This is a genomic window from Streptomyces sp. NPDC107654, assembly GCF_055639035.1.
Genome location: NZ_JBVKBI010000022.1, coordinates 1 through 112,022, shown reverse-complemented (window position 1 = coordinate 112,022; position 112,022 = coordinate 1). Strand labels below are relative to the sequence as shown.

104 protein-coding genes and 1 pseudogene (1 of these 105 running past the window's edge) are annotated in these 112,022 nt (G+C 72.0%); 39 read left to right on the top strand and 66 right to left on the bottom strand.

The window, feature by feature from the left end:
• On the top strand, positions 1-29 hold the end of the coding sequence (locus tag ACZ7N4_RS30580; protein ID WP_471364452.1) for a SigE family RNA polymerase sigma factor. It extends 541 nt beyond the left edge of the window; the window shows 29 of its 570 coding nt (coding positions 542-570); its start codon lies off the left edge, out of view; it ends in the stop codon at positions 27-29.
• Positions 26-889 carry a hypothetical protein gene (locus ACZ7N4_RS30575; RefSeq protein WP_471364449.1) on the top strand — a complete coding sequence of 288 codons (864 nt, stop codon included), beginning with the start codon at positions 26-28 and terminating at the stop codon, positions 887-889. Before ACZ7N4_RS30580 ends, ACZ7N4_RS30575 begins: the two co-directional genes overlap by 4 nt.
• Positions 890-1,088: 199 nt before the next feature.
• On the opposite strand, the gene ACZ7N4_RS30570 is transcribed toward ACZ7N4_RS30575, so the two are convergent.
• The 17 genes from ACZ7N4_RS30570 to ACZ7N4_RS30490 all read right to left on the bottom strand — a co-directional run bounded on the left by ACZ7N4_RS30570 (position 1,089) and on the right by ACZ7N4_RS30490 (position 18,061).
• Entirely contained in the window at positions 1,089-1,886 is a 798-nt protein-coding gene (locus ACZ7N4_RS30570; RefSeq protein WP_471364446.1) for an HAD family acid phosphatase, read from the bottom strand.
• 551 nt (positions 1,887-2,437) lie between these two features.
• Entirely contained in the window at positions 2,438-3,529 is a 1,092-nt protein-coding gene (locus ACZ7N4_RS30565) for a pectinesterase family protein (protein WP_471364442.1), read from the bottom strand.
• A 53-nt stretch (positions 3,530-3,582) separates the two neighbouring features.
• Positions 3,583-4,917, bottom strand: coding sequence for a pectate lyase family protein (locus tag ACZ7N4_RS30560; RefSeq protein ID WP_471364439.1), 1,335 nt, complete (start codon positions 4,915-4,917; stop codon positions 3,583-3,585).
• Positions 4,918-4,943: 26 nt separating this feature from the next.
• Positions 4,944-5,723 carry a rhamnogalacturonan acetylesterase gene (locus tag ACZ7N4_RS30555; protein ID WP_471364436.1) on the bottom strand — a complete coding sequence of 260 codons (780 nt, stop codon included), beginning with the start codon at positions 5,721-5,723 and terminating at the stop codon, positions 4,944-4,946.
• 109 nt (positions 5,724-5,832) lie between these two features.
• Entirely contained in the window at positions 5,833-7,179 is a 1,347-nt protein-coding gene (locus ACZ7N4_RS30550) for an ABC transporter substrate-binding protein (RefSeq protein ID WP_471364433.1), read from the bottom strand.
• A gap of 47 nt (positions 7,180-7,226) precedes the next feature.
• Complete coding sequence (locus ACZ7N4_RS30545; RefSeq protein ID WP_471364429.1) at positions 7,227-8,741, bottom strand: glycoside hydrolase family 43 protein; 1,515 nt, start codon at positions 8,739-8,741, stop codon at positions 7,227-7,229.
• Positions 8,738-9,583, bottom strand: a complete 846-nt coding sequence (locus tag ACZ7N4_RS30540; protein WP_471364426.1) for a DUF6807 domain-containing protein — start codon at positions 9,581-9,583, stop codon at positions 8,738-8,740. The genes ACZ7N4_RS30545 and ACZ7N4_RS30540 overlap by 4 nt, the downstream gene beginning before the upstream one ends.
• Positions 9,583-10,761 (bottom strand): Gfo/Idh/MocA family protein, encoded by a 1,179-nt coding sequence (locus tag ACZ7N4_RS30535; RefSeq protein WP_471364423.1) that lies wholly within the window; start codon positions 10,759-10,761, stop codon positions 9,583-9,585. Before ACZ7N4_RS30535 ends, ACZ7N4_RS30540 begins: the two co-directional genes overlap by 1 nt.
• A complete protein-coding gene (locus tag ACZ7N4_RS30530) occupies positions 10,758-11,630 on the bottom strand; it encodes a carbohydrate ABC transporter permease (RefSeq protein ID WP_471364521.1) in 873 nt (290 codons plus the stop codon). Before ACZ7N4_RS30530 ends, ACZ7N4_RS30535 begins: the two co-directional genes overlap by 4 nt.
• A gap of 8 nt (positions 11,631-11,638) precedes the next feature.
• Positions 11,639-12,574, bottom strand: coding sequence for a carbohydrate ABC transporter permease (locus ACZ7N4_RS30525; RefSeq protein ID WP_471364420.1), 936 nt, complete (start codon positions 12,572-12,574; stop codon positions 11,639-11,641).
• 149 nt (positions 12,575-12,723) lie between these two features.
• Positions 12,724-14,454, bottom strand: a complete 1,731-nt coding sequence (gene araD / locus ACZ7N4_RS30520; RefSeq protein WP_471364417.1) for an L-arabinonate dehydratase — start codon at positions 14,452-14,454, stop codon at positions 12,724-12,726.
• Positions 14,451-15,362: a dihydrodipicolinate synthase family protein gene (locus tag ACZ7N4_RS30515; RefSeq protein ID WP_471364415.1), complete on the bottom strand. Its 912-nt coding sequence runs from the start codon at positions 15,360-15,362 to the stop codon at positions 14,451-14,453. The genes araD and ACZ7N4_RS30515 overlap by 4 nt, the downstream gene beginning before the upstream one ends.
• The gene (locus ACZ7N4_RS30510) at positions 15,362-16,015 is read right to left on the bottom strand and encodes a GntR family transcriptional regulator (RefSeq protein ID WP_471364412.1); all 654 of its coding nucleotides are present in this window, start codon (positions 16,013-16,015) and stop codon (positions 15,362-15,364) included. The genes ACZ7N4_RS30515 and ACZ7N4_RS30510 overlap by 1 nt, the downstream gene beginning before the upstream one ends.
• A 118-nt stretch (positions 16,016-16,133) precedes the next feature.
• Positions 16,134-16,886 carry an MBL fold metallo-hydrolase gene (locus ACZ7N4_RS30505; protein ID WP_471364409.1) on the bottom strand — a complete coding sequence of 251 codons (753 nt, stop codon included), beginning with the start codon at positions 16,884-16,886 and terminating at the stop codon, positions 16,134-16,136.
• A gap of 36 nt (positions 16,887-16,922) precedes the next feature.
• On the bottom strand, positions 16,923-17,207 hold the full coding sequence (locus ACZ7N4_RS30500; RefSeq protein ID WP_471364406.1) for a hypothetical protein: 285 nt from the start codon (positions 17,205-17,207) through the stop codon (positions 16,923-16,925).
• A 37-nt stretch (positions 17,208-17,244) separates the two neighbouring features.
• Positions 17,245-17,550: a hypothetical protein gene (locus ACZ7N4_RS30495; RefSeq protein ID WP_471364403.1), complete on the bottom strand. Its 306-nt coding sequence runs from the start codon at positions 17,548-17,550 to the stop codon at positions 17,245-17,247.
• Between the two features lie 139 nt (positions 17,551-17,689).
• On the bottom strand, positions 17,690-18,061 hold the full coding sequence (locus ACZ7N4_RS30490; RefSeq protein WP_471364400.1) for a hypothetical protein: 372 nt from the start codon (positions 18,059-18,061) through the stop codon (positions 17,690-17,692).
• A 750-nt stretch (positions 18,062-18,811) separates the two neighbouring features.
• Here ACZ7N4_RS30490 and ACZ7N4_RS30485 point away from each other — a divergent pair.
• Positions 18,812-19,273 (top strand): DUF2199 domain-containing protein, encoded by a 462-nt coding sequence (locus ACZ7N4_RS30485; protein WP_471364518.1) that lies wholly within the window; start codon positions 18,812-18,814, stop codon positions 19,271-19,273.
• Between the two features lie 148 nt (positions 19,274-19,421).
• On the opposite strand, the gene ACZ7N4_RS30480 is transcribed toward ACZ7N4_RS30485, so the two are convergent.
• Together ACZ7N4_RS30480 and ACZ7N4_RS30475 are read right to left on the bottom strand one after the other, a co-directional pair.
• A complete protein-coding gene (locus ACZ7N4_RS30480; protein ID WP_471364396.1) occupies positions 19,422-20,012 on the bottom strand; it encodes a TIGR03086 family metal-binding protein in 591 nt (196 codons plus the stop codon).
• A gap of 2 nt (positions 20,013-20,014) precedes the next feature.
• Positions 20,015-20,461 carry a DUF6010 family protein gene (locus ACZ7N4_RS30475; RefSeq protein ID WP_471364394.1) on the bottom strand — a complete coding sequence of 149 codons (447 nt, stop codon included), beginning with the start codon at positions 20,459-20,461 and terminating at the stop codon, positions 20,015-20,017.
• Between the two features lie 227 nt (positions 20,462-20,688).
• Between ACZ7N4_RS30475 and ACZ7N4_RS30470 the strand changes: the two genes are divergently transcribed.
• Positions 20,689-21,921 carry an MFS transporter gene (locus tag ACZ7N4_RS30470; protein ID WP_471364390.1) on the top strand — a complete coding sequence of 411 codons (1,233 nt, stop codon included), beginning with the start codon at positions 20,689-20,691 and terminating at the stop codon, positions 21,919-21,921.
• Here ACZ7N4_RS30470 and ACZ7N4_RS30465 read toward each other — a convergent pair.
• The gene (locus ACZ7N4_RS30465; protein WP_471364385.1) at positions 21,858-23,021 is read right to left on the bottom strand and encodes a hypothetical protein; all 1,164 of its coding nucleotides are present in this window, start codon (positions 23,019-23,021) and stop codon (positions 21,858-21,860) included. The two genes, ACZ7N4_RS30470 and ACZ7N4_RS30465, sit on opposite strands and share 64 nt — an antisense overlap.
• A complete protein-coding gene (locus ACZ7N4_RS30460) occupies positions 23,018-23,959 on the bottom strand; it encodes a 5-dehydro-4-deoxyglucarate dehydratase (protein WP_471364383.1) in 942 nt (313 codons plus the stop codon). The genes ACZ7N4_RS30465 and ACZ7N4_RS30460 overlap by 4 nt, the downstream gene beginning before the upstream one ends.
• A gap of 230 nt (positions 23,960-24,189) precedes the next feature.
• On the opposite strand from ACZ7N4_RS30460, the gene ACZ7N4_RS30455 reads away from it, so the two are divergent.
• From ACZ7N4_RS30455 to ACZ7N4_RS30425, 7 genes and pseudogenes are all read left to right on the top strand, one after another.
• Entirely contained in the window at positions 24,190-24,999 is an 810-nt protein-coding gene (locus ACZ7N4_RS30455) for an NAD-dependent epimerase/dehydratase family protein (protein WP_471364380.1), read from the top strand.
• A 343-nt stretch (positions 25,000-25,342) separates the two neighbouring features.
• Positions 25,343-26,113 carry a DeoR/GlpR family DNA-binding transcription regulator gene (locus tag ACZ7N4_RS30450; protein ID WP_471364377.1) on the top strand — a complete coding sequence of 257 codons (771 nt, stop codon included), beginning with the start codon at positions 25,343-25,345 and terminating at the stop codon, positions 26,111-26,113.
• Between the two features lie 87 nt (positions 26,114-26,200).
• Positions 26,201-27,571, top strand: a complete 1,371-nt coding sequence (locus ACZ7N4_RS30445; RefSeq protein ID WP_471364374.1) for an ABC transporter substrate-binding protein — start codon at positions 26,201-26,203, stop codon at positions 27,569-27,571.
• Positions 27,568-28,507, top strand: a pseudogene (locus ACZ7N4_RS30440) (carbohydrate ABC transporter permease). The gene ACZ7N4_RS30445 and the pseudogene ACZ7N4_RS30440 overlap by 4 nt, the downstream one beginning before the upstream one ends.
• Entirely contained in the window at positions 28,504-29,331 is an 828-nt protein-coding gene (locus tag ACZ7N4_RS30435) for a carbohydrate ABC transporter permease (protein WP_471364371.1), read from the top strand. Before ACZ7N4_RS30440 ends, ACZ7N4_RS30435 begins: the two are co-directional and overlap by 4 nt.
• On the top strand, positions 29,328-30,317 hold the full coding sequence (locus tag ACZ7N4_RS30430) for a zinc-dependent alcohol dehydrogenase family protein (protein WP_471364368.1): 990 nt from the start codon (positions 29,328-29,330) through the stop codon (positions 30,315-30,317). The genes ACZ7N4_RS30435 and ACZ7N4_RS30430 overlap by 4 nt, the downstream gene beginning before the upstream one ends.
• A 70-nt stretch (positions 30,318-30,387) precedes the next feature.
• Complete coding sequence (locus ACZ7N4_RS30425) at positions 30,388-31,611, top strand: TerD family protein (RefSeq protein WP_471364365.1); 1,224 nt, start codon at positions 30,388-30,390, stop codon at positions 31,609-31,611.
• A gap of 72 nt (positions 31,612-31,683) precedes the next feature.
• Here ACZ7N4_RS30425 and ACZ7N4_RS30420 read toward each other — a convergent pair whose 3' ends face one another.
• From ACZ7N4_RS30420 to ACZ7N4_RS30405, 4 genes are all read right to left on the bottom strand, one after another.
• Entirely contained in the window at positions 31,684-32,256 is a 573-nt protein-coding gene (locus ACZ7N4_RS30420) for a TetR/AcrR family transcriptional regulator (protein ID WP_471364362.1), read from the bottom strand.
• A 100-nt stretch (positions 32,257-32,356) separates the two neighbouring features.
• Entirely contained in the window at positions 32,357-33,937 is a 1,581-nt protein-coding gene (locus tag ACZ7N4_RS30415) for a TROVE domain-containing protein (RefSeq protein ID WP_471364360.1), read from the bottom strand.
• Between the two features lie 373 nt (positions 33,938-34,310).
• The gene (locus tag ACZ7N4_RS30410) at positions 34,311-35,762 is read right to left on the bottom strand and encodes an alkaline phosphatase PhoX (protein ID WP_471364356.1); all 1,452 of its coding nucleotides are present in this window, start codon (positions 35,760-35,762) and stop codon (positions 34,311-34,313) included.
• Between the two features lie 426 nt (positions 35,763-36,188).
• A complete protein-coding gene (locus ACZ7N4_RS30405) occupies positions 36,189-37,613 on the bottom strand; it encodes a hypothetical protein (protein WP_471364351.1) in 1,425 nt (474 codons plus the stop codon).
• 266 nt (positions 37,614-37,879) lie between these two features.
• Between ACZ7N4_RS30405 and ACZ7N4_RS30400 the strand changes: the two genes are divergently transcribed.
• The gene (locus ACZ7N4_RS30400) at positions 37,880-39,706 is read left to right on the top strand and encodes an endonuclease/exonuclease/phosphatase family protein (RefSeq protein ID WP_471364348.1); all 1,827 of its coding nucleotides are present in this window, start codon (positions 37,880-37,882) and stop codon (positions 39,704-39,706) included.
• Positions 39,707-39,807: 101 nt separating this feature from the next.
• Here the strand turns inward: ACZ7N4_RS30400 and ACZ7N4_RS30395 are convergent, their stop codons facing one another.
• Positions 39,808-40,341 (bottom strand): DUF3618 domain-containing protein, encoded by a 534-nt coding sequence (locus tag ACZ7N4_RS30395; RefSeq protein WP_471364345.1) that lies wholly within the window; start codon positions 40,339-40,341, stop codon positions 39,808-39,810.
• Positions 40,342-40,473: 132 nt separating this feature from the next.
• Here ACZ7N4_RS30395 and dapA point away from each other — a divergent pair, with 132 nt between their 5' ends.
• Positions 40,474-41,373 (top strand): 4-hydroxy-tetrahydrodipicolinate synthase, encoded by a 900-nt coding sequence (gene dapA / locus ACZ7N4_RS30390; protein WP_471364343.1) that lies wholly within the window; start codon positions 40,474-40,476, stop codon positions 41,371-41,373.
• 8 nt (positions 41,374-41,381) lie between these two features.
• Here dapA and ACZ7N4_RS30385 read toward each other — a convergent pair whose 3' ends face one another.
• The 9 genes from ACZ7N4_RS30385 to ACZ7N4_RS30345 all read right to left on the bottom strand — a co-directional run bounded on the left by ACZ7N4_RS30385 (position 41,382) and on the right by ACZ7N4_RS30345 (position 52,726).
• Complete coding sequence (locus ACZ7N4_RS30385; protein WP_471364340.1) at positions 41,382-42,854, bottom strand: FAD-dependent monooxygenase; 1,473 nt, start codon at positions 42,852-42,854, stop codon at positions 41,382-41,384.
• Positions 42,851-43,879, bottom strand: coding sequence for a methyltransferase (locus ACZ7N4_RS30380; RefSeq protein ID WP_471364338.1), 1,029 nt, complete (start codon positions 43,877-43,879; stop codon positions 42,851-42,853). The genes ACZ7N4_RS30385 and ACZ7N4_RS30380 overlap by 4 nt, the downstream gene beginning before the upstream one ends.
• Complete coding sequence (locus ACZ7N4_RS30375) at positions 43,876-44,844, bottom strand: NAD-dependent epimerase/dehydratase family protein (protein ID WP_471364335.1); 969 nt, start codon at positions 44,842-44,844, stop codon at positions 43,876-43,878. Before ACZ7N4_RS30375 ends, ACZ7N4_RS30380 begins: the two co-directional genes overlap by 4 nt.
• Entirely contained in the window at positions 44,837-47,683 is a 2,847-nt protein-coding gene (locus tag ACZ7N4_RS30370) for an alpha/beta fold hydrolase (RefSeq protein ID WP_471364332.1), read from the bottom strand. Before ACZ7N4_RS30370 ends, ACZ7N4_RS30375 begins: the two co-directional genes overlap by 8 nt.
• Positions 47,680-48,981 (bottom strand): NAD(P)/FAD-dependent oxidoreductase, encoded by a 1,302-nt coding sequence (locus tag ACZ7N4_RS30365; protein ID WP_471364329.1) that lies wholly within the window; start codon positions 48,979-48,981, stop codon positions 47,680-47,682. The genes ACZ7N4_RS30370 and ACZ7N4_RS30365 overlap by 4 nt, the downstream gene beginning before the upstream one ends.
• Positions 48,978-49,169 (bottom strand): ferredoxin, encoded by a 192-nt coding sequence (locus ACZ7N4_RS30360; RefSeq protein ID WP_471364327.1) that lies wholly within the window; start codon positions 49,167-49,169, stop codon positions 48,978-48,980. The genes ACZ7N4_RS30365 and ACZ7N4_RS30360 overlap by 4 nt, the downstream gene beginning before the upstream one ends.
• 11 nt (positions 49,170-49,180) lie before the next feature.
• Positions 49,181-50,002 carry an AfsR/SARP family transcriptional regulator gene (locus ACZ7N4_RS30355; protein WP_471364324.1) on the bottom strand — a complete coding sequence of 274 codons (822 nt, stop codon included), beginning with the start codon at positions 50,000-50,002 and terminating at the stop codon, positions 49,181-49,183.
• Between the two features lie 64 nt (positions 50,003-50,066).
• The gene (locus ACZ7N4_RS30350; RefSeq protein WP_471364321.1) at positions 50,067-51,665 is read right to left on the bottom strand and encodes an FAD-dependent monooxygenase; all 1,599 of its coding nucleotides are present in this window, start codon (positions 51,663-51,665) and stop codon (positions 50,067-50,069) included.
• Between the two features lie 80 nt (positions 51,666-51,745).
• On the bottom strand, positions 51,746-52,726 hold the full coding sequence (locus tag ACZ7N4_RS30345) for a quinone oxidoreductase family protein (RefSeq protein WP_471364318.1): 981 nt from the start codon (positions 52,724-52,726) through the stop codon (positions 51,746-51,748).
• A 346-nt stretch (positions 52,727-53,072) separates the two neighbouring features.
• Between ACZ7N4_RS30345 and ACZ7N4_RS30340 the strand changes: the two genes are divergently transcribed.
• The gene (locus tag ACZ7N4_RS30340) at positions 53,073-53,690 is read left to right on the top strand and encodes a DUF2306 domain-containing protein (protein WP_471364316.1); all 618 of its coding nucleotides are present in this window, start codon (positions 53,073-53,075) and stop codon (positions 53,688-53,690) included.
• A gap of 371 nt (positions 53,691-54,061) precedes the next feature.
• On the opposite strand, the gene ACZ7N4_RS30335 is transcribed toward ACZ7N4_RS30340, so the two are convergent.
• Positions 54,062-55,357: a helix-turn-helix transcriptional regulator gene (locus ACZ7N4_RS30335; RefSeq protein WP_471364312.1), complete on the bottom strand. Its 1,296-nt coding sequence runs from the start codon at positions 55,355-55,357 to the stop codon at positions 54,062-54,064.
• Positions 55,358-55,961: 604 nt separating this feature from the next.
• Between ACZ7N4_RS30335 and ACZ7N4_RS30330 the strand changes: the two genes are divergently transcribed.
• Together ACZ7N4_RS30330 and ACZ7N4_RS30325 are read left to right on the top strand one after the other, a co-directional pair.
• Positions 55,962-57,116: an IS701 family transposase gene (locus ACZ7N4_RS30330; protein WP_471364310.1), complete on the top strand. Its 1,155-nt coding sequence runs from the start codon at positions 55,962-55,964 to the stop codon at positions 57,114-57,116.
• A gap of 33 nt (positions 57,117-57,149) precedes the next feature.
• Positions 57,150-57,935, top strand: a complete 786-nt coding sequence (locus ACZ7N4_RS30325) for an oxidoreductase (protein ID WP_471364307.1) — start codon at positions 57,150-57,152, stop codon at positions 57,933-57,935.
• Between the two features lie 93 nt (positions 57,936-58,028).
• Here ACZ7N4_RS30325 and ACZ7N4_RS30320 read toward each other — a convergent pair whose 3' ends face one another.
• Positions 58,029-58,742, bottom strand: coding sequence for a 4'-phosphopantetheinyl transferase family protein (locus ACZ7N4_RS30320; RefSeq protein WP_471364304.1), 714 nt, complete (start codon positions 58,740-58,742; stop codon positions 58,029-58,031).
• Positions 58,735-59,664, bottom strand: a complete 930-nt coding sequence (locus ACZ7N4_RS30315; RefSeq protein WP_471364300.1) for a 3-oxoacyl-[acyl-carrier-protein] synthase III C-terminal domain-containing protein — start codon at positions 59,662-59,664, stop codon at positions 58,735-58,737. Before ACZ7N4_RS30315 ends, ACZ7N4_RS30320 begins: the two co-directional genes overlap by 8 nt.
• Positions 59,665-60,048: 384 nt before the next feature.
• Here ACZ7N4_RS30315 and ACZ7N4_RS30310 point away from each other — a divergent pair, with 384 nt between their 5' ends.
• The 4 genes from ACZ7N4_RS30310 to ACZ7N4_RS30295 all read left to right on the top strand — a co-directional run bounded on the left by ACZ7N4_RS30310 (position 60,049) and on the right by ACZ7N4_RS30295 (position 63,647).
• A complete protein-coding gene (locus ACZ7N4_RS30310; RefSeq protein ID WP_471364296.1) occupies positions 60,049-60,321 on the top strand; it encodes an acyl carrier protein in 273 nt (90 codons plus the stop codon).
• Positions 60,314-61,540, top strand: a complete 1,227-nt coding sequence (locus tag ACZ7N4_RS30305) for a beta-ketoacyl-[acyl-carrier-protein] synthase family protein (RefSeq protein ID WP_471364292.1) — start codon at positions 60,314-60,316, stop codon at positions 61,538-61,540. The genes ACZ7N4_RS30310 and ACZ7N4_RS30305 overlap by 8 nt, the downstream gene beginning before the upstream one ends.
• Before the next feature lie 65 nt (positions 61,541-61,605).
• Positions 61,606-62,727, top strand: a complete 1,122-nt coding sequence (locus ACZ7N4_RS30300; protein WP_471364290.1) for a beta-ketoacyl synthase N-terminal-like domain-containing protein — start codon at positions 61,606-61,608, stop codon at positions 62,725-62,727.
• 197 nt (positions 62,728-62,924) lie between these two features.
• Complete coding sequence (locus tag ACZ7N4_RS30295; RefSeq protein WP_471364286.1) at positions 62,925-63,647, top strand: TetR family transcriptional regulator; 723 nt, start codon at positions 62,925-62,927, stop codon at positions 63,645-63,647.
• Here the strand turns inward: ACZ7N4_RS30295 and ACZ7N4_RS30290 are convergent.
• The 3 genes from ACZ7N4_RS30290 to ACZ7N4_RS30280 form a co-directional block, all read right to left on the bottom strand.
• Positions 63,587-64,318, bottom strand: coding sequence for an SDR family NAD(P)-dependent oxidoreductase (locus ACZ7N4_RS30290; RefSeq protein WP_471364514.1), 732 nt, complete (start codon positions 64,316-64,318; stop codon positions 63,587-63,589). The two genes, ACZ7N4_RS30295 and ACZ7N4_RS30290, sit on opposite strands and share 61 nt — an antisense overlap.
• Before the next feature lie 205 nt (positions 64,319-64,523).
• Entirely contained in the window at positions 64,524-65,408 is an 885-nt protein-coding gene (locus ACZ7N4_RS30285) for an NAD(P)H-binding protein (protein ID WP_471364283.1), read from the bottom strand.
• On the bottom strand, positions 65,405-66,034 hold the full coding sequence (locus tag ACZ7N4_RS30280; RefSeq protein WP_471364280.1) for a ScbR family autoregulator-binding transcription factor: 630 nt from the start codon (positions 66,032-66,034) through the stop codon (positions 65,405-65,407). The genes ACZ7N4_RS30285 and ACZ7N4_RS30280 overlap by 4 nt, the downstream gene beginning before the upstream one ends.
• A gap of 123 nt (positions 66,035-66,157) precedes the next feature.
• Between ACZ7N4_RS30280 and ACZ7N4_RS30275 the strand changes: the two genes are divergently transcribed.
• A complete protein-coding gene (locus tag ACZ7N4_RS30275; RefSeq protein ID WP_471364277.1) occupies positions 66,158-67,081 on the top strand; it encodes a ScbA/BarX family gamma-butyrolactone biosynthesis protein in 924 nt (307 codons plus the stop codon).
• Positions 67,082-67,174: 93 nt separating this feature from the next.
• Here ACZ7N4_RS30275 and ACZ7N4_RS30270 read toward each other — a convergent pair whose 3' ends face one another.
• Positions 67,175-68,020, bottom strand: coding sequence for a class I SAM-dependent methyltransferase (locus ACZ7N4_RS30270; protein WP_471364274.1), 846 nt, complete (start codon positions 68,018-68,020; stop codon positions 67,175-67,177).
• Between the two features lie 144 nt (positions 68,021-68,164).
• Positions 68,165-69,670 (bottom strand): MFS transporter, encoded by a 1,506-nt coding sequence (locus ACZ7N4_RS30265; protein ID WP_471364271.1) that lies wholly within the window; start codon positions 69,668-69,670, stop codon positions 68,165-68,167.
• A 117-nt stretch (positions 69,671-69,787) separates the two neighbouring features.
• On the opposite strand from ACZ7N4_RS30265, the gene ACZ7N4_RS30260 reads away from it, so the two are divergent.
• From ACZ7N4_RS30260 to ACZ7N4_RS30240, 5 genes are all read left to right on the top strand, one after another.
• Complete coding sequence (locus ACZ7N4_RS30260; protein WP_471364268.1) at positions 69,788-70,408, top strand: TetR/AcrR family transcriptional regulator; 621 nt, start codon at positions 69,788-69,790, stop codon at positions 70,406-70,408.
• Positions 70,409-70,593: 185 nt separating this feature from the next.
• Positions 70,594-71,619 carry a ScbA/BarX family gamma-butyrolactone biosynthesis protein gene (locus ACZ7N4_RS30255; RefSeq protein ID WP_471364265.1) on the top strand — a complete coding sequence of 342 codons (1,026 nt, stop codon included), beginning with the start codon at positions 70,594-70,596 and terminating at the stop codon, positions 71,617-71,619.
• A gap of 48 nt (positions 71,620-71,667) precedes the next feature.
• Positions 71,668-72,372: a 3-oxoacyl-ACP reductase FabG gene (gene fabG / locus ACZ7N4_RS30250; RefSeq protein ID WP_471364262.1), complete on the top strand. Its 705-nt coding sequence runs from the start codon at positions 71,668-71,670 to the stop codon at positions 72,370-72,372.
• A 2-nt stretch (positions 72,373-72,374) separates the two neighbouring features.
• Positions 72,375-73,073, top strand: coding sequence for an HAD-IA family hydrolase (locus ACZ7N4_RS30245; protein ID WP_471364259.1), 699 nt, complete (start codon positions 72,375-72,377; stop codon positions 73,071-73,073).
• Between the two features lie 32 nt (positions 73,074-73,105).
• The gene (locus ACZ7N4_RS30240; RefSeq protein WP_471364256.1) at positions 73,106-74,104 is read left to right on the top strand and encodes an alpha/beta hydrolase; all 999 of its coding nucleotides are present in this window, start codon (positions 73,106-73,108) and stop codon (positions 74,102-74,104) included.
• An 87-nt stretch (positions 74,105-74,191) separates the two neighbouring features.
• Here ACZ7N4_RS30240 and dapD read toward each other — a convergent pair whose 3' ends face one another.
• The 3 genes from dapD to ACZ7N4_RS30225 form a co-directional block, all read right to left on the bottom strand.
• A complete protein-coding gene (gene dapD / locus ACZ7N4_RS30235) occupies positions 74,192-75,178 on the bottom strand; it encodes a 2,3,4,5-tetrahydropyridine-2,6-dicarboxylate N-succinyltransferase (protein WP_471364253.1) in 987 nt (328 codons plus the stop codon).
• Positions 75,179-75,242: 64 nt separating this feature from the next.
• Positions 75,243-75,779: a TetR/AcrR family transcriptional regulator gene (locus tag ACZ7N4_RS30230; RefSeq protein WP_471364249.1), complete on the bottom strand. Its 537-nt coding sequence runs from the start codon at positions 75,777-75,779 to the stop codon at positions 75,243-75,245.
• Positions 75,779-76,102: a DMT family transporter gene (locus tag ACZ7N4_RS30225; protein ID WP_471364246.1), complete on the bottom strand. Its 324-nt coding sequence runs from the start codon at positions 76,100-76,102 to the stop codon at positions 75,779-75,781. Before ACZ7N4_RS30225 ends, ACZ7N4_RS30230 begins: the two co-directional genes overlap by 1 nt.
• A gap of 106 nt (positions 76,103-76,208) precedes the next feature.
• On the opposite strand from ACZ7N4_RS30225, the gene ACZ7N4_RS30220 reads away from it, so the two are divergent.
• The gene (locus ACZ7N4_RS30220) at positions 76,209-76,940 is read left to right on the top strand and encodes an AbfB domain-containing protein (protein WP_471364243.1); all 732 of its coding nucleotides are present in this window, start codon (positions 76,209-76,211) and stop codon (positions 76,938-76,940) included.
• A gap of 70 nt (positions 76,941-77,010) precedes the next feature.
• Here ACZ7N4_RS30220 and ACZ7N4_RS30215 read toward each other — a convergent pair whose 3' ends face one another.
• Genes ACZ7N4_RS30215 through ACZ7N4_RS30180 form a run of 8 tightly spaced genes read right to left on the bottom strand, consistent with a single transcriptional unit; the run spans position 77,011 to position 83,595 of the window.
• The gene (locus ACZ7N4_RS30215) at positions 77,011-77,343 is read right to left on the bottom strand and encodes a metal-sulfur cluster assembly factor (RefSeq protein WP_067313221.1); all 333 of its coding nucleotides are present in this window, start codon (positions 77,341-77,343) and stop codon (positions 77,011-77,013) included.
• Complete coding sequence (gene sufU / locus ACZ7N4_RS30210) at positions 77,340-77,807, bottom strand: Fe-S cluster assembly sulfur transfer protein SufU (RefSeq protein ID WP_467923985.1); 468 nt, start codon at positions 77,805-77,807, stop codon at positions 77,340-77,342. Before sufU ends, ACZ7N4_RS30215 begins: the two co-directional genes overlap by 4 nt.
• 16 nt (positions 77,808-77,823) lie before the next feature.
• The gene (locus ACZ7N4_RS30205) at positions 77,824-79,080 is read right to left on the bottom strand and encodes a cysteine desulfurase (RefSeq protein WP_471364237.1); all 1,257 of its coding nucleotides are present in this window, start codon (positions 79,078-79,080) and stop codon (positions 77,824-77,826) included.
• Positions 79,077-79,841 carry a Fe-S cluster assembly ATPase SufC gene (sufC, locus tag ACZ7N4_RS30200; protein WP_471364234.1) on the bottom strand — a complete coding sequence of 255 codons (765 nt, stop codon included), beginning with the start codon at positions 79,839-79,841 and terminating at the stop codon, positions 79,077-79,079. The genes ACZ7N4_RS30205 and sufC overlap by 4 nt, the downstream gene beginning before the upstream one ends.
• Before the next feature lie 7 nt (positions 79,842-79,848).
• Entirely contained in the window at positions 79,849-80,169 is a 321-nt protein-coding gene (locus tag ACZ7N4_RS30195; protein WP_471364231.1) for a non-heme iron oxygenase ferredoxin subunit, read from the bottom strand.
• Positions 80,166-81,386: a Fe-S cluster assembly protein SufD gene (sufD, locus tag ACZ7N4_RS30190; RefSeq protein ID WP_471364228.1), complete on the bottom strand. Its 1,221-nt coding sequence runs from the start codon at positions 81,384-81,386 to the stop codon at positions 80,166-80,168. Before sufD ends, ACZ7N4_RS30195 begins: the two co-directional genes overlap by 4 nt.
• Before the next feature lie 56 nt (positions 81,387-81,442).
• Positions 81,443-82,864 (bottom strand): Fe-S cluster assembly protein SufB, encoded by a 1,422-nt coding sequence (sufB, locus tag ACZ7N4_RS30185; protein WP_360747512.1) that lies wholly within the window; start codon positions 82,862-82,864, stop codon positions 81,443-81,445.
• Complete coding sequence (locus ACZ7N4_RS30180; RefSeq protein ID WP_471364225.1) at positions 82,861-83,595, bottom strand: helix-turn-helix transcriptional regulator; 735 nt, start codon at positions 83,593-83,595, stop codon at positions 82,861-82,863. Before ACZ7N4_RS30180 ends, sufB begins: the two co-directional genes overlap by 4 nt.
• Positions 83,596-83,778: 183 nt before the next feature.
• Here ACZ7N4_RS30180 and ACZ7N4_RS30175 point away from each other — a divergent pair, with 183 nt between their 5' ends.
• The 4 genes from ACZ7N4_RS30175 (at position 83,779) to ACZ7N4_RS30160 (ending at position 87,457) form a co-directional block, all read left to right on the top strand.
• The gene (locus ACZ7N4_RS30175) at positions 83,779-84,594 is read left to right on the top strand and encodes an AAC(3) family N-acetyltransferase (protein WP_471364222.1); all 816 of its coding nucleotides are present in this window, start codon (positions 83,779-83,781) and stop codon (positions 84,592-84,594) included.
• A gap of 31 nt (positions 84,595-84,625) precedes the next feature.
• Entirely contained in the window at positions 84,626-85,603 is a 978-nt protein-coding gene (locus ACZ7N4_RS30170; RefSeq protein WP_471364218.1) for an ABC transporter ATP-binding protein, read from the top strand.
• A 50-nt stretch (positions 85,604-85,653) separates the two neighbouring features.
• Complete coding sequence (locus ACZ7N4_RS30165; RefSeq protein ID WP_471364511.1) at positions 85,654-86,370, top strand: ABC transporter permease; 717 nt, start codon at positions 85,654-85,656, stop codon at positions 86,368-86,370.
• A gap of 85 nt (positions 86,371-86,455) precedes the next feature.
• Complete coding sequence (locus ACZ7N4_RS30160) at positions 86,456-87,457, top strand: COX15/CtaA family protein (protein WP_471364214.1); 1,002 nt, start codon at positions 86,456-86,458, stop codon at positions 87,455-87,457.
• A 33-nt stretch (positions 87,458-87,490) separates the two neighbouring features.
• Here the strand turns inward: ACZ7N4_RS30160 and ACZ7N4_RS30155 are convergent, their stop codons facing one another.
• The 4 genes from ACZ7N4_RS30155 to ACZ7N4_RS30140 all read right to left on the bottom strand — a co-directional run bounded on the left by ACZ7N4_RS30155 (position 87,491) and on the right by ACZ7N4_RS30140 (position 90,876).
• On the bottom strand, positions 87,491-88,180 hold the full coding sequence (locus ACZ7N4_RS30155; RefSeq protein WP_471364211.1) for a nucleotidyltransferase: 690 nt from the start codon (positions 88,178-88,180) through the stop codon (positions 87,491-87,493).
• An 18-nt stretch (positions 88,181-88,198) separates the two neighbouring features.
• The gene (locus ACZ7N4_RS30150; protein WP_471364209.1) at positions 88,199-89,305 is read right to left on the bottom strand and encodes an amidohydrolase family protein; all 1,107 of its coding nucleotides are present in this window, start codon (positions 89,303-89,305) and stop codon (positions 88,199-88,201) included.
• A 223-nt stretch (positions 89,306-89,528) separates the two neighbouring features.
• A complete protein-coding gene (locus ACZ7N4_RS30145; protein WP_471364206.1) occupies positions 89,529-89,849 on the bottom strand; it encodes a hypothetical protein in 321 nt (106 codons plus the stop codon).
• Between the two features lie 58 nt (positions 89,850-89,907).
• The gene (locus ACZ7N4_RS30140) at positions 89,908-90,876 is read right to left on the bottom strand and encodes a heme o synthase (RefSeq protein ID WP_471364202.1); all 969 of its coding nucleotides are present in this window, start codon (positions 90,874-90,876) and stop codon (positions 89,908-89,910) included.
• Positions 90,877-91,251: 375 nt separating this feature from the next.
• Between ACZ7N4_RS30140 and tkt the strand changes: the two genes are divergently transcribed.
• Genes tkt through pgl form a run of 5 tightly spaced genes read left to right on the top strand, consistent with a single transcriptional unit; the run spans position 91,252 to position 97,871 of the window.
• Entirely contained in the window at positions 91,252-93,339 is a 2,088-nt protein-coding gene (gene tkt / locus ACZ7N4_RS30135; protein ID WP_471364199.1) for a transketolase, read from the top strand.
• Between the two features lie 33 nt (positions 93,340-93,372).
• Positions 93,373-94,491 (top strand): transaldolase, encoded by a 1,119-nt coding sequence (gene tal / locus ACZ7N4_RS30130; RefSeq protein ID WP_471364196.1) that lies wholly within the window; start codon positions 93,373-93,375, stop codon positions 94,489-94,491.
• Between the two features lies 1 nt (position 94,492).
• Positions 94,493-96,031 (top strand): glucose-6-phosphate dehydrogenase, encoded by a 1,539-nt coding sequence (zwf, locus tag ACZ7N4_RS30125; RefSeq protein WP_471364193.1) that lies wholly within the window; start codon positions 94,493-94,495, stop codon positions 96,029-96,031.
• Entirely contained in the window at positions 96,028-97,092 is a 1,065-nt protein-coding gene (gene opcA, locus ACZ7N4_RS30120) for a glucose-6-phosphate dehydrogenase assembly protein OpcA (protein ID WP_471364187.1), read from the top strand. The genes zwf and opcA overlap by 4 nt, the downstream gene beginning before the upstream one ends.
• The gene (gene pgl, locus ACZ7N4_RS30115) at positions 97,089-97,871 is read left to right on the top strand and encodes a 6-phosphogluconolactonase (protein WP_471364183.1); all 783 of its coding nucleotides are present in this window, start codon (positions 97,089-97,091) and stop codon (positions 97,869-97,871) included. The genes opcA and pgl overlap by 4 nt, the downstream gene beginning before the upstream one ends.
• A 47-nt stretch (positions 97,872-97,918) precedes the next feature.
• Here the strand turns inward: pgl and ACZ7N4_RS30110 are convergent, their stop codons facing one another.
• From ACZ7N4_RS30110 to ACZ7N4_RS30090, 5 genes are all read right to left on the bottom strand, one after another.
• Positions 97,919-98,758, bottom strand: coding sequence for a carbohydrate ABC transporter permease (locus ACZ7N4_RS30110; protein ID WP_471364180.1), 840 nt, complete (start codon positions 98,756-98,758; stop codon positions 97,919-97,921).
• Positions 98,759-98,768: 10 nt separating this feature from the next.
• A complete protein-coding gene (locus ACZ7N4_RS30105) occupies positions 98,769-100,121 on the bottom strand; it encodes an ABC transporter permease (protein ID WP_471364176.1) in 1,353 nt (450 codons plus the stop codon).
• A gap of 15 nt (positions 100,122-100,136) precedes the next feature.
• A complete protein-coding gene (locus ACZ7N4_RS30100; protein WP_471364173.1) occupies positions 100,137-101,462 on the bottom strand; it encodes an ABC transporter substrate-binding protein in 1,326 nt (441 codons plus the stop codon).
• A 31-nt stretch (positions 101,463-101,493) separates the two neighbouring features.
• Positions 101,494-103,104: a glycoside hydrolase family 13 protein gene (locus tag ACZ7N4_RS30095; RefSeq protein ID WP_471364168.1), complete on the bottom strand. Its 1,611-nt coding sequence runs from the start codon at positions 103,102-103,104 to the stop codon at positions 101,494-101,496.
• Positions 103,105-103,262: 158 nt separating this feature from the next.
• The gene (locus ACZ7N4_RS30090) at positions 103,263-104,534 is read right to left on the bottom strand and encodes an ABC transporter substrate-binding protein (RefSeq protein ID WP_471364166.1); all 1,272 of its coding nucleotides are present in this window, start codon (positions 104,532-104,534) and stop codon (positions 103,263-103,265) included.
• A 123-nt stretch (positions 104,535-104,657) separates the two neighbouring features.
• On the opposite strand from ACZ7N4_RS30090, the gene ACZ7N4_RS30085 reads away from it, so the two are divergent.
• Genes ACZ7N4_RS30085 through ACZ7N4_RS30075 form a run of 3 tightly spaced genes read left to right on the top strand, consistent with a single transcriptional unit; the run spans position 104,658 to position 108,237 of the window.
• Positions 104,658-105,164: a PadR family transcriptional regulator gene (locus ACZ7N4_RS30085; RefSeq protein ID WP_471364162.1), complete on the top strand. Its 507-nt coding sequence runs from the start codon at positions 104,658-104,660 to the stop codon at positions 105,162-105,164.
• Positions 105,161-105,934 (top strand): ABC transporter ATP-binding protein, encoded by a 774-nt coding sequence (locus tag ACZ7N4_RS30080; protein ID WP_471364158.1) that lies wholly within the window; start codon positions 105,161-105,163, stop codon positions 105,932-105,934. The genes ACZ7N4_RS30085 and ACZ7N4_RS30080 overlap by 4 nt, the downstream gene beginning before the upstream one ends.
• A gap of 20 nt (positions 105,935-105,954) precedes the next feature.
• Positions 105,955-108,237 (top strand): ABC transporter permease, encoded by a 2,283-nt coding sequence (locus ACZ7N4_RS30075; RefSeq protein ID WP_471364508.1) that lies wholly within the window; start codon positions 105,955-105,957, stop codon positions 108,235-108,237.
• 8 nt (positions 108,238-108,245) lie between these two features.
• Here the strand turns inward: ACZ7N4_RS30075 and ACZ7N4_RS30070 are convergent, their stop codons facing one another.
• The 3 genes from ACZ7N4_RS30070 to ACZ7N4_RS30060 all read right to left on the bottom strand — a co-directional run bounded on the left by ACZ7N4_RS30070 (position 108,246) and on the right by ACZ7N4_RS30060 (position 111,765).
• Positions 108,246-109,064, bottom strand: coding sequence for a DsbA family protein (locus ACZ7N4_RS30070; RefSeq protein ID WP_471364157.1), 819 nt, complete (start codon positions 109,062-109,064; stop codon positions 108,246-108,248).
• A 99-nt stretch (positions 109,065-109,163) separates the two neighbouring features.
• Complete coding sequence (gene pgi, locus ACZ7N4_RS30065; protein WP_471364153.1) at positions 109,164-110,816, bottom strand: glucose-6-phosphate isomerase; 1,653 nt, start codon at positions 110,814-110,816, stop codon at positions 109,164-109,166.
• A gap of 52 nt (positions 110,817-110,868) precedes the next feature.
• The gene (locus tag ACZ7N4_RS30060; protein ID WP_471364150.1) at positions 110,869-111,765 is read right to left on the bottom strand and encodes an MFS transporter; all 897 of its coding nucleotides are present in this window, start codon (positions 111,763-111,765) and stop codon (positions 110,869-110,871) included.
• Positions 111,766-112,022: the final 257 nt, after the last annotated feature.

Here is a 112,022-nt window from a genome sequence, read left to right as displayed (position 1 = left end):
CCGGCGAGAGCGGAGGAAGGAACCGATGAGGCAGCAGGACGTGCACGACGAGCTGCGCGCCCGGCTGCACGAGGCGGCCGAGGCCCACGAACCCGACCGCGCACGCATCCTCGCCCGGGTGGAGCGCGGCATGACGGCGGGGTCCCGCACCGGCCACCGGGCCGGACGCCCGCCGGTGTCCGGCTGGATCCGGGTGGTCACCGCGACGGCCGCGGTGGCCGGTGTGCTCGCGGCCGGGGGCTACGCGGTGGCGTCCGCGGTGCGGAAGGACGACCCGCCGGCCCGGCAGACGGTGGCGGTGTCGCCGACGCCTTCGGGGTCGCCCGCGCCCACGACCCGTCCCCCCGTCCACTCCGCGGACCCGGCGCCCACCAAGGGGGGCGCCGGTCAGCCGTCCCGCACGCCCGGTTCCTCCCCGTCCGGCACCCCGGAGGCCACCGCCCCGGCCGAGCCGCCGGCGGCACGCGCCGAGCAGGACGGCCCCCTGTGGTCGGACGGCTCGGTCGACCCGCACAGCAACGACTTCTGGGCGCAGAGCAACCTGACCCTGAAGACCTCCCGGCCGCTGACCTCCCTGACCGTCGAGCTGAAGGTCGCCCGGACCGGTGGGGTCACCTCGACGGGGGCGTGGCGTTCGCTGCCGGAGGGGGACTTCAGCCAGGGCGTCACGGAGAAGGACGGGTTCGTCGTCTACACGTGGACCCTGAAGGAGGGGCGTACGGTGCCGGCGGGCGCGTGGGTGTTCGCGGGACAGTACGAGCACGCGCGTGGGGGCCGCGACGCGGGACGCGACCGGTATGTCATGACCGCTCTGGCCGGGGGGCGTACGTACGCGGTGACCGGAGACTTCGCCGTGCACGCGCAGGGCGGCTCGGCCGGCGACTCGTAGGGCCGCGGGCGGGGTCCGCCGTTCATCGACGAGTACGGTCCGGGCGGGTACGTCCCGTTCGAGACGACGGACCTCGCGTCCGGGAAGTGGACCCCTCCTCGGACTGCGCGCTGCCGGCGAGCCCCCGCCACGGCACGGTGCTGCCGGTGACGGGGGCCGGGTACGAACGGCTGCTCAGGACGTACGGACAGGACTCGGCTCAGCTGACGAAGTACGTCGGGTTGGGCAGCTTGTACGTGCGGTTCGCGTACCCGCCGTCCAGGTCCGAGTACTGGTCGCCGAAGTTGGCGATGATCTCGTAGCCCAGGTCGTCCTCGATGTGCCGGCGCGTGCCGGACTTGTACTGCACCGTCGTGCAGTTCCAGGCGGCCGCGGTGGCGCAGTCCTTCAGGTAGGCCGGCGGGTTGGCCTTGTCCTTGAGGAACATGTGGCCGGCGTCGAGGTTCACATCGGCGCCGACCTTCTTCAGGTTGGCGACCGCGGCGGCGCGCTGCGCCTCCGTCAGACCGGAGTTGTAGAAGACCTCGACGCCCTTGGACTCGGCGTACCGGACCAGCTCGGGGCTGCCGAAGACGGCCGGGCGGTCGGCCTTGTTCACGTAGTCGTTCCACGTGGTGCCGTTGTACGTGTAGTTGGTGCGCTTCTCGTAGTCGAGGCTGAGCAGCAGCGTGTCGTCGATGTCGAAGACGACGGCCGGCTTCTCGCCGTGCCGGTGCGCCTTGCGGGCCGCCTTGTCGATGTAGCGCCTGGCGTCGGCGTCGATGCGCGCCAGGTCCTCGGCGTACGGGCTGTCCGGCGACGCCTGGTAGACGCCGTTGCCGTCGGCGGTGGTGCCGTAATAGGTGTCGATGTCCTTCACCAGGACGCCTATGTTGTACGGCTCGTGGGTGGAGTTCGCCGTCGACTGGCCGGCCGTGGCCGCGCCCGCGCCGTACAGCGCCGCACCGGCGACGAGACAGGCGGCACCGGTCGCGACCGCCTTGAGGGACTTCCGCATGAGTTCTCCGGATCTGGTGGATGAGAGTGATGTACCAGGTCACAGATTGTCTACGCGCATCACACACGCAGAGCGAGCCTCGTTACCCGATCGATACGCACGTCGTGCGGCACCCCGGCCCGGAGCAGTGCCCTCCAACTGCCTCCGCCCGACGCCCGCTTGACGCGAGGACCCGAACGGCCGGGCTGGTTCGATGAGGACGGCGTCAAGGCCCCGGAAGTCCAGCTGCCGAAGGTGGGAGATGAAGTACGTCACGGCCGTCTGCGAGGAGGCGGGCAGCCGACGTCGGTGTCTCGGAATCGCCCACGCCTACGCCGTGATGCTCGACGGAGTGGAGGAGGTGTACACATTTCTTCGCGAGGAGATCGAGCCCACGGGGCAACTGAGGAGACAGCTCGCGGCCTCCCGTGTCACCCGCCACTGGGGTCGCGCGTCGCCGAGCGTCGATCTGGAGGTGCCACGCGGTGTCCCGGAAGCACCCGTCGAGGACGGCGTCGTCCCGGCCACCGGCACGGTCACGGACGATGCCGGGCACGGTGTGCGGGTGCGGTTCAGCGGGGGGTCCAGTCGCCCAGGTACGCCGCCGGGGTGTGCCGCGCGGCCTCGGGCGGGGTGAGCTGGGGGCGGTCGGCGGGGTCGGTGATCGCCGCGCCGGGGCCGGTGTTGCGGAACTCCCGGAAGCGCATGGACTGCCAGGGGTGGGCCGCCGACATGTCGGTGTAGGGGGCGGCCGCGTCGATGCCGGGGCCGAGCCGGGTGTCGCGGACGGCGAGCATCGGGCGGGCGGCGGGGTCGGAGCTGGGGACCCAGGGGCGGGCCAGCTTGTAGAAGGCGTCCGGGGCCTCGCTGCTGACACGGCTGCGGGTGACGAGGTAGCCGTGCGGGTTGGCGGCGGCCGTGGAGGGCGCGAAGACGAAGCCGTAGGGTGCCGCGGCCAGGTCCGTGCGGTTCAGGGTGCGGAAGTGGCAGTGTTCGTAGACCGCCGTCGCCCGGCCGAAGACGAAGTCGACGTCTCCCTCGATGTGGCAGTGGCCGTAGTACTGGCGGGCGAGGACACCGAGGGCCATGGAGTCGGCGTACAGGGTGTCCTGGTGGCCGAGGAAGCGGCAGTGCAGGAAGGCGCCTCGGTCGCCCTGCGCCTTCAGGGCGACGGCCTGGGTGCCGTCGGTCTCCGGGTGGTCGGCGCGCAGCCAGTCGTTGGCGAAGGTGATCCAGCGGGCGGTGAACCCGTCGGCCTGGACGGTTGTGGTCGCCGAACCGGTGGTGCCGTAGGTGCCGCCGCCGGGCTTGGGGGTGCCGGCCGCTCGGTCGTGGACGACCACCACGTCCCGCGGGTTCTCGGAGGCGCCGATCCAGGTCATCTCCGTGCGGCCGGCGTCGACGGCGACCGTCTCCCGGTAGCGGCCGGGGGCGATCACGAGGGTCCGTCCGCTGCCGGTGGCGGCGGTCACCGCGGCCTGGACGGTGGTGAAGTCGCCGCGGCCGTACGGGTCGACGTAGAGGGTGCCGGGGGTGAGGCGGCGGGCCGGGGAACCGTGGCGGCCGAACGGGCGGGCGGTGAGGGCGTGTGCGGGGGCGGACGTCAGGGCGAGCGCGGCGGCCGCGGTGCCCGTGGTGAGGAATCCCCGTCGGGAGAGGGGCACGGCTGTACTCCTTCGGCTGGAGAGGGGGCCGGGGGTCCGGCCCCCTCGGGGGGTCAGCGCAGGTGGCCGGCGCCCGCGCAGTGGTCGACGAGGGCGGGGACGGCCCGCGGCCGGTCCACCCTGGTGCGCAGGACCGGTGTCCAGCCGGCCCCGGACCGGAGGATCTCGCCGGGCACCTGCGCGTTGTGGACGGCGATGAGGTCCGTGGGCTCGCCGTTGACGTAGTTGTCGTCGGCGGTGACCGGCGCCTCCTTCCACTTCTTCAGCACCGCACCGGCCTTCGCGCCCGCCGGCAGCGTGAACGCGTTGTGCTCGGCGACCAGGTGCGACTCCATGCCGATGCCGTAGCTGTAGGAGTAGTCCTCGCCGGCGACGAAGTGGTTGTTGTACGAGTCCACCTGCCCGAACCGGACCCGCGGGGCGCGCTCCACCAGGTTCCGGAACAGGTTGTGGTGGAAGGTGATTTTCAGGTGCCCGCGGTCGACGGCGGCCGTGGACGCGCTGTCGCTGTTGCCGACGAGGATCGTCTTGTCGTGGTCCTCGAAGACGTTCCAGGAGACGGTGACGTGGTCGGCGCCCTTGACGACGTCCAGTTCGCCGTCGTGCTGTTCGTAGATCCGGCCGTAGTAGGACGGCAGGGTGCTGTCCGGGTGCTCCCCGTCGGTGAACGTGTCGTGGTCCATCCACACATGGGTCGAGCCGTGGACGACGGCGCTGTCGTACTCGGAGTTCCAGTTGCCGTCGGCGGTGTCGGTGGGGTCCCACTGCGGGAAGCAGTCGAGGGGGCTCTCGAAGGTCAGGTTGCGGACGATGACGTTGTCGACGCCCTTGATCTGCAGGCTGGCGCCCCGGAAACCGGCGTCGCGGCCGATGCCGACGATGGTCGTGTCGGCCGGGACGGTGGCCTTGACGAAGGCGTCCTGGTTGGCGGCGGAGGCGCGGCGCAGGCCCTCGGGGCTGTCGTCGGGCTCGGCGTCGAGGTTCCTGCCACGGCCCCACACCACCGGGTCGTAGGTCTTCAGATAGGCGTCGAAGTCGTACCCGGGCACGGCGAAGGACGCGCAGTCCGGCCCGTCGGCGTCGATCGTGCCCTTGACCCGGACGATCCTCGGCGCGCTGCCGCCGTCCGCCAGGGCCGCCTTGAACTGCTCCCAGGTGGTCACGGTGTACACGTGCGCGGAGTCGGCGGCGGCCCCGCCGGTCGTCCCGGTGCCGTACGCCGCCCAGCCGTCCTTGGCGGGCAGCGCCTGCCGTTCGAGGCCGGCGCGGTGGGCCGGCCGTACGGAAGCCGAAACGGAAGCGGAAGCCGTGCCGGTGACGGCGAGAACGAGGGCCGTGCCGCCCACCAGGGCAGTTATGGCACGTCCATGACATTTCTGTGTACGCACTGTACGGCTCTCCTCGATGACGAAGGTCAGGATGCGGGTGCGGGCGGCCAGGTGATCCAGGACGCCGGGACGTCCTCGTGCAGCCGTAGGACGTCGTGCCGGGCCAGCACCCGGGTGCGCAACAGCTCCTGCGCGACGAGCCGGGCCACGGCGATCGCGCCCGGCGGATTGAAGTGCGTGTTGTCCTGTTCGGTGGCGGTCCAGTTGAAGCAGGTCTTCGTCTCCTCCACCCCGAGCCGCTGCCACAGCGCGAGCGACAGCGCCTGCGTGTCGAGCAGCGCGACGCCCTCCTCCCCGGCCAGCGCCCGCATGGCCGCCGGGTAGTCGCCGTGGGTGGGCTGGGCGTTGCCGTCGGCGTCGAACCTGCGGCGCTCCACCGGAGTCGCGAGGACGGGCCGGGCTCCGCGGGACCGGGCCCCGTCGATGTACAGCCGCAGGTAGTGCTGGTACGTCGTCCAGGGCTCGGTGGCGCGAGCGGGATCGGTGGCCTTCTCGTCGTTGTGCGCGAACTGGACGACCAGGAAGTCGCCGGTGCGGATCTCGGCGAGGATCGCGTCGAGCCGGCCCTCGTCGACGAAGCTCTTCGAACTCCGCCCGTTGACCGCGTGGTTGGCGACTTTCACCTCCTTGCGGAGGAAGAAGGGCATCGCCGTTCCCCAGCCGGTCTCGGGAGCGGCGTCGGCGTACTTCTGTGCGGCGGTGGAGTCACCGGCGACGTGGAGCGTCCGGGACGTGCGCGGGGAACGCCCGGCGAGGGGGACGGCGGCGAGAGCGGCGGACGTGACGTGTCTGCGCGTGAGGGACACAGCCTGTGCCTTTCGATTCAGGAGAACGGGACCTGCCCGGGGGCACGGGGAACTGCGCGGCCGGCCACGAGGCGCCCGCAGTTCCCCACGGGCGCGACCACGCGCGTGGTCAGTGGTTCTTCTTCCAGTCGGCCTGCGCCTCGTTCAGCTGATCGGCCAGCGTGTCCAGGAACTCCTTCGCGCTCATCTTCCCGAGCAGCGTCTTCTGGAAGTTCGGCTCGTTGTCCGCCTTGGAGATCGTGTTCCAGTCGGGCAGGTAGTACGGCAACTGCACGATCTTCGTGTCGCCCCCGTTCAGCGCCTCGGCCGCCAGCTTCGTCGGCTCGGCCCGCCGGATCCACGCGTCCCCGGCCGCGTCGGTGTTCGCCGGGACCTGCCCCGCCGACTCGTTGAACTTGGAGTTCTCCTTGGCGGAGACGGCGAACTCGATGAACTTCCAGGCCGCCGCCTTGTTCTTGCTCGACCTGAACAGGCTGAGCCCGTCCACCGGGTTGGAGACCTGCACCCGGGTACCGTCGTCCAGCGTGGGGTTCGGAACGCCCCGGAACTTCTCCTTGCCCAGCGCCTTCAGGTGGTCCTGGTACGAGCCCAGGTTGTGGCTCAGCATGCCGATCGTGCCGCTGTCCCACTGGGCGACCATCTTGGTGAAGTCGTTGTTCACGTCGGCGGACGGGGTGTCCTTCTTGTAGAGCGCGACGTACTTCTCCAGAGCGGCCACGTTCCTGGGATCGTTGACGGTGGTCCTGTCGCCTTTCCAGAACGACGTGATCCCGGTCTGCCCGTACATCGCGTCGAGGGCCGGCGCGATGGCGCCCTCGCCGCCGCGGATGGTGAAGCCGAACTGGTTCCTCCCCTTGTCCGTGAGCCTGGCGGCGGCCTCGTAGAACTTCGACCAGGTGGTCGGCGCGTCCAGGCCGGCCTTCTCGAACAGGTCGGTCCGGTACCACAGCGTGCCGTTGTTCGCGGAGGTCGGCACCTGGTACAGCGCGCCCCCGCCGCCCGCCGCCTTGCTGACGTCGATCAGGTTCCGGCTCAGCTTCCCGTTCAGCGGGCTCTTCTCCAGCCGGCCGTCCAGCGGCTCCAGCGCGCCCTGGACCGCGACCTCGGCGAGCATCGCGGTGCCCACGCCGCCGACGTCCGGCAGGCCGCCGCCCTGGATGGCGGTGTCGTACTTGGACTGGGCGCCGGCCGCCGGGATGCCGACGTACTTGACCTTGATGTCCGGGTACGCGTTCTCGAAGTCGGCGATGATCTGCTTCCAGACGTCGGTGCGGACACCGCCGTTGCTGTCCCAGAAGGTGATCGTGCCCTTGCCCGAGCCCTCGTTCCCCTTCTCCCCCGCGCCGCCGCTGCCGTCGTCGCCGCAGGCGGTCGCGGTCAGGGCGAGCACGGAGCCCAGGGCGACGGCCAGGGCGGCGCGCCTGTTTCTGCGGATGCGGATGCTGCTTGTGGTCATGGTCGGCTCTCTTCTTCTGGATCCAACGGAGGATGAGGCGTGGGGGATCAGGCGTCGGGGATGATCCGGAACCGGGTGAACGTCGCCGTCCCGGCGGGTCCCGGTCCCTCGGGCGCGACGGCGAACAGACCGAGCAGGGCGCCGACCCAGCGCCAGGGGGTGGCCGCGAAGACGGGACCGGAGGAGCGCAGGCCGTCCCCGACGTCGTACCGGAACCGGCAGCGCGCCCCCGCACCGGCCTCGATCCGCAGCCGCGCCCGTCCCTGGGGAGCGGGGCGGGGCACCCCGGCGTCGCGTTCGCGCTCGGCCACCGCCTCCGCGAACCGGTGCACGAGCCGGACCGTGCCGTCGCTCCCGCGCTCCAGGCCGATCCACGCGCACGCGTCCCCGAGCACCACCAGCCCCGCCCGCGCGCCCGGCTCGGTGCCCTCCAGCCGCAACTCGACCTCGACGGCGCCCGGCAGGCCTGGCAGCCGCTGGGTGAGGACGTTCGGCAGCTTCCGCGGGTCGTGGACGTCGGCCGAGCGGACGCAGGTCAGCCGCAGGCCGTCCGCGGAGGTCTGGGTGGCCCAGCCGTCGCCGGGGTTGGCGGTCCACTGCCACTGGCGGCCGTACCGTCCGCCGGGGAAGTCGTCGTCGGTGGGGGGCGCGGCCGGCGGCTGCGGCGGCAGACCGGGCCGGCGGTGGACGGCGACGGGGGCGCCCTCGTCGCCGAGGACCGGCCAGCCGTCGTCGCCCCAGCGCATCGGCTGGAGGTGGACCACCCTGCCGTAGGCGCCGCGCTGCTGGAAGTGCAGGAACCAGTCCTCGCCGGCCGCGGTGCGGACCCAGCCGCCCTGGTGGGGCCCGTTGACGTCGGTGTCCCGCTGCTCCAGGACGATCCGTTCCTCGTACGGGCCGAAGAAGCCGCGTGAGCGGAACGCGCCCTGCCAGCCGGTCTCCACTCCCCCGGCGGGGGCGAGGATCCAGAACCAGCCGTCGTGCCGGTACAGCTTCGGCCCCTCCAGGGTGAACCAGCCGGGGATGCGGTCCCCGTCGACGATCACCTTGCCCTCGTCGAGCAGCGACGTGCCGTCGGGGTGCATCCGGTGGCCGGTGAGCCGGTTCTTGACGCCGGAGCGGGATCTGGCCCAGGCGTGCACGAGGTAGGCCTCGCCGGTCTCGTCGTCCCACAGGGGGCACGGGTCGATCAGTCCCCTGCCGGCCTTGACGAGGCGGGGGCGGGTCCAGGGGCCGCGGATTTGGGGTGCGTTGACCTGGAAGACGCCCTGGTCGGGGTCGCCCCAGAAGATCCAGAAGCGGTCGTCGTGGTGCCGGATGGCGGGTGCCCAGACCCCGCGGTCGTGCCGGGGCGCCGTGAACTCCTCCTCCGGTACGAGGCGTTCCAGGGCGTGGCCGACGAGGGTCCAGTGGACGAGGTCGCGGGAGTGCAGCAGGGGCAGGCCGGGGGCACGGCCGAAGCTGGAGGCGGTGAGGTAGAAGTCGTCGCCGGCGCGGACCACGTCCGGGTCGGACCAGTCGGCGTTGAGGACCGGGTTGGTGTAGGTGCCGGTGGTGGTCACTGGCTCACCGCCTTGCGGGCCAGGGCCGCCGCCTCGCCCCGGGTCAGGGTGCCGTCGGCGACGACCGTGACCACCCGGCGTACGACGGTCGCGCCGGGCGGGACGGCCAGCCGCTCGGTGTGCGCGAGGGAGGAGCCCACGCCGGGGTACTCGGCGGCCCGGACGAACCACGGGTCCCGGCGGGTGTCCTCGGTGGCCCCGGCGAACACCAGCGTCCAGCCCTCGCCCGCCAGCGCGAGCCAGTCGGCCCGGGTGCCGTGCGTCTCCGCCTCGCCGTCGCGGTCGGCGGTGAAGACCTCCGGGGTGCGGGAGTCCTTGCGGGCCCGCCAGAAGAAGCCGCCGTAGGCCGCGCCGGGCCGGCCGTTGGTGGCGGGGCTGCCGATCGACAGGAGCGCGGTGGTCACGTTGGTGAGGGAGAAGGTGAAGTCCAGCGCCCAGGCGGTGTCCGTGAGTCCGTCGGCCGCGACCGTACGGCGCTCGCGCAGCAACGTCTTTCCGGCGGCCACCCAGCGCAGCTCCTCCACGAAGCCGTCGGGGTCGCGGAGCTGGAAGGCGGTGTGCCGCTGGGCGCCGTGGTCGTCCAGTTCGGTCGGACCCCGGTCGCGGACGAAGGTCCGGCCGCCCCAGAAGTTGTGCCCCTCGACGTCGGGAACGGCGACACCGACGCCGAGGTGGTGTGCGTGGTCGGCGGGGCCCGCCTCGGTGACCGCCGTGCCGGCCAGGGTGGTGACGGGGTGCAGGTAGGGGCGCGGGGAGAGCCGGGCGGGCAGCTCGGGCCGGGTGACGTAGCGGCCGACCGGGCGGCCCGCGACCCGCAGGACCAGGCTGTCGGGGGACGTCATCAGGTGCTCACCTCGTTCGACAGGTCGTTCGACAGGTCATTCGGCAGGGGGCTGCCGGGCGGGGACCAGGAAGCGCCCAGTTCGGAGTAGAGGGAGAGGGTGGCGGCGGCCGCGGTGACCAGGCCGTCGATGCCGGGCACGATCCGGCGGTGCTCGGCGGGCAGCAGCCGCCAGGCGTGCTCGGGCAGCGGTGCCGGGTCGGGGGCCGTGCGGACGGCCTCGACGACCCGCATGAAGGCGCCGGTGTCGTCCGGCGGGACCAGCAGCGGAGTGCCGTGCTCCAGGTGCCCGACAAGGTTCTCCAGCAGGTCGGTGCGGCCGTACTCGGTCTCCTCCGGGCCGTGGCCGGTGCGCTGGAGCAGCACCCGGTCCTGCTTGTACCAGAAGGTGATCCGGCCGCTTCTGCCGTGCACCAGCAGGTACGGCTCCCCGGGGTGTTCGGCGCACAGGGTCGCCGCGACCGTGACGGGCCCGCGCGGGGTGTGGACGCGGACGCAGGAGGTGTCGTCGGACTGGATGGCGTTGGCGCGCAGCAGCTCCGTCTCGACGCCGGTGACGTCCTCGGCGCGGACCGTGCCGAGCAGGGCGAGGCCGGTGGCGACGGCGTGCGCGAGGGGGTTGGTGAGGACCCCGTCGACCACGTCGGCCCCGTTCAGCCGGCGCCGGCCCGCCCAGGGCGCCCGCCGGTAGTAGGCCTCGTCCCGGGCCCAGGCCCCGGCCCCGCCGACCCCGACGACCTCGCCGATCGCGCCCTCGGCGATGAGGCGCCGGATCGCGGGGACCGCGTGCGAGCCGAGCGACTGGAAACCGATCTGGCAGGCCACCCCGGCCTTCCGGACCCCGTCGGCCATGCGGCGGAACTCGGCGTACGAGGGTGCGGGCGGCTTCTCCAGCAGCAGGTGCGCCCCGCGTGCGGCGGCGGTGAGGGCCAGGTCGGTGTGGGTGGGGATCGGCGTGCAGACCACGGCGATCCGCGCGCCGGTGGAGTCCAGGAGCGCGCCGAGGTCGGCGGACTGCTCGGGCGTGCCGAGCCCGTCCGGGATCTCCTCCCCGGTCAGCGGGGCCGGCTCGCAGATCCCGGCCAGCCGGACCAGACCCGCGCTCTGGAGGCGGCGGAGGTTGTCCAGGTGCCAGCGGCCGTGGCCGCGCGCCCCGGCGAGGACGACGTCGACGCTCATCCCTTCACCGCCCCCGCGCTGAAGCCGGTGATGAGCCACTTCTGGATGAAGGCGAACACGATCACCACGGGTACGGCCGCGATGATGCCGCCCGCCGCCAGGGCGCCCAGGTCGACGCTGTCCGCGCTCATCAGGGTGTTGAGGCCGACCGGGATGGTCTGCTTGCCCGGGTCGGACAGGAACATCAGGGCGAACAGGAAGTGGTTCCAGGCGTGCACGAAGGCGAAGGAGCCGACGGCGATCAGGCCGGGCCGCAGCAGCGGCAGCACCACGATCCGGAAGCCGGTGAACCGGTTGCAGCCGTCCACCCAGGCGGCCTCCTCCAGGGAGTACGGAACGTTCCGGATGAACCCGCTGATCAGGATCATCGACAGCGGCAGCTGGAAGACGGTCTCGGCGATGACGACACTGCCCAGGGAATTGATCATCGACAGCCTGGCGAAGATCTGGAACAGCGGCACCAGCAGCAGCGCGCCCGGCACGAACTGGGAGCACAGCAGGGCCAGCATGAACCCGCGCTTGAGCCGGAAGTCGAAGCGGGCGAGGGCGTACCCGCCGGCCAGGGCGACCACGGTGGTCAGCACCAGGGTGGCGAGACCGACGTAGACGCTGTTGGTGAAGTAGGTGCCGAAGCTGCGCTCGGTCCACACCTTCTGGAAGTGCTCGAAGGTCACGGGCCAGGGGACCAGCGAGGTGGAGCCGGCCGGGCGGAGCGCGAAGAGCAGGATCCAGTAGAAGGGGACCAGGGTGAACAGGAGGTACACCGTCAGGGGGACGTAGATCTGCCAGCGTGGGACCTCGTCCCAGGAACGGCGCCCCTTGGGGGTCCTGGCGGGCTCGGCCGCCGCCTTCTCGGGTGCGGGAGCGATCTCGGTGATCACTTGGAGTCGCCTCCGAACTTGCTCAGCCGCAGGTAGACGATCGAGCAGAAGAGAAGGATCACGAACGCCACCGTGGTCAGGGCGGAGGCGTAGCCGAAGTTGTGGGCGTCGACGCTGGTGTTGGCGATGTAGAGGGGAAGGGTCGTGGTCTCCCCGGCCGGGCCGCCGCCGGTCAGCGTGTAGAGCAGGTCGACGTTGTTGAACTCCCACACCGCGCGCAGCAGCGTGGACAGCACGATGGCGTCCTTCAGGTGGGGCAGGGTGATGTGCCAGAACTGCCTGAGCCGGCTCGCCCCGTCGACCTCGGCGGCCTCGTACAGGTCCTTGGAGACGGACTGGAGGTCGGCGAGGATGAGGATCGCGAAGAAGGGGACGCCCCGCCAGAGGTCGGCGAGCACCGCCGCCGGGAAGACGGTCGAGGGGTCCGACAGCCAGCTGGTGCCGTAGGAGCCGATGCCGGCGTCCGCCAGGTAACGGGTGATGCCGGTCTGGGAGTTGTAGAGCAGTACCCAGATCGCGGAGGTCAGCACGCCGGAGACGGCCCAGGGCGAGAAGACCAGCGCGCGTCCCAGTGCCCGGCCGGCGAAGGTCTGGTTGACGATGAGCGCCAGCGCCAGGCCGAAGAGCAGTTGCAGCCCGACCTCGACCACGACCCACTTGGCGCTGAAGGTGAGCGTGTCCCAGAACTGCGGGTCGTGGGCGAAGACCTGGGTGAAGTTGCCGAGGCCCGCGAAGCCGTTCCGCCACGGTTTGGTGGGGTTGTGGTTCTGCAGGCTGTAGTAGAAGACGCTGAGCACCGGGTAGGCGATGAAGCCCAGCATCAGCAGGGCCGCCGGGGCGATCAGCAGGTACGGCAGCCTGCGCGGGGTCGCGGAGGCACGGCGCCGCCGGGGTGGCGCGGGCGGTTTCGCCACGGCTGCGGCTTGGGCCATGACTGTTCTCCGTTCGCAGTTGACGGGTGCCGCCCGAAGGGCGTCCGTGAAGGGGTGGTCGGGTGACGGGCGGGCGTGGGAGCGGGTATGGGAAGCGCTTGCTTCGTACACGTGCGGAAGCGCTTCGACGACCGGGGTGTAGGACTGGGTCAGCCGGCGTACGGGTCGGGCACGGTGCCCGGGCGGGCCAGGAACGCGAAGTCGCAGCCGGTGTCGGCCTGGGTGATCTGCTCGGTGTAGAGGGCGCCGTAGCCGCGTTCGTACCGGGCGGGCGGCGGCGTCCACGCGGCCCGCCTGCGCTCCAGCTCCGCGTCGTCCACGTGGAGACGGAGGCTGCGGGCCTCGACGTCCAGGGTGATGAGGTCCCCGGAGCGGACGAGCGCCAGGGGGCCGCCGATGTACGACTCCGGGGCGACGTGCAGCACGCAGGTGCCGTAACTCGTGCCGCTCATCCGGGCGTCGGAGATACGGACCATGTCCCGCACGCCCTGCTTCAGCAAATGGTCGGGGAGGGGGAGCATGCCGTACTCGGGCATGCCGGGGCCGCCCTTGGGGCCGGCGTTGCGCAGCACCAGCACGCTGTCGGCGGTGATGCCGAGCGAGGGGTCGTTGATGGTGCGCTGCATCGTGCGGTAGTCGTCGAAGACGACGGCCGGCCCGGTGTGCCTGAGCAGGTGCGGCTCGGCGGCGATGTGCTTGATGACGGCGCCGTCCGGGCAGAGGTTGCCGCGCAGCACGGCGACCCCGCCCTCGCCCGCGACCGGGTTGTCGCGGGTGCGGATGACGTCGTCGTCGTGGACCTGCGCGCCGGTGAGCTGCTCGCGCAGGGTGTCGTAGGACACCGTCGGCCGGTCCAGGTGGAGCAGGTCGGTGATCCGGGAGAGGAAGCCGGGCAGGCCGCCGGCGAAGTGGAAGTCCTCCATCAGGTACGTCCGGCCGCCGGGGCGGACGTTGGCGAGGACCGGGACCGTGCGGGCGACGCGGTCGAAGTCGTCCAGGGTGAGCCGGACGCCCGCGCGGCCGGCCATGGCGATCAGGTGGATCACGGCGTTGGTGGAGCCGCCGAGGCCGAGCACGGTGGTGACGGCGTCCTCGAAGGCCTCGCGGGTGAGGATGTCGGAGAGCCTGCGTCCCTTGTGGACTTGTTCAACGATCCTCATGCCGGATCGTGCCGCCATCCGATCGTGCCCGGAGTCCACCGCCGGGATGCTGGACGCCCCCGGCACGGTCACCCCCAGCGCCTCGGCCGCGGCGGTGAGCGTGGACGCCGTCCCCATCGTCATGCAGTGGCCGGGCGAGCGGGCCAGGCCGCTCTCCAGCTCGGCCATCTCGCAGTCGCCGATGAGGCCGGCCCGCTTGTCGTCCCAGTACTTCCACATGTCGGTGCCGGAACCGAGGACCTCGCCGCGCCAGTGGCCCGGCAGCATGGGCCCGGCCGGGACGAAGACGCACGGCAGGTCCACGGAGGCGGCGCCCATCAGCAGCGCGGGCGTGGACTTGTCGCAGCCGCCCATGAGCACCGCGCCGTCGACCGGGTAGGAGCGCAGCAGTTCCTCGGTCTCCATGGCGAGCAGGTTGCGGTAGAGCATGGGGGTCGGCTTCTGGAAGGTCTCGCTGAGGGTGGAGACCGGGAACTCCAGCGGGAAGCCGCCCGCCTGCCACACCCCGCGCTTGACGGCCTGGGCGCGGTCGCGGAGGTGGACGTGGCAGGGGTTGATGTCGGACCAGGTGTTGAGGATCGCGATGACCGGCTTGCCGAGGTGTTCCTCGGGCAGGTAGCCGAGCTGGCGGGTGCGGGCGCGGTGACTGAAGGAGCGGAGCCCGTCGGTGCCGTACCACTGGTGGCTCCTGAGTTCCTCGGGACGCTTCCTGCCGGTCATATCGACCACCCGGCGACGATGGCGGCGACCTCGGCGCGCTCGTCCTCCGGCAGCGGCCTGCTCGGCGGGCGGACGTCCCGGCGGCACAGGCCGAGCGCGGCGAGGGCCTCCTTGACGACGGTGACGTTGTTGGCGTTGCCGTGCGCGGCGCGCAGCTCCTCGAAGCGGCGGATCTGCTCCCAGACCTTCATGGCGGCCTGGTAGTCACCGGATCGAAGCGCTTCGATCATGTTCAGCGAGACGGCCGGGGAGACGTTCACGAGTCCGGAGGTGAAGCCGGTGGCGCCGGCGGAGAAGTAGGAGGGCGCGTACGGTTCGGCGAGGCCGGCGACCCAGACGAAGCGGTCCAGGCCCGCGTCGCGGGCGAAGGCCGCGAACCGGGCGGCGTCCGGGACGGCGTACTTGACGCCGATCACGTTCGGGCAGTGGTCGGCGAGTTCGGCGAGCCGGGCGCCGGGGAGCTGGGGGTTGCGCAGGTACGGCACCACGCCCAGCTCCGGGACGGCCTCGGCGATGGCGCGGTGGTAGTCGACCCAGCCGGCCGCCGAGACGTACGGGTGCACCGGCTGGTGGACCATCACCATCCGGGCGCCGACGTCGCGGGCGTGCCGGGCGGAGGCGATCGCGGTGGGCAGGTCGTGTCCGACGCCGACGAGCAGGGCGGCGCGGTCGCCGGCCTCCTCGGCGGTCAGCTCGGCGACCAGGCGGCGCTCCTCCGGGGTGAGGGCGTAGAACTCGCCGGTGTTGCCGTTGGGGGTGAGCGTCCTGATCCCGCCGTCGAGCAGGCGACGCAGCAGGGCCCGGTGGGTGCCGGTGTCGACGGAGCCGTCCTCGGCGAAGGGGGTCACCGGGATGGCCACCACGTCGGCCAGGGCCGCCCGTTGGGTCTCGAACGTCACGCTGCTCATTACTGGCCTTCCTCGGGGAGGGACTCGGGGAACGCACGGCGCACGAAGGACGCGATGTGGTCGTGCAGGGCGCTCGCGGCGCCGTCCGCGTCGCCGTCCAGCGCTAGCCGGAGGATCTCCCGGTGCTCCTCGGCCTCCCGCTCCCAGGAGGGGTCGGCGGACCAGGCGACGGCGGAGACGAGGGCGGCCTGGTCGCGGACCTCGTCCAGCATCCGGCCGAGCAGCGGGTTGCCGCACGGCAGGTAGAGGGCGCGGTGGAAGTCGCGGTTGGCGAGGGAGCGTTCGGCGGTGTCGGTGGCGGTGTCGGCGCGGGTCAGCGCGGAACGGGCGGCGTCGAGGGAGGCGCCTCGCGCGACGGCCCGGCGCAGGGCCTCGGGTTCGAGCAGCAGGCGTACGTCGTAGACCTCGCGCGCCATGTCCGCGTCCACCATGCGCACCGTGACGCCCTTGTACTGGCTCATCACGACCAGGCCGGTCCCGGCGAGGGTCTTCAGCGCCTCCCGCACCGGGGTCTTGGACACCCCGAACTGCGCGGCCAGCTCCGCCTCGACCAGGGGCTGACCGGGGGTCAGCCGCCCGGTGAGGATGCGGTGTTTGATCGCGTCCAGCACGTACTGCGTGCGGGACGGGATCGGGGTGGGCACAGAGGTCATGCGGCCCTCTCGGATCTCACATATCGCGTCTCATATATGACGTACGAAGTACGACGCGTTGAAGGTAGGAGGGGGCCCGGCTTTCGTCAATGCTTCTGACAAAGGAAGTCGGTTGTGCTCAGACGCTGTGGAGGTGGCCCTCGACGGCGGTGAACGTGGGCCGGCCGGAGGCGGTGGCGGCGCGCGCGGTGGCCGACTCGCGGCTGAGCGTGGGGCCGACGTGGGTGACGAGCAGCTCGCGCACCCGGGCCTCACCGGCGATGCGGCCGGCGTCCTCCGGTGTCAGGTGGACCTGTTCGCCGTCGCGATGGACGTCGATGTCGGCCTCGCACAGGAACAGGTCGGCTCGGGCGGCGAGTTCGGTGAGCGCGGGACAGGGGCCGCTGTCCCCGGAGTACGCGAACACACTGCCCTGGCATTCGGCGCGCAGCCCGTAGGCCTCGGTGCCGTGGGCGACGGCGCGGGCGGTCAGGCGGAGGTTCCAGTGCCGGACGTCGTGGCCGTCGTACAGGTCGCGGAAGTCGAGGACGCCCTTGAGGAAGTCGACGTCCGGCCGCCCGAAGAAGCCGGCCAGCCGGCGTGCGCAGCCCTCCGGCGCGTACACCGGGACCGGGGCGGGCGGGGTCATCCCGCCGTAGGCGAACGCGTAGGCGGCGGCGAGCAGATCGGCGCTGTGGTCGGCGTGCAGGTGGGAGATCCAGATCGCGGTGAGGCGCGCCGGATCCGTGTGCCGCTGCAACGCGGCGAACGTCCCGGGCCCCGCGTCCACCCACACCTCGGCGCCCCCGCCGGACAGCAGATACCCGGAGCAGGGCCGGTCGGGGCCCGGGTGGGGCGAGGCGGTGCCGAGGACGGTGAGGGTGAGCGGCATGGGAAGGAGCGTACGACGCGAGGGGCCCGGGACCGGTCAGATCTCCATCACCGCGTCGCAGTCCGGGCAGACCCGGGACGCGTACTCGCCGGGGTACCACGGCTCGCCGGGGGCCGGGGAAGGCGGCCGGGGAGCACGGGCCATGGCGAAGGTGTCCTTGCCGCACAGGGTCCGTGGGCCGACCGCGTCGGCCCTGCCGGGGGCGGCGGGCGCCGCGTGCACCCTGCGGGGGAGCGGTTCCGCGTCGGACGGTCCGTCCGCAGGGGTGCGTGCCGCGGCCACGGGCCGTTCGAACTCGTACATGACGACGATCTCGCTCATGTCTCCACCGTGGGCGCGGTGACCCGGGGCGCCGCGTTCACCCGCGGGTGGCGCTGGGCAGGGCGAGTTCGCGGCCGCGGTAGAAGCCTTCGCGCTCCTCGGCGACGTACGGGGCCATGGCCGCGCGCCGCCGCTCCTCCGGCTCGGAGGTCCGCCATGCGTCGCACGCCTCCCGTGACTCCCAGAAGGAGACCCCGGTGACCTCCTGTCCGTCCTCGGACCAGTAGGCGTAGGCCCGCTGCAGGCCTCGCGGCGCGGGCTCCGGGCGCCACGCCCTCTCGAAGTCGTCGAGCGTGCCCGGCTGAAGGCGGCGCGTCGTCACCCACACGTAGTGCTCCTGCATGGCGGTCTCCTCCGTACCCGATCGGACAGCCCCCCTCTCAGGGGCACCGTAGGCCCAATGCGCCACTCCCGCCGCCCGGCGACCGCCGGTCGGCCCAGGGTCCGGCCGTACGGGGTCGGTCTGCGGCGAGGGGGGCCGGTCAGGGCGCGGGCAGCATGAGCGCCAGGTACAGCACGGTCAGCGGCGGGACCAGCGCACCGAGGGACAACCACACGCGCAGCGCCGACCAGCGGCGGGTCCAGGGCAGCAGCCACGCGGTGAACAGGGCCGCGCCGGAGAGCGGGCCGCCGATGCGCGTCATGCCGTCGATCCAGGCCAGCGCCGTGTCGAGAGCGGCCGAGCAGAGGTCGGGACCGCAGCTGTCCGTGGCCATCACGGACAGTCCGCCGAAGAGGAGGGCGAGCGCGCCGAGCGGAACCATCAGGGCCGTGGCGATCGCCGGGGCCACCCAGCCCCGGGGGTCCCGCCCGCTCCTGCCGGCAGCGGGCGGCGCGATGTGCGAGGTCGTCATGCGGTCAGTGAACCGGGGGCGGAGGCGCGGCACACCGGCCGAGCTACTCATGCGGAAGCCGCTCGGCCACTCAGACACCGGCCTGCCGAGTGCCGCGGTCACCCAGGCACCCGCGGGGGTGAACCAGGCACGCGCGGGGCCGCCCAGGCACGACGGGAGCCGCCCAGGCACGCACGGGGATCGCCCCGGCACACGTCGATGCCGCCCGGGCCTCACCCTCCGACACCGCGCGGACCTCGCGGTCCGCGCCTCACCCTCCGGCTCACCCCGCCGGCACCGCCCGGGCCTGGCCGCCCGCGCACCACACCCTCCGGCACCTCCGCCGACGTACCCACGCCGGACGGCTCGCGCACCTCCCCCTCGGTCACCCCCACCGGCCACCCAGGCCTGACCAGCGCCACCTCACCCTCAGCCCCCGCACTCCCCCACAGACGCCGCCCGCGCCCCGCCCCCTCAGGCCCCCGCGGGCACCGCCCGCCCGCCCTCCGTCCGTCCCGCGGGCCGCCCAGGGAGCCGTCAGCACCCCGCCGGCCCCTGAGGCCCCCTGGCGCCGCCCCAGCTGTGACTGAGCGCGATGGTTGGCCCTTGAGCACGCTGGTGGGCTCCTGAGCGCGATGGCTGGCCCGCAGGGGCCGGCTGGAGGGGACCCGCCCGCGACGATTCTGAAGGGCTTCACTAGTCTCCAGCACCATGACCAGCACTTTCGGCTTCACCTGCTCGTGCTGCGGAGCCCACCACCCTGAGCTGCCGATGAACTACACGGCTGAGGCTCCGGCCGTGTGGGACCCGGCCTCTGCCGGCGCCGATGACAGCCTTCTGTCCGCGGACCAGTGCGTGGTCCGCGGACAGCACTACTTCGTCAAGGGCATGATCGAGATACCGGTCATCGACAGTGACGAGGTGTTCTCCTGGGGCGTATGGGTCTCGCTCAGCCGCGACAGCTTCTCCAGGGCTGTGGACCTGTGGGACACCCCCGGCCGCGAGGCCGAGAAGCCGTACTTCGGCTGGCTCACCACCGACCTACCGGTCTACCCCACCACCCTCAACCTGAAGACACACGTGCATACCCGTCCGGTCGGTGAGCGCCCCCTCGTTGAGCTCGAACCCACCGACCATCCCCTCGCCGTCGAACAGCGCACGGGGATCACGCTGGACCGCGTGCGGGAGATAGCGGAGGTTGTGCTCCACTCCGGCGCGGGCAAGCAGCAGTGACGGCCGTCGCGACGAGTGAGGCCTCCACGGCGGCTGACGCACGGGCGCGGATCTGAGCACCTGCTTGGCCAGGCGGGCCAACTACCGCGCGCAGTCACACCAGCCCTGCCAGCCCCTCAGGCCGCAGGCATCGCCCGAGCCCCGCCCCTCAGGCGCTCGCCCGCCCCCACCCCGGGTCCCGTCCGCTCAGCCCCACCGCCCGGTCCAGCGGGGGTGCCTCCGGTGGGACCGGGACGACCGGGCCGAAGAGGCCGTCGCCGCGGTTCGGGTCGTCGGCCGCGGCGCGGAGGAGGGCGAGGGCCGAGTCGAGGGCGGCCGGGTCCGGGGTGTAGGCCTGGCCGGTGGCGCGGGCCAGGTCCCAGCCGTGGATCACCAGCTCGTCGGCGACGACGGCGCCCGCGACCGCGCCCGGAAGGTCCACGCCGCCGGCGCGGGTGTCACCGGTCCAGGCGGCCGGGTCGCGCCAGGCGTCGGCCAGCTCGTCCAGCGCCTTCGGGAGTTCCTCGCGCCAGCCGGGGCCGAGCTCCCAGGGCACGGTGTCCGGGCGGGTGTCGGTCGTCGTGCCGAGGTCCTTGCGTGCGGCGTCCCGGAAGGCCACGGACAGCGTCAGCAGATGGCCCAGCAGCCGGTGCACCGCCTGGCCCGGGCACGGTGTCGCGGCGGTCAGCTGCGCGTCCGTCACGGACTCGGCGAGCCGGGCCACGATCCTGGTCTGCGGGCCGAGGTCGATCACGGTCATGCTCACTCCTTCAGGGTCGTGCTCCGGGTACCGAGGGCTGACCGGCCGGCGCCCGGAAACTCATCGGTGCGGCGCGCCCACTCCCACGGCGCACGGCCGCCGCCGAGGCACCAGAGGGCGATCACCGGGTCGCACAGCGCGCAGCCGAACGACGCGTCGTGCGCGAAGGGGATGATCGGATGGCCCTTGAGGTGGTGGACGACGTCCCACGCGGTGTGCAGCAGCCAGCCGAGGCCGATGAACGCCCAGGAGTCCAGGCCCTTGTAGGCGACGAAGGTGGCGACCGCCGTGAACGCGAACTCCCAGCCGCCGAGGCCGCCGCCGCTGAGGTAGGCGGCCCCGGCACCGGCCACCATGACCGCGTTGAGGCGGCGCCGGTGGCGTTCCGGTACGAGGGACATGAGGGTGACGTAGAGCAAGCCGACGAGAAGGGGGGCGAGGTAGCGCATGCGGTCGACGGTAGGGTTCCGGCCCCGTGCGCCCCAGGGGCCCCGGTGCCAGGTTCCGACGGGATCTCGCCGCCACGCCCGCCGCCCACCGCGTCTCCCCCCGTCTCCCGTCGGCCGTCACCCGTCACATCGCCCGTCTCTGCCTCTTCCCCCGCACAGACGACCGCGCGCGCCCAGGGCGTCTGCCCGATCCGCGGCCCCCCGTCTCAGACCCACGATGACCGGGTATGACGACTTCCCTGACCCTGTTCCGGGTGCTGCGGGACCGCAACGCGCGGCTGTACGTGACGGCCCTGATGGTGTCCGGCTTCGGCACCTCCTCGCTGTGGCTGGCGTCGGGTGTGTGGGTGAAGGAGCTGACCGGCTCCGACGGCCTGGCCGCCCTGTGCCCGCTCGCGATGTGGGCGCCCACCCTGGCCGGCCCGGCCCTGGGCACGCTCGCCGACCGCCTGCCGCGCAGGCCCCTGCTGATCGCCCTGGACCTCGGCCTGGCGGCCCTGCTGCCCGCCCTCTTCGCCGTCGGCTCCCCCGGCCGCCTGTGGCTGCTGTTCACCGTCCTGTTCCTGTACGGCACCGCCGGGGTCGTCCACGACGCCGCGGAGTCGGCGCTGCTGACCGCCGTGGTGGGCCCGGAGCTGCTCGGTGACCTCAACGGGCTGCGGACGGCCGTCACGGAGGGGATGAAACTCGTCGCCCCGCTGACCGGAGCGGGTCTCTACACGGTGTACGGCGGTCCGGCCGTGGCCTGCCTGGACGCCGCGACCTTCGTGCTGGCCGCCGGGCTGTGCGCCCTGCTGCGGGTGCGCGAGGAGCGGCCCGCCCGGTCCGGCGAGAGCCGGCGGAGGCAGACCGCGGAGGGCTTCCTGCACGTGTGGGGCCACCCGCTGCTGCGCCCGCTGGTCCGGGCGGGCGGTACGACGATGCTGCTGACCGCGCTGGGCAGCACGACGCTGTACGCCGTGGTCGACCGCCTCGGCCACTCCCCCGCCTACACGGGCGTGCTGTACGCCGTCCAGGGCGCCGGCTCGGTGGCCGCCGGGCTGCTCGCCGGGCCGGCGCTGCGGCGGCTGGGCGCGCGGCGCCTCGCTGCGGCCGGGATCGCGCTGACGGGGATCGCGGTGGCCGCGCGGGCGGTGCCGTCGGACCCGGTGGCCTGGGCCTGCGGCGCGGCGGGCGGTCTGGGGCTGCCCTGTGTGCTGATCGCCGTGCTCACCGCGGTGCAGCGGGAGACCCCCGGCCCGCTGCTCGGCCGGGCGACGGCCACCGCCCACACGCTTCTCTTCACCCCGAACGTGCTCGGCCTCGCGCTCGGGGCCGGCCTGGTCGAGCCGGCCGGCCCCGCGCTGCTGCTGCCGCTGTACGGCCTGGCGCTGCTGCTGACGGCGCTGCCGCTGGCTCAGCGCCCGGAGAGTGCCTCGCGGACCGCCGCGAGGTCCCCGTCGGACGCCAACCCGGCGTGATACAGCCGCAGTTCCGTCGCGCCGCCGGCACGCGCGCGTGCCGCGTCCGCCGCGAGCGTGCCGGGGCTGCCGCCCATGCCGGAGACGACCGTGAGGTTGGCGGCCAGCACCGTTCCCGCCCGCGCTCGCCCGGCGAAGGGCGCCAGCAGGGCCGTACCCCCGGTGCAGGGCACCACGACGCCGTCGGCCACGGACAGGATGTGCGCGGGGTCGACGCCCGCGTTGGCCCCGCAGTGGTAGGTGACCGGGTCGGCGTGCAGCAGTACCTGGAAGCCGTCGGGCGCGGCGGCGCGTACGGCGGCCACGGCCTCCTCCTGGAGGGTGCGGGCGGCAGAGTCGCGCCACGCGCGCGTGGCGGCCGCCGTGTCCTCGCCGAGCAGCTTCTCCACGGTGGGCCAGCCCTCGTCGTCGGCCGTGCTCCGCCACAGCGGCTCCAGGGCCTCGCGTACGGCCGCGGCGAGCGCGTCGGCGTCCAGGCCCCGGTCGCCGTAACCGGCCCGGCAGGACGGGCAGAAGCACAGGGACATCAGGTACTGCCCGGCGTCCCCCAGGCAGACGCCGGCGGTCTTGTCGTGGGCGTGCAGGTGCGCCAGCCCGTACCAGCCGAGGGACTCCAGTTCGGTGCCGTGCGCGCCGGGGCGTACGGCGGCCTCGGCGGCCAGGTCGACCAGGTACGCGCGCGTGGCGGGCTGGGCGACGCAGGGCGCCCACGGGTAGCGGTCGCCGTAGGCGTTGACGACGGAGGTGTCGGGGTGTTCGGCGCCCAGGCGGGAGTTGTGGGCGAGGACGACCCAGGTGTGCACCTCCAGGCCGGCCGCGGCGAGGGCGTCGGCGGCCCGGCCGTAGGCGTCGCCGGGGGCCCAGCGGCCGGCGGGGTAGGGGCGCAGGCCGCGGCCCGCCCAGCGGTCGCCCGGCGGGTAGAGGACGGCCGCGTACTCGGCGGTGACGATGCGGTGGCGGGGGTGGCGGGGGGTGAGGGCGCGGGTGGAGTGGTAGGCGGCGGCCAGGGTCACCTGCTCCACGCCGAGCCCGGCGATCCGTTCGGGGGCGGCGGGGTCCCCGTCGACGTCCCAGGGGTAGACGAACGCCGACGCCTTCACGCGTCCTCCTCCAGCAGCCCGTAGCCGCGTTCGATCAGCTGGGCGAGCTGTTTGACGTGGTCCTCGGCCGGTTCGTGCAGCGGGGGCCGGACCTCGCCGACGTCCAGGCCGCGCAGCCGTACCCCGGCCTTGACGAGGGAGACGGCGTAGCCGCGGCCCCGGGAGCGCAGTTCCACGAACGGGCGGTAGAAGCCGTCGAGGAGACGGTGCGCGGTGGGCAGGTCGCCGGTCCGCAGGGCGCGGTGGAAGGCGAGGGCGATCTCCGGTGCGAAGCAGAACACCGCCGAGGAGTAGAGGGTGATGCCGAGGGCGCGGTAGGCGAGCTGGGTCTGCTCGGCGGTGGGCAGGCCGTTGAAGTAGAGGAAGTCGCCGGGGGCCTCGGTGCGGACGGCGCTGACGACGCGCTGCACGAGGTCGAGGTCGCCGAGGCCGTCCTTGAGGCCGATGACGCCCTCGGTGCGCGCCAGTTCGACGACGGTGGACGGGGTGAGGACCGCGTTGTCGCGCTGGTAGACGATGACGGGCAGGCCGGTGGCCGCGGCGATCTCCCGGTAGTGGCGCAGCAGGCCCTCCTGGCCGGCGAGGACGAGGTACGGCGGCAGGGCGAGGATGCCGTCGGCGCCCGCGTCGGCGGCGAGGTGCGCGTAGCGGACGGCGAGCGCGGTGCCGTAGCCGGCGCCCGCGACGACCGGGACGCGTCCCTCGGCCGCCTCGACGGCCGCCCGGACGCAGGCTGCGAACTCCTCCGGCAGCAGCGCGTGGAACTCCCCGGTGCCGCAGGCGGCGAAGACGGCGGCGGCACCGGCCGCCACGCCCCGGCGCACGTGGGTGCGGTAGACGTCCAGGTCGAGTGAGCCGCCGGGGCCGTAGGCCGTGACGGGGAAGAAGAGCGGCCCGCTCGGGTCTCGGAGCCGTTCGGTCAGAGGGGCTGGCGTCACGGGCTCTCCCTTGGGACACGCCGGTGCATGGTGCCGATCCGGTGCACGTTTCTGATCCACGTCCATATTTCTGAACATCACCACGCTAAAGCGCCTTCTTGCGGCAGGTCAAGCAGGCAAACCCGCACGACCGGCAGCGAATTCGCCGCCGTCACGCGACACTTGACGGCACCCGGTGAACTCTTTAGCGTGTCCACGTATGTGAATATCGGCCACAAGGAGAACCGAGGATGCCCGCTCCCCGTACGATCCTGCTCACCGGCGCCGCCGGCGGGCTCGGCACCCTGATGCGGTCCCTGCTGCCGGAGTACGGCTACACGCTGCGCCTGCTGGACGTGCGGAGCATCGAGGGCGAGCCGGACGCGATCACCGCCGACCTCACCGACAGGGAGGCGCTGCGCGAGGCGGTGCGGGGCGTGGACGCGGTCCTGCACCTCGCGGGGATCTCCCTGGAGGCGCCCTTCGAGAAGATCCTGCGGTCGAACATCGAGGGCACCTACCACCTGTACGAGGCCGCCCGCCAGGAAGGCGTGCCGCGGATCGTCTTCGCCTCCTCCAACCACGCCGTCGGCTTCACCCCGGCCCCGCGCGCGGGCGATCCGCTGATCCCCGTCGACACCCCGCGCCGCCCCGACACCTTCTACGGCCTGTCGAAGTCCTTCGGCGAGGACCTGGCCCAGCTCTACTGGGACAAGCACGGCCTGGAGACCGTCTCCGTGCGCATCGGCTCCTGCTTCCCCGAGCCCACCAGCGTCCGGATGCTCTCGGTGTGGATGAGCCCGGCCGACGGCGCCCGCCTCTTCCACGCGGCGCTGACCGCCGAGGAGGTCGGCCACACGGTGGTCTACGGCTCCTCCGCCAACACCCGCCTGTGGTGGGACCTGACCACCGCGCGCTCGCTCGGCTACGAGCCGCAGGACGACTCCGAGCCGTACGCCGAGAAGCTCATCGCCGAGCAGGGCGAGCTGGACCCGGAGAACCCGGCCCACGGCCACCTGGGCGGCCACTTCGTGAACGACCCGCCGATCTGGCCGTACTGACCCCCTCGCCGGACCGCCGGCCCTCTCTCCGGCGGCGGCCTTCGCCGGCCTCGGGACGGTCCGGGCGGTCCCGGCGGTCCCGGGTCCCGGCGGCCGGAAACGATCGTCCACGCGCGCGGGCGGGCACCGAACGGGCCCGCCCGCCGCCGTGTCCGGGCATCCGCCGTGCCCGTTCCCACTCCGCCCCGGACAGCCGCGCAGGTCCGCGGCGGACACGGCCCGCGGGAAGCGGGCACAAGCGGGCAGTATCGGGCCCGCAACAGGCCTGGTCAGCGGTGCGCACCGGCGGTAGAACTTCCCCCATGGCCCGAACGGGCAGTTCCACAGGGAAGCGGGTGACGACATGGCCACCAGGACGACGGAAGAACGCCGGCGCGAGATCGTGCGGGCCGCCCGCGCCACCGGCTCGGTGGACGTCACCGCGCTGGCCGCCGCCCTCGGCGTGGCCAAGGAGACCGTCCGGCGCGATCTGCGCGTCCTGGAGGACCACGGATTGGTCCGCCGCACCCACGGCGGCGCCTACCCGGTGGAGAGCGCCGGCTTCGAGACGACCCTCGCCTTCCGCGCCACCAGCCATGTCCCCGAGAAGCGCCGGATCGCCGCCGCGGCGGCCGAGCTGCTCGGGGACGCCGAGACGGTCTTCGTCGACGAGGGCTTCACCCCGCAGCTCATCGCCGAGGCACTGCCCAGGGACCGGCCGCTGACCGTGGTCACCGCGTCCCTGCCAGTCGCGGGCGCCCTCGCGGAGGCCGACCGGGTCTCCGTGCTGCTGCTCGGCGGCCGGGTCCGCCCGGGCACGCTGGCCACCGTCGACCACTGGACGACGAAGATGCTGGCCGGCTTCGTGATCGACCTCGCCTACATCGGGGCCAACGGCATCTCCCGCGAACACGGCCTGACCACCCCCGATCCCGCGGTCGGGGAGGTCAAGGCACAGGCCGTCCGGGCCGCCCGCCGCACCGTCTTCGCGGGCGTGCACACCAAGTTCGGCGCGGTCGGCTTCTGCCGGTTCGCGGAGATCGGCGCGCTGGAGACGATCGTGACCAGCACGCTCCTCCCGGCCGCCGAGGCCCACCGCTACTCCCTGCTGGGCCCGCAGGTCATCCGGGTCTGATCCGCCGAACGCCCGCCCCCGCGGAGCGTTCCACCCCCGCTGACGCCCCTTATGTCCCCGTACTTCGCATACCTCCAGGAGCGATTCATGCGCACCCCGAGCCGACGGAGGCCGCGAGCCACGCTCGCCCTGGCCGCCGCAGGGACGCTGCTCGCCCCGCTGCTCTCCGGCTGCTGGGCCGGTGCCGGCGGGACCGGTTCCGGCGGCGACGCCATCAACGTCCTGATGGTCAACAACCCCCAGATGACCGAGCTGCAGAAGCTGACCGCCGCCCACTTCACCAAGGACACCGGCATCAAGGTCAACTTCACCGTCCTGCCCGAGAACGACGTCCGCGACAAGATCAGCCAGGACTTCGCCAACCAGGCCGGCCAGTACGACGTGGCCACCCTGTCCAACTACGAGATACCGGTCTACGCCCGCAACGGCTGGCTGCACGAGATGAACTCGTACGTCGCGAAGGACCCTTCGTACGACGAACAGGACGTCCTGAAGCCGATGCGCCAGTCCCTCACCGGCGACGACGGCCGGCTCTACGGGCAGCCCTTCTACGGCGAGTCCTCCTTCCTCATGTACCGCAAGGACGTGTTCGCGGCGAAGGGCCTGACGATGCCCGCCCGTCCCACCTGGCGGCAGGTCGCCGACCTGGCCGCGAAGGCGGACGGCGCCGTGCCCGGCATGCGGGGCATCTGCCTGCGCGGACTGCCCGGCTGGGGCGAGCTGACGGCACCGCTCACCACCGTCGTGAACACCTTCGGCGGCACCTGGTTCGACAAGGACTGGAAGGCCCGGCTCGACTCCCCCGCCTTCGAGGAGGCGACGAAGTTCTACGTCGGCCTCGTCCGCGCGCACGGCGAGTCCGGCGCCGCCCAGTCCGGCTTCGCCGAGTGCCTGAACAACATGACCCAGGGCAAGGTCGCCATGTGGTACGACGCCACCTCCGCGGCCGGACTGCTGGAGGCGGCCGGATCCCCGGTCAGGGGGAAGCTGGGCTACGCCCCCGCCCCCGTCGAGCGCACCCGGTCCTCCGGCTGGCTCTACACCTGGGCCTGGGGCATCCAGCAGTCCTCCCGCAACCCCGACAAGGCCTGGAAGTTCGTCTCCTGGGCGTCGGGCAAGGGCTACGAGCGGCTGGTCGGCGAGACCAGCGGCTGGTCGAACGTCCCGGCCGGCAAACGGGCGTCGACCTACGCCGACCCCGACTACCGCAAGTCTGCCGCCGCGTTCCAGGAGACGACCAGGGAGGCCATCGAGAGCGCCCGGCCGGACGACCCCGGCGTGCAGCCGCGGCCCGCGCCCGGCATCCAGTTCGTCGGCATCCCCGAGTTCACCGACCTCGGCACCAGGGTCTCGCAGGAGATCAGCGCGGCCATCGCCGGACGCCGGTCCGTGGAGGCCGCCTTGAAGACATCGCAGGCGCTCGCCGAGAAGATCTCGAAGGAGTACGAGGGACGATGACAGCGACGACCACGGCCCCCCCTCGCGGCCGCCCCCGGGAGAACGGCCCGGCAGCCCTCGGCCCGGCTGCGCGCCTGGGCCACCCGCGCCCCGCTGCTGCCCGCCCTCGTCTTCATGATCGCGGTCACCCAGCTGCCGTTCGTGGCCACGCTGGTGATCTCCTTCTTCGACTGGAACGCCCTCTATCCCAAGGCCCGCCGCTTCACCGGCCTGGACAACTACCGCCAGGTGCTGACCGACGCCGGCCTGCGCCACTCGGTCTGGACGACCGTGCTGCTCACGGCGGCGGTGGTGCTGGCCAGCCTGGTCCTGGGGCTTACGCTGGCACTGCTGCTGGACCGGAGGTTCCGCGGCCGGGGCATCGTGCGCACCCTGCTCATCGCGCCCTTCCTGGTGGTGCCGGTCGCCGCGGCCCTGCTCTGGAAACATGTCCTCTACAACCCCGAATACGGCTTGTTCAACGGGTTGCTGCACTCTGTGGGCGGCCCACAGCCGGACTGGGTCTCCCGCACCCCGCTGCTCGCGGTCGAGGCCTCCCTGGTGTGGCAGTGGACGCCGTTCATGATGCTGATCCTGCTGGCCGGCCTGCAGAGCCGGGACCAGCAGCAGATCGAGGCCGCCCGGGTCGACGGCGCGGGCGGCTGGCAGATCTTCCGCCACCTCACCCTCCCGCACCTGCGCCGCTACCTCGAACTCGGCGCCCTGCTGGGCTCGATTTACATCGTCCAGAACTTCGACGCGGTCTTCACGATCACGTCCGGCGGACTCGGCACCGCCAACCTGCCCTACACCGTCTACCAGAGCTTCTACCAGGCCCACGAGAACGGCCTGGCCTCGGCCGCCGGCGTCCTCGTCGTCATCGGCTCGATCGTCATCGCGACCTTCGCGCTGCGCGTGGTGTCGTCCCTGTTCCGCGAGGAGGTGTCCCGCGCATGAACGCCGTACTGCGCCGTCACGGGCTCGGCCTGCTGGCCTGGCTCGCCGGGATCGTGTTCTTCCTGCCGATCGCGTGGATGGCCCTGACGTCCTTCCACTCCGAGGCGGACGCGGCGACGAACCCGCCGTCCTTCGCCGCCTCCCCGACCCTCGACGGCTACCGCGAGTTCTTCGGCAGCGGCGGCGGAGCGAGCCCGTGGCCCGCGCTCGTCAACTCCGCGGTGGCCTCGGTCGCCTCCACGCTCCTCGTCCTGCTGCTGGCCCTGCCGGCCGCCTACGCGCTGTCGATCCGGCCGGTGAGGAAGTGGACGGACGTCCTGTTCTTCTTCCTCTCCACGAAGATGCTGCCGGCCGTGGCGGGCCTTCTCCCCCTCTACCTGTTCGCCAGGAACACCGGGCTCCTCGACAACATCTGGCTGCTGGTCGTCCTCTACACCTCCATGAACCTGCCGATCGCGGTCTGGATGATGCAGTCCTTCCTCGCCGAGGTGCCGGTCGCGGTCATCGAGGCGGCGCGGGTCGACGGCGCCCGGCTGCCGACGGTCCTCGCGCGCGTGGTGGCCCCGATCGCCCTGCCCGGCATCGCCGCCACCGCCCTGATCTGCTTCATCTTCAGCTGGAACGAACTGCTCTTCGCCCGGGTCCTCACGGGCGTGGTCGCCGAGACCGCCCCCGTCTTCCTGACCGGCTTCATCACCAGCCAGGGCCTGTTCCTGGCCAAGGTGTGCGCCGCGTCGCTCGTCATCTCCCTGCCGGTGCTCGCCGCGGGGTTCGCCGCCCAGGACAAGCTGGTCCAGGGCCTTTCGTTGGGAGCCGTGAAATGAAGGCCGCCGTCATCGAGTCCGTGGGCCGCGCCGTCGTCACCGAGGTCCCCGACCCGACGCCCGGCCCCCGCGAGGTCGTCGTCGAGGTCGCGGCGTGCGGCCTGTGCGGCACCGACCTGCACATCCTCCAGGGCGAGTTCGCGCCGAAGCTGCCGATCGTCCCCGGACACGAGTTCGCGGGCGAGGTCGTCGGGGTCGGCACCCGGGTCACGGAGGTGTCGGTGGGCGACCGGGTCGCGGTGGACCCGTCCCTGTACTGCCACGAGTGCCGGTACTGCCGCACCGGCCACAACAACCTGTGCGAGCGGTGGGCCGCGATCGGCGTGACGACGGCGGGCGGAGCGGCGCGCTACGCGGTGGCCCCGGCCGCCAACTGCGTGAAGCTGCCCGAGCACGTGCGCACCGAGGACGCGGCCCTGGTGGAGCCCCTGTCCTGCGCGGTCCGCGGCTACGACGTGCTGCGCTCCCGGCTCGGCGCGCACGTGCTGGTCTACGGCTCCGGAACCATGGGCCTGATGATGCTGGAGCTGGCCAAGCGGACGGGCGCGGCGAGCGTGGACGTGGTCGACGTCAACCCCGCCCGGCTGGAGACGGCCCGCCTCCTCGGGGTCTCGGCCGCCGCGACGCACGCCGACGAACTCGACCGGCCGCAGGGCTGGGACGTGGTGGTCGACGCGACCGGCAACGCGGCGGCGATCCAGGACGGTCTGGACCGGGTGGCGAAGGCGGGCACGTTCCTGCAGTTCGGGGTGGCGGACTACGCGACACGGGTGACGATCGACCCGTACCGGATCTACAACCAGGAGATCACGATCACCGGCTCCATGGCGGTGCTGCACAGCTTCGAGCGGGCGGCGGAGCTGTTCGCGAACGGGGTGCTCGACCCGGCCGTCCTCATCAGCGACCGGATCCCGCTGGAGCGGTACCCGCAGGCGCTGGAGCGGTTCGCGGCGGGGGTGGGGCGGAAGATCGTGGTGGTGCCGTAGGCCGTTCGACGGGTTCCGGCCGGTAAGGGAACGGTAAAGCGGTGTCGTTCGTTCACCCGGCATGACAGCTATGACCCCTGGCTCGAACATCCCTCTCCCGGCCGCGCGCGTGACGGTGGACGTGACCGCTCCGGTGCGGCTCGACGTGTCGGGCCTGCTGCTCACCGGTGACGGCAAGGTGCGGTCCGACGGCGATTTCATCTTCTACAACCAGCCCACGGGACCGGGCGTGACGTACCGCTCGGGTGGCGGTACGGCGCCTGACGCGGTCACGGTCGACACCGCCGCCGTGCCGCCGGAGATCGAGAAGATCGTCGTCACGGCCAGTCCGGACGCGGCCGGGCAGTCCTTCCAGGGCATCGAGCCGACGGCCACGATCCGGGACGAGGACGGGGGCGCCGTGCTGGCGACGTTCACGCCGCCGCAGCTCGGCACCGAGACCGCGCTGGTCATCGTGGAGATCTACCGCCGGGGCGGCCAGTGGAAGGCGCGGGCCGTCGGCCAGGGTTACGCCGACGGGCTCGCGGGCATCGCGACGGACTTCGGCGTCACGGTGGAGGAGCCGGCCGCCGCCCAGGCCGCACCGCCGCAGCCGGCCGCCGCCCCCGCGGCCCCGCCGCAGCCGGCCGGCCCGCCCCCGGCCGCCGTGCGGCCGCCGGTCGCCCCGCCCGCGCCCCCGATGCCCGCGGCCCCGGCCGCGCCCGCGCCGGGTGCCGGGAAGATCAACCTGGACAAGGGCCGGGTCAGCCTGCAGAAGAACCAGACCGTCTCCCTGGTCAAGGACGGCCGGCCGCTGCTGTCGCAGGTGCGGATGGGCCTCGGCTGGGAGCCGGCGTTCCGGGGCAAGGACATCGACCTGGACGCCTCGGTCATCGCCTACGGCCCGCAGCGCAACCACATCGACAGCTGCTACTTCGGCAAGCTGACGATCCTGAACGGCGCCGTCCGCCACTCCGGGGACAACCTGACCGGTGAGGGCGGGGGCGACGACGAGGTCATCACCGTCGACCTCGGCCGGCTGCCCCAGGAGGTCACCGGGCTGGTGTTCACGGTCAACTCCTTCTCCGGGCAGAAGTTCACGGAGGTCGCGAAGGCCTACTGCCGGCTGGTCGACGCGGCCACCGGCGAGGAGCTGGTCCGTTTCGACCTCACCGGTGCGGAGCCGCAGACGGGCGTGATGATGGCCAAGCTGATCCGCCAGTTCTCCGGGGAGTGGGACATGACGGCGGTGGGCGACTTCGTGAAGGCCCGCACGGTGCGGAACATGGTGGACCCGGGGGCCCGCGCCCTGTAGGCCGACGCGCCCCGGCGTGCCGAGGCCGCCGCGCGCCCCTGCCGGCGCGGGCGGCCCCCGGCCGCCGTCGTCTCAGCCGACCCGCAGCCCCTCCGTCAGCAGGCGCAGATAGCGGCGGATCTGCCCCGGCTCCCCCTGCGCCAGCTCCGCCGCCATGGCGACGCCGTGCGCCAGGCGCAGGACCTCGATCGGCTGCACATCGGCCCGCAGCGAGCCCTCGGCCTGTGCCGCGTCCACCAGCCGGGCCGCCGCACCCTTCACGACGGTCCCGCAGGCGGGCGGTGCCGCCGCGCCGCTCCCGTCCGTCACCGCCGAGCTGAGCAGGGCCTTCATCCCCCGCACCTGGAGGGTGGCGACCGCCAGTTCGTACAGCCACTCCGTGAGCGCCTCGCCCGGCGGCAGTTCCTTCGCCAGTTCGCCGGCGCGCACGCCGAGCGCCTCGATCCGGTCGACGTACGCCGCCTCCAGCAGTGTCCGGCGGGTCGGGAAGTGCCGGTAGAGCGTGCCCGAGCCGACGCCCGCGCGCTTGGCGATGTCGTCGAGCGACGCGTTCTCGCCGTGCTCGGCGAAGGCCTCCGCCGCCACCTTCAGCAACCGCTCGTAGTTGCGCCGAGCGTCCGCGCGCATGGGCCTGCCCTGCGTCATCGACTCACTCCTTGCAGACCGGGGACCCTCTCCACAGCTTATCGAGCAGGCAAGCGGAGACCATGTGCCGTGGACGGGACCGTGCGGTCCGGCTCCGCGCTCAGGCCTGCCACGGCCAGTGACCGTCCCGGCCGCTCTCCAGCAGCGGGACGATGCGGAACGCGGCGTCGGAGAGGCCGCCGAAGGTGTGCCGGTCGCCCGTGCCCGAGGGGCCGTGGCCGGCGCGGTAGCCCTCCAGGTTCCAGGTGTAGACCGGGACGTGGTCCGGGACCTGGGCGACGGGGTCGCCGTGCCGGTGCGGGGTGTACTGCTCGTCGGTGACGATCAGCACCCGGTCGTGGCCCCGGTAGTGCCGGCGCACCGCCTCGGTGGTGTCGGTGCCGCCGAGGTCGCCGAAGCGCTCCAGGACCTTCAGGACCGACTCGCCCGTGCGGAACGGCACCTTGGCGCTGGTCGAGCCGAACTGCACGAGGTCGGCGTCGGCCGCCCGCAGGGCGAGGGCGGTGCCGAAGACCGCCGCCGCGTCGGCCCGGCTGAGCTCGGAGCGCTTGGAGACCCGCGACCAGAACATGGAGCCGGAGCGGTCCACCAGCACGAGGGTGCGGCCCGGCAGCGCGGGCACGTTGGCCAGCGAGTGGCCGAGCGCCTGCTCCAGCGGGTACGACCAGCGCAGCGAGGGCGCGTGCCGGTACGCGGCCAGGTAGCGGAAGGGGAACTGCCGCGAGCGGCGCACCTCGTGCGGATCGCTGATCCGCGCGGCGGCCCGGGCGGCGACCTCGTCCGACACCCCGGCCTCGTCGAAGTTGCGCAGGTTGCGGACGAGCGCCATCGTGCCCATGGACGGGATCACGGCCTCCCAGGCCGCCTTGTCCATCGGCCCCTGGAGCCAGCCGGCCAGCGCCTCCCAGGTGAGGCCGGCCGCCGCCAGCCGCTCGGCGCCGTCGGGCGAGGTGACGACCTCACGCCGCCGCTCGACGGGCAGCGCCGTCAGCTCCCCGTGCAGGCCGAGCGCCGGCAGCGAGGCGGGCGGCACGGCGGTGTCCGGGTGGTGGCGCCGGTCGAGCGCGTACCGGAACAGGTCGCCCTGCCACGGCTTGTCGGGGTCCGGTGCGGCGTGCACCAGGTTGAGGACGTCGCCGAAGCGGTAGCCCCTGGACGCGGTGTCGTACTTGAGCAGGGACCTGACGTGGTAGAGCCGTCGTACGGCGTCGGCGATGCCGCGCTTGACGGGCTTGGGGACGGCGCGGCCGTACCTCGACGTCCAGTACGCGAGCAGTTCGCCGGGCTCGTCGGGGCGCTGCAGCACCGAGGCCACGACCTGCCGGTTCGACGGGCCGTCGGCGGCCCCGGCCGCGAGCCGTGCGTGGACGTACTCGGCGGCGCCGACGAGCGACGCGGCGCGCATGCTGCCGTCGCCGCGCAGCCAGCCGAGCAGGCCGGCCGTCCACTCCGGGTCGCGCACGGCGAGGTCGCGGACGAGGCGGGTGAAGCGGGTGTCGCGGTCCCCGGCGCTCTCGTAGAAGGTGTCCGCGAGGAAGTGGGACACGGCCAGCAGGAACAGCTCCGAACGCGGATCGCGCTCATGGCCCCGGCCGCCCTGGTGGGTGCGCAGGGTGCGGCCCGTGGACGTGACGGCCGATGCCGGCCGCGCCTTGGCGGCACGCGTGTTGAACCGCGCCATGGTGAATTTCCCCCCGAATTCGCCGAATCAGTTTCCGTTCCGGAGGGAGGCGCAACAAATGGAGGGTGTCCGAGGTCGGAAGTCGGCGGCGGACTTTAGCCAGATACTCTACCCATTGAGCTACACCGACCCGAAGTCGATGACGGGACTCGAACCCGCAACCCTCCGATCCAGTGAAGTAACCGTTGCCTGCGCACCGGACACCCACCATGAGCTGCGCCTCCCGAGATCATGTCGGCTGCGGTCGGTGATTTCCAGAAAGGGAAGTAACCGCTGCCCTCGCACCGGGAGGTGCGTGACGTTCTGATCTCACTGTAGGAGGCGCAGCATCGGGCGTGCGAGCGAATTAACGGGCGCTCGTGGCGTTACCGACTCACCGCTTGTGCCGCTTCCAGGGGCCGGTGATGGCGAGCATGATGCCGGGCGTCTGGATGTTGGCGAAGAGGGTCCTGCCGTCGGGCGAGAAGGTGACGCCGGTGAACTCGCTGTATTCCGGCGCCTCCGCGGTCCCGATGTTCAGCTCGTTGCGGGCGATCGGGTAGGTCCGGCCGCTCTCGGTGGCCCCGAACAGGTGCTGGACGCCCTCGCCGTCCTCGGCGATGACCAGGCCGCCGTACGGGGAGACGGTGATGTTGTCGGGGCCGTCGAAGGCACCGTCCTCGGCCGGGGCCGGATTGACGCCGAGCAGCACCTTCAGGGTCAGCGTGCGGCGCTTGGGGTCGTAGAACCAGACCTGGCCGTCGTGCTGGACCGGGCTCTCCGAGCGGGCGAAGGAGGAGACGACGTAGACGCCCTCGTCGCCCCACCACATGCCCTCCAGCTTGCGGGCGCGGGTGACCTGGCCGTCGGTGAACTGCTTGCGCACCGAGACGGTCCGGGCGTCGCGGTCCGGGACGTCCACCCAGTCGACGCCGTACACGGTGCCGGTCTTGGTGGCGCGGGACAGGTCGTCCACGAACTTGCCGCCGGAGTCGAAGCACTTGAACGCCTGGAGCACGCCCGCGTCGGCGGCGAGGGTGCGCAGCCTGCCGCGGCCGTGGCGGAAGCCCTCCGGCGGGGTCCAGCGGTAGAACAGGCCGTTGGGGCCGGAGGCGTCCTCGGTGAGGTAGAGGTGGCCGCGCTTGGGGTCGACCACGACGGCCTCGTGGGCGTAGCGGCCCAGGGCCTTGATCGGCTTCGGGTCGCGGTTGACCCGGCGGTCCTCCGGGTCGACCTCGAAGACGTAGCCGTGGTCCTTGGTGAAACCGTTCTTGCCGGCCTTGTCCTCGGTCTCCTCGCAGGTCAGCCAGGTGCCCCACGGGGTGCTGCCGCCCGCGCAGTTGGTGGCGGTGCCGGCGATGCCCACCCACTCGGCGACCTGGCCGCCGCGACGGACCTCGACGACGGTGCAGCCGCCGGCCGCCGCCGGGTCGTAGACCAGGCCCTCGGTGAGCGGGACCGGGTGCGGCCAGTTGGCGCGGGCACCGGCCAGCTCGTGGTTGTTGACGAGCAGGGTGGTGCCGCGGGGGCCCTCGAAGGTGGCCGTGCCGTCGTGGTTGGACGGGGTGAACTCTCCGGACTCCAGCCTGGTCCTGCCGCTGTAGGTGATGATCTCGTAACGGAAGCCGGCGGGCAGGGCGAGGATGCCGTTCGGGTCGGCGATCAGCGGGCCGTAGCCGACGCCGTGGTGGTGGCCCCCGTGCGCGAAGTCGGTCCCGGCGCTCTCGTCGTCCGTGGCGGCGAGGGCGTTCGGCGCGGTGGCGAGGGCGCCGACGCTGCCCGCGAGGGCGACCCCGGCCCCGGTGATCGCGGATTTTCTGGCGAAGTCCCTGCGGGTGAGCGACATGGTGTCTCCTGTGACGACGGGGTGGCGGTGCCGTGGAGGGTGGGGGGCCTCGTTCGGCGCACACGCTCCCGTCCGGCTGTGAACGGGGGTTGAACGCCGGGCTACCGCCAGGGCGCCTGTTCCATGAATCCGTCTGCACTGCCCCATCGCCGGGAAAAGCACCCGGGACGGCCGCCGGGAGAGCACCCGGCACGGCCGCCGGGAGAGCACCCGGACCGTAACCGGGAAAGCACCCGGAACCGTCACCGGGGGGAGAGCCTGCGGGCCGTCGCGGGGAAAGGACCCGAGCCGTCACCGGAAAGAGCACCCGAACGGTTGCCCAGGAAGAGCACCTGAGCCGCCACGAGGAAAGCACCCGGGCCGTCACCGGGGAGAAGCGACAGGAGGAGCGACCGGCCGGTACCGGCACCGGCACCGGCCGTGGCGTCAGTTCCCCTGCTGCGAGCGTGCCTTGAACGCGGCCTTGCGGGCCTCCTTGGCCACCTTCTTGTCGGGGTGGAGGCGGCCCATCGCGTCCAGCACCTCGGCGGTGGCGGGGTGCTCCACCCGCCAGGCCGCCGCGAAGAACCCGCTGTGCTGCGCGGCGAGCCCCTCGACCAGGGCCCGCAGTTCCTCGGAGTTGCCCTCGGCCGCCAGCTGTGCGGCCAGCGTGTCGACGGTCAGCCAGAACACCATGTCCTCGGGCGGCGCCGGCACGTCGGCGGCACCTCGCTCGCTGAGCCACACCCGGGCGAGTCCGCCCAGCTCGGGGTCGTCCAGCACCTCGCGCAGCGCGGGTTCGGCCTCCATGCCCAGCAGCGACAGCGCCTGCTGGCAGCACAGCCTGCGCAGCGGGGCACCGGCGTCCGCGCCGCGGGCCGCGGCGAGCAACTCCCGGGCGGCCTTGAGCGGTTCGCGGCGGGTGAGCCACTGCTCGGTCTCGGCGCGGGCGGCGGACCGGCCGAACCGGGCGGTGCCGTCGAGCAGCGCGTCCGCGCCCTTGTCGGCCAGCTCCCCGACGACCGGGGCCGCGAACCCGGCCTCCAGCAGCCGGGCGCGCAGCCCGTACACGCCGAGCGGGGTGAGCCGGACCATGCCGTAGCGGGAGACGTCGGTGTCGTCCAGCGCGGCGGGTTCCTCGTCGGCGTCGGCCATCAGCGCCTCGTCCACCGGCTGGTAGGCGACGAGCCCGACCGGTTCCAGCGCCCGGAACTGGTCGTCCAGCCGCATCATGGCGTCGGAGACCTGCTCCAGGACGTCGTTGGTGGGCTCGCCCATGTCGTCGGGGACGATCATGGAGGCGGCGAGGGCGGGCAGCGGGACGGGGGTGTCGCCGGAGCCGTCCTCACTGACGGTCAGCAGGTAGAGGTTGCCGAGGACGCCGTCGAGGAAATCCGCCTCGGCCTCGGGGTCCCAGTCGAGTGACGAGAAATCGACCTCGCCGCCGTGGTCCAGCGCGTCGACCAGGTCGTCCAGGTCGGGGACGGCCGCGTCGGCGATGACGGTCTCCAGGGCGGCGAGCCACACGGTGAGCACATCGCTCGGGGAGCCGCCGGTGAGCAGCGTCAGCTCCTCGCCGGCCCGGACGGTGCCGGCCTCCTCGTCCACGATCTCGACCAGGCCGGTGTCCACGGCGACCCGCCAGGCCTCGCCGGCGTACGCGGTGGCGTCGTCACCGGTGAGTCCGAGCAGTTCGGCGGCGGCCGGCAGCTGCTCCTCGACCAGTACGCCGCCGGCGTCCACACGGGTGTCGGGGCCGGCCCAGCGGGCGAGGCGGGCGGCTCGGGAGAGCACCGGCGTGGACAGCGCGGCGCGCGCCAGCTCCGCTTCGGGGTGCAGCCGTACGGGCGGCAGGGGGGAGCTGTCTGACATCGGCTGGTTCTCCTCGGACCGTGAACGGGCTCAGCCGCTCAGCCTAGACGGATTTCCACCCATGCCGCCCGGTTCATCTCCCCGTAAGCAGTCGTACATGGCCGAAACCTTGACAACTCCCCGCGCCAGGCAGGAGATTGACGCGCGTAGAAGTTGGGGGGACAACTGTTCACTCGGCTCTATGCGTGTCACGCAGGGCCACGAGCCCGGCACGCTCCCGTTCCACCCTCGTCCCGGCGCATCGTCACGTCCCCGGAGGGATCCCCTTGCCGAGCAGGTCTTCCGCGCGCCTCGCCGCGCTCACCGTCGCCGCCGTCTGTTCCGCCGCGTCGGCCGTCGTCCTCACCTCCCCCGCCCACGCCGACTCGGTGCGGATCCACGACATCCAGGGCACCACCCGGATGTCCCCGTTCGCGGGACAGAAGGTGACGGACGTCCCCGGCGTCGTCACGGCCACGCGCACCTACGGCTCCTCCAAGGGCTTCTGGCTCCAGGACCCGACGCCGGACGACAACCCGGCCACCAGCGAGGGCGTGTTCGTCTTCACCAGCTCGGCGCCGAAGGTCGCGGTCGGTGACGCGGTGACGGTGACCGGCACGGTCTCCGAGTACGTCCCGGGCGGCACCTCGTCCGGGAACCAGTCGGTGACGGAGATCACCAAGCCGACGGTCACCACGGTCTCCACCGGCAACGCGGTCCCGGCGCCGGTCGTCGTGGACGAGGACGCGGTGCCGGACGCGTACGCCCCGTCGGGCGACAGCGCCGCGGCGGGCTCGATCAACGGACTCGCGCTGGACTCGTCGGCGTACGCCCTGGACTACTACGAGTCCCTGGAGGGCATGAACGTCCAGGTCGGCGACGCCCGCGTGGTCACCGCGACCGACCCGTACAGCGAGCTGTGGGTCACCGTGAAGCCGTGGGAGCACCGCAGCCGCCGCGGCGGCACGGTCTACGGCTCCTACGACGCGCAGAACACCGGCCGGCTCCAGATCCAGTCGCTGGGCGCGACCGCCGACTTCCCGAAGGCGGACGTCGGCGACACCCTCCGGGGGGCCACCACCGGCCCGCTGGACTTCAACCAGTTCGGCGGCTACACCCTGGTCGCGAGCAGGCTCGGCACGCTGGAGAGCGGCGGCCTGGAGCGTGAGACGACCCGGAAGCAGTCGGGCCGCGAGCTGGCGGTGGCGACGTACAACGTGGAGAACCTCGACCCGTCGGACGCCACCTTCGACAAGCACGCCTCCGCGATCGTGCACAACCTCCAGTCGCCCGACATCGTGTCCCTGGAGGAGATCCAGGACAACAACGGCGCCAAGGACGACGGCACGGTCGACGCGGACCAGACCGTGACCAAGCTGATCGACGCCATCGCCGCGGCGGGCGGCCCGACGTACGACTGGCGCTCGATCAACCCGGTCAACGACCAGGACGGCGGCGAGCCCGGCGGCAACATCCGCCAGGTGTTCCTGTTCAACCCGGAGCGGGTCTCCTTCACCGACCGCGCGGGCGGCGACTCGACCACCGCGGTCGGCGTCACCAAGGTGCACGGCAAGGCGCGGCTGACGGCCTCCCCGGGCCGGATCGACCCGGCGAACACGGCCTGGAACAACAGCCGCAAGCCGCTCGCGGGCGAGTTCGTCTTCCGCGGCAAGACCGTGTTCGTGATCGCCAACCACCTCAACTCCAAGGGCGGCGACCAGGGCCTGACCTCGCAGTACCAGCCGCCGGTGCGCAGCTCGGAGATCCAGCGGCACGCGCAGGCGACCGCGGTGAACACGTTCGTCAAGGACATCCTGTCCGCGCAGAAGAACGCGGAGGTCGTCGCGCTCGGCGACATGAACGACTTCGAGTTCTCCGGGACCGCGGAGATCCTGGAGGGCGACGGCGAGCTGTGGTCGGCGATCAAGTCGCTGCCCAGGAGCGAGCGCTACACCTACGACTACCAGGGCAACCAGCAGGTCCTGGACCAGATCCTGGTCAGCCCGGCGATCCGCCGCGGCTGCGACCTCGCGTACGACAGCGTGCACATCAACTCGGAGTTCCACGACCAGATCAGCGACCACGACCCGCAGGTGCTGCGGTTCCGTCCCTGAGCAGGCGGCGGGGCCGGCCGGACGAGGTGTCCGGCCGGCCCCGTCGTACCGCGGTCAGTGCCATGACCGGTGCGCGGCCACTGCCGTGACCGGTGCCGTGGTCACTGGCGGCGGTCGATGCGGCGCCAGATCACGGCGGCGCCGACGATGGCGGCGCCCGCCGCGCCCAGGATCAGTGCCGGGCGCGGATTCCGTGCGGCGGTGCCCATGACGGACCGCACCGACCGCGGTGCCCGCACGTCGTGCCGTGCGGCACGCCCGGCCCGCAGTGCCCGGTCCCGCACGGTGTGCGAGCCGTGTCCGGCCCGCTCCTGCACCAGATGACCGGCCTTCGCCATGCTCTCCTGCGCGGTGTGGCCCACCTGGGCGGCCCGTTCCTGCACCAGGTGGCCCGCCCGGAGCGCCCGGTCCTGCACGCCGTGCCCCGCCTGTGCGGCGCCGGCGCGCAGCTGGACGGTCATGGCGCCGGCCTTGTCCATCAGGTCGACGGCCCGTACCCGGGCCCTGTCCTTCACCTCGGCCCGGCCCGTCATCTGAGCGACCGTGTCGCCGAGCCGGTGCCGTGCCTGCTCGATCTGCTGCCGTAGCTCGTCGGGGCCCTTGGCGCCCGAGCGGTGCGCGTTCCTGTGCCTCATCGGTATGCCGCCTCCTCCCTGTACGACCCTCCGGGTACCCGGGCGCGAGCCCTAGATTGTTCAGCAATCTTTATCGATACCTCGTAGGAAAATTAAGTAGAGCTTCACCGACGGGCGGCCGAGACTACCTCCATGACGAGTCCACGCACTCCCTCGCCCTTCGGCCGCGTCCTCTGCGCCATGGTCACGCCGTTCACCGGGTCCGGCGCGCTCGACCTGGACGGCGCCCAGCGGCTGGCCGCGCACCTGGTCGCGCGGGGCTGTGACGGCCTGGTCCTCAGCGGCACCACGGGCGAGTCGCCCACCACCACCGGCGAGGAGAAGGCACGGCTGGTCGCGGCCGTACGGGAGGCGGTCGGCGACCGGGCCACGCTGGTCACGGGCGTGGGCACCGCCGACACCCGGCACACGGTGGAGCTGGCGCGCGCGGCCGGCAAGGCGGGCGCCGACGGGGTGCTGGTGGTGACGCCGTACTACAGCCGGCCCCCGCAGGAGGCCGTGGCCGCCCACTTCCGCCAGGTCGCCGACGCGAGCGAGGTGCCGGTGATGCTCTACGACATCCCGGGCCGTACCGGCACCCGCATCGAACCGGAGACGATGATCCGGCTGGCCGCGCATCCGCGGATCGTGGCCGTCAAGGACTGCTCCTACGACATCCTCGGCACCCTGAAGGTGCTGGCCGAGACGGATCTGGCGTACTACGCGGGCTGCGACGAGCACGTGCTGGCGCTGTACGCGGTCGGCGCGGCGGGCTGTGTGAGCACGGTCGCGAACGTCGCACCGGCCCACATCCACGCGATCCTGGCCGCCTTCGACGCCGGTGACACCGCCCGGGCCGCCGAACTCCAGCTGGCCGTCACGCCGTTGACCGAGGCGATGATGGACGCAGGCCTGCCCGGCACGGTCACCGCGAAGGCCCTGCTGACCCGCCTCGGCCTGCCCGCCGGCCCGGTCCGCGCACCGCTGCTGCCCGCCGGCCCGGAGACGGCCGACGGGCTGCTGGCGCGGTACGGGGCGCTGCCCGCGCTCTGAGCGGCGCGTCAGCGGGCCGGGTGCACCGGCCACCGTTCCAGTTCCGCGCGCAGGGCGTCGGGGTCCGGCTCGTCCGCGGCCCAGGCGATGTGACCGTCCGGACGGACCAGCAGGGTGGTGCGCAGCTTCCCCGCGGGGGCGGTGACGTCCAGCCACGAGGTCGCCGGCACCGGCCGCCCCCGGGTGACCAGGACGAAGCGTCCGTCCCGCAGCACCTCGTACAGGCGCCGTCCGCCGGCGAGCCGGAGGTCGGGCACCCGCCGCCCGGTGAGCCGGTGGCTGCCGCGCGGCGCCGGGTAGGCGATGCCGATGCCGGAGAGCCGGCTCTCTCCGACCGCCGTGAGCGCACTCAGCCGGGAGACCGCCGGCATGGCCAGGTCGCGCAGCCGGCGCACGCTGCCGCGGCTGCGCGGAGTGCTGAGCACGCCCCGGGTGATCGCACCGGAGATCCGCAGGGTCTGTCTGCCGACCGGGTACCGCTCCCGTTCGTAGGAGTCGAGCAGAGCCTCTCCGGCCCGGCCCCGCACCACCGCGGCCAGCTTCCAGCCCAGGTTGGCGGCGTCCTGCAGCCCGGTGTTCATACCCATGCCGCCGGCCGGGGAGTGTACGTGCGCGGCGTCGCCGGCCAGCAGGACCCGGCCCTCGCGGTAGCGCACCGCCTGCCGTTCGTCGGTGTGGAAGCGGGAGATCCAGCGCGGCTCGTGCATGCCGTGGTCCGAGCCGAGCACCCGGCGCAGCAGCCCGGCCAGTTCCTCCGGCTCAACCGGCGCGTCGTCGGGGCGGTCGTCCCCGGCGATCCATCCGATGGCCCGGTACCAGCCGTCGCCGAACGGCACCAGGGAGGCGAAGCCGTACCGGTTGGCGTGGGTGGTCACCGCCTCGGCGGGCAGTTCCTTGAGCCGGACGTCGGCCAGCATCACCGAGCGCAGCACCGACCGGCCGGGGAAGCCGATCCCGGTCAGCCGCCGGACGGCACTGCGCACTCCGTCGCACCCGACCAGGTACGCGGCGCGGAAGGTGCCCGCCCCGGCGGTGTCCGCCTCGACGGCGCCGGCCCGCTGACGCAACGCCACCACCTCGGCACCCCGCACGATGCGCACACCGGCGGCGAGCGCGCGCCGCTCCAGCAGTCGCTCGGTGTTGTACTGCGGGGTGATCAGCACGAACGGGTAGCGACTGCGCAACCGGTGCAGGTGCAGTTCGAGTCGGCCGAAGACGCCGACGACCGGGGCCGTCCGGCCGAGACCGACCAGTTCGTCGCCGAGGCCGCGGGCGTCCAGCGCCTCCAGGCTGCGGGCGTGCACGGCGAAGGCGCGGGTCAGGTTGGCGTCGGCGTGCGCGCGCCGCTCCATCAGGGTGACCCGCACCCCGGCGGCGGCGAGGTCCCCGGCCAGCAGCAGTCCGGTGGGACCCGCGCCCACGACCAGGACGTCCGCCTGTTCGGCGCGGTCCACGGTCCGGCCGGGGCCCGGGGCGCTCACGCGGGCACCACGGCGTCGACCAGGTGCTGGTAGGAGTCGACCGGCCGCACCTCCCGGACCGTGAGGCCCGACCGCTCCACGAGCCCGAGCAGTGACCGGCGGGTGTGCTTGCGCCCGCCGACGGTGAGCAGCATCCGCAGGTCCATCCCGGTGCTGAACCGCTGTCCCGGGCCGTCGTCCACGAGGTTCTCCACGACGAGCACCCGGGCGCCGGCGCCAGCCGTGCGCATCACCGTTCCCAGGACGAGGGCGGCGTCCTCGTCGTTCATCCCGAGGACGTTCTTGAACACGTACGCGTCGACGCCCTCCGGCACCTCCGCACGGCAGTCGCCGGCCAGGATCCGGGTGCGGCCGGCGAGCGTCCCGCCGTCGCGCAGCCGGGCGTCGGCGCCCTCTAGCACGTCCGGCCGGTCGAAGAGGATTCCGTTCAGAGCGGGGTGGTGTTCGAGCAGGGCGGCGAGCAGGAAGCCCTGTCCGCCGCCGATGTCCGCAACCGTTCGCGCGCCGTCCAGCGGCAGGGCCCGCGCCACGGCCCGGGCGGACTGCGTGCTCGCCTGGGTCATGGCGCGGCCGAAGACGGCCGCTGACTCGGGCCAGGCGGTGTGCACCTGCTCGAAGAACTCCTGGCCGTGCAGGTCGGTGAAGACGCCCCCGCCGGTGCGGACCGACTCGTCCAGCCGGCCCCACAGCTCCCAGGTCCAGGGTTCGGTCATCCAGAGCACGAGCTGGTCGAGGCTGTCCGGGGTGCCCGTGCGCAGCAGCCGCGAGACCTCGGTGTGGACGAACCGGCCCCCGGCATCCTCGGCGAAGACCTCGTGGCAGGTGAGCGAGCGCAGCAGGCGGCGCAGCGCGTCCGGGTCGGCGCCGACCGCCACGGCCAGCTCGCCGGCCGTAGCCGGGGTGTCGCCGAGGACGTCGGCGAGGCCCAGCCTCACGGCCGCACGCAGCGAGGCGGCGCAGCTGGTGCTGAGGGCGCGTTCCAGCAGGCCCAGCACGTACGGCTCGGTCGGTGTCTCGGTGGTCACGGTTGGACAGACCTCTCTTCGGGAGCGGCTCGCACGGCGCCGGGGAAGTGCGCGTCCAGCACCTGCCGGACCCCGTCGCGCCAGGACCACACGCAGTCGCCGGTGATGGCGTGGCGGCGGGTGGTGTCGGACGCGACGACGGCGCGGGTGACGTCGCTGGGGGTGAAGTCGACGGGGACCCCGGTGAGGCGGGAGACGTGGGACATCAGGTCCCGCACCCCGACCATCTCGTCCCCGCCCCAGTTCACGACGGTCGCGGGCGCCGCCGCCGCGGCCCACAGCCGGGGCACGTGCCGTGCGATGTCGTCGGTGTGGATCGGGGAGCAGTAGTGCTGGTGGGCGGGGGGAACGGCGATCGGTTGCCCGGCGAGCATTTGCCGGAAGTAGATGACCGGGAGCCCGCCGTGCCCGTGCGGCCCGTAGGCCACGTTGAGCCGGGCGATCGTGGTGGGCAGGCCCAGGGCCACGGCGAGCGCGCGTACGGCACCCTCGGTGGCCAGCTTGCCCACCGGGTAGGCCGGCAGCCACGCCGACGCGGTGCCCAGCGGGTCGGACTCGGTGTGCAGGTGATCGGGCGCCTGGGGAGCGTAGACCGCGCTGGTGGAGACGTACAGGAAGGCCTCGGCGGCGCGGCAGTGGGTCATGAGGCGGCCTGCGGCGACGGAGTTCACCGCCACCGCGTCCTCGAAGTCCCCGTCACCGCGCTCGACCGCCGCGTGCAGCACGTGGGTGAAGTCGCCGGGCAGGCCGTGGAGTTCCTCCCCGGCCATGTCCCAGCGCCAGGTCCGGATCCCCCGCTGCCGGAACCGGTGCTCCAGGGCGGGGTCCCGGAACCGGCCGAGGCACCACACCTCGTTGTCGGCGGCGAGCGTCTCGGCCACGGTACGGGCGACCAGGCCGGTCGCACCGGTGATGAGGATCTTCTTCCCGGCCGGTGTGGCGGTGTCGTGCGGGCGTTCAGTCATGTGCGCGGCCTTGTGTGCGGTCGTGCGCTCGGTCGGTGAGGGCCCGGTCGAGTTCCGTGCGCAGCAGGGACTGGAAGACGGCCACGTGCCGGGGGCCCATGAGGGTGTAGTGCTCGCCGGGAACGTCGATGTACCGGGGTTCCTCGCGGGTGAAGTCCGCCCAGCGGCTCAGCTCCCTGCCCAGCCAGTCCTGCTTGGTGCCGCGCAGGGGAACGGCGTAGAAGATGCTCATCCGGGCGACACTCCCGGTCGGCCGGTAGCTGCGGCCGAGGTCGGTGAGGCCGTCGGCGAGTTCCGCCCAGGCCGTGAACCGGGCCAGGTCCAGGTCGAGTTCGGCGAGCCGGTCCGGATCGGAGAGGTCGATCAGCCTGGCCAGCTGCTCCCGCCTGTCCAGCGGGCGGAGTTCGGCGGGCAGGGTCGCCGCCCGCTGCTCGGGGACCAGCTCCAGGAACATCGCCAGGTTGACCGCCGTCTCCACGAAGTCGAGTTCGTCCATGCGGTACTTGATGTGCGGGGGCAGGTTGAAGCTGCCCAGGAAGTCCACCCGCTCGCCGTCCGCCTCCAGCAGCTTGGCCACCTCGAAGGCGACGGCCGCGCCGAAGGAGTACCCGGCGAGGGCGTAGGGGCCGTGCGGCTGCCTGGCCCGGATGGCGTCCGCGTAGGTCCGCGCCATCTCCTCGAAAGTCCCGAAGGGCTCCTCCCCCGGGTTGAACCCGCGGGCCCGCAGCGCGTAGAAGGGCCGCTCGTGGGCGAAGTACTTGGCCAGGTTGACGAAGACGAGCACCTCGCCGACACCGGGGTGGACGCAGAACAGTGGGGTGCCCTCGCCGGTGGTCTGCAGCGGGACGACCGGGTCGTACGGCGCGGTCCCGCCGCCCTGGCCGGCGTCGATCCGCGCGGCCAGGGCACGGACGCTGGGTGAGGTGAGGATCGCGAGCACCGGAAGCTCCACGCCGGGGAAGCGTTCGGTGATCAGGCGTTTGAGGCGCAGGATGTCCAGGGAGGTGCCGCCGAGGTCGAAGAAACCGGCGGTGGCGCTGATGCCGACCGGGTCCTCCTCCACGAGGTCGCCGTACAGCTCGGTCAGCGTCCGCTCGGTCTCGCCCTCCGGGGCGGTGTACCCGCCCAGTTGCCGGGTGACCAGCTCCTGGACCGCCGCGAGGTGGCCGGCATAGTCACCCGACTCCAGCCGTCGTCGCATGAGCGAGCGCTGGATCTTGCCGAGACTCGTCTTCGGGAAGGCGTCCTCGGGCAGCGGGAGCAGCACCGCGGGGCGGAATCCCCAGTGCAGTACGGCGGTGTTCCGGGCGGCGATGAGCAGGCGGTGCAGTGCCGCCTCGTCGCCGGCGACGTCGGGGGTGACGGCGAAGGCGACCGCGAGGTGCTCGGTGTCGCTGCCCGGCGGGCGCGTCGGGAACGCGGCGACGTAGGACCTGGCGATGCCTTCGAGGCCGTCGAGGACCGATTCGAGGTCGTGGCTGTAGTAGTTGACGCCGTTGACGATGATGCTGTCCTTGCTGCGCCCGACCAGGGTCAGCCGGCCCCCGTCGAGCCGGCCGAGGTCGCCGGTGCGGAACCAGCCGTCCGCGGTGAACGCCGCCTGGGTCGCCTCCTTGTCGTTCCAGTACCCGTCGGTGATCATCGGGCCGGTGAGCTGGACCTCGCCGGTCTCTCCGTCGGCGAGCGGGGTGTCGTCGCCGGCGGTGACCCTGATCCGGAGCCCGTCGACGGGCCGTCCGACCGCCGCGAACTCGCTTCCCCGGTCGGCGCCCGGGAACTCCCGGTTGTAGATGCTGCCGGCGCAGGTCTCGGTCATGCCGAAGGCGGGCCACAGTGCCCCGCGGCGCAGTCCGCGGGGGGCCAGTCGGTCGAGGAACGCCAACCCGGTGGCCACCGGGTTGGCTTCCCCGCCGGAGACGATGTGGCGCAGGCAGGACAGGTCAAGGGCCGACGGGGAGGGCTGCCGGTCGAGCGCCTTGTTGATCAGGCCGAGCAGGAAGTTCGGGGTGAACGTCATGGTCACCCGGTGGGCGTCGATCAGCCGGAGGAAGCGCACTGGGTCGGCCAGGACCCCCTCCGGCGGCGCCTGCACCTGCACGGCCCCGACCGACAACGGCAGCAGATGGGCCTCCAGCAGCGCGGCGACGTGGTCGTACGAGATCCAGTTGAGCGTCACGTCGGCTGCGGTGAGCTGCTGCGTCCGGGCCTTGGCGGCCATGGAGGCGAGCAGGTTACGGTGGGTGAGCCGGACCGCCTTGGCGGCGCCGGTTGAGCCGGAGGTGAGGACCAGCAGCGCGACGTCGTCGGGATCGCCGGCGGTGGGCGGGGCTGCGGGGGCGTCCGGGACCACGGCCGCGGCCAGTTCCTCGACCGTGGTGACCGCGGGCCCCTCGACGACGGGGAACTCCTCGCGGGTGCGCCGGTCGGTGAGGACGAGCGGTCCGCCGAGCAGGGTGTCGACGTGGCTCAGCTGGGCGGCCCAGCGCTGCGGGTCGTTCCGCAGCGGCACCAGCGGGCACACGGTGATCCCTCCGAGCAGGCAGGCCCACAGGGCAGGGACGAACTCCTCGGGCCGCTCCAGCAGCAGCGCCACGACACGGCCCGGGCGGACGCCGTGGGCCCGCAGGGCACCCAGCAGGCGGAGCGATTGAGCGAGCAGTTCTGGATAGGTCTGCAGGGTGTGCTCGGAAGGGTGCTCCGCCGTGCAGTAGCGCAGCCCGTGCTCCGGGAAGTCCGCCGCGGCCCTCACCAGCAGGGTTCCGAGGCCGGCGTACCGTTCGCCGCTGTCGGCCCCGGCCGCGGCGGTGCGGGCGGCGGGTGTCTTCGGGCTCGTCGTCATCGTGCCTTTCCTCGGTCGGCGTCTCGGGTCACGGCGGGGCGGCGGGGGCGGCTCAGGGTGGCGAGCAGTTCGGCAGCCCGGCCGCGGATGTCCTCCCATGGCTTCGGGAGCGTGACGAGTCCGCGCAGCTCGCGCAGGACCCGGGGCGGGATCCCTGTCCCGAGCACCCCCCTGACCAGGCCCTGGCGCGCGTAGAACGCGACGAGCCGGGGGAGGTCGGGGTCGTCCAGGTCCGCGTACGGCACCTCGACGCGGTCGGCGCCGTGCAGCAGGCCGTACGCCTGGAGCCGCAGCGCGTACTGGTCGGACCAGAAGTAGGGGACCGGGGTGTAGGCGGTGCGCGGCTCCGGTACGGCGCCCAGTTCGGACAGCAGGTTGTGCGCGGCCACGGCGCCCTGCTCGGTGGCGTTGATGCGGTGCTCGGTGCGTACGGGCTCGCCGTGGACGTGGTGGTGCCAGTGGGCGACATCCCCGGCGGCGTACACGAGGGGGGCCGCCGCACTGTACGCGTCGCAGTGGACGCCGCGGTCGACGGTGAGCCCGCTTCCGGCCAGCCACTCGGTGTTCGGAGTGGATCCGATGGCCAGCACCACGGTGTCCGCCGGGACCGTCGTCCCGTCCGCGAGACGGACGCCCGACACCCTTCCCCGGGTGCCCGCCAGCCCGGTCACCGTCTGTCCGGTGTGCAGCTTCACCCCTCTGCCGCGGTGGATCCGGCCGAGCATCTCGCCGACGACGGGGCCGACCAGCCGCTCCATCGGGACCGACTCGTCGGTGATGACGGTCACCTCATGGGCGTCGCGTGCCGCGAGGGAGGAGGCCACCTCCATTCCGAGCGGCCCGGAGCCGACGACGGCCACCGTGCCGCCGGCCCACAGGCTGGCCCGCAGGGCGGCCAGGTCGTCCAGTGTGCGGAGCGTGTGCACGCCCGAGAGCGCCTCCGCGCCGGCAAAGGTGCGGGCGCGGACGCCGGTCGCGATGACCAGGCCGTCGAACGGGACGTGTTCACCGTCGTCGAGGATGACCCGCCGGCTGCCGAGATCGAGTCCTCGGGCGCGGATCCCGAGACGCAGGTCGAGTGCGCTCCGGTCGAGCGCCGCGGCATCGCGCATGGCGGTCCGCTGCTCGTCCCACTCGCCGGTCAGGAGCTGCTTGGACAGCGGGGGACGCTCGTACGGCGGATGCGTCTCGTCACCGATGACGACGAGACGCCCGTCGTAACCCTTTCTGCGCAGCGTCTCCGCCGCGGAGATGCCGGCGGCACAGGCGCCGGCCACCACGATGGTCCCACGGCTCACTGCAGCGCCCTGAGGGCCGAACCGGGGCAGGCCGTGACGGCCTGGAGCACCGCGTCGTTCAGATGGGCCGGGGGTTCTGCGTCCAGGACCAGCACGATGCCGTCGTCGTCCTGGTCGAAGACATCGGGGGCGAGGACCGCGCACTGCCCCGCGGCACAGCACTTGTCGTAGTCCGCAACAACCTTCATCAATGCCACCTTCATGCAGGGGTCGGGAACGCTTTGGTCATGAGGGATCCGGAGCGGGGAACGGTCCCCGTCGCGGGGTCGAGAATCATCTGCCGCATCTCCTGCAGGAACGGAGCGGGTTCGAGGCCCAGCTCCGTGTCCAGCGCATGGCGGATCTGCCGGTACGCGCGCAGCGCCTCGTTGCGCAGGCCGCTGTGGTGGAGGCATTCGATCAGGCAGCCGTAGAGCCACTCGTTGAGCGGTTCCGCGGCCACCAGCCGGCGCAGTTCGCCGATGATCCGACGGTGGTCGCCGAGGTGCAGGTCGGTGATGATCCGCTGGTACAGCGTGTCCTGCCGCTGGCCCTCCAGATGGGCGACCTCCTGTTCCAGCACCCGGCCGTGGGACACGTCACCGAGCGCCGGACCGCGCCACCGGGAGAGCGCGTTGCGCAGTTCGCGGGCCGCCGCCGCGTGGTCCCCCGCTCTGAGCAGGTCGGCGCCGCGCCGGGCGGAGGAGCGGAAGCACCGCACGTCGGTGTCGTCGTCCCCGAGGTCCAGCACGTATCCGGAGCTGGTGGTGTGGATCATCGCGCCCCGAGCGCCGCCCACTCCGCGCTGGGCGAGCACGCGGCGCAGGTGGTACACGTGCGTCCGCACCGTGGGGACGGCGCTGTCGACCGCCGCCTCCCCCCAGAGTTCGTCCATGATCTGGTTCAGCGTCACGATCGTGCCGGGGTGCAGGAGGAAGAGGCAGAGCAGCTTCCGCACTTTCGGACCCCGCGGCACGGTGAGCCGGTCACCGGGCACCCGGGGTTCCACCCCGAGCGGACCGAGCATTCCGAACACAGCCACCCCGCTCCCCTCCTCCTTGCTCGTCCTACGGCCCGACCCACCCTGCTCGCCGCCCCGGCCTCGGTCAGAAACGGACGCGGCGCCGAGCGGGGCGCACCAGCGACGAGCCTTCCTTCAGCTCGAAGACGCCGCCGATCGTGGCGTCGGGCCGGACCTCGACGGCGCACGGCCCGCCGATGCCGAAGCGCCGGTGGATGTCTGCTCCCGGATCGTTGATCTCCTCCAGCCCCGAGTCGTGGGCCGAGGACTCGGGGATGCGGGCGCTGAGGAGCACCGCCGTGCGGTACCCGGGGCCTCCGGCCCGCTCCGACAGCAGCCGGCGTGCGGCCTGCCGGGTGCTCTCCAGCCGCTCCGGATTCCGGTTGTCGGCCGCGAACAGCAGGAGCACCGGCGCTTCCCGGGCCACCTTGTCGTGCAGCCAGGACTGATCGGCCCGCCCCTCCAGCGGAACGTCGGGCAGGCGCATGCCGCTGCGGAGCCTGCCGGTCCCGGTGCCGTCGCCGGGGTGGGACAGGGTGAGCTGTGCCTGGCGCGGCGCGACGAAACGGTCGAGGACGCCAGCGCGGGCGGCGCCTTCCAGAGCGACGTCCCGCACGGACCGCCGCCAGCCGCTCAGGGTCCACATCCGGGTCTGCCGGTCGCTGTCGGCGACCACGGAGGCGGCCGTGTGCCGCCGCTCCCGGTCCCACTCCTCCAGGGAGTCCGGGGTGAGTCCGTACCGCTCGATCCCCGCGAGGCGCCAGGCCAGTGATGCCGCGTCCTCGAGCCCGGTGTTGAGCCCCTGGGCCCCGGCGGGGCTGTGGATGTGGGCCGCGTCCCCGGCGAGGAGAACGCGTCCCACCCGGAAGCGGTCCGCCATGCGGCGGTGGATGCGGAAGATACCGGTCTGCAGCTCGCCGACCGCCCGGATCGGTACCGTGCACCGGGCCTCGGCCAGCCGCTGCGCGGTCTCGGCCAGCCGGTCCTCGGGCACCTCCTCGCGCAGGCCGAGGAAGACCCGGGCCCTGCCCTCGGGGAGGCTGGTGACGACCAGGATCCCGGAGGGGTCCATGAAGTAGTGCGTCTCGTTCTGCGGCAGGTCGGCCTCCCACACCCCGTCCGCTATCAGGAACTGCTGCGGGTAGGTGGCCCCTTCGAAGGCCACGCCGAGGCGCTGCCGGACCGTGCTGTGGGCTCCGTCGCAGCCGACCAGGTACCGCGCCCTCGCCTCGACCTCCTGGCCGCCGGAGAGCAGCGTGGCACGTACTCCGCGGGTGTCCTGGGTGAAGCCGACGAACTCGGTGCCGTACTCGACCTTGCCGCCCGCGTCCGCGAAGCCTTGGCGCAGGACCTCCTCGGTGGCGCTCTGCGGGAGCGTGACCGGATAGCGGTACCGGCTGCCGTCCAGGCTGCCGAAACCAACCCGGATGACCCTCTCGCCCAGGTAGTACTTGAGTGCGCCAACCGTCAGCGACCGGTCGAGCAGGGGCTCGATGAGGCCCATGCGGTGGAAGCCCTCCAGCGCACGCGGCCACAGCGCCAGGGACTTGGAGTGAGGGTGGTGGCCGGGGTCGCGGTCGACGACGCGCACGGAGACCCCGCGGCGCAGCAGATCGACGCCCAGGGCAAGGCCCACCGGTCCCGCTCCGACGATGAGCACCTCGGGGTCGGACTGCTCGGGCATGCTGCCCCCTTCTTCTCGTTCTTCTCGCTCTTCCCGGTCAGAGAAACGCGTTCCTGGTGGGGTCACGTCGGGTGTTCTCCTCACGGCACGAGTACGACGCGACCGCGGCTGGCGCGCGACTCCACCAGGTCGTGTGCACGGGCGACTTCGGCCAGCGGGACGCGGGCCGCGACCACGGGGCGTACGGCCCCGCCGGCGACGGCTTCGAAGAGCTGGCGCGTCCCGGACTCGGCGAGATCGGGACGGTGTCGCAGCAGCGCGGCCATGCTGAATCCGGTCACGTACTTCATGCCGAGGACGTCGAGGAAGGACAGGACGGGGCGTGCCGTCGGGCTGCCCGAGGCGCCGTAGAAGACGAGCCGGCCGTACGGGGCCAGCAGCTCCACATCGTCGTGGAGCAGTTCGCCGCCGATGCCGTTGAAGATCACATCCACGCCTCGCCCGTCCACGGCCTTGCGCACCTGCTCCGACCAGTCGGACCGGCCGTAGTCGACGGTGACGTCCGCCCCCAGGGAGCGGGCGAAGTCCAGCTTCTCCGGGGAACTCGCGGTCGCGATCACGGGGCCTGCGCCCCGGGCCTTGGCCATCTGCAGCGCCATGTGCCCCACGGCGCCGGCCGCCCCGTGCACCAGCACGCTCTCCCCGGCGCGCAGCTGCCCCGAGTTGACCACCTGCACGGCGACGCGCCCGGTGGACCCCATGACCGTGGCCTCCGCCGGGTCCAGGCCGTCCGGTACGGGCGTGATCCGGTCCAGCGGGGCGATCACGTGGTCCGCGTAGGCGTTCTGCGCCTTCCACACCACCACGCGCGCGCCGAGGTGCCCGGCGGGCACGTCGGCGCCGGCCTGCTCGACCACGCCGACGACATCCGCGGCGGGACAGGCCGGCAGCACCGGGGCGGACACGGGATGCTCGCCGCGCCGCCGCTGCACATCGGCCTGGTCGACGCCGATCGCCTCCACCCGTATCAGTACGTCCCCGGGCCCGGGACGCGGCGTCTCCGCCTCCTCGACTCGCAGAACACTCGACGGCCCGAATGCGTGGTAGCGAACGATGCGCATGCGCCAGCGGTCCCCTTAGGCAGATGTATGCAGAAAGTTTCAGCGAATCCATCGGGCAGGATGTGAATTCGGAGAAAAACGCTACCCAGCGCCACCCGGGTCCGGAATTCAACAAAAGAAGCACGGAATTCCGGGCCCGCAGGGAGGCCGTACCACCAAAGAGGCACACAGGGTGCCCCCTAGGTGGGCAGAGCACGCTCGGGCGCCTCTTCCTTTCCTAACATGCCAGGGATCCCTCAGGTTAGCGGCGAAGAAAGGGGATGCTGTGGACGGTGTCCGGGAAGTTTCCGTGACGGCGGAGCACCCGCTCGAAACGGCTCAGGTCCCAAAGCCCAGTCGGCGGGAAATGACCTGGGTGGCGTGCCTCGCGGTCTACTGCGTGGGGTTCGCCGCGTTCGGCATCTCCCGCTATCTCACACTCGACCCGTCGACCAGTCGGCTGGGGATACGGACCGATCTCCCTTGGCACTACCCGCTGTTCGTCGTCCACATCTACACCGCGGTGGTGGCGATCGTCCTCGCCTGGGTGCAGGTCTGGCCCTGGTACCGGGCGCGCCGTCCGCGCACCCACCGCATCCTGGGACGCGTGTACTTCTTCGCCGGGGTCTTCCCTTCCGCGGCCCTGGCGATCCCCGATTCGCTGCTGACGACCAGCGGGCCCGACGTGGCCGTCGCCCTGCTGTTCATGGACGCGTGCTGGATCGTCACCGGTGTCTCGGGTTACCTGACCGGCCGCCGACGCAAGTACGGCGAGCACCGCAAGTGGATGCTGCGGAACGTCGCGATGACCACCTCCACGGTCACACTGCGCCCGCTCAACGCCCTCTTCGTGGCCTTCGGCCTGAACTACGAACAGGCCTACGCGACCGCCACCTGGACCGCGGTCATCGCGCACCTGCTGTTCGTCGAGTGGTATCTGCTGCGGCCGAAGCGGAAGCGGCGCCCGGTTCCGAACCCCCGCTGAACCACCCGGCCCCGCCGGCCTTCCCGTCGGCGGCGCGGCGTCCGGGGGTACCCCACCCCACCGGGAGGGCTACGCGCCGCCGTCCCGGCGGGTCCGTGGACAACGGCGTTGACGAGGAACCGTCTCGCGGCCGTACACCTGGGCCGGACACCGCCGGCGTCGACGACCGAGCAGCGCAGCGGTGCCGTCGCGATCGGCTGGACGGTCGCCGCCGGGGCGCCGCCGCGCCATGGCAGGGCGAAGGCCACGCCGGTCGACTGTCCGGAGGGCCGACACCTCCGGGTGGTGCCCTACGACGTACGGGTGCTCCCGCAGGTGTGGGCGTGCCGTGCCCGCGTGGCCGGGCGGTCACGCGGACACGGCCGGGAGCCTCAGGACCGCAACCGGGGCTGCGCCGTTATCAGGGGCCCCACCTTGTTCACCGCGTCGATGCGCGAGGTCGCGTCCAGTTTCCGGAAGATGTTCCTCATGTGCCGTTTGACGGTGCCCTCCGTGATGGACAGGTGACGTCCGACCTGACGGTTGCTCATCGCCTTGGCCACACACCGGAGGACCTCCAGTTCACGCGTGGTCAAGTCAACGCGTCCGGCCCGGGAGTCGGTGACGTCGACGACACCCACCCCGGAGGGCACGGAGAGGCCCAGGCCGTCTGCGCGCACCGGGCGGGCGGCGGAGGCGCGCGCGTGCCGCACGGTCACCAGCTCCTCGTGCTCCACCGGCGGCTCGGTGCCGGATAGGGGCGGGCGCGCGGCGAGGGGTTCGCTCTCGGCTGCCTGCTGCGTCCTCGCCTCGTGGATCAGCGCCTGCCGCATGGACCACGGCACGGACTCGGCCACCACCCTGCGCAACAGCGCGTAGGGGAAAACGAGTTTGCCCTCGCTGTCCATCAGCAGCCCGGCCTCGAGCGCCTCGTCCAGCAACGGCATGAGTGTGGCCGTGGAGTGGCCGAGGAAGGCCGCGAGGGAGGACAGCTGGGCGGGGCGCAGCGCGGTGTTCAGCACGGCGGCGACACGGAGCATGTGCCGGCTGCCCTCCGACAGGGACGACAGACAGCCCCGGACGACGATTCGGATCCGCTCCGGCAGTGCCGGCGACCGCAGCCAGGCGACCCCGTCGAGGACCTCGATCCCGCCCTCCTCCGCCAGACCGCCTACCAGCTCGGTCACCAGCAGCGGATTGCCGCCTGCCGACTCCACGAGGCAGGCCAGCTCGGGAGAGGGACGCGCCGCGGCGAGTTCGGCGCACAGCAGCAGCGCGTCCCGTCTCGACAGCTCACCCAACTGTGTCCTGGCGACGTGGACATGGCCGCCCCGGGTGACCCGGCGCAGGCAGTCGCTCACCCGTCCGGGACGCACGGCGAAGGCCAGCAGGCACCCTCGCCCGGTCATGCGCGCGAAGGCGTCGCAGAGGGCGGTGACCACCGCCGGACCGGCGTCCTCGACGTCGTCCACGACGACCAGCTTCGGTGTTGCGGGGGAAGATCGGGGTGATTCCGGCAGTACTGCGGATACGGAGAGGTGCGCGGGGAACTCGACGGTGAAGCCACGGCCGCGGGCTAGCCGCGCCAGCTCCGAGAGCATGGTCGTCTTTCCGACGCCCGCCCGGCCCTCGATCACCAGGAGACTGTTGGTGCCTCCCACTGCCACCGAGTCGAGCACAGACGCCATCGACTGTCGATCGGTTTCCCTGCCGAACATCCGAATCCCCCGTTCCATAACTTCCACCGGACCAACCTCCGTCCTTGTCGTTTCTTCCGGCTTTCCGGCTGCCCGTGATGAGGGGTGACCGGTGCCGGGGCACGCGGAACCGCTCCCGTCACGCGCGTGCGTCGTGGTTGCGATGGTGTACAGGCCGGCCTGCGCTCAGCTCGCCGGCGCGGCGCGGCGGTACCCGGGGCACAAGGCCGTCGGCCTCGCCGGCGCCCTCGCGGGACCGAGGCCCGGCCGACGATCCTTGAGACGGCCCCCACGTGAACGCTGAGGTCCGCTTTCCCCCTCGCCGCCTTAGAACAGACGTTCCTCCCAGTCGCTGCGTATGCTTGCCGCGCGAAGATGTATGGGGCAAGTGTTCGCTGGCATTTGGTCAACTCGCCGCTGCGGTACCGACCTTGCGCACCCGACACCGAGCCCCTCCACCAGGCGGAACCATGGCCGGACCAGCGGCGGAGTGACCTCGGCCTCACTCGCAACCGCAAAAGAAAAAATATTGCTATGTTTATTGGCAGCCGCCAGCGCCGTCGGCCGACTGGTACAGGTTCCGAGGGGGTCAGCCATGAGCACACAAGCCGCCGCCGTCCTCGCCGCCCCGCCCCGACCGGGGCGTTCGGGCCATCCCGACCTCCCCGCCTACGGCGAGCGGGTCTTCGGTCAACTCCCCCGCAGCGACCAGCGCCGGTGGGCCGCCGTCTACCTGCGCGGCCTACTGGCCACACCGGGACGCAAGTCGGGACGCCGCATGGCCCGGGTCTTGGGCCTGCCCTCCGCCGCCTCCCAGTCCTTGCAGCAGTTCATCAGCTCGAGCCCCTGGGACTGGGAGGGTCCCCGCAGGGAGCTCTCCCGCATCGCCGCCGACGTCATGCCGAACGCCGTCTGGACGACGGGAGCGGTGCTGCTACGCAGGGGCGGCACCCAGTCCGTGGGCCTGCACCAGCGACTGGTGCCCGAGATCGGCCGGCACATCAACTGCCAGGTGGGAATAGGTCTCTTCCTCACGGACGGTCTGAGAAGCGTCCCGGTGCACTGGCAGCTCGTGCTCAACGACATCTGGTGCGATGATCCGGAGCGGCGCCGGCGCGCCAGGATCCCGCACGACGTGACCCCGCGTCCCGCATGGGCGCTCACCCTGGACATGCTCGCCCGGTCCGCAGCGGACCGGGTGGCCGTCGCCGCACCGCTCGTCCACAGCCTCGACCACGGTCGCGACCCCACCCGCCTGGCCGCTCAACTCCAGGCGAGTGAACGGGATTTCGTGATCGAGGTGCCGGCGCACCAGCCGTTCACCGCGGTCGTACCGGGGAGGGACGCGTCCGACCCGGCGACGATGCGGACGACCACCGCGGCCGGCTTGCTGGAGGGCCACGACCACACAGCGCCGTCCCTGCGCGGCGAGGGTGTCCGCCTGGGCTCGGCGACCGTGCGTTTCCACTGCCCGCGGGCCGCCTCGCCGGCGGCCCGGCGGACGCTGCGGCTGGTGACGGAGATACCCGCCGCCCGGCGGCAGCCGTCGCGGTTCTGGGTGACCTCCCTGCGCGAGGCGGCACCCCAGGCCGTCCACGCGCTCGCGCTCCGCTCGGAGCTGACCGCCCGGACCGTGCAGCGCCTGCAGAACGACCTGGGGCTGCTGGACTTCGAAGGCCGCTCCTACCCCGGCTGGCACCATCACATGACGCTGGCCTCCGCCGCCTACCTGTACCGCTGCCTTGGCTGAAGAGCACGGCACCGGCATCGAGAACGGAGCAAGATGCAGCTCGACCTCGCCTCCAAGAGGGCCGTCGTCACCGGGGCCAGCCGGGGCATCGGGTTGGCGACCGTCCGGATGCTCGTCGGCGAGGGCGTCCGGGTCGTGGGCGCCGCCCGCACGATCACGTCGGAATTCGCGGAGACCGGGGCCGTCACCGTCTCCGCCGACCTCAGCACTGCCGAGGGCGTCACCACGCTTGTCGACCGCGCCCTGGCGGAGCTGGGCGGTATCGACCTGCTGGTGAACAACGTCGGAGCCGGGGACGCCCTGCGCCCGGCCGGTTTCCTCGACACGGACGACACCGAGTGGCAACGCGCCCTCGACATCAACCTGCTCAGTGCGGTCCGCGCCACCCGGGCCGCACTGCCCAGCCTGATCGAGAACCGCGGCGCGATCGTCAACATCGGATCCATCGCGTCCCGGCTGCCCGCCGCCAGTCCCGTGGCCTACAGCGCCGCCAAAGCCGCGCTCACCGCCCTGGGCAAGGCCCTGGCCGAGGAGTTCGGCCCGCAGGGCGTGCGCGTCAACACCGTGTCCCCCGGCGTCGCCCGCACCTCCGTGTGGGAGTCCCCGGAGGGCTTCGGCGGCAGAGTGGCCGCCGAAGCCGGCACAGAACTCGGCGAGTACCTCCGGCAGATGCCGAAGGACCTCGACATCACCACGGGCCGCCTCCTGGAAGCCGAGGAGGTCGCCACCCTGGTCACCTTCCTCCTCTCCGACACCGCTGCCGGCAACATCACCGGCGCCGACTACGTCATCGACGGGGGCACGATGAAGAGCGCGTGACCTCGGGCCGGCCGCTGGATCGCGGCGCGTGGGAGGCGGAACGCCTGGCAGGCCGACCGAGGTCGGTCCACCGGGTCACCGTGCGGCGTGCCGTCAGTCCTTGATCCCGCGGATCGCGGCGCCCGAGACCCGTTCTTGTGCCCGGGTGGAACGGCGTACCGACAGCGCCGCGACCAGCAGGCCGTCGCGCGCCGTCCAGCGCCCGGTCAGTCGGTTCGGGAACGCGTCACCGCCACTGCCGTGCGACGTCGACGTCCGCGCATGGAACTCCCCGCTCAGGGGATTCACCCGGACGACGATCTCACCGAGCCCGAGCCGGTGCCGGGTGAGGGAGAACCATGCCTTGAACACACTCTCCTTGGCTGTGAAGACCAGCCGTGCCCAGCTCACGTCCGGGTACGCGGACTCCATCTCCGCTATCCAGACGCGCTCTTCGGCGGTCGTGATGAGGCCGAGCATCTCGCGGTAGCGCAGCGGGCGGTTCGCCTCCGCGTCGATCCCGATCGCGGCGACCTCGTCCGAGGGCGCGACCGCGGCGGCGTGGTAGCCGGCGCAATGGGTCATGCTGCCGACGATTCCGGAGGGCCACACGGGTTCCCCGAAGGGCCCCCGCAGGATCGGGGCCGTGCCGACACCCAGCCGGCGCAGGCCCTCACGCGCGCACGTCCGCACGGCGGCGAACTTCAGCCGCCGCTCCCGGGACATGGAGGAGGCCGCGATCTCCTCCTCGGGAAGGAGCGCCGGGTCGTCCGGGGCGTGGAATCCGTCGGACCCGACGGCGGGCCGGTCGAGCAGCTCCTCAATCATTTCCGCTCAGCCCGCCCACCGCTTCGACCAGCAGGCAGGACCAGGTGAATCCCGCGCCCGCGCTGAAGACGAGAGCCATTTCCCCAGGGGCGAGGAACCGCCCCTTCAGCAAGTCGGCGATATTCGCGATGGCGTCACCCGCGCCGAGGTGCCCGGTGTCCTGGCCGAAATTCTCGACCTTGGACCCCAGGCGCGCGGACAGCACCGGAATCCAGTTCTCGGTCAGCAGCTTCATGCCGAACCGGGGCAGCACGGCGTACTGCAGCCGGGGGTCGTCCGAGGTCACTCCGGCGTCCCGCAGCACGGTGTCGACCACGGCATGGACCGCGCGTTCGTTGACCTGGGAGAAGTCCAGGTCGCCGTGGCGGTGCAAATAGGCGCGCTTGGTAGCGCGCATGTCCACCGTCGCACGGAACGAGTGCGGGGCCGACGCGAAGGGGTCGGCGCCCCGGTGCATGCTCTCCAGCTCGGGAGCCGCCACGGTGGCCGCCGCGAGCAGGCGCAGCGGATCGTCGGGACCGGCCGGGCTGCGCAGCACCACCGCGGTCGAACCGTCCCCGTACGCCACCCCGTAGTCGCTCGACCAGCGGTCGAAACCGGGCTCCACGAATCGGTCGGCGGTGCTGACCATCCCCCACGTCGGCCGGCCGGAGCCGGAGACCTGCGATGTGGAGAGGTAGGCCGCCATCAGTTCGACCGCCGCGGCGCCGCCGTTGCACACCTGTTGAATCCCGAAGGGCACCGCCCGCAGCGCACCGATCTCATGGGCGATGTAGTGCGGGGGCGACCACAGGTCATGCCCCTGGTAGTACATCCAGGCATGGCAGAGCGCGTCCAGGCGGTCGGCGGTGACGTCCGCGGCCCGCAGGGCGTCACGAGCCGCCAGCACCGCCATTTCGGGTGCCGCGATGTCCCGGGCCACGGGGAGCGATTCATGCGCAAGACCCCGGGCGTCCCGAGCGCGTAGTCCGCGGCTTTCGACCACGTCGGCCGCACGCGAACGGTCCTCGGGCAGCCACATCGAGGCGGATGTTATTCCAATTGACCCGGCGGGTTTCATTCCGGCACCAGTCTCCCCAGCTGATAGAAATCAACTTCATGCCAGTCTGCACTCCGTCGATAAAAGCTGGATAGAAGCTACATAAAAAACGGGGAAGGCCGCGCGCACCCGGGTAATTGGTGACACCTCCGTACCCTGTGCGATACATGCCGTGTCACTTTGGTGACGCTTGCCCGGGAACGCAGAACCCGGTTTGGTGGTCGGTGAAACAGCTCGTGTGAGACCGATTTCGACCGGAGGATGAGGATGAGCGAGAACGTTCTTCAGGACGATCTGCGTGAGAAGGTCCGGCAGATCGTAGCCGACGTCCTGGAAGTGGACCTGGACGAGCTGACGGACACCAGCAGCTTCGCCGACGACTTCGACGCCGACTCGCTCCTCGTGATCGAGATGTACTCGCGGTTCGAGCGCGATTTGCGCATCAAGGTGCCGCAGGAGGACATCGTGGAGCTCGACGACTTGACGACGGTGTTCGAGGTCATCGGCCGGCACAGCGGTGCGGGGGCCGTCAGTGCTTGATCGTGACGGGCGGCGTGTGGTCGTCACCGGCCTGGGGGCGGTGAGCAGTCTGGGCATCGGTGCTCGACAGTTCGTCGCCGCGCTCCGGGCCGGCCGTAGTGGAATCGGTCCGATCGGACAGTTCGATGCCACCGGGTTCGAGCACGTGCTTGCCGGCGAGGTCCGCGACTTCACCCCCTCCGCACACCTGCACCGGGTCACCCCTGAGGAGTGGGGGCGCAGCAGCCAGTTCGCCGCCGCCGCGGCCCGGATGGCGGTCGAGGACGCGGGTGTCGGGGACCGGGCGCTGTCCTCGCTCCGTACGGCGAGCTGCTTCGGCACCACGAACGGCGAGTCCCAGGTCCTTGAGGACCTCGGCGAGCAGTGGGTCTCACAGGGGCCCGACCGGCTTGACCCCAGCCTGATCGGCCAGGTGGACGCGGGACGCATCTCGGCGGCCGTCAACGTCGAGTTGGGCCTGGCCGGGGAGGCCCTCACCCTGGGCACCGCCTGCGCGGCCGGCAACTACTCCGTGGGGTACGCCTACGACCTGATCCGCTCCGGCGAGGTCGATCTGGCGCTGTGCGGCGGGGCCGACGCGTCCAACCGGCACACGCACGCCGGCTTCCACCGGCTCGGCGCCCTCGCGACCGACGTACCCCGGCCCTTCGACGAGCACCGCGACGGGATCGTCACCGCGGAGGGCGGTGCCGCCCTGCTGCTGGAGCCGCTCGAATCGGCTCTCCGGCGAGACGCGCGCATCTACGCTGAGGTGCTTGGGTACGGCATGTCGTGCGATGCCCACCACATGACGAACCCGCACGCGCCCTCCATCGCGGAGTGCATCAGGCGGGCCCACCGCAACGCCGGGATCAAGCCGGAGGACGTGGACTACATCTGCGCCCACGGCACCGGCACCGAGGCGAACGACTCCACCGAGATCGCGGCCGTACGGCATGCCTTCGACGGACGGGTCCCGCCGATCAGCTCGATCAAGTCGGTGCTCGGGCACACCATGGGCGCGGCGGCCGCGTTCGGCGCGCTCGTGTCCTGCGCCGCCCTCCACGAGGGGTTCCTGCCGGCCAGCACCACCGTCCGGACCGTGGACCCCGCGTTCGGCCCGGATGTCGACTGCGTGCCGAGGACGTCTCGCACGGAGCGGCCGCGCGTGGTGGAGAACCACGGGTTCGCCTTCGGGGGGAACAACGCCGTCACGATCTTCGGAGATATAGCCGCATGAGTGCAGTGTCAACGACGAGCAGGCCCGTTCCGTCGCGGACGGCGGCGGGCCCGACTCCCCCGCCCGTGGCGCCCGTCGACGTGGCCGGTTGCACGGTGTTCAGCACGGCGGGACAGGGTCTGGACCCGATCGCGGAGGTACTGCTGCGGGGAACGGCCGCGCAGGGCGGTCCGGCCGGGGAAGCGGTGGCGGGCGACTACCCACCGGGGCTGGACGCGCGGTCCGTGCCCGGCTTCAGCCCGGCGGACACCCTGGGCCGCAAAGGGCTCGGCCGGCTGACGAGGACGGACCAGCTGGTCTCCGTGGCCTGCTCCCTCGTCCTGCGGGAGCTGCCGGAGCAGGTCCCGGGGACCGAACCGGCCGACACCGGCATCGTGCTCGGGACCTCGGTGGGCAGCACCGGCCGGGTCGGCGAGTTCATCCGGGACACCTTCGTCGAGGAGCGTCCCTACTTCGTCAACCCCTCCCACTTCCCGGGCATCCTGATGAACTCGGCGGCGGGCAGGGCGGCGATCCGGCTCGGTCTCACCGGCCTGAACTCGACCGTCTCGGGCGGTCCGCTGGCGGCCCTGCACGCCCTGCGCTTCGCGCGCACCACGCTGCTGGCCGGACACGCCCGCCGGCTGCTCACCGGCGCCTTCGAGGAACTGTCGGCGCAGCGCGCCTGGGCCTGGCACCGCTCCGGGGGCACGGCCGCGGGCGTCCCGCTCGGTGAGGGCGGGGCGGTCTTCGTTCTGGAGGCCCCGGGCGAGCGCGCGGAGGGGCGTCGTCCGCTGGCCCGCCTGCTCGCCTGTGAGACGGGCTTCGCCGATCCGGCCGCCGGTCTGCACGGCGTCTCCCGGCGGCTGGCGGACTGCATACGGACCGCGCTGGTCCGCAGCGAGATCGCCCCGGAGGACGTGGCGGTGGCGGCACCCGGAGCGTCCGGTCGGCGTGGCTGGGCGAGGGTGGAGGAGGCCGCCCTGCGCGAGGTCTTCCCGCCCGCGCGGGTCTCGGGGCAGCCGCACCGGTTGGCGGTCCAGCAGGTCCTGGGAGAGACGGACGGCGCGAACGGCGCGCTCCAGCTGGCCGCCGTACTCGCCCGCTGGCAGGACGGGCGGCAGGACACCGGGCGGGAGCGGACCGCCGTGATCACGTCGGTCGGTCCCGACGGCAGCGTGGGCTGCGCCGTGGTGGTCCGCCCGTAGGCAGTCCTGTCACCGCGCCGGCGCGTGTGCACAGCCGGCCGACCCGTGGAGCCCCGTGCGGGCCCACGGGTCGGGCAGATCCACGGGGTGGAAAAACATTAAAGTAGTTTTTTTGTTTTTTTGCTGGCCCGTCGGGGCGTACCGGGAGTTAACCTCACGAGCGCGGGGACACCCGGAGAAGCCGTTCAGGAAGGGACATGGCGAAGCAGGAGAGAGCCATATGGACACGTCGTACCTTGCTCGGCGCGGCCGCCAGGGAGTTCGACCGCCACGGGTACACCGGCTCGTCACTCGCGCAGATAGCCCGCGCCGCGGACATCTCGATGGGGGCGCTGACCTTCCACTTCGCCTCGAAACAAGATTTGGCGGACTCCGTCGTGGAGGAGGGTAACGCGGCGACCCGGGCCCTGGTGGAGCGGCTGGCCCGGCATCACGGGCCACCGGTGCAGTACGTCGCGTCCCTGACCCTCGCCCTGGTCGATCTGCTGGAGAGGGACCCGGCGGTGCGGGCGGCCGCGCGGCTGGCCCGGGAGGACTCCTGCACCCATCACCAGTGGCATGCCCTGTGGGCGCCGGCCGTCTGCGAACGGCTGCAGCAGACACCGCCAGGTCCGATCCCGCCGGGCATCGACGTGCGGGCCATCGCCGACATGGCGGTCCACCTGGTCTCCGGGATCGAGGCGACCCTGCGGCACCCCGCGTGCCCCGAGGGGCGGCGCGACAGTGTCCGGCGCCTCGCGCGCATCTGGCGGCAGGCCGTGCCCGGCATCACGCTGCCCGTGGACGCCCGCGACGGACTCCCGGACGGCGTTGTCGGCAGCGGTGGGTGTCCCCTCGCCGGGCACGACCGCCGGTCACCTCACACGGCGCTGCATCCACCGTCCACCGGGACACCGGCCCCGGTGACGAAGGAGGCCTGATCGCTGCAGAGCCATGCCGCCGCCTGCGCCACTTCCACCGGGTCGGCGAGGCGGCGCTGGATGGCCCGGGTGACGGCAACCTCCTCCAGCTGCGGAACCTGCTCCATGGCCGTTTCCATCAGCTCGGTGCGTGTGCTGCCGACCATCAGGGCGTTGACCCGTATCCCCCGTTCTCCGTACTCAGCTGCGGCGGCCTTGGTCAGCCCGAGCACCGCGTGCTTGGCAGCCACGTAGGGTGCGACGGCGCCGGTGGCGAAAGCGCCCGCCGTGCTGCACGTGTTGACGACCGCGCCGTGGCCCTGCTCCAGCATCACGGGGATCTGGTGTTTGAGGCAGTTCCAGACGCCCTGCACGTTCACCTCCATGATCTCCCGGAAGACGGCGTCGTCCGTCTCGTGGAGCGCGGTGCCGATCGAGCCCCAGCCGGCGTTGTTGAAGGCCGCGTCCAGGCGGCCGAACCCGGCCACGGTGTCCTCGACCGCCCGTTCGACGTCGTCCGGCTCGGTCACGTCGCCGACGGTCACCAGCGCGCGGCCGCCCGCGGCCTCGATGTCGCGGGCGAGCGCGCGCAACTTCTCCTCCCGGCGCGCCATGAGCGCCACCGCCGCTCCCTGTTCGGCGAAGAGGCGCGCCGCCGCCGCGCCGATGCCGCTGGAGGCGCCCGTGATCATCACGGTCTTGTCCCGCAGCAGTCCATGGGATGTTGCCATGGTGTGTCCCCGTAGTCCTCTCGTGGTCATGTGCGGGGCCGTTCGCCAGGAAGGTGAACGGCCCGTGGGGGGCCGGCCCGTGATCCCGCGCGGACCGTTCGGCGTCGGGCCAACCGCGCGACGTCCGGCGAACCGCCCGCCGCTCGGGCGCACACCGCACCGGCGCTCAGGCGAAGTGCGCGGCGTGGTCCGCGGCCCACTGCCGGTAGGGGGTGGCCGCGTGCCCCAGGAGCGCCTGCAGGTCGTCCTGCCCGTCGTGGCCGGGCTCGGTACCGGGGCCTCCGCGCCGTTCGGCGACCTCCAGGAGCGCCTGCGCGAGCGGCTCCGGCAGGCGTTCGCCCCAGCGGGCCAGGGCCTGTTCGGCCGTCAGCTCCTCGAAACGCAGGGGGCGTCGCAGCACGTCGGCCAGCTGCCGGGTCTGTTCCCGCGGGGTCAGTTCCTCCGGACCGGTCAGCGCATACGTCCGGGCCCCGTGGCCAGGCTCGGTGAGCACCCGCGCGGCCGCCTCGGCCACATCGCGCGGGTCGACGCACGCCGTGGGCGCGTCTCCGGCGAAGCTCCGGACGACGGACTCCGCGCGGATGGTGCAGGCCCAGGCCAGCGTGTTGCTCATGGGCGAACGCATCCGCAGCACCGTCCAGTCGAGGCCCGAGTCGTGCAGCAGGGCCTCGCTGTCGCGGTTCCAGCGCGCGATCAGGTCCGTGGCGTCCGGGTCGGCGACGGCGGTCCAGGACAGTTTCACCGCGCGTCGCACGCCGCGGGCCCGGGCTGCGGCCAGAATCTGCGCGTCGTCCGCGGGACGCAGCGGATCGGCTGTCACCACGAAGACGGCGTCCGCCCCGGACAGCACCTCTTCAAGGCGGTCGCGGTCCCGGTAGTCGCCGGTGACGACAGCGTCGTCCGGCAGCCCCAGCCGTGCCGCCTTCTCGGCATCCCGGACCAGCAGCCGAGCCTGGTCGCCGGCACCCAGGTGACGGGCGAGGTGCCGGCCCACCGCCCCGGTCGCGCCGGTCACCACGATCCTCGGGCCCGTGTCCCCCCACGGCTTCATTCCGCCACTCCTCGTTCCCTACCGAACTGCATCTTCTTGGCCGCGCTGGGCGCGGCGATCGCGGGGAGCAGACATCGCCAGACCTCCTCGACGCGGTTCGGCAGGTCGATGCGGGAGGTCTCCAGCTGCGCCTGCATCTGCGCGCCGGTACAGGCGCTGACGACCAGTCGGGCGTACGCCTCCACGTCCACCCCGAGCCTCAGCTCCCGCCGGAGCTGCGCGTCCCGGAAGTCCCGCAGGAGGATGGACATCCACTGCTGGTGGGAGTTCTCGCTCTTGGGGACGAAGTGCTCCTGGTCCATCACCAGGCGGGCGCCGGCCTGCAGGACGGGGTCGTCGAGGAGCTGGTAGGCCCACGTCAGGGTGACGTCGATGGCGTGCTGCAGTCCCTGGGAGTCATGCGGCGGCACGACGAGGTCGGGCTGGCTCGTGACGATCTCACGCGCCAGCTCCTCCTTGGACTTGAAGTGGAAGTACACCGCTCCCAGGGTCAGGCCCGCACGCTCGGCGATCCTCGAGACGCTGGCGCCCGCGAAGCCCGACTCCGCGAACACCTGCGAGGCCGCGCGTATCAGAGCCGCCCGTGTCCGCGCGGCTCTCTCCTGCTTCACCTCTCGCACCGCCATGTGACCCCACCCAATCGACCTGGTCAAGAAAAAAACTATTCTTTATCTTAGTGGCGACAGAGGGATGCACCTACGCCCGTGCGGCTCGGTGCATCGCCCGAACTCAGGGGGAGACGAAGCGTCATGACGCTCACCAAGATCACTGTAGGAGAGGCGGCCGGACCGACCGCCACCGGAAGTCTGGTACGCAAGTCCGTCCAGGAGGAAGCCCTGGTAACGGACTGGCGCCCGGTCTCCGAGACCTCCCAGTTAGTCACCGCCCGCTGGCCGCGGCACCACGGCTTCTACGCCGAGGGCGGCCGCTACAGCTCTCTGCTGCTGACGGAGAGCCTGCGCCAGGCGCTGGCACTGCTGACGCACACCGTCCACGACATACCCCTGACCCATCGCCTGGGCTGGGAACAGATACGGTCCACCGTCGACCCCGGGGCCCTGTCGACGGGGACGGCCCCCGCAGAGGTCGAACTGCTCATCACCCATGCCCAGGTCAAGCGGCGCCGGCTGGGCTCGGTGCACCTGACCTCCCACGTGGAGGCCTCGCTCGCGGGCAGGCGCATAGGAACCGCCGCCCTGCAGTACAGCACCCATCCCCCGGCCATCTACGACCGTCTGCGCGGCGACCACGCCGATGCGAAGAACGCCTTCGCCCGGGCTCTTCCCCTCACTCCCCCGGTACCGGCCGCGCACGTCGGCCGCGACGACGCCGGCAATGTGGTCCTGTCCCCCGCCCCGGGCGACCGGACCTGGCTGCTGCGTGTCGACACCTCGCACCACGTGCTCTTCGACCACCCGCACGACCACATCCCCGGCATGGTGCTGCTGGAGGCCGCGGCGCAGACCGCGCAGGCCATGGCGGCACCGCTGGCGGTGGTGCCCGTCGCCTTCGACACGACGTTCCACCGGTACGTCGAATTCGACCGGCACTGCCTGATCACCGCCGAGCCCTTCGTCCAGGACGGCGACGGCCGCATGACCGTCACGGTCCACGGCCGTCAGGACGAACTGCCGGTCTTCTCCAGCACCGTGACGGTTCAGCAGCGCGACTGAGGCCGGCGGCCGCGGCCTACGGGTACGGAAGTGAGCGCCTCCGTCCCGTGGCCCCGGCCGCCGCACGAACACCACGGACCGCCCGGACGCGGCTCAGCGGGCGCGCGCGACGATCAGGCCGTAACTGACCTGCGGCAGCGCACCGAAGCGCTCGATGATGTCCGCGGCCTCGAGGAGCCGTTGCCGGGGCACGCCCTCCTGGCCCTCGCCGACGCAGCGGATCGCGGCCGCGGCGAGGCCGTGGCCCTGGCGCACGTTCTTGCCGATGTCCAGGATCTCCACGATGCCGAGTCCCGCCGCCCCCAGGTGCCGGAGGTAGTCGCCGGCGTCGCCGAGCGGCGGCATCCGGAACAGCTCGCGGCCGGCGGCCACGATCGCGGCCTCCTCCGCGGTGAGCGCGCCCACCACATAGGGGTTGGCCAGCACGAGCCTGCCTCCGGGCCGCAGCACCCGGGCAGCCTCGGCGATCGCCTGGGCCCGGTCGTCCATGTACAGGAGGGAGTCGATGGCGTACACGGCGTCGAAACCGCCGTCCGGGAACGGCAGGGTCATGCCCTCCGCGTGCATGAACGTCACCCGCTCCCGGGCCTGCCCGGCCCCGGGGCACTCCCGGCGCGGACCGGCCTGCCGGGAGCCGATGGTGACGCCGGTGACCCGCACGTCGTGCGTCTGCGCCACGTACGCGGCGGGCCGCCCGTTGCCGCGGCCGATGTCGAGGACACACATGCCGGGTGAGAGGGCGAGACGGTCGGCGACCATGCCGGTGAGGGCGTCGGTGGCGTGGAGGGCGTCGGCGGCCGTGGCGTCCGGGGCGTGACCGCGCCAGGCCCCTGGGAGGCGGCCGCCTCCCGTCGCCTCGGTCAGGAGGGCTGCGGAGTGGTCGTAGATCCGTTCCACGTCGTCCGGTACCGGGCACGGGGCGTCGTGCAGTTCCGTCAAGGGGGTTCCTCACTCACCGGGGACGTGCCACGGCACGTCCATGGGGGGTTCGGGGCGGCCGGACGACGCCCTGCCACCCGCCGCGGTCGGGGGTGGCAGGGCGTCGTCGCGGTCGACCGCACTGCGCGGGGTCGTGGGGGCCGGTCAGGCGACCTCGGTGGGCAGCGGGGCGTCCTCGCGCGCGGGGGCCGCCGCGGCGGGGTCCCGGCGCGGCGGGGCCAGTGCGGCAGCGATGACCACCGCGCCGACCGCGCACACGGCGGCCGTGCCGTACAGCGCGATGTGCAGGGCGTGGGTGAACCCGTCGGCCAGCGCCCCGGAGCCGCTGACGGACTCGTCGCCGGCCGCGACCTTCGCGGCCAGTTCCTGCGATCCGACGCGGGTGCTGATGAGGCTGACCAGGACCGCGCCGTACACGGCGATGACGATGGCCTCGCTGCCGATGCGCATGGTGTTCAGGAAACCGGTGGCCATACCGGCCTGCTCGGGCTCGACCAGGCTCATCGCCGTACCGTCGCCCACGCCGAACGAGATGCCGGCGCCCAGGCCGGTCATCAGCAGCGGCCCGGCGATCGCGGCGACGGAGCTGTCGGACTCGATCACCGTCAGCCAGGCGTTGCCGCCGGCGAACAGCACCAGCGAGACCGTGATCAGCACACGGGGCGACACGCCCCGGTTGACGAGGGCCCCGGACAGCGGCGGGGCGAGGAGCACCGGCGCCGTCATCAGGAGCAGCACGGTGCCGGCGCGTTCGGCGGAGAAGCCGCTCGCACCCACGAGGTAGGTGGGCAGGTACGTCAGCAGCGTCACGAAACCGAAGGTCGACACCACCGGGACCATGCAGAGTGCGAAGAACCGGCGGTTCTTCACCAGCGTCAGGTCGAGCACCGGGGCCGCGGAACGCGACTGGAGCACGACGAAGAACACCAGCAGACCCACACCGACCACGAGGAGAGCCAGCACACCGGGGCTCGCCCAGCCCCACTCGGGCCCCTGGACCGCGCCGAGGACGAGCAGGCCGAGGCCGGCGACGAACACCACGGCGCCGGTGATGTCGAGCCGGGGGCGCTGCGGGGCACGGGATTCGGCGACGAAGCCGATGCCGGCCAGCGCGACGGCGACCAGCGCCGCGTGCAGCCCGAAGGTGGCGCGCCAGCCGAGGGCGCCGACCAGCCAGCCGGACAGGGTGGGACCGGCCGCCAGGCCGAGACCGGCGGCGCTGCCGAGGGCGGCGAAGGCGCGGGTGCGCGCGGCACCGTCGAAGGTCGTGGCCAGGATCGCGCCACCGCTGGCGAACACGCCCGCCGCGCCGATGCCGGACAGGGCACGGGCGATGTCCAGCAGGACGATGCCGGGGGCGGCCGCCGCGGCGACCGAGCCGACCGCGAACACCGACGCGCCGACGGCGAACGCCCGGCGGCGCCCGAACAGGTCGGCTGCGGACCCGGTGACCAGCATGAACGAGGCGAACGTCAGGTTGTAGGCGTTCATGACCCATTGCAAGGGTGCACCTGCGGTGTGCAGGTCGTCACCGATGTCCGGCAGGGCGACGGCCGCTCCGGAAATCGACATCGGGACGGTGACGAAGGCCAGCAACACCACCGCCAGCGTGATCGCTGGACGTGAGCGGCTCGTAGGAACGGTAGTCACGAGTTCAGGCTCCTTCAGGGGACGTGCGAACAGCCACAGTCGGCCACCAAGGCGACAGTGCCACTAAGTGGCGTTAGCTGTCAAAGCGCAAGAGCGTCTGAGTGGTAACCTCAGGGTGTGAGTGATGATCTGCGTGACCTGCCACTGCGGGAACGGAAGAAGCTGCGCACGCGCCGAGCCCTGGCCGAGACCGCGCTTCACCTCTTCACCGAACGCGGCTACGACGCCACCACGCTCGACGATCTCTGCGACGCGGTGGAGGTGTCCAAGCGCACCTTCTTCCGGAACTACAAGTCCAAGGAGGACGTCGCGCTCGCGGCCGACAGCGACCTGTGGTCGGCGTACCTGGACCACGTGGCCACCCTGCGGCTGGACGGCCCGCTCCTGGAGACGCTGCGCGTGGCCCTCGACACCACGCTGGGCGCCATGGACCCGGACTGGGACCGCCGCTTCCTGGCCACCCGTGAGCTGTCGGACGGCGTCCCCGCGCTCATGGCGCACAGCCTGGGGTACTGCCAGGAGACCACGCGCGCCATCGTGGAGACGGTGACCGAACGTGCCCGCGCCGACGTGGACCGGATGCGCCTGCGACTGACCGTGGAGATCTTCGTGGCCGCCTGGCACACGGCGTCCCTGCAGTGGACGGCCCAGGGCCTCCAAGGGGGCCGCGACACCCTGATGAAGCTGGTCGAGGAGACCTTCGCCATGATTCCCGACGCCCTCACCTGCTCCGCCTAGCGGTTCGCCCGTCGGCCGCGGCCCGAACGCCGCGGCCTTTTTCATACCCGCGCGCATACCTCCTAGGAGGTATGCGCGCCTCTTTCTAAGTGGTAGCTCCCTTGAGCGGGTCGGCGGCGAACCCTACGTTCGTGAATCAAGGCCGACGGGCGCGGAATTCACACAGCAGAGGGAGGGCCTCGGTCGTGACGCTCTCGGAAATCACGCCGGAACTGCGGAAGCCAGAAGAACGGGAAACGCTCGGATTCCACCGGACCGTGGACCGGCGCATGGTCCACCGGGCTTCCGTCGCCGAGGTCTTCGTCACCGGAATGGAACAGACCGGCGAACTCACCTTCCGGTCGGCGGCACAACTCCCTCTATCCCACGGCTACTTCAACGACCATACGGGGATTCCCGCGACACACGACCCGCTGCTCCTGCTGGAGATCTGCCGCCAGGCGTCCATCTACGGCGCCCACGCCCAGCTGGGCGTCCCGCTCGAGACCACCTTCATGGTCAACGACTGGGCCATCGACCTGCGGGACAGCGCGGCCCTGGTCATCGGCGGCAAGCCGGGCGAGCTGCTCCTGAGCGAGACCATGACGCCGACGTACGACCGCAGGAACCGCATCACGGCTCTGCGTTTCGACATCGGGATGGAGGCGGCCGGGGAAACGGTGGGGTCCGCGTACATCCGGGTCAGTTCCGCGCCCACCTCACAGTACGCGGCGCTCCGCTTCATGCAGCGCGGCAGCACGCCGCCCATGACCTCGGCGTTCCGCTCGCCCGGCGGCGCCGTCCGCATCACCGAACCGCCGGCCCGGGTGGGGCGCGTCCACCCGGCGAACGTCGTGCTCACCGAGGCCGAGTTCGACATCGAGCGGGGTTCCCTCTCCGCCGTACTGGCACCCGACTTCGGCAACAGCGGACTTTTCGACCACGACTACGACCACATTCCGGCCATGGTCCTCATGGAGGCCGCACGCCAGTCGGCGCTGCTGCTGGCGTCGGCCCGCACGGCTCCCGGCGGAATGCGGCGGACCGCTTCCGTCTCCGTGCTCGAAGCTTCCTTCTCCCGTTTCGCCGAACTGGATTCCCCGGTACGGATCACCGCCGCCCCGGATTCCCGGAACGGCTCGCCGAACCGGGTCGCGGTGGCCTTCGAGCAGTCGGACACGACCGTGGCCGCCATCAGCACCGGGATCCGCCCGTCGGCTACCACCGGCTGACCGCTCTCCTCTGGCGCAGCCGTATCCTTCCCACAGCGAGGAGCTGAAATGAGCAGGACCGTCCTGGTGACCGGCGGAAACCGCGGCATCGGACTGGAGATCGCGCGGGTCATGGCGAATTCCGGCGACAAGGTGGCCGTCACCTACCGCACCGGTGAGCCTCCCGCCGAGTTCTTCGGCGTACGCTGCGACGTCACCGACCGCGACGACGCCGAGCGCGCCGTCGCCGAGGTCGCCCAGCAGTTCGGCCCGGTCCAGGTGCTGGTCGCCAATGCCGGCATCACCAAGGACGCGCTGGCTCCGCTGATGTCCGAGGACGCCTTCCGGGACGTCGTGGAGACCAACCTGGTCGCGGCGTTCCGCTTCGCCCGCCTCGTCGCTCCCGACATGGTGCGTGCCCGGTGGGGGCGCATCGTCTTCATGTCGTCGGTGATGGGGTTCCTCGGCTCCCCCGGCCAGGCCAACTACGCCTCCTCCAAGGCCGGATTGCTCGGTCTCACCCGCTCGCTCGCCTGGGAGCTCGGCTCCCGGAGCGTCACGGTCAACATGGTGACGCCCGGCCTGATCGAGACCGACATGATCAGGGGCGTGAAGGAGAAGCGGCGCGAGAGCCTGCTGACCCAGACCGCGCTGCGGCGCACCGGAACGCCTACGGAGGTCGCCGAGGTGGTCCGGTTCCTCGCGAGCGACGCGGCCTCGTACGTGACCGGAGCCTCGGTTCCGGTCGGCGGCGGCCTGGCGATGGGGCAGTGAGCGTGGCACCGCGTCCCCGCCGACAGGGGGAAAATACGCAGGGGTCCGCCGGCGCTCCGGTCCGCGCCGTCTGGACGGACTACGGAGGCGTTCTTGAGGTTCCGTCCACCAAGGTCACGGTGGCCAACTTCTGCCGGAAGATCGGCATTTCCCCGCCGCAGCTGCTCACGGCCATGGAGAAGGTCGCCGCCTCGCACGGGGTGGACCTGCTGGCTCCGCTCGACACCCCCCTCGTCACCCAGGAGGAGTGGTCGGCGCAGGTCGAGCACGTCCTGCGCGCCGATGAGGGGGTGGACGTGGACCTCTCCGACTTCCCGGCGCGCTGGTTCGAGGGCCGTACGGCCAACGAGCCGTGGGTAGCACATCTGCGGCGGCTGAACGCCGACGGGGTGTTCGTCGGACTGATGTCCAACATGGTGCCCGCCTGGGACGAACACTGGCGCCGGGTCGTCGCCCCGGAAGGGCTCTTCGCGGAGCTGGTCATGTCCTTCGAGGTCGGCAGCCGCAAACCGGAACCGGGTATCTTCCGCGTCGCCGAGGAACGCACCGGCTTCCTGCCGCACGAATGCGTGCTGATCGACGACATCGAGAAGAACTGCGCGGGGGCGAGGCAGGCCGGCTGGCACGCCGTCCATTTCACGGACCCGGCCCAGGCGATCAGCGAACTGAACGCGCTCCTCGGAGCGCACCGTCCTGAGTGACGGCGCAAGCCGCCGAACGGGGAAGGAACACCATGCCGATATCGTCACGCGCCGCCCTGACCTCCCGCGAGATCGTTCTAGATGCCCTGGGCGTACCGGTCTCCGGACTGCTCGCCGAGCCGTCGTCCGGCGCCCCGCGGACCGTCGTCGTGGCGTTGCACGGCGGCGGGATCCGGGCCGGGTATTTCGACGGTCACACCGAGCCCGGACACTCCCTGCTGGAACTGGGCACGGACCTCGGATTCACGGTCCTCGCGCTGGACCGCCCCGGATACGGTGAGTCGGCCTCCTTCCTGCCGGAGGGTCTCGGCACCCAGGAGCAGGCCATGCTGCTGCGTGCCGCCCTGCGGGACTTCGCGCGCACCCACGAGACCGGGGACGGTTTCTTCATCGTGGCGCATTCCAACGGGGCGAAGCCCGGGCTCGCCCTGGCCGCGCAGGACCATGAGGACAGCATCATCGGTCTGGACGTGTCCGGGCTGGGCAGCACTCCGGCGACGGAGGACACCATTCCGCGGCAGAGGACCGGCCGTATGGACTGGTTCCGGCACTGGGGCGACCCGGGTCTGTATCCAGCGGGGACCTTCCGCCGGTGCCGTTCGCTGCTGGCGCCGATCCCGGCCCAGGAGATCCGGGAGTTCCCCCTCTGGCCGGACATGTACTCCGGCATCGCCGCCTCGGTGCGGGCACCGGTCCGCTTCACCTTCGCCGAGCAGGAACCGTGGTGGCGCTCCGATGCCCGGGCCGTGACCGAGCTGACCGCGCCGCTGGCCTCCACGCGGGTACGGGTGGACCACCAGCCGGACGCCGGCCACAACATCAGCCTCGGCTGGGCGGCGCGGGCCTATCACCTCCGGGCCCTCGCCTTTCTGGAGGATTGTCTCCTCACCCGCCGGACCACCACGGCCCCACCCCCCGCTCCGGGCCCCGGTGACACCCCGGCCGTCGCCGACGGCATGCAGGCGACCGCGTCCTGGCAGTTCCTCAGCAGGGTCCTGTTCCCCCTGGCCCTGGCCCCGGACACCCCCTGACGCGGCGGCCCGCCGCCACCCGGCCCGCACGCCAAAGCGCCCTGCACCACGAACGTGGTGCAGGGCGCTCCGGCGGTGCGGGGTGTGTCAGTTGTGGCTGTGCAGGATGTCGTTCAGGCCGCCCCAGACCGCGTTGTTCGGGCGGGCCTCGACCGTGCCGGTGACCGAGTTGCGGCGGAAGAGGATGTTCGAGGCACCGTTCAGCTCGCGGGCCTTGACGATCTGGCCGTCGGGCATGGTGACCCGGGTGCCCGCGGTGATGTACAGGCCCGCCTCGACCACGCACTCGTCGCCGAGCGCGATGCCGACGCCCGCCTCGGCGCCGACGAGGCAGCGCTCGCCGATGGAGATGATCACATTGCCGCCGCCGGACAGGGTGCCCATCGTGGAGGCGCCGCCGCCGATGTCCGAGCCGTCGCCGACCACGACGCCCGCGGAGATGCGGCCCTCGACCATGGAGGTGCCGAGCGTGCCGGCGTTGAAGTTGACGAAGCCCTCGTGCATGACCGTGGTGCCGGCCGCGAGGTGCGCGCCGAGGCGGACCCGGTCGGCGTCGGCGATGCGCACGCCCTTGGGGGCGACGTAGTCCGTCATGCGGGGGAACTTGTCGACCGAGGTCACCTGGAGGTGCAGGCCCTCGGCGCGGGCGTTGAGACGGACCTTCTCCAGGTCGTCCACGGCGACCGGACCGAGCGAGGTCCAGGCGACGTTGGCGAGGTGGCCGAAGATGCCGTCCAGGTTCTGGCCGTGCGGCTTGACCAGGCGGTGCGAGAGCAGGTGCAGGCGCAGGTAGACGTCGTGCGCGTCGATCGGCTTCTCGTCCAGCGAGGCGATGACCGTGCGGACCGCGACCACCTCGACACCCCGGCGGGCGTCCGGGCCGGTCGCCGCGGTCGCGCCGCCGCCCAGCAGCTCCGCCGCCCGCTCGGCGGACAGCCGCTCGGTGCCGGCCGGGCCCGGCGCCTCGACCAGCTCGGGGGCCGGGAACCAGGTGTCGAGAACGGTGCCGTCGGAGGCGATCGTGGCGAGGCCGGCGGCGACGGCGCCGGTGGTACGGGTTGCAGACTCGGTCATGGGAGAAAACCTAACGTGGGTGGGGTGGTGAGGGCGAACCGCGTCTCACGTGCCGGGCGCGGGTTCAGGGGATCAGCCGAGCCAGCGCGGCGCGCGCGTACTCCTCGTCGTACGAACCGCCCGTCAGCAGCACCTGGAGGCAGATGCCGTCCATGAGCGCGAGCAGGGCGCGGGCGGTGACCGGGTCGGTGCGGCGGGCCAGCAGCGCGGCGGCGCCCTCGGTCCACTCGGCGGCGACGGGGCGCAGCGCGGGGCGGCGCAGCGCCGCGAGGTACAGCTCGTACTCCAGCTCCACGCCGGTCCGCTCGCCCGCCAGCCACCGCCCGAGCGCCCGGGCGAGGTCCGCGGCGAGGTCGCCCCGGCCGGTGTCCTCCGGCAGCAGCTCGGCCAGCACCCGGCCGAACCCCTCGTTCGACTGCCGCAACGCGGCCACCAGCAGTTCTTCCAGGGTGGCGAAGTGGTACGTCGTGGAGCCGAGCGGTACGTCCGCCTCGGCCGCGACCGTACGGTGGCTCAGCCCGGCGATGCCGTCCCGGCCGACCACGCGGATCGCCGCGTCGATGATCCGCTGCCGGCGCCCGGGGTCGTGCCGTCGGGGCATCAGTGCGCCGCTCCGCCGAGGTTCAGCACCACCACTCCGCCGATGATCAGCACGATCCCGGCGACCTTGGCGAGGCCCAGCCCCTCCCCGAACAGCAGCAGGCCCAGGACGGCGATGGCGGCGGTGCCCACGCCGGACCAGATGGCGTACGCCGTGCCGATCTGCACGCTCTTGAGGGTCTGGGCGAGCAGGGCGAACGACACGAGGTAGCCCAGCGCGGTCACGAGCGAGGGCCAGAGCCGGCTGAACCCCTCGCTGTACTTCATCGCCGTGGTGGCGGCGACCTCGGCGGCGATGGCGCCGGCGAGCAGCAGATATCCCATGTGTACGAGCGTACACAAGGACTGTGTACGGCCGTACACAACGGGAAAGTTTCACTTTCACAGAAACCGCTCGCGGTCGGCCCGGCCTCCACTACTGTGCGGGCCCGTGCCTGACAACACCCCCCGCGTCCGAAGACTCGGGCCGGCCGCCGCACTGGTCGTGGCGGTCGCCGCCGCCTGCGTGGCCGTACCCGCCCTGGACGATCAGTCTCCGCAGACGAAGGCCACCGCACCGGTGACACCACCCGACAACGGCCCCGGCCTGCTCTCCTTCGCCTCCCCGTCCCCCTCACCGGCGGGCACGACGGCGACCCCCGCGACCACGGGAGACCCCACACCCTCACCCCCGAGCCCCACCCGTCCGAAACGCACCCCCGCCAAGTCCCCCGCTCCCAGCCCCGGTTCGCCCCGGCCGACGGAGCCCCGCACCTCGGTCCGCTCCCTCAACTACCCCGACCGCTACTGGCACGTCAGCGACGGCCTGGTGAAGCTGGACCCCGTCACCTCGGTCCCGGCCCGCCGCGCCGCCACCTTCACCCGCGTCAAGGGCCTGGCCGACGCCCGCTGTTACTCCTTCACCACGGCCGACGGCAGCTACCTCCGCCACCGCGACTTCCTCCTGCGCGCCGAACCGGCCGACGGCTCCCCGCTCTTCCGGCAGGACGCCACCTTCTGCCCCCGGCCGTCCCCCGCCTCCGGAGCCGTCCTGCTGGAGTCGGTCGACTACCCCGGCCGCTTCCTGCGCCACCGGAACTTCCAGCTACGGCTGGACCCCTACCAGGACACCGCCCTGTACCGCGCGGACTCCGCGTTCCTGCTGGTGGACGGGCTGGCCTGAGCGGACGGAACCCGAACAGACGGAAGGGGGCCGTGGCCCATGGCCACGGCCCCCTCGCGCGCGTGCTGTGTCAGACGTTGAACCCGAGCGCCCGAAGCTGCTCGCGGCCGTCGTCCGTGATCTTGTCCGGGCCCCACGGCGGCATCCAGACCCAGTTGATGCGGAGCTCGTTGACGAGGCCGTCCGTGGCGGACTTGGCCTGGTCCTCGATGACGTCCGTCAGCGGGCAGGCCGCGGAGGTCAGGGTCATGTCGATCGTCGCGATGTTCGCGTCGTCGATGTGGATGCCGTAGATCAGGCCCAGGTTGACGACGTCGATGCCCAGCTCGGGGTCGACGACGTCGTACAGCGCCTCGCGGAGTTCCTCCTCCGAGGCCGGCTTCATCTCAGCGGTGTCGGTCATGCCGTCTTCCTTTCGGCGTCGGCGCCACCCAGCGCCTGGGCCGTCGCGTCCTTCCACGCCATCCAGCTCAGGAGGGCGCACTTGACCCGCGCGGGGTACTTGGAGACACCGGCGAACGCGACCGCGTCCTCCAGGACCTCCTCCATCGCGTCGTCGGGCTCGATCCTGCCCTTGGACTGCATCAGCTCCAGGAAGGTCTCCTGGATCTTCTGCGCGTCCGCCAGGTCCTTGCCGACCAGCAGCTCGTTCAGCACGGAGGCCGAGGCCTGGCTGATCGAGCAGCCCTGGCCCTCGTACGAGACGTCCTCGATGGTCGTGCCGTCGTACTTCACGCGCAGGGTGATCTCGTCGCCGCAGGTCGGGTTCACGTGGTGCACCTCGGCGTCGCCGTCCCTCAGACCACGCCCGTGCGGGTTCTTGTAGTGGTCCAGGATGACGTCCTGGTACATCGAATCCAGCTTCACGGTGTCGACACGCCTCTCAGCCGAAGAAGTTCCGAACGTGCTCCAGCCCCTCGACCAGAGCGTCGATCTCGGCCGGCGTGGAGTACAGATAGAACGACGCTCGCGTGGTCGCGGGAATTCCGTAGCGGAGGCAGACCGGACGGGCGCAGTGGTGGCCGACCCGGACCGCGATGCCCTGCTCGTCCAGGACCTGGCCCACGTCGTGCGGGTGGATGTCCCCCAGGGTGAAGGAGATCGCCGCGCCGCGGTCCTCGGCCGTGGTCGGCCCGACGATGCGGAGGTCGGGGACCTCGGCCAGGCGCCGCACCGCGTACTCCGTCAGCGCGTGCTCATGGGCGAGGATCTTGTCCATGCCGATCGACTGCAGGTAGTCGATGGCCGCGCCGAGGCCGACCGCCTGCGCGATCGGGGGCGTGCCCGCCTCGAACTTGTGCGGGGCCGGGGCGTAGGTGGACGAGTGCATCGAGACCGTCTCGATCATCTCGCCGCCACCGAGGAAGGGGGGAAGGTCCTCCAGCAGCTCCTGGCGGCCCCACAGGACGCCGATGCCGGTCGGGCCGCACATCTTGTGGCCGGTGAAGGCCACGAAGTCGGCCTGCAGCGCCTGCACGTCCAGCGGCATGTGCGGCGCGGCCTGGGAGGCGTCGATGCAGACGAGGGCGCCGACCTCCTGGGCGCGGCGGATTATCGTCTCGACCGGGTTGACCGTGCCCAGGATGTTGGACACCAGCACGAAGGAGACGATCTTCGTCTTCTCGGTGATGATCTCCTCGATGTTCGACAGGTCGAGCCGGCCGTCGTCGGTGAGACCGAACCACTTCAGCTTCGCGCCCGTGCGCTGCGCCAGCAGCTGCCACGGCACGATGTTGGAGTGGTGCTCCATCTCCGTGATGACGATCTCGGTCTCGTGGTCCACCCGGTAGGGCTCGTCGGCCCAGCCCAGCATGTTCGCCACGAGGTTCAGCGACTCGGAGGCGTTCTTGGTGAAGATGACCTCGTCGCGGCTCGGCGCGTTGATGAACTCGGCGACCTTGTCGCGCGCGCCCTCGTACAGCGCCGTGGCCTCCTCGGCGAGCACATGCACACCGCGGTGGACGTTGGCGTTGTAGCGCTCGTAGTACTCGCTCAGGGCGTCCAGCACCTGGCGCGGCTTCTGCGAGGTCGCCGCGTTGTCCAGGTACACGAGCTTCCTGCCGTCGTGGACGACGCGGTCCAGTACGGGGAAGTCCTTGCGGATCGCCTCGGTGTCGAGGAGGCCCGGCAGCTGTGTCACGCGGATGCGCCACCCTTCACGTACGACTCGTAGCCCTCGTTCTCCAGCTTGTCCGCCAGCTCGGGACCGCCGGACTCGACGATGCGGCCGCCGGCGAACACGTGGACGTGGTCGGGCTTGATGTAGCGCAGGATGCGCGTGTAGTGCGTGATCAGCAGGGTGCCGACCTCGCCGCTCTCACGGACGCGGTTGACGCCCTCGGAGACGATGCGGAGCGCGTCGACGTCGAGGCCGGAGTCGGTCTCGTCGAGGATCGCGACCTTCGGCTTGAGCAGCTCCAGCTGGAGGATCTCGTGGCGCTTCTTCTCACCGCCGGAGAAGCCCTCGTTGACGTTGCGCTCGGCGAAGGACGGGTCCATGTTGAGGCGCTCCATGGCCTCCTTGACCTCCTTCACCCAGGTGCGCAGCTTGGGGGCCTCGCCGCGGATCGCGGTGGCGGAGGTGCGCAGGAAGTTGGAGACCGAGACGCCGGGGACCTCGACCGGGTACTGCATCGCCAGGAACAGGCCCGCACGGGCGCGCTCGTCGACGGACATCTCCAGGACGTCCTCGCCGTCGAGCAGCACGGTGCCGCTGGTGATCGTGTACTTCGGGTGACCCGCGAGGGAGTAGGCGAGGGTCGACTTGCCGGAGCCGTTGGGGCCCATGATGGCGTGCGTCTCGCCCTGCTTCACGGTGAGGTCGACGCCCTTGAGGATCTCCTTCGTGGCGTTGTCGGCCTCGACGGTGACGTGCAGGTCTCGGATTTCAAGCGTTGCCATGGGTGCCTCAGGACTCCTGGGTGACGGAGACGAGAACGTCGTCCCCTTCGATCTTTACGGGGTATACGGGGACGGGGCGCGTCGCGGGGAGGCCGGACGGCTTGCCGGTGCGCAGGTCGAAGGCGGAGCCGTGCAGCCAGCACTCGATCTGGCAGTCCTCCACCTCGCCCTCGGAGAGGGAGACGTTCGCGTGGGAGCAGATGTCGTGGATGGCGAACACCTCGCCCTCGGTCCTGACGACCGAGATCGGCGTGCCGTCGAGTTCCACCCGCTTCGGGGTGTCCTCCTCCAGCTCGCTCAGCCCGCAGGCGCGTACGAACGACGTCATGCGACCGCAGCCTCCAGCTCTTCCTCGATCTTGGCGAGCAGGCGCTCCTCGATGTCGGCGACACCGATCTGCTGGACCAGTTCGGCGAAGAAGCCGCGGACCACCAGGCGGCGGGCCTCGTACTCCGGGATGCCGCGGGCCATCAGGTAGAAGAGCTGCTCGTCGTCGAAGCGGCCGGTGGCGGAGGCGTGGCCGGCGCCGACGATCTCGCCGGTCTCGATCTCCAGGTTCGGCACCGAGTCGACGCGCGCGCCGTCCGTGAGGACCAGGTTGCGGTTCATCTCGTAGGTGTCCGTGCCCTCGGCGCTGGCCTCGATGAGCACGTCGCCGATCCAGACCGCGTGCGCGTCGTCGCCCTGCAGCGCGCCCTTGTAGACGACGTTCGACTTGCAGTGCGGGGTGTTGTGGGTGACCAGCAGGCGGTGCTCCTGGTGCTGGCCGGCGTCGGTGAAGTACAGGCCGAACAGCTCGGCCTCGCCGCCGGGGCCGGCGTACTCCACGCGCGGGTGCAGGCGGACCACGTCACCGCCGAAGGTGACGACCACGGACTTGAAGGAGGCGTCCCGGCCGACCAGCGCGTTGTGCTGGGCGACGTGGACGGCCTTGTCGTCCCAGTCCTGGACGGAGACGACGGTCAGCTTGGCGCCGTCGCCGAGGACGTAGTCGACGTTGGTGGCGAGCACCGCGTCACCGGTGTGGTCGATGACCACGACGGCCTCGGCGAAGGCGCCCAGCTCGATCACCTGGTGGCCGAAGGCGGTGCCGCCCTGGCCGTGCACGGCGATGCGGATCGGCTCGGTGAGGACGGTCTCCTTGGCGACGGTCACGACCGAGGCCTTCTCGAAGGCCGAGTACGCCTGCGCGGCGACACGGTCCACGGGGGTGCCCGCCTTGCCGAGGCGCGCGTCGTCGCGCCCGACGGTCTCGACGGTGACGCCCTCGGGGGCCTGGACGTCGACCTTCACGCCGTCGCCGTTCGCGACGGCGGTGCCGTCGTGCAGCCCGCGCAGCCGCTCCAGCGGGGTGAAGCGCCACTCCTCCTCACGACCGTGCGGGACCGGGAAGTCCGCGACGTCGAAGGACGGGGGCGCGCTCATGCGCGAGACGACGGTCGACTCCGCGGCGACCGCGATCGAGCCGGCGGTGGTGGAACCCACGGGTGGGGGTCCCCCCGCGCGAGCGGAGCCGAGCGTGGGGGAGTTCTGGGCCTCAGCCATGGCTGTCGTAGTGCTCTCTTTCCTGAGTAAGACGTCTGCTGGCGATGGGGGCGGCCCTAGCCGACCGCGCCTTCCATCTGCAGCTCGATCAGCCGGTTGAGCTCCAGCGCGTACTCCATCGGCAGCTCCTTGGCGATCGGCTCGACGAAGCCGCGCACGATCATCGCCATGGCCTCGTCCTCGGAGAGGCCGCGGCTCATCAGGTAGAAGAGCTGGTCCTCGGAGACCTTGGAGACGGTGGCCTCGTGGCCCATCGACACGTCGTCCTCGCGGACGTCGACGTACGGGTACGTGTCCGACCGGGAGATCGTGTCCACCAGCAGCGCGTCGCAGAGCACGTTGGACTTGGAGCCCGGGGCGCCCTCGCCGATCTCGATCAGGCCGCGGTAGGACGTACGGCCGCCACCGCGCGCGACCGACTTCGACACGATGTTGGACGAGGTGTTCGGGGCCATGTGGACCATCTTGGCGCCCGCGTCCTGGTGCTGCCCCTCGCCCGCGAAGGCGATGGAGAGGGTCTCGCCCTTGGCGTGCTCGCCCATCAGGTAGACGGCCGGGTACTTCATCGTCACCTTGGAGCCGATGTTGCCGTCGATCCACTCCATGGTCGCGCCCTCGTAGGCCACGGCGCGCTTGGTGACCAGGTTGTAGACGTTGTTCGACCAGTTCTGGATGGTCGTGTAACGGCAGCGGGCGTTCTTCTTGACGATGATCTCGACCACGGCGGAGTGCAGCGAGTCCGACTTGTAGATCGGCGCGGTGCAGCCCTCGACGTAGTGCACGTAGGCACCCTCGTCGACGATGATCAGGGTCCGCTCGAACTGGCCCATGTTCTCGGTGTTGATCCGGAAGTAGGCCTGGAGCGGGATCTCGACGTGGACGCCCTTGGGCACGTAGATGAAGGAGCCGCCGGACCACACGGCCGTGTTCAGCGCGGCGAACTTGTTGTCGCCGGCCGGGATGACCGTGCCGAAGTACTCCTTGAAGAGCTCCGGGTGCTCCTTCAGGGCGGTGTCGGTGTCGAGGAAGATGACGCCCTGCTCCTCCAGGTCCTCGCGGATCTGGTGGTAGACGACCTCCGACTCGTACTGGGCGGCGACACCGGCGACGAGGCGCTGCTTCTCGGCCTCCGGGATGCCCAGCTTGTCGTAGGTGTTCTTGATGTCCTCGGGCAGGTCCTCCCAGGACTCCGCCTGCTTCTCCGTGGAGCGCACGAAGTACTTGATGTTGTCGAAGTCGATGCCCGAGAGGTCGGAGCCCCAGTTCGGCATCGGCTTCTTCTCGAAGAGCTTCAGGCCCTTCAGGCGCAGCTTGGTCATCCACTCCGGCTCGGACTTCTTGCCCGAGATGTCGCGGACGACGTCCTCGTTGAGGCCGCGCCTGGCGGAGGCACCGGCCACGTCGGAGTCGGCCCAGCCGTATTCGTACTTGCCCAGGCCCTCGAGCTCAGGGTGGGCAGTCTCCGTGGGGAGAGTCATGCGGGGTTCCTCCCGGCCGTGCTTGCAGGTGCGTCAGTGGATGTCTTGGGGATGAACGTCGTGCAGACGCCGTCGCCGTGCGCGATGGTCGCCAGTCGCTGGACGTGGGTACCCAGCAGCTCCGCGAAGATCTCCGTCTCCGCCTCGCACAGCTGCGGGAACTGTTCCGCGACGTGAGCGACCGGGCAGTGGTGCTGGCAGAGCTGCTCGCCGACCGGTGCGCTGCGCGCCGTAGCAGCGTACCCGTCGGCGCTCAAGGCCTTGGCCAGCGCTTCGGCGCGCTTGTCGGGGGTCACGGCCTCGATCGCCCTGCGGTACGCGCTCGCCTGGGCGGCGATCCGGGCGCGGGCGAAGGCGGCGACCGCCTCGGGGCCGCCCCCCTGCTCGGCGATCCAGCGGAGCGCGTCCGCGGCGAGCTTGTCGTAGGACTGGTCGAAGGCGTCCCGGCCGCAGTCCGTGAGCGCGAAGACCTTGGCGGGGCGGCCACGCGTGCGCGTGCCGTACACCCGCTGCTCGCGGGCCTCCACCACGTCGTCCGCGACCAGTGCGTCCAGGTGACGCCGGACGGCCGCCTGGGTCAGTCCCAGTCGGCCGGCGAGTTCGGCGACGGTCGACGGGCCGTGGTCCAGGATGGACCGCGCGACCCGGTTGCGCGTGGAGCGCTCACCGGTCGTTAGCTCCTCCTGGGGGGCACCCGTGGGGGTCTCCCGAGCCTCGCCGACGTTTTTCACAACGCCATTGTTGCGTAATTCCGCGGAGCCTGACAAGCGCCGTCCGGATCACCGGGGGTGCCCTGCGTCACTTAGGCATACCTAATCTGACCTGCGGAAACGATCTTTGATCGATCATCGCCGGTCCGTCGTCGCGGCCGATTCGGTGGCGGCTCAGCGCCCCGTCCGGAAGACTCCCGGACCATGCCCACACCCCCTCCGACCGGCCCTCTTGTCACCCGGGACACCCTCGCCGCCGGCCTGCGCCTGCTGGGTGTGGAGACCGGCGAGACCCTTCTCGTACATTCGTCGCTGAGCTCCCTCGGCTGGGTGAACGGAGGGGCGGTCACGGTCGTCCAGGGACTCCTCGACGTGCTCGGCCCGTCCGGCACGCTCGTCGTCCCCACCCAGACCGGCGACCAGTCCGACCCGGCCGTGTGGGGGAACCCGCCGGTGCCCAGGGAGTGGTGGGACCGGATCCGCGCCACCATGCCCCCGTACGACCCCCGGATCACCCCCGCGCGCGGCGTCGGCGTGATCCCCGAGACCGTGCGGACCTGGCCGGGCGCCCTGCGCAGCGCCCACCCCCAGACCTCCTTCGCCGCGCTCGGCCCCCGCGCGCGGGAGATCACCGAGGGCCACGCCCCCGACTGCCGGCTCGGCGAGCGCAGCCCCCTGGCCCGGCTGGAGGAGCTGGGCGCCCGGTCGCTGCTGCTCGGCGCGGGCTACGACTCCTGCACCGCCTTCCACCTCGCCGAGTACCGCATACCCGCGCCCCTCGTACGGGTCGGACGGCCCGCTCCCGGCGGCGGCTGGGAGACCGTGACCGAGGTGTCGATCACCTCGGACCGGTTCGACGAGCTGGGGCACGACTACGAACGGGACCGGCCCGTCGTCCGCGGCACGGTCGGCGCGGCGGAGGCGCGGCTGTTCCCGGTCGCCGACGCCGTGGCCTACGCCGAGCGGTGGCTGCCCCTGCACCGCCCCCGCGAGACGGACTTCCCCCACCCGGACACCTGACCGGCACGCGCGCTCCCTAGACTCTGGAGCCATGCGAAGTGAGCCCGCCGACCCGTCTCCCGACCACCACTCCTCAGGGAGACGCTTCGCGTCAAGCCCGCTCATCGAGGTCCGGGCCCTGGTGAAGCGGTACGGCACGAAGACCGCGGTGAACGGCCTCGACCTGGTGGCCCGGCCGGGCGTGACCGCCGTCCTCGGTCCCAACGGGGCGGGGAAGACGACCACGGTCGAGACCTGCGAGGGGTACCGGAAGCCGGATTCCGGCACGGTGCGCGTCCTGGGCCTCGACCCGGTCCGGGACTCCGCCGAGCTGCGGCCCCGCATCGGCGTGATGCTCCAGTCCGGGGGTGTGTACTCCGGCGCCCGCGCCGACGAGATGCTCCGGCACGTCGCCAGGCTGCACGCGCACCCGCTGGACGTCGACGCCCTCGTCGAACGCCTCGGCCTCGGGTCCTGCGGCCGCACCTCCTACCGCCGGCTCTCCGGCGGCCAGCAGCAGCGTCTCGCGCTCGCCATGGCCGTCGTGGGCCGCCCGGAGCTGGTGTTCCTGGACGAGCCGACCGCCGGACTCGACCCGCAGGCCCGCCGGGCCACCTGGGACCTGGTGCGGGACCTGCGCGCCGACGGCGTGTCGGTGATCCTCACCACGCACCACATGGACGAGGCCGAGCAGCTCGCCGACGACGTCGCGATCATCGACGGCGGCCGGGTGATCGCCCAGGGCTCCCCGGAGGAGCTGTGCAGGGGCGGAGCCGAGAACACGCTGCGCTTCACCGGCCGCCCCGGCCTCGACGTCGGGTCCCTGCTCAAGGCGCTCCCGGCCGACTGCACGGCCGCCGAGCTGACCCCGGGCTCCTACCGGGTCGCCGGCAAGGTCGACCCCCAGCTGCTGGCCACGGTCACCTCCTGGTGCGCCCAGCACGGGGTGATGCCCGACCGGATCTCGGTGGAGCGGCACACGCTGGAGGACGTCTTCCTGGAGCTGACCGGCAAGGAGCTGCGCTCGTGACCACGGCGGGTACGTACACCCCGAAGCCCGGAGCCGCCCCGCTCCCCCGCATGATCGCGGCGCAGGCGGCGCTGGAGACGAAGATGCTGCTGCGCAACGGCGAGCAGCTGCTGCTGACGGTCGTCATCCCGACCCTGCTGCTGGTGCTCTTCAGTTCGGTCGACATCGTGGACACCGGCAAGGGCAAGGCCGTCGACTTCCTCGCCCCCGGCGTCCTGGCGCTGGCCGTGATGTCGACGGCGTTCACGGGGCAGGCGATCGCCACCGGCTTCGAACGCCGCTACGGCGTGCTGAAGCGGCTCGCCTCCTCCCCGCTGCCGCGCTGGGGCCTGATGACCGCGAAGACGGCGTCCGTCCTGGTCACGGAGGTGCTCCAGGTCGTCCTGCTGACCGTCATCGCCTACGCGCTGGGCTGGTCGCCGCACGGCAACCCCGCCACCGTGCTCCTGCTGCTCGTCGCCGGTACGGCCGCCTTCTCCGGGCTCGGCCTGCTGATGGCGGGCACGCTGAAGGCGGAGGCGACGCTGGCCGCCGCCAACCTGGTCTTCCTGCTGCTCCTCGTGGGCGGCGGGGTGATCGTGCCGCTGGAGAAGTTCGGCTCCGCCGGGCAGCACGTGCTCGGTCTGCTCCCCGTCTCCGCCCTCTCGGACGGCCTGCGGGACGTCCTCCAGCACGGCGCGGGCGTGCCCTGGGGCGACCTGGGGATCCTGGGCGTGTGGGCGGTCGTGGGCCTGGCGGCGGCCGGGAGGTTCTTCCGCTGGGAGTGATGCGGGGAGGGCGGGGGCGACGCGGGCGGCGCCGTCCACCGGACCCTCGTGAACGCATGCACAAGCGGCGGCCTACGATGGTGTCGTGCCAAAGCTGACCCGCGCCGACGCCGAAGCGGCCCTGCGCAACCCGCTCGCCTTCATCGCCGACCGCTGGACCCCGGACCCCCGGACCGTCCGCCGGGCGGCCCTCGCCGCGCTCGTGATGTCGGTCGTCATCGTCGTCACCGGTGGCGCCGTCCGCCTCACCGGCTCGGGCCTCGGCTGCCCGACCTGGCCCACCTGCACCGACGACTCGCTGACCACCACCCGGGCCATGGGCTTCCACGGGGTCGTCGAGTTCGGCAACCGCATGCTGACGTACGTGCTGTGCGCGGCCGTCGGCTGGGCGATCATCGCGGCCCGCTCCCGGAAACCCTGGCGGCGCGGCCTGACCCGGCTGGGCTGGGCCCAGTTCTGGGTCGTCATGGGCAACGCGGTGCTCGGCGGCATCGTCGTCCTGGTCGGCCTGAACCCGTACACGGTCGCCGCGCACTTCCTGCTCTCCACGGCCCTGATCGCCATCGCCACGGTGATGTGGCAGCGCACCCGGGAGGGCGACGGGGCGCCGCGTCCGCTGGTCGGCAAGGCGGTGCAGCAGCTGGTGTGGTTCCTGGTGGCCGCGTCCGTGCTGCTCATCGCGGTCGGCACGGTGGTGACCGGGGCCGGCCCGCACGCCGGCGACTCCAGCGAGGTCGAGCGCATCCCGATCGACTGGGAGACGGTCTCCAAGCTGCACGCGGTGCTCGCCTGGATCGTGGTGACGCTGACGTTCGCCCTGTGGTTCGTCCTGAAGGCGGTCGACGCGCCGAAGGCCCCACTGGCCCGGACGCGTGAGCTGTTCGTCATCCTGCTGGCCCAGGGGACCGTGGGCTACGTCCAGTACTTCACCCACCTTCCGGAGGCGCTGGTGGCCGCGCACATGCTCGGCTCCACGGTGATGTGGATCTGGGTCCTGCGCGTCCTGCTCTCGCTGCGCGAGCGCCCGGAGAGCGGCCTGGTCCTGCCGGACCCGTCGGCCGGCGTACCGGTCGGCACGCGCGCGTGAGTCACCGCGAGGCCTCGACCACGCGCGCGTGAGTCACCCCGACGCCGCGACGAGGGCGTCGATCGCCGGCCCGAGATAGGCGCGGGTCAGCTCGGCGCGCCGGGTGAGCCAGGCGGTGGAGGCCGGGTCCGGGGTGCCGTACCGGCGGCGGGTGACGTCCTCGACGACCTCCGCCGGAGCCCCCAGTGCCGTCAGCTCGTTCAGGGCCTCCCGCTTGGAGACCAGGCGGCCGTCGCGGAGGGTCACCGTGGCCCGGGCGAAGGTCAGCAGGCCCAGGTCCACCCAGACGTCCTGCCGCCACAGCCGCGCCCTGTCCACCGCCGGGCGCCAGAAGTCCCGCTGGTCACGGACGACGAAGTCGGCCAGCTGCCGGTCCGGCACCGCCGGGAGCAGTGCGGCCGGGGTCTCGCCGTACAGCACGCGTCCGAATGCGATGAGCTCGCGCCGGGTGACGGGGGTGACCGGGCGGCGCATCAGCCGTCCGTGCGCCCAGGTGAGGTGCGAGCGGTCCACGTCGTCCAGGGTGGCCGGTGTGACGTAGGTGCAGTGGAGCTTCGCCGCGAGCGGCTCCCCGCGCAGCCGCCGGTGCGTCCCGGCCAGCCGTCGTACGGTCCCCAGGGTCACGGGGCCGCCGCCGGCCAGTGAGCCGTGCGCCCACAGGGCCCGGGGACGCAGGGGCAGCAGGGCGTGCAGGAACCCGTCGAGCAGGGCCGTGGTCGTCATCGGCCCAGTCTGCGCGGCTCAGCCCAGCCCGTACACCCGGCGGGCGTTGTCCGCCGCGATCAGGCGGGCCACCCGCTGGGCGTCCTCCGGGGACCAGGCACCCTCGGCGACCCAGCTGCCCAGTACCCGGCCGAGGGCCTCGCGGAAGAGGCGGGCGCCGACGACGTGCAGTTCGGGCAGGCCCTGCGCGCCGGTGGAGAAGAGGATCTTGCCGAAGGGGGCCAGCTCAAGGATCTCGGCGAGGACCGTGGCCGCGCGGGCGCCGGTGCGGACGAGTGCGGCGCCCGCGTCGGCGTAGACGTGCGGGAAGACGCCGGCCAGGTGGGCGGCGTGGCGGTGGTACGGATAGCCGTGCAGCAGGATCAGGTCGGTGCCGAGGCCGGCGGTGGCCCGGACGAAGTCCGTCAGCAGCACCGGGTCCGTGCGGTCGATGCGGGAGCCGGGCTCGCCGAGGCCCGCGTGCAGCTGCAGGGGCAGCCCCGAGGCGACGGCGATCCACAGCAGGTGTCTGAGCAGGACGGGGTCCGTGAGCGCGCCGCCGACCCGCCGCCCGGCCAGCCAGCGGCCCGCCGCCCCTCGCGCCTCCCCCGGTCCCGGCGGCTCGGGGGCGAGCGCCAGTCCGTGCCGGAGACCCGCGACGGAGGTGAAGGCGACGGCGGTCGCCGCGGCCCCGTGCACCGACTCGGCGAGGTTGGCCAGAAAGGACTCGACGGTGCCGGAGGTGTCGGCGACCTGCTCGGCGAGCAGCTCCAGCCGGACGATCTCCCGGGCCTCGGCGTCGCCCGCTCCGGCCAGCTCGGCGGGGCCGGTGAGGTCGCCGGGCAGGCCGGTGTCGACCAGGTACGTCGTGATGCCGCTGCCGCGCAGCAGTCTGCGGCCCGACTCCAGCACGCCCAGTTCCCGGCGCCGGGCCAGGTAGCGGGCGGGCGGGCAGTGGGGTTCCAGGCCGAGCAGGGGCGGGCACCAGCGCCGTACGGCGAAGCCGGTCTGGGTGTCGAAGAGGGTGGTGCCGGGGGCGGGCGGCCCCTCGGTGCGCGCCAGCTGGGCCTCGAAGGTGCCGAGGCCCAGTTCCGTCCGCAGTACGCCGTGGCAGTACTGGTCCACGAGGGACGGCGTTTCGATCATCCGGGCTCCCCCGTGAGGACGCGCTGTGCTGCCTTACCCGTCCTAACGGGTGAACCGGGTTCAGGTGGCGGCAGCCGACCGAAAGGGGCGCCCGGCCGCCGATCGCGTTCCGGCCACTCGATCGCGTTCCGGCCGGCGATCCTCTGCCCGGCCACCCGATCGCGTTCCGGCCGCCGATCCCGCGCCCAACCACCCGATCGCGTTTCCGGCCGCCGGTCCCGCGTCAGCCGCCGATCTGGATACCGGCCATCCGCTTCCACTCGTACGGCCCGGTCGTCACCTTCGCCGCGAACTCGCCGTCGAAGGACTCGTGGGCCGTGATGCCCGCCTTCTCGACGGCCTTCCCGGCGATCTCGTACGTGGGGGCCACCAGGTCGCCCCAGCCGCCGTCCTCGCCGACGAGGACGATACGGGCGCCGCGCCGGCCGATGTGGGCCACCTGGCCCTCGGCGCCGCCGTGGGCCTTGGAGAAGGCGCTGATCTCCCGGGCGAGCCTGGCCACCGTGCGCTCGGCCCTCGCGTCAACCTGCTGCGTGTCTGCCATGGCCAGGATGCTACCGACGAGTAGATCGACTGGCGAGAGCGGGCGCCTGTGACATGCGTCAGCGCAGGAAGGGATCCACCGCGATCGCCACGAACAGCAGCGACACATAGGTGATCGACCAGTGGAACAGCCGCATCTCCTTCAGCTTCCCACCCGTGACCTCGGCCTTGGCCCGGTTCTGGAGCGCGTGCGCCTCCCACAGCCACCATCCGCCGGCGGCCAGTGCGACGGCCGTGTAGAACCAGCCGGTGTAGCCGAGGGGCGTGAGGAGCAGGGAGACGGCGACCATGACCCAGCTGTAGAGGACGATCTGCCGGGCCACGACCTTGTTGGAGGCGATGACCGGCAGCATCGGCACGCCCACGCGCGCGTAGTCGTCCTTCACCTTCATGGACAGCGGCCAGTAGTGCGGCGGGGTCCAGAAGAAGATCACCATGAACAGGACGACCGGCGCCCAGGAGAGCGAGTCCGTCACCGCCGACCAGCCGATGAGCACGGGCATGCAGCCCGCGATGCCGCCCCACACGATGTTCTGCGACGTACGCCGCTTGAGGATCATCGTGTAGACGACGACGTAGAAGAGGAGCGCGCCGAGGGAGAGCCAGGCGCTCAGCCAGTTGACCGTGAGGCCGAACAGCAGCGTCGAGACGACGGCCAGGGAGATGCCGAAGACCAGGCACTCGCGCGGGCTGACCATGCCGGTCACCAGGGGCCGCTGCGAGGTGCGGTCCATCAGGGCGTCGATGTCCCGGTCGATGTACATGTTCAGCGCGTTGGCGCCGCCCGCGGACAGGTAGCCGCCGACGCAGGTCAGCAGGACCAGCGTCAGGTCGGGCACGCCCTGCTGGGCGAGGAACATGACCGGAACGGTGGTGATGAGCAGCAGCTCGATGATCCGCGGCTTGGTCAGCGCCACGAACGCCTTGACACGGGCCCCGAACGGCCGGTGAACCGGGCTTTGGCTCGCACCGAGCGCACCCGCTGGACGGGATTCGACGGCCGTCACGCACACCCCTGACAGAGACATCCCAGCAAGCCCCCCCGTGTGAAGTGGCGGTAAAGGCTCGCGCGTACCACGCCACTTTAGACGTTGCCCATACCCCGCCCTTCGCGGGGGTGGGGTCGTGTTGGCGGCGCCCGGGAGGAGGGGCCCCATAAGAGGGGACCGGGCACTCGATTGAGCGCTCAGATGACCGGCTCCGTATTCATGTGCCACACCGCGTTCCGGCCAGTCGGGAGGCGGATCGCACGGAGTCCCGGCAGTCTGGAAACACTCGAAAAAACGCACGTCTTGACGGGGGTAGGCTCGACAACGGCCGGTGGGCGCCCAGCACGCCGGCGGCCGGGGGGCCCATGCCCCGACGACCGGCGACCGACATGTGGAGAGGAGCCCTGACCCAGGGTGAGCACCAAGCCGACCACCACAGACCTTGAGTGGACCGAGCTGGACCAGCGGGCCGTGGACACCGCCCGTGTCCTGGCCGCAGACGCCGTACAGAAGGTCGGCAACGGCCATCCCGGTACGGCGATGAGCCTGGCCCCGGCCGCCTACACCCTCTTCCAGAAGGTGATGCGGCACGACCCGGCCGACCCCGAGTGGACCGGCCGCGACCGTTTCGTGCTGTCCGCCGGTCACTCGTCCCTGACCCTCTACACCCAGCTGTACCTGGCCGGCTTCGGCCTGGAGCTGGACGATCTGAAGGCGTTCCGGACGTGGGGTTCGAAGACCCCCGGTCACCCGGAGTACGGGCACACCAAGGGCGTCGAGACCACCACGGGCCCGCTGGGCCAGGGTGTGGCCAACGCGGTGGGCATGGCGATGGCCGCCCGCTACGAGCGCGGTCTGTTCGACCCGGAGGCCCCGGCCGGCGAGTCGCCCTTCGACCACTACATCTACTGCATCGCCGGTGACGGCTGCCTGCAGGAGGGCATCTCCGCCGAGGCGTCCTCGCTGGCCGGCCACCAGAAGCTCGGCAACCTGGTCCTGCTGTGGGACGACAACCACATCTCGATCGAGGGCGACACCGAGACGGCCGTCTCCGAGGACACGGTCAAGCGGTACGAGGCCTACGGCTGGCACGTGCAGCGCGTGGAGGCCCAGGAGAACGGCGACCTGGACCCGGCGGCGATCTTCGCCGCGATCCAGGAGGCGAAGCGGGTCACGGACCGGCCGTCCTTCATCGCGATGCGCTCGATCATCGCCTGGCCGGCCCCGAACGCGCAGAACACCGAGGCCGCGCACGGGTCGGCGCTGGGCGACGAGGAGGTCGCGGCCACCAAGCGCGTCCTCGGCTTCGACCCCGAGAAGTCCTTCGAGGTGGCCGACGAGGTCATCGCCCACACCCGCAAGGCGCTGGAGCGGGGAGCCGAGGCGAAGGCCGAGTGGGAGAAGTCCCTCCAGGTGTGGCGCGAGGCCAACCCGGAGCGGGCCGCCGAGTTCGACCGGATCAGCAAGGGCGAGCTGCCCACCGGCTGGGAGGAGAAGCTCCCGGTCTTCGAGCCCGGCAAGGCCGTCGCGACGCGTGCCGCGTCCGGCAAGGTGCTGCAGGCGCTCGGCGCGGTGGTCCCCGAGCTGTGGGGCGGCTCCGCCGACCTCGCCGGGTCGAACAACACGACCATCGACAAGGACAGCTCCTTCCTGCCCGCGGGCAACCCGCTGCCGGAGGCCGACCCGTACGGCCGCACGATCCACTTCGGCATCCGCGAGCACTCGATGGGCGCGGAGCTGAACGGCATCACCCTGCACGGCAACACCCGCGTCTACGGCGGCACCTTCCTCGTCTTCTCCGACTACATGCGCAACGCCGTGCGCCTGTCGGCCCTGATGCACCTGCCGGTGACGTACGTGTGGACGCACGACTCCATCGGCCTCGGTGAGGACGGCCCCACCCACCAGCCGGTCGAGCACCTGGCCTCGCTGCGCGCGATCCCGGGTCTGAACATCGTCCGCCCGGCGGACGCCAACGAGACCGCGATCGCCTGGCGCGAGATCCTCAGGCGCTGGACGAAGGAGTTCGGCAAGGGCCAGCCGCACGGCCTCGCGCTCACCCGTCAGGGCGTGCCGACGTACGAGCCGAACGAGGACGCGGCCAAGGGCGGCTACGTCCTGTTCGAGGCGGAGGGCGGCGAGCCGCAGGTGATCCTGATCGCCACCGGTTCCGAGGTGCACGTCGCCGTCGAGGCGCGCGAGCGGCTCCAGGCCGAGGGCGTTCCCGCGCGCGTCGTCTCGATGCCGTCCGTGGAGTGGTTCGAGCAGCAGGACCAGGGGTACCGGGACTCCGTACTGCCGCCGTCCGTGAAGGCTCGCGTCGCCGTCGAAGCGGGCGTCGGCCTGACATGGCACAAGTACGTGGGGGACGCCGGCCGCATCGTTTCCCTGGAGCACTTCGGTGCTTCCGCCGATGCCAAGGTGCTCTTCAAGGAGTTCGGCTTCACCGCGGAGAACGTGGCCGCGAAGGCGCGGGAATCCCTCGCCGACGCCCAGCGCTGACGCTCACATACGACACGTAGGAGATGTAATTCCATGACAGACGCACTCAAGCGCCTCTCCGAGGAAGGCGTCGCGATCTGGCTGGACGACCTGTCGCGCAAGCGGATCACGTCCGGCAACCTCGCCGAGCTGATCGACCAGCAGCACGTCGTGGGCGTCACCACCAACCCGACGATCTTCCAGAAGGCGATCTCCCAGGGCGACGGCTACGACCAGCAGCTGTCGGACCTCGCCGCCCGCAAGGTCACCGTCGAAGAGGCCATCCGCATGATCACGACGGCGGACGTCCGTGACGCCGCCGACATCCTGCGCCCGGTCTTCGACGCCACCCACGGCCAGGACGGCCGGGTGTCCATCGAGGTCGACCCGCGCCTCGCGCACAACGAGCACGCCACCGTCGCCGAGGCCAAGCAGCTGGCCTGGCTGGTGGACCGCCCGAACACCCTCATCAAGATCCCGGCCACCATGGCGGGCATCCCGGCGATCAGCGAGGTCATCGGCCTCGGCATCAGCGTCAACGTCACGCTGATCTTCTCGCTGGAGCGCTACCGCGCGGTCATGGACGCCTACCTCAGCGGTCTGGAGAAGGCCAAGGAGCGCGGCCTGGACCTGTCCAAGATCCACTCCGTGGCGTCCTTCTTCGTGTCCCGCGTGGACACCGAGATCGACAAGCGGCTGGACGGCATCGGCACCGACGAGGCCAAGGCGCTGCGCGGCAAGGCCGCCGTCGCCAACGCCCGGCTCGCCTACCAGGCGTACGAGGAGGTCTTCTCCTCGGACCGCTGGAGCGCGCTGGAGAACGCGGGCGCCAACAAGCAGCGTCCGCTGTGGGCGTCGACCGGCGTGAAGGACCCGGCGTACCCGGACACCCTGTACGTCACCGAGCTGGTCGCCCCGAACACGGTCAACACCATGCCGGAGGCCACCCTGGAGGCCACCGACGACCACGGTGAGATCACCGGCGACACCATCGCCGGCACCTACGAGCAGGCCCGTGCCGACCTCGACGCGCTGGAGAAGCTCGGCATCGCCTACGACGACGTCGTGCAGGTGCTGGAGGAGGAGGGCGTCGAGAAGTTCGAGGCGTCCTGGAACGACCTGCTCAAGTCCACTCAGGCGGAGCTCGAACGCCTCGCCCCTTCGGAGGGCTGAGTTGTCACCCGTTTCCGGTTCCGGGGCGAACCCGCTTCGTGACCCGGCCGACCGACGGCTCCCGCGCATCGCGGGGCCGTCGGGCCTGGTCATCTTCGGCGTCACGGGCGACCTGTCGCGCAAGAAGCTGATGCCGGCCGTCTACGACCTCGCCAACCGGGGTCTGCTGCCGCCGGGGTTCTCGCTGGTGGGCTTCGCCCGCCGCGACTGGGAGCACGAGGACTTCGCCCAGGTCGTGCACGACGCGGTGAAGGAGCACTCGCGCACTCCGTTCCGTGAGGAGGTCTGGCAGCAGCTCATCCAGGGGATGCGCTTCGTCCAGGGCACCTTCGACGACGACGAGGCGTTCGAGCGGCTGCGCGCCACCATCGAGGAGTTGGACAAGGCACAGGGCACGGGCGGCAACTTCGCCTTCTACCTGTCGGTGCCGCCGCGCTCCTTCCCGGTGGTCATCCAGCAGCTGAAGAAGCACGGCCTCGCCGACCAGAGCAGCGGTTCCTGGCGGCGCGCGGTCATCGAGAAGCCGTTCGGCCACGACCTCGCGTCGGCCGAGGAGCTGAACAAGGTCGTGCACGAGGTGTTCGAGCCGGACCAGGTGTTCCGGATCGACCACTACCTCGGCAAGGAGACCGTCCAGAACATCCTGGCGCTGCGCTTCGCCAACACGATGTTCGAGCCGATCTGGAACCGGTCCTTCGTGGACCACGTGCAGATCACGATGGCCGAGGACATCGGCATCGGCGGTCGGGCCGGCTACTACGACGGCATCGGCGCCGCCCGGGACGTCATCCAGAACCACCTGCTCCAGCTCATGGCGCTCACCGCCATGGAGGAGCCGGCCTCCTTCGACGCGGACGCGCTGGCCGCGGAGAAGGAGAAGGTGCTCGGCGCCGTCCGGCTGCCGAAGGACCTGGGCGCCAACACCGTGCGCGGGCAGTACGCGGCGGGCTGGCAGGGCGGCGAGAAGGTCATCGGCTACCTCGAAGAGGAGGGCATCGACCCGAAGTCGAAGACCGACACCTACGCCGCGGTCAAGCTGGAGATCGACAACCGCCGCTGGGCGGGCGTCCCCTTCTACCTGCGCACCGGCAAGCGCCTCGGCCGCCGTGTCACCGAGATCGCGGTCGTCTTCCAGCGGGCCCCGCACTCCCCGTTCGACACCACGGCCACCGAGGAGCTGGGCCAGAACGCGATCGTCATCCGGGTCCAGCCGGACGAGGGCGTCACGGTCCGCTTCGGTTCCAAGGTGCCGGGCACCTCGATGGAGATCCGGGACGTCTCCATGGACTTCGCCTACGGCGAGTCGTTCACGGAGTCCAGCCCGGAGGCGTACGAACGCCTCATCCTCGACGTGCTGCTCGGCGACGCCAACCTCTTCCCGCGCACGGAGGAGGTCGAGCTGTCCTGGAAGATCCTCGACCCGATCGAGGAGCACTGGGACAAGCACGGCAGGCCCGCGCAGTACAAGTCGGGCACCTGGGGTCCCGTGGAGGCGGACGAGATGCTCGCACGAGACGGACGGAGCTGGCGCCGGCCATGAAGATAGACCTGACCGACACCACCGCCGGCGAGATCAACAAGGCGCTCGTGCAGGGCCGCCGCGCCATCGGCACACCCGCCGTCGGCATGGTCCTCACCCTCGTCATCGTCACCGACGAGGAGAACGCCTACGACGCCCTGAAGGCCGCCAACGACGCCTCGCGCGAGCACCCCTCGCGCACGCTCGTGGTGATCAAGCGGGTATCCCGCTCCCCGCGCGACCGTACGACCTCGCGTCTGGACGCCGAGGTGCGGGTGGGCGCGGACGCGGGCACCGGCGAGACGGTCGTCCTGCGGCTGTACGGCGAGGTGGTCGACCACGCCGACTCGGTGGTCCTGCCGCTGCTGCTGCCGGACGCCCCGGTGGTCGTGTGGTGGCCGGTGAACGCCCCGCTCGACCCGGCGAAGGACCCGCTGGGCGCGCTCGCCCAGCGCCGGGTCACCGACAGCTACGCCTCCGAGCAGCCGGTGCGGGAGCTGTCCGCCCGTGCCGCTGCCTACACGCCCGGCGACACCGATCTGTCCTGGACGAGGATCACGCCGTGGCGTTCCATGCTCGCGGCGGCACTCGACCAGGTCACCTGTGAGGTGCAGGCCGTCGAGGTCGAGGGCGAGGAGTTCAACCCGAGCTGCGAGCTGCTGGCGATGTGGCTCGCGGACCGGCTGGACGTGCCGGTGAAGCGGTCGCTGTCGTCGGGCCCCGGTCTGACGGCGGTCCGCATGGACACCAGCCAGGGCCCGATCACACTGGACCGGGCCGACGGCTCGCTGGCCACGCTGACCATCGAGGGCCAGCCGGCCCGCGCGGTGGCGCTGAAGCGGCGGGACACCGCCGAGCTGATCGCGGAGGAGCTGCGCCGGCTGGACCCGGACGACACCTACGCGTCGGCGCTGCGCTTCGGCGTGGAGCGGCTGGACACCGTTCCGCAGCAGACGTCCGGGGCCCCGGCCGAACCGGTCGCGGAACCGGAACCGGTCGGGGAAGCGGCCAAGGCCCCCGCCAAGAAGGCGGCGGCCAAGACCGCGAAGAAGGCACCGGCGAGGAAGGCGGCGGCGAAGTGAGCACTCCGCAGCTGGTCGTCCACCGCGACAAGGAGCTGATGGCGCAGGCCGCCGCGGCCCGACTGATCACGAAGATCGTGGACGCGCAGGCCTCCCGGGGCACCGCGTCCGTGGTCCTCACGGGCGGCCGCAACGGCAACGGCCTGCTGGCCGCGCTGGCGGCGGCCCCCGCCCGGGACGCCGTCGACTGGGCTCGCCTCGACCTGTGGTGGGGCGACGAGCGCTACCTCCCCGAGGGCGACCCCGAGCGCAATGTCACGCAGGCCCGCGAGGCGCTGCTGGACTCCGTGCCGCTGGACCCGGAGCGCGTGCACGCCATGCCCGCCTCCGACGGGCCGTACGGCGCGGACGTCGAGGCGGCGGCCGAGGCGTACGCGGCGGAGCTGGCGAAGGCGGCCGGCCCCGAGAACCACGGCGCGGTGCCGACCTTCGACGTCCTGATGCTGGGCGTCGGCCCGGACACCCACGTGGCCTCGCTCTTCCCCGAGCTGCCCGCGGTCCGGGAGACGGAGCGCACGGTGGTCGGCGTCCACGGCGCCCCCAAGCCCCCGCCGACCCGGATCTCCCTCACCCTCCCGGCGATCCGCGCGGCCCGCGAGGTCTGGCTCCTCGCGGCCGGCGAGGACAAGGCGGAGGCGGCGGCCATCGCCCTGTCGGGCGCGGGCGAGATCCAGGCCCCGGCGGCGGGCGCCTACGGCCGTTCCCGCACCCTGTGGCTGCTGGACTCGGCTGCGGCTTCCCAGCTGCCGAGGTCGCTGTATCCGCCGGCGTCCGCGTGACGTCCGGATCCGTGTAGTCGCGGCGGGGGTTTCGGCCCCCGCCGCTTCTATTTGACCGATCCCGCCATCACGCCCTGCACGAAGTGCCGCTGGAAGGCGAAGAACACCACCACGGGCACGATCAGGGACAGGAACGCGCCCGGGGCCAGGACGTCGATGTTGCTGCCGAACTGGCGGATCTGGGACTGGAGTTGCACGGTCAGCGGTTGGGACGAGCTGTCCGCGAAGAGCAGGGCGACCAGCATGTCGTTCCAGACCCACAGGAACTGGAAGATGGCGAGCGAGGCGATCGCCGGGCGGCCCACCGGCAGGACGAGGCGGGTGAAGATGCGCCACTCGCTGCCGCCGTCCATCCGGGCCGCCTCCAGCATCTCCTTCGGTATGTCCGCGAAGTAGTTGCGGAGCAGGAAGACGGCGAAGGGCAGGCCGTAGGCGACGTGGAAGAGGACGACCCCGGGGATCGTGCCGAACAGGCCCAGCGCGCCGAAGAGTTTGGCGACGGGCAGCAGACCGATCTGCACCGGCACCACCAACAGGGCCACCACCAGCAGGAACAGGGGTTCGCGGAGCGGGAAGTCCAGCCAGGCGAAGGCGTATCCGGCCAGGGCCGCGAGGACGACGACCAGGGTGGTGGCCGGCACCGAGATCAGCACGGTGTTCCAGAAGGCCTGCGTGATGCCCGCGTTCTTCAGCAGCGCCGTGTAGTTGTCGAAGGACAGCTGACCGGGGGCGGCCAGCGCCGTCCACCAGCCGCCCTTGGCGGTGTCCTGGGCCGAGCGGAGGGAGGAAACGAACAGGCCCGCCAGCGGGGTCAGCCAGACCAGGCCGATCACCACCAGGAACGCCTGCACCAGGGCGCTGCCCAGGCCTCTCCTGATCGCGTTCATCGCTGACTCCTCATCGTTGGCTGTTGCGGAAGCGGCGGACGTTGAAGACCATCGCGGGGATCACCAGCAGCAGCAGGAGCACGCCGAGGGCGCTGCCGAGGCCCTGGTCGTTGCCGCCGCCGAAGGAGACCAGCCACATCTGGGTGGCGAGGACGGTGGCGTCCTCCTGCACCGGTCCCGGCGCGATGATGTAGACGAGGTCGAAGACCTTCATCACGTTGATCACGAGGGTCACGAAGACCACGGTGAGGACGGGCGCGAGCAGCGGAACGGTGATCCGGCGGAAGATCTGCCACTCGTTGGCGCCGTCCATCCGGGCGGCCTCCAGGGCGTCACGCGGGAGCGTGGAGAGGCCCGCGCCGATCAGGACCATCGCGAAGCCGGTCCAGATCCACAGGTAGGCGCCGATGATCGCCGGGGTGACGAGGGTCGGGCCGAGCCAGGAGACGCCCTGGTACGGCGTGGCGAAGTTCGACCTCGGGAGCTTCACCGTGTAGGAGCCGTCGTGCAGTCCGGTGAAGCGGAAGGAGCCGTCGGCGGCGGTCGTCGTGCTCGCGACCGTCTTTCCGCCGCGCAGCGCCTCGACCTCCATGCCGGGCAGGCCGCTCTCCCTGGGGTCGACCCTGCCCTGCTTTCCTCCCCCGCCCGGGGTGAAGTCCAGGTAGACGACACCGCGCAGTTCGCCGGGTCCGGCCGTGTGCGGGGCCGGTGCGGCGGGCTCGGCCCGGGCGGGCAGGTCCTTGGGCAGGACGCCGACCATGGGGAGCGTGACCGGTCCTCCCGGGTGAGCGGTCGTACGGTAGGAGCCGTCCGGGTCCTGGGTGAGCAGTCCGGTGCGGCCGCGGGCCGTCGGGTAGGTCGACGTGCCCTGGAAGGCGTCGTGGACGGAGACGACGGCCGCGTTCAGCACGCCCTTGTCGGGGTCCTCGTCGTAGGCGAGCCGGAAGATGATGCCGGCGGCGAGGAAGGACACCGCCATGGGCATGAAGAGGAGCAGTTTGAAGGCGGTCGCCCAGCGGACCTTCTCCACCAGGACGGCCAGGATCAGGCCGAGTCCGGTGAGCAGGGCGGGGGCGACGACGACCCAGATGGTGGTGTTGCGGATGGCCTTCAGGGTGGCCGGGTCGCGGAACATCTCGGTGTAGTTGTCGCCGCCGACGAACCGGGTGCCGGAGGCGTCGAAGAAGCTGCGGCCGACGGAGAACAGCACCGGGTAGACGACGAGCGCGCCGAGCAGGAGCAGCGCGGGGAAGACGAAGAGCAGGGCGATCAGCCGGCCGCGCCGCCGGCCGCGGCGCGCGGGCGCCGGGCCGGCGGCGGCCCGCGGGCCCGCCTGCCGCTTCGAAACAGTGGTGGCGGTCATGGTGTGCTGCCGCTCTCAGTCCTGGTAGGCCTTGGCCGCCGCGGCTTCGAGCTTCGCCGCGGTGCCCTTCGGGTCCGACGGGTCGCGCAGGAAGTCCTGGAGCAGTTTCCACTCGCCGGTTCCCTTGGTGCCGCCGAAGGCCGCCGGGGCCTGGTCCGACATGTCGAAGCGGACCGAGTCGCCGGCGCCGACGAGGGACTTGGCGGTGGCACGGGTGACGTCCTCGCCGTATGAGGCGAGGTCGAGCTTCCTGTTCGGGGACAGGAAGCCGCCGGCCTTCGCCCAGACGGCCGCGGCCTCGGGGGTGGCCAGGTACTCCAGGAGTTTCATGCCGGCCTTGGCGTTCTTGCCGTCCTTGAGGACGACGGCCGCGTCACCGCCGCTGACCACGGGGGCGGTGCCGCCGTCGACCGCGGGGAAGGGGAAGAAGTCCGCGTCCTTGCCGATGGCCTTGCCGAACTGGTCGTGCGCGACACCGGCGACGAAGTCGCCCTCGTAGACCATGCCGGCCTTCGGTTCGGGGCCGAACACCTTCTCCACCGATCCGGGAAAGTCGGTGTTCAGGGCCTCCTTCTGGCCGCCGGCGACGAGCTGCTTGTCCTTGAAGAGCTTGCCGAGGGTGGTGAGCGCCTTCACCACCGTGGGGTCGGTCCACTTGAGCTTGTGGGTGGCCAGGGCGTCGTACTTCTCGGGGCCGGCCTGGGAGAGGTAGACGTTCTCGAACCAGTCGGTCAGGGTCCAGCCGTCCTGTCCGGCGACCGCGAAGGCGGCGAGGCCGGAGTCGGAGACGGTGTGCCCGGCCTTGAGCAGCTCGTCGTACGTCTTCGGGGGCTTGACCCCGGCCTGGGCGAGGGCGTCGGGGCTGTACCAGACCGTGGACTTGTGGGCGGCCTTGAAGTAGAGGCCGTAGAGGGTGCCGTCGACGCTGCCGTACTTCTTCCAGACGGGCGCGTAGTCGGCGTCGACGGTCTGCCGGGCGGTCGGCGAGAGCGGCTTGAGCCAGCCCTTCTTCGCGAACTGCTGCAGGACGCCGACCTGCGGGACCATCACGACGTCGGGCGCGTTGCCGCCCTCGATCTTGCTGCCGACGACCGTGGAGACGTTGTCGCCGGTGGACACGAACCGGGTCGTGGCGCCGGTCTTCTCGGTGAAGGCGTCCAGCACCTTCTGGAAGTTCTTCTGCTCGCTGCCGGACCAGACGCCGGCCACGGTGACGGTCTGGCCGCTGAGCGCCTTGTCGCCGCCGCCCGCGGAGACCTCTCCGCCGCCGCAGGCGGTGGCGGAGAGGGCGAGGACGAGGGCGGTGCAGCCGGTGAGCAGGGTCGTACGTCGTCGCATCATCGTTGACGGACCTTTCAGTCGGGAGGGGTGATCAGAGGTCGTTCAGCCACCAGGCCGCGGTGGCGCCGGGCAGGACGCCGGGCGGGCAGGGGCCGCTGGAGAGCAGGGGGGTGCCGGAGACGGGCGCGGGGGCGCCCGCCGTACCGAAGTTGACGGCGCAGACCAGGCCGTCGCCGCGGGTGAAGGCGAGGACGCCCGGCGGACTGTCCAGCCACTCCAGCGGGCCCTCGCCCAACTGCGGCAGGGACTTGCGCAGTTGGAGGCCGTCCCGGTACAGGTGCCAGAAGGAGCGGGTGTCGGCGAGGGCACGGTCGGTGGCGTACTCGGCGAAGTAGTCGGGCTGCGGCAGCCAGGGTTTGGCGCCCTCCGCTCCGGAGGTGAAGCCGAACGGGGAGGCCTGCCCGGACCAGGGCAGCGGGACCCGGCAGCCGTCGCGGATCCGGGCGCGGCTCCCGGTGCGCCGGAAGATCGGATCGGTGAGGACGTCGTCGGGCAGGTCGACGACCTCGGGCAGACCCAGCTCCTCGCCCTGGTAGATGTACGCGGCTCCGGGCAGCGCCAGCATCAGCAGCGCGGCGGCGCGGGCGCGGGCGGCGCCGAGACCGCTGCCGCCGGGGGCCGGTTCTCCGTAGCGGGTGACGGTGCGGACCTGGTCGTGGTTGTTGAGGACCCAGGTGACCGTGGAGCCGGTGCCGGCGATGTCCTCCATGGCCTCGGAGATGACCTTGCGGAAGGCGTCGGCGTCCCAGGGGGCGCCGAGCAGGTCGAAGAAGAAGGCCTGGTGGAGTTCGTCGGGGCGGACGTACAGCGCGTGTTCGCGGGCGGTGGGGACGGAGACCTCGCCGACGAGCAGGCGCTCGCGGCCGTCCCCGGCGCCGTACTCCTCGCAGATGGCGCGCCAGCGGCGCCACACCTCGTGCACCTCCGGCTGGTTCCAGGCGAGCGGGTTGACCGAGTCGCGGGTGCGGGCGTCGGCCTCCGGGTCGTCTGAGTCGGGCAGGTCCGGGTGCTTGAAGAGGCCGGCGGCGACGTCGATGCGGAAGCCGTCCACGCCCCGGTCCAGCCAGAACCGCAGGACGCGGTCGAACTCGTCGGGGATCTCGGGGTTGCGCCAGTTCCAGTCGGGCTGCTCGGGCGTGAACATGTGCAGGTACCACTGGCCGTCGGCGACCCTGGTCCAGGCCGGGCCGCCGAACATGGCGTGCCAGTTGTTGGGCGGCTCGCCGCCGTCGGGGCCGCGGCCGTCGGCGAAGTGGAAGCGGGCGCGGGACGGGCTGCCGGGCTCGCTCTCCAGCGCCTCGCGGAACCACGGGTGCTCGCTGGAACAGTGGTTGGGGACGATGTCGAGCAGCACCTTGACGCCGAGCCGCCGGGCCGCCGCCATCAGCAGGTCGAACTCGGCGAGATCGCCGAAGACCGGGTCGACGTCGCGGTAGTCGGCCACGTCGTAGCCGTGGTCGTGCTGCGGCGAGGGGTAGAAGGGGCTCAGCCAGATCCCGTCGACGCCGAGCTTCTTCAGGTACGGCAGTCCGGCCCGGACGCCCGCGAGATCACCGATGCCGTCGCCGGTGCTGTCCAGGAAGCTACGGACGTAGACCTGGTAGATCACGGCGTCCCGCCACCAGTGGTGCGTACTCAACATGCATGCATGTTAGGTAGGCGTGTCGCGACCGTGTCAACGAAAAGAACAGCGGTTACCGGGGAGTTGGGGTGACAAACAGGATGCTAACAGGACATCCGCACGCCAGTTGAGATATCAGCGTTACCTAACAAGTAACTAGCGAAGTAGCCGACGGCCGTCTATCGGCGGGCGATGGCGTCGAGTTCGCGCGCCAGCCGGCGCACGGCCTGCCCGGGCGTCTGGCGCCCGGTGAGCGCGTCCTGCACGACCGCCTGCACGGCCAGGCTGACCTGGTCGTAGTGCGGGCTCTTGGGGCGCGGCCGGGCGGTGAGGACGGCCGTACGCAGGGTCGCCAGGTACGGGAACCGCCTGGTCAGCACGGGGTCTTCGTACAGCGAGGCGCGCACGGGCGGCAGCGCGCCCCGGGTGAGCACCTGGCGCTGCACGGGCGCGCTGGTGAGGTAGGCGATCAGGCGCGCGGCGGAGTCCGGGTGCCGGGCACGGGCGTTGACCGCGAGATTGGACCCGCCGAGGACACTGGTCCCCGGGCCGTGGGGGCCCGGCAGCGGCACGGCGCCGATCTTCCCGGCGACCTTCGAGCCCGCCTCCGAGGCGACGGCGTAGGCATAGGGCCAGTTGCGCAGGAAGAGCAGCCTGCCGTCCTGGAAGGCCTGTTTGGACTCCTCCTCCTTGTACGTCAGCGCCCGCCTCGGGATCCAGCCCTCGCGGATGCCCCGGGCGAGAAAGCCGATGCCCTCGCGGGCCGCGGCCGAGTCGACGGTGACCCGGGTGCCCTCACCGCCGAGGATGGTGCCGCCCGCCGAGTACACCGCCTCGGCCGCGTTCACGGTGAGGCCCTCGTACGGGAGGAACTGGCCCGCGTACCCGTCGAGTCCGTACTTCGGCGCGAGGGTCTTCGCGTCGCGCTCCAGCTCGGCCCAGGTGTGCGGAGGAGACACACCTTCCTTGTCGAGAATGTCCTTGCGATACAGGAGGAGTCCGGCGTTCGTGACATACGGGACCGCGTACAACCGTCCGTCGTATGTCGCCGTGTCCACGACCGGCGGCAGGAAGCTGCCCAGGGGGAAGCGGTCGCGGGGCAGCGGGCGGATCCAGCCGGCCGCCGCGAACTCGGAGGTCCAGTCGACGTCGATGTTCAGCACGTCGAACCGGCCACGGTCGCCGCCGCGCAGGTCGGTCGTCATCTGCGCGTGCGTCTCGTCGGCCGAGTCCGGCAGCTCGACCAGGGTGACCCGCTCGCCGGGATGGGTGCGGTTCCAGCCCTGGAGCAGCGGACCGAGATAGCCGGTCAGGTCACCGGCCGTGGCCAGGGTGAGCGGGCCGCGGCCGCCTCCGCCGGCCTCGTCGGCACGGGCGCCGGAGGCGACGTACCCGGCCAGGATCACGACGAGAACGAGAAGGCCCCTACCGGCGGTGCGTATCCACCGCATAGGTTCCTCCCTGTACACCGGCACCCCGGGCACCCTCGCCCGCGGACAGAGGCCATGTATACCTGTTAGGTATGCGCGATACTAGGGCGTGGAGCACATGGAGCAGACAGGAGGACAGCACGAGTGCGTCTGCACCTCCTGGCACTCCTCGCCCGTGGCCCGGCCCACGGCTACGAGCTGAAGCAGGACCTTGAGCAACTGCTGGGCGCCGCGTACCCTCAGCCGAACGTCGGCCAGATCTACGTCACCCTCGGCCGCCTGGAGAAGTCCGGGCTGATCGAGGGCGAGGACGTCGAGCAGTCCAGCCGGCCCAACAAGAAGGTCTACCAGCTCACCGACGCCGGGCGTGAGGCGCTGCACGCCTGGTTCGAGGAGACCGAGGACGAGCCGCGGGTGCGGGACGAGTTCTTCATGAAACTCGCCCTCGCCCCGCAGACCGGTCTCGCCGACCAGATCGCCCTCATCAACAAGCAACGGCGCCAGTACCTCACCACCATGCGCAACCTGTCGAAGCTGGCCGCGGCCGAGAGCCGGGAGAACCGAATCGCCCACCTGCTGATCGAGGGCGCGATGCTGCACCTGCAGGCCGACCTCGACTGGCTGGAGCGGTGCCAGGAGGAACTGGAATGAGCGAGGACACTCCGGTTCCGCGGGCCGAGGGCACTCCGGTTCTTCGCGCCGAGGGCCTGGTCAAGACCCACCATGGCGAGGGCGCGCCCGCGCACGCCGTGCGCGGGGTGGACCTGAGCGTGGCCCGGGGCGAGTTCGTGGCGATCACCGGGCCGTCCGGAGCGGGCAAGTCCACGCTGCTGCACCTGCTCGGCGGGCTGCAGCGGCCGGACCGGGGCAGCGTCTGGCTCGACGGCCGGTGCACCGACTCCTTCGGCGAGGCCCGCTGGGCGGTGGAGCGCAGGAAGGCCATCGGGTTCGTCTTCCAGTTCTTCAACCTGGTGTCGAACCTGTCCGTCGCCGACAACGTCGAACTGCCCGCCCTGCTCGCCGGCGTCCCGCCGAAGAAGGCCCGCGCCGAACGGGAGGCGCTCCTGGCCGAGCTGGGCCTGGAGGGCAAGGAGCGCAGCATGCCGGGCGAGCTGTCCGGCGGCGAACAGCAGCGGGTCGCGCTCGCCCGGGCGCTGGTCAACCATCCGCCGCTGCTGCTCGCGGACGAGCCGGCCGGCAGCCTGGACAGCAAGGGCACCCGCGAGGTGATGCGGCTGCTGACCCGCTTCCACGGACGCGGCCAGAGCATCGTCCTGGTCACCCACGACGCCCGGCTGGCCAGCGCCGCGGACCGGGTGATCAGCTTCTTCGACGGCCGCATAGCCGACGACGCGACCCTGGACGACACCCCGCCGCCCCGCCGTGGCGGGATCTCCGGGGTGCTGGAGCTGAGGGACTGACCGTGCCGGACCCGAGGGACGTGCGAGCCACCCTGCGCTGGGCCCACTCCGACCTGCGCGCCCACCGCGGCGAGGCGCTGTTCCTGATGCTGGCGACCGCCGGCGTCGTCGCCTCGCTGCTGCTGGCCACCGCCCTGTTCGGCTACGCCACGAACCCCTGGGAGCGCACCTTCGCCGAGGCACGCGGGGCGCACGTGTGGCTGCACACCGCCCGCTCCGCCGACGCGGGGAAGCTGGCCCGGCTCGACGGCGTCGGCTCCGTCGCCGGTCCCTACCGCACCGAGTCCGCCACCGTCGCCGCCCGCGGCACCCGCGCCGCCGTGGAACTGCGCGGCACCCCGGGCCTGCCCTCCGTCGGCCGGCCCCTGCTCACCGCCGGGCGCTGGCTGGATCCGGACGCACCGGACGGCGTGGTGCTGGAGAGCAGCCTGGCCCGCGCCCTGCTGGCCGAGCCCGGCGACACCCTGAGCCTGCCCGGCACCGCCCGCACCCTCACCGTCGAGGGCATCGCGGACAGCGCCGAACCCCCGTACCGCCCCGGCGAACAGCCCGGACTGGTGTGGGCGCTGCCGTCGGCGGTGCGTGCCCCGGCCGGCCAGGTCATCGGGCTGCGGCTCGGCGATCCGGCCGACACGGACTACGCCGTCCAGCGCGCCGTCACCGTCCTCGGCGCCGGCGCGGTCGGTGAGGTCTCCACCTGGCGGCAGGCCCGGGCCGAGGCACAGGGTGCGGGCCGGCTGCTGGGCCAGGTGCTCGGGCTGTTCGGCCTGGGCGCCCTGATCGCCGCCGGGTTCGCGGTGCACGGCGCGATCGCCACCCGCATCCGCGGGCACCTGCGGGACCTGTCGGTGCTGAAGGCGATCGGCTTCACACCCGGCCAGGTGGTCCGGATCTTCCTGCTCCAGCACCTGGCGTACGCCCTGCTCGGTGCCGTGGCCGCGGCGGCCCTCACCGAGGGGCTGGGCAGCCGGGTCCCGGGGCGGCTCGGGGACGCGGTGGGGGTGTGGCAGGGGCTGCCCGGGCACACCCTGGCGCTGTGCGCGGTGCCGGCGGGCGTGGTGCTGTTCATCGGCCTGACCACGGGGCTCGCGGCCTGGCGGGCGGGCCGGGTGCCGCCGGTTCCGGTACCGCGCCCGGCCGCGCCCGGGGGCGGCCGGCTGACCGGGCCGGCCCGCCTCGCCCTCGGCCTGCGGCTGCCGGCCGCGCTGGTCCTCGGCTGCCACAAGGCGTTCGCGGGACGCGGCCGGTCGCTGGCCACCGTGGCCCGGCTGACCCTGCCGCTGGTGCTCATCGTCGTGGCGCTGAGCGCCTGGACCACCCTCGACCGTCTGCACAGCAGCCCGGAACGGGTCGGGCTGCCGACGGCGCTCACCGTCCGCTCGGACGGCGACCTGGCCCCCTCCGGCGTACGGGCCGTGCTGACCGGTGATCCCCGGGTCGACGCCGCCTACCCGGGCGTGGAGGTGGCCGCGCTGGTCCCCGGCCAGACCGGCACCATCGCCCTGCGCGGCATCGGCACGCGCGCCGAGCCCTACCCCTACGCCCTCGCCGAGGGCCGCGCGGCCCGGGGGCCGGACGAGGCGGTGGCCGGCCAGGGCCTGCTCGACCTGCTGCACGCGCGGGTCGGCGACTGGGTGCGGATGACCGTGGGCGACCGGCCGCAGATCCTGCACATCGTCGGCCGCGCCCTCGAACCGCGCAACGCCGGCCGGGTCGTCACGACCTCCCTGGACACCCTCCGCGAGAACGACCCGCAGCCGGCCCCGGCCTTCTACGAACTGCGGCTGCGCCCGGGCGCCGACCCGCACCGTGTGGCCGCCGCGCTCGCCTCGGCCGGCCGCGGCCACCTGGAGGTGCATCCGGTCACGAACCCCGCCGACGGGCTCTCCCCGCTGCGCGGCGTCGTCGCCGGCCTGATCGCCGTCCTGGCCCTCATCGGGCTGGTCGAACTGCTCACCGCGATCGGCGGCAGCGTCCGCGAGGGCGAGCGGGACGTGCTCGCTCTCCGGGCGATCGGCATGTCCCCGCGGCAGATCACCGCGATCACCGTGACGGCGACGAGCTGTACGGTCCTGGCCGCGGTCGTCGCCGGTACGGCGCTGGGGCTGCCGCTGGCCCGCCGGCTGATCGACGCCCAGGGCGGTTCCAGCGGCATCGGCGCCGGCATCGCCCAGTCCCCCTCCCCCGGTCTGCTGCTCCTGCTGGGCACGGCCGCCGTGCTGGGAGCGGCGGCACTGGCCACCCTGCCCGCCTCCCGCGCAGCCCGTCGACGCCTCGCGGACACGCTGAGCGCGGTGGCCTGAGCACTCCGTCAGGCCGAGCCGGAACCCGGGGCGCCCAGAGTGTCGAAGAACGAGTCGCTCCACATCTCGGGGTTGTCCCCGACGCCGGACAGCAGCTCGGCGAAGACGGCGCCGTCGAAGAGCAACCCGTTGTACTCGCCCGGGACGCGGACGCCGTTGATGTCCGCGGTCGGCGTGCCCGGTCCCCGCGGATCCTTCTCGCCGCCCGCCCGCTCGTACGCCTCCTCGGACGCGGTGACGAACGACCGGTACTTCATGGTCCTCACGGCCGAGTCGAACTCGGGCCCGCGCAGCCCCTCTATCCGCCCCGCCAGCTTGAGGAGGTAGGCGTCGGTGAATCCGTCGACGCTCTCCTCGGGCTGATGGGCGTAGAGCACGTCGTGGTACTCGGCGAACTTGCCGGCGTCCAGCGCGGCCCGCAGGGCGTTGACCGCCTTCTCGGATCCGGAGCCGCCGACCCGGTCGTCCAGGAAGGAGGCGAGCGTGTACTCGATCTTCACCTCTCGGCGTACCGAGGCGTCGCGCAGCTCCGGAGCACCGCCCCTGACCTCGAACTCCTCGCACACCGGGCACCTCGGGTCCTCGTACAGATGCACGGTCACCGGGGCTTTGGGATCGCCGACCAGAATGGTCGTCCCGTCCGCCGCGAGCCGCTCCGGCACGTCCTCCGGCCCGGCGTAGTCCTCCGCTGCCTCCGCCGTGGCCGTCGGACGGACCCGCCCGGCGTCCGGCCCGGCGTCCCACGGCTGGTGCCCGCTTCCGCAACCCGCCGCCGTCACGGCCACCACGGCCACCGTGACGGCCGCGGCGAACCCCCTGCGCTTCATCTGTGCTTCCTCCCCTGGATCAGCGGAACCCTAGGCGATCAGCGGGGAAAGCACACAGCCGGTGGTCGCCGCGGCCGGACGGCCGGCTCCCGCCGCGGGTCAGCTCCGGCCGCGCAGCTCCCGGTACGTGGCGACCAGCGTCTTGGTCGACGCGTCCAGACCGGGGACGTCGGCGCCCTCGGTGAGCGCGGGCTCGACGCGCTTGGCGAGGACCTTGCCCAGCTCCACGCCCCACTGGTCGAAGGAGTCGATGTTCCACACCGCGCCCTGGACGAACACCTTGTGCTCGTAGAGGGCGACCAGCTGGCCGAGCACCGACGGGGTCAGCTCCCGGGCGAGGATCGTGGTGGTCGGCCGGTTGCCCTGGAAGGTCTTGTGCGGGACCAGTTCCTCGGCCACGCCCTCCGCGCGGACCTCCTCGGCGGTCTTGCCGAAGGCGAGCGCCTGGGTCTGGGCGAAGAAGTTGGCCATCAACAGGTCGTGCTGGGCCTTCAGTTCCTCGCTCAGCTCGCCGACCGGGCGGGCGAAGCCGATGAAGTCCGCCGGGATCAGCTTGGTGCCCTGGTGGATCAACTGGTAATACGCGTGCTGCCCGTTGGTGCCGGGCGTGCCCCACACCACCGGGCCGGTCTGCCAGTCGACCTGCTTGCCGTCCCGGGCGACGTACTTGCCGTTGGACTCCATGTCCAGCTGCTGGAGGTAGGCCGTGAACTTGGAGAGGTAGTGGCTGTACGGCAGCACGGCGTGCGACTGGGCGTCGTGGAAGTTGTCGTACCAGATGCCCAACAGCCCGAGCAGGAGCGGTACGTTGGCCTCGGCGGGCGCGGTGCGGAAGTGGTCGTCGACGATCCGGAAACCGTCGAGCATCTCGCGGAAGCGGTCCGGGCCGATGGCGATCATCAGCGACAGGCCGATCGCGGAGTCGTACGAGTACCGCCCGCCGACCCAGTCCCAGAACTCGAACATGTTGGCCGTGTCGATGCCGAACCCGGCGACCTTCTCGGCGTTCGTGGACAGCGCCACGAAGTGCTTGGCCACCGCGGACTCGTCGCCGAGCGCGGCCAGCAGCCACTGCCGCGCGGAGGTCGCGTTGGTGATGGTCTCGATGGTGGTGAAGGTCTTGGAGGCGATGATGAACAGCGTCTCCGCCGGGTCCAGGTCCCGGGTGGCCTCGTGCAGGTCGGCACCGTCCACGTTGGAGACGAAGCGGACGGTCAGGTCACGGTCGGTGAAGCTGCGCAGCACCTCGTACGCCATCGCGGGGCCGAGGTCGGAACCGCCGATGCCCACGTTCACCACGTTCCGGATGCGCTTGCCGGTGTGGCCGGTCCAGGCGCCGGAGCGGACCCGCTCGGCGAAGTCGCCCATCCTGTCGAGCACGGCGTGCACGGCCGGGACCACGTTCTCGCCGTCGACCTCGATCACCGCGTCGCGCGGGGCGCGCAGCGCGGTGTGCAGCACCGCCCGGTTCTCGGTGACGTTGATCTTCTCGCCGCGGAACATGGCGTCCCGCAGGCCGAAGACGTCCGTCGCCGCGGCCAGCTCGCGCAGCAGCCGCAGCGTCTCGTCGGTGACCAGGTGCTTGGAGTAGTCGATGTACAGGTCGCCGACCCGGAGCGTGTATCCGGTGCCGCGCGCGGGGTCGGCGGCGAACAGCTCCCTCAGATGGGTGCCGGCCAGCTCCTCGCGGTGCTTGGCGAGAGCGGTCCATTCGGGCGTCTGGTTGAGCCTGGTACGGCCGTCTGCGTTCATTTCCGACTTCAGCCTTCTTTCGTGCCTGTCCCAGCTGTTCCAACCTAATTGATCACCGCGCGGCGTGAGCCGCCGTGACGCCGTCGTGCGGCGCGACAACGGGTACGTCCTCCGTGCGGACCGGTATCAGTGCCAGGACGGACAGGACGAAGAACGCGGCCGTGAGCAGGGCCGGCGCGTTGAGGCCCCAGGCCGTTGCCGCGGCACCGCCGAGGAGCGCGCCCAGCGGGGCCCCGGCGACGGCCAGGGTGCGGAAGGCGGCGCCGACCCGGCCGAGCATGTCGGCGGGGGCGCGTTGCTGCATCAGGGTGGTGCTGTTGACGTTCCACAGCATGCCCATGAACCCGAAGACGGCGAGGGCCGCCACCAGCGCGGCCAGGCTGCGCACGGTGCCCATGACGACGAGCGCGCCGGTCTGCGCGGCGCCGGCGAGCAGCACGGTCCGCAGCGTGCCGAGCGCGGGCGTGATCCACCGGTTCGCCACTCCCCCGGCCAGGCCGCCGAGGGTGTACGCGGTGACCGCCGCCGCGTATCCGCCGCTGCCCGCGTCCAGCCAGCCGGTCACGAGGACCACCAGGGTGGCGATCAGGGCGCCCATGCCGGTGTTGCACAGGGCGGTGGAGACGCACAGACCGCGCAGGGCGCGGTCCCGCCACAGGATGCGCAGCCCGTCCGTGATGTCCCGGCGCAGGGTGCTGCCCGCGGGTCCCGGCGTGCGCTCGGGCGCGGCGGTCCGCAGGGAGGCGACCAGCGCGGCGGCCACGAGGAAGCCGCAGGCGGTCACGGCGGCGATGAGCAGCGGCCGGTCGGTCAGCGAGGCAGCGAGCAGCGGCAGCGCGGCCGTCCGCAGCGCGTCACCGAAGCCGGAGAGCACGGCAGCGCTCCACAGCCGCCCGAAGCCCCCGCGCCACACGGGCGCGCGCCCGTCCCCTGCCCCGATCGCCGTCACAACTCCCCCTCGCGATTCTCGCCTTCACGAAAACCGTAGAGGGCACCACTGACAATCGGTCGGCGGCGAGCGGGGGATACGGCTCCGGCCAGGCGCCCGCGGGCACCCGGCCGGTGGAAACTCCTAGGACTTGTCCGGCCGATCATGTGACTACTCCGCACTCGTGTCGTTGATGTGGACATGGGGCGGGGCGATCTGACGGATGCCGAGTGGGAACGGCTGCGGCCGTTCTTGCCGGTCAGCAACAGGCGTTGTGG

Excerpts from the sequence above, each read along its gene's own strand:
- ACZ7N4_RS30575 (WP_471364449.1), top strand. The coding sequence starts at position 26 with ATGAGGCAGCAGGACGTGCACGACGAGCTGCGCGCCCGGCTGCACGAG.
- ACZ7N4_RS30570 (WP_471364446.1), bottom strand. The coding sequence starts at position 1,886 with ATGCGGAAGTCCCTCAAGGCGGTCGCGACCGGTGCCGCCTGTCTCGTC.
- ACZ7N4_RS30550 (WP_471364433.1), bottom strand. The coding sequence starts at position 7,179 with ATGACCACAAGCAGCATCCGCATCCGCAGAAACAGGCGCGCCGCCCTG.
- ACZ7N4_RS30540 (WP_471364426.1), bottom strand. The coding sequence starts at position 9,583 with ATGACGTCCCCCGACAGCCTGGTCCTGCGGGTCGCGGGCCGCCCGGTC.
- ACZ7N4_RS30535 (WP_471364423.1), bottom strand. The coding sequence starts at position 10,761 with ATGAGCGTCGACGTCGTCCTCGCCGGGGCGCGCGGCCACGGCCGCTGG.
- ACZ7N4_RS30525 (WP_471364420.1), bottom strand. The coding sequence starts at position 12,574 with ATGGCCCAAGCCGCAGCCGTGGCGAAACCGCCCGCGCCACCCCGGCGG.
- araD (WP_471364417.1), bottom strand. The coding sequence starts at position 14,454 with ATGACCGGCAGGAAGCGTCCCGAGGAACTCAGGAGCCACCAGTGGTAC.
- ACZ7N4_RS30515 (WP_471364415.1), bottom strand. The coding sequence starts at position 15,362 with ATGAGCAGCGTGACGTTCGAGACCCAACGGGCGGCCCTGGCCGACGTG.
- ACZ7N4_RS30510 (WP_471364412.1), bottom strand. The coding sequence starts at position 16,015 with ATGACCTCTGTGCCCACCCCGATCCCGTCCCGCACGCAGTACGTGCTG.
- ACZ7N4_RS30505 (WP_471364409.1), bottom strand. The coding sequence starts at position 16,886 with ATGCCGCTCACCCTCACCGTCCTCGGCACCGCCTCGCCCCACCCGGGC.
- ACZ7N4_RS30500 (WP_471364406.1), bottom strand. The coding sequence starts at position 17,207 with ATGAGCGAGATCGTCGTCATGTACGAGTTCGAACGGCCCGTGGCCGCG.
- ACZ7N4_RS30495 (WP_471364403.1), bottom strand. The coding sequence starts at position 17,550 with ATGCAGGAGCACTACGTGTGGGTGACGACGCGCCGCCTTCAGCCGGGC.
- ACZ7N4_RS30490 (WP_471364400.1), bottom strand. The coding sequence starts at position 18,061 with ATGACGACCTCGCACATCGCGCCGCCCGCTGCCGGCAGGAGCGGGCGG.
- ACZ7N4_RS30485 (WP_471364518.1), top strand. The coding sequence starts at position 18,812 with ATGAACTACACGGCTGAGGCTCCGGCCGTGTGGGACCCGGCCTCTGCC.
- ACZ7N4_RS30480 (WP_471364396.1), bottom strand. The coding sequence starts at position 20,012 with ATGACCGTGATCGACCTCGGCCCGCAGACCAGGATCGTGGCCCGGCTC.
- ACZ7N4_RS30475 (WP_471364394.1), bottom strand. The coding sequence starts at position 20,461 with ATGCGCTACCTCGCCCCCCTTCTCGTCGGCTTGCTCTACGTCACCCTC.
- ACZ7N4_RS30470 (WP_471364390.1), top strand. The coding sequence starts at position 20,689 with ATGACGACTTCCCTGACCCTGTTCCGGGTGCTGCGGGACCGCAACGCG.
- ACZ7N4_RS30455 (WP_471364380.1), top strand. The coding sequence starts at position 24,190 with ATGCCCGCTCCCCGTACGATCCTGCTCACCGGCGCCGCCGGCGGGCTC.
- ACZ7N4_RS30450 (WP_471364377.1), top strand. The coding sequence starts at position 25,343 with ATGGCCACCAGGACGACGGAAGAACGCCGGCGCGAGATCGTGCGGGCC.
- ACZ7N4_RS30445 (WP_471364374.1), top strand. The coding sequence starts at position 26,201 with ATGCGCACCCCGAGCCGACGGAGGCCGCGAGCCACGCTCGCCCTGGCC.
- ACZ7N4_RS30435 (WP_471364371.1), top strand. The coding sequence starts at position 28,504 with ATGAACGCCGTACTGCGCCGTCACGGGCTCGGCCTGCTGGCCTGGCTC.
- ACZ7N4_RS30430 (WP_471364368.1), top strand. The coding sequence starts at position 29,328 with ATGAAGGCCGCCGTCATCGAGTCCGTGGGCCGCGCCGTCGTCACCGAG.
- ACZ7N4_RS30425 (WP_471364365.1), top strand. The coding sequence starts at position 30,388 with ATGACCCCTGGCTCGAACATCCCTCTCCCGGCCGCGCGCGTGACGGTG.
- ACZ7N4_RS30420 (WP_471364362.1), bottom strand. The coding sequence starts at position 32,256 with ATGACGCAGGGCAGGCCCATGCGCGCGGACGCTCGGCGCAACTACGAG.
- ACZ7N4_RS30415 (WP_471364360.1), bottom strand. The coding sequence starts at position 33,937 with ATGGCGCGGTTCAACACGCGTGCCGCCAAGGCGCGGCCGGCATCGGCC.
- ACZ7N4_RS30410 (WP_471364356.1), bottom strand. The coding sequence starts at position 35,762 with ATGTCGCTCACCCGCAGGGACTTCGCCAGAAAATCCGCGATCACCGGG.
- ACZ7N4_RS30405 (WP_471364351.1), bottom strand. The coding sequence starts at position 37,613 with ATGTCAGACAGCTCCCCCCTGCCGCCCGTACGGCTGCACCCCGAAGCG.
- ACZ7N4_RS30395 (WP_471364345.1), bottom strand. The coding sequence starts at position 40,341 with ATGAGGCACAGGAACGCGCACCGCTCGGGCGCCAAGGGCCCCGACGAG.
- dapA (WP_471364343.1), top strand. The coding sequence starts at position 40,474 with ATGACGAGTCCACGCACTCCCTCGCCCTTCGGCCGCGTCCTCTGCGCC.
- ACZ7N4_RS30375 (WP_471364335.1), bottom strand. The coding sequence starts at position 44,844 with ATGACTGAACGCCCGCACGACACCGCCACACCGGCCGGGAAGAAGATC.
- ACZ7N4_RS30370 (WP_471364332.1), bottom strand. The coding sequence starts at position 47,683 with ATGACGACGAGCCCGAAGACACCCGCCGCCCGCACCGCCGCGGCCGGG.
- ACZ7N4_RS30360 (WP_471364327.1), bottom strand. The coding sequence starts at position 49,169 with ATGAAGGTTGTTGCGGACTACGACAAGTGCTGTGCCGCGGGGCAGTGC.
- ACZ7N4_RS30350 (WP_471364321.1), bottom strand. The coding sequence starts at position 51,665 with ATGCCCGAGCAGTCCGACCCCGAGGTGCTCATCGTCGGAGCGGGACCG.
- ACZ7N4_RS30345 (WP_471364318.1), bottom strand. The coding sequence starts at position 52,726 with ATGCGCATCGTTCGCTACCACGCATTCGGGCCGTCGAGTGTTCTGCGA.
- ACZ7N4_RS30340 (WP_471364316.1), top strand. The coding sequence starts at position 53,073 with ATGACCTGGGTGGCGTGCCTCGCGGTCTACTGCGTGGGGTTCGCCGCG.
- ACZ7N4_RS30335 (WP_471364312.1), bottom strand. The coding sequence starts at position 55,357 with ATGGCGTCTGTGCTCGACTCGGTGGCAGTGGGAGGCACCAACAGTCTC.
- ACZ7N4_RS30330 (WP_471364310.1), top strand. The coding sequence starts at position 55,962 with ATGAGCACACAAGCCGCCGCCGTCCTCGCCGCCCCGCCCCGACCGGGG.
- ACZ7N4_RS30325 (WP_471364307.1), top strand. The coding sequence starts at position 57,150 with ATGCAGCTCGACCTCGCCTCCAAGAGGGCCGTCGTCACCGGGGCCAGC.
- ACZ7N4_RS30320 (WP_471364304.1), bottom strand. The coding sequence starts at position 58,742 with ATGATTGAGGAGCTGCTCGACCGGCCCGCCGTCGGGTCCGACGGATTC.
- ACZ7N4_RS30310 (WP_471364296.1), top strand. The coding sequence starts at position 60,049 with ATGAGCGAGAACGTTCTTCAGGACGATCTGCGTGAGAAGGTCCGGCAG.
- ACZ7N4_RS30295 (WP_471364286.1), top strand. The coding sequence starts at position 62,925 with ATGGCGAAGCAGGAGAGAGCCATATGGACACGTCGTACCTTGCTCGGC.
- ACZ7N4_RS30290 (WP_471364514.1), bottom strand. The coding sequence starts at position 64,318 with ATGATCACGGGCGCCTCCAGCGGCATCGGCGCGGCGGCGGCGCGCCTC.
- ACZ7N4_RS30285 (WP_471364283.1), bottom strand. The coding sequence starts at position 65,408 with ATGAAGCCGTGGGGGGACACGGGCCCGAGGATCGTGGTGACCGGCGCG.
- ACZ7N4_RS30280 (WP_471364280.1), bottom strand. The coding sequence starts at position 66,034 with ATGGCGGTGCGAGAGGTGAAGCAGGAGAGAGCCGCGCGGACACGGGCG.
- ACZ7N4_RS30275 (WP_471364277.1), top strand. The coding sequence starts at position 66,158 with ATGACGCTCACCAAGATCACTGTAGGAGAGGCGGCCGGACCGACCGCC.
- fabG (WP_471364262.1), top strand. The coding sequence starts at position 71,668 with ATGAGCAGGACCGTCCTGGTGACCGGCGGAAACCGCGGCATCGGACTG.
- ACZ7N4_RS30240 (WP_471364256.1), top strand. The coding sequence starts at position 73,106 with ATGCCGATATCGTCACGCGCCGCCCTGACCTCCCGCGAGATCGTTCTA.
- dapD (WP_471364253.1), bottom strand. The coding sequence starts at position 75,178 with ATGACCGAGTCTGCAACCCGTACCACCGGCGCCGTCGCCGCCGGCCTC.
- ACZ7N4_RS30230 (WP_471364249.1), bottom strand. The coding sequence starts at position 75,779 with ATGCCCCGACGGCACGACCCCGGGCGCCGGCAGCGGATCATCGACGCG.
- ACZ7N4_RS30225 (WP_471364246.1), bottom strand. The coding sequence starts at position 76,102 with ATGGGATATCTGCTGCTCGCCGGCGCCATCGCCGCCGAGGTCGCCGCC.
- ACZ7N4_RS30215 (WP_067313221.1), bottom strand. The coding sequence starts at position 77,343 with ATGACCGACACCGCTGAGATGAAGCCGGCCTCGGAGGAGGAACTCCGC.
- sufC (WP_471364234.1), bottom strand. The coding sequence starts at position 79,841 with ATGGCAACGCTTGAAATCCGAGACCTGCACGTCACCGTCGAGGCCGAC.
- ACZ7N4_RS30195 (WP_471364231.1), bottom strand. The coding sequence starts at position 80,169 with ATGACGTCGTTCGTACGCGCCTGCGGGCTGAGCGAGCTGGAGGAGGAC.
- sufD (WP_471364228.1), bottom strand. The coding sequence starts at position 81,386 with ATGGCTGAGGCCCAGAACTCCCCCACGCTCGGCTCCGCTCGCGCGGGG.
- sufB (WP_360747512.1), bottom strand. The coding sequence starts at position 82,864 with ATGACTCTCCCCACGGAGACTGCCCACCCTGAGCTCGAGGGCCTGGGC.
- ACZ7N4_RS30175 (WP_471364222.1), top strand. The coding sequence starts at position 83,779 with ATGCCCACACCCCCTCCGACCGGCCCTCTTGTCACCCGGGACACCCTC.
- ACZ7N4_RS30170 (WP_471364218.1), top strand. The coding sequence starts at position 84,626 with ATGCGAAGTGAGCCCGCCGACCCGTCTCCCGACCACCACTCCTCAGGG.
- ACZ7N4_RS30165 (WP_471364511.1), top strand. The coding sequence starts at position 85,654 with ATGATCGCGGCGCAGGCGGCGCTGGAGACGAAGATGCTGCTGCGCAAC.
- ACZ7N4_RS30155 (WP_471364211.1), bottom strand. The coding sequence starts at position 88,180 with ATGACGACCACGGCCCTGCTCGACGGGTTCCTGCACGCCCTGCTGCCC.
- ACZ7N4_RS30150 (WP_471364209.1), bottom strand. The coding sequence starts at position 89,305 with ATGATCGAAACGCCGTCCCTCGTGGACCAGTACTGCCACGGCGTACTG.
- ACZ7N4_RS30145 (WP_471364206.1), bottom strand. The coding sequence starts at position 89,849 with ATGGCAGACACGCAGCAGGTTGACGCGAGGGCCGAGCGCACGGTGGCC.
- ACZ7N4_RS30140 (WP_471364202.1), bottom strand. The coding sequence starts at position 90,876 with ATGTCTCTGTCAGGGGTGTGCGTGACGGCCGTCGAATCCCGTCCAGCG.
- tal (WP_471364196.1), top strand. The coding sequence starts at position 93,373 with ATGACAGACGCACTCAAGCGCCTCTCCGAGGAAGGCGTCGCGATCTGG.
- opcA (WP_471364187.1), top strand. The coding sequence starts at position 96,028 with ATGAAGATAGACCTGACCGACACCACCGCCGGCGAGATCAACAAGGCG.
- ACZ7N4_RS30110 (WP_471364180.1), bottom strand. The coding sequence starts at position 98,758 with ATGAACGCGATCAGGAGAGGCCTGGGCAGCGCCCTGGTGCAGGCGTTC.
- ACZ7N4_RS30105 (WP_471364176.1), bottom strand. The coding sequence starts at position 100,121 with ATGACCGCCACCACTGTTTCGAAGCGGCAGGCGGGCCCGCGGGCCGCC.
- ACZ7N4_RS30100 (WP_471364173.1), bottom strand. The coding sequence starts at position 101,462 with ATGATGCGACGACGTACGACCCTGCTCACCGGCTGCACCGCCCTCGTC.
- ACZ7N4_RS30095 (WP_471364168.1), bottom strand. The coding sequence starts at position 103,104 with ATGTTGAGTACGCACCACTGGTGGCGGGACGCCGTGATCTACCAGGTC.
- ACZ7N4_RS30090 (WP_471364166.1), bottom strand. The coding sequence starts at position 104,534 with ATGCGGTGGATACGCACCGCCGGTAGGGGCCTTCTCGTTCTCGTCGTG.
- ACZ7N4_RS30080 (WP_471364158.1), top strand. The coding sequence starts at position 105,161 with ATGAGCGAGGACACTCCGGTTCCGCGGGCCGAGGGCACTCCGGTTCTT.
- ACZ7N4_RS30070 (WP_471364157.1), bottom strand. The coding sequence starts at position 109,064 with ATGAAGCGCAGGGGGTTCGCCGCGGCCGTCACGGTGGCCGTGGTGGCC.
- pgi (WP_471364153.1), bottom strand. The coding sequence starts at position 110,816 with ATGAACGCAGACGGCCGTACCAGGCTCAACCAGACGCCCGAATGGACC.